Origin of the sequence: Desulfoscipio geothermicus DSM 3669, assembly GCF_900115975.1 — a bacterium.
Classification (GTDB): domain Bacteria; phylum Bacillota; class Desulfotomaculia; order Desulfotomaculales; family Desulfallaceae; genus Desulfoscipio; species Desulfoscipio geothermicus.
In genome coordinates this window covers 1-115,343 of sequence record NZ_FOYM01000010.1, presented here as the reverse complement: position 1 = coordinate 115,343, position 115,343 = coordinate 1, and the positions used below count along the sequence as shown (strand labels likewise).

At 51.0% G+C, this 115,343-nt stretch carries 118 protein-coding genes, 1 tRNA gene, 1 other RNA gene, 2 pseudogenes and 1 other annotated feature (1 of these 123 running past the window's edge); of the genes and pseudogenes, 14 read left to right on the top strand and 108 right to left on the bottom strand.

From position 1 onward, the window contains the following. The 17 genes from BM299_RS07915 to BM299_RS07835 form a co-directional block, all read right to left on the bottom strand. Positions 1-1,000, bottom strand: the 5' portion of a protein-coding gene (locus BM299_RS07915) for a hydroxymethylglutaryl-CoA synthase (protein WP_092482931.1). Its footprint begins 11 nt before the window's first position; only the first 1,000 of its 1,011 coding nucleotides appear in the window; it begins with the start codon at positions 998-1,000; the stop codon falls past the left edge of the window. Continuing rightward, positions 997-2,175 (bottom strand): thiolase domain-containing protein, encoded by a 1,179-nt coding sequence (locus BM299_RS07910; protein ID WP_092482930.1) that lies wholly within the window; start codon positions 2,173-2,175, stop codon positions 997-999. Before BM299_RS07910 ends, BM299_RS07915 begins: the two co-directional genes overlap by 4 nt. Positions 2,176-2,202: 27 nt before the next feature. Next, positions 2,203-3,357 (bottom strand): acyl-CoA dehydrogenase family protein, encoded by a 1,155-nt coding sequence (locus BM299_RS07905; RefSeq protein WP_092482929.1) that lies wholly within the window; start codon positions 3,355-3,357, stop codon positions 2,203-2,205. 49 nt (positions 3,358-3,406) lie between these two features. Next, positions 3,407-4,186 (bottom strand): enoyl-CoA hydratase-related protein, encoded by a 780-nt coding sequence (locus BM299_RS07900; protein ID WP_092482928.1) that lies wholly within the window; start codon positions 4,184-4,186, stop codon positions 3,407-3,409. 28 nt (positions 4,187-4,214) lie between these two features. Next, complete coding sequence (locus BM299_RS07895; RefSeq protein WP_092482927.1) at positions 4,215-5,399, bottom strand: thiolase family protein; 1,185 nt, start codon at positions 5,397-5,399, stop codon at positions 4,215-4,217. Positions 5,400-5,573: 174 nt separating this feature from the next. After that, positions 5,574-6,440, bottom strand: a complete 867-nt coding sequence (locus tag BM299_RS07890; RefSeq protein WP_092482926.1) for a 3-hydroxyacyl-CoA dehydrogenase family protein — start codon at positions 6,438-6,440, stop codon at positions 5,574-5,576. A 26-nt stretch (positions 6,441-6,466) separates the two neighbouring features. Next, a complete protein-coding gene (locus tag BM299_RS07885) occupies positions 6,467-7,825 on the bottom strand; it encodes an acetyl-CoA hydrolase/transferase family protein (RefSeq protein WP_092482925.1) in 1,359 nt (452 codons plus the stop codon). Between the two features lie 46 nt (positions 7,826-7,871). Then, on the bottom strand, positions 7,872-9,056 hold the full coding sequence (locus BM299_RS07880) for a thiolase family protein (protein WP_092482924.1): 1,185 nt from the start codon (positions 9,054-9,056) through the stop codon (positions 7,872-7,874). 44 nt (positions 9,057-9,100) lie between these two features. Further along, on the bottom strand, positions 9,101-10,939 hold the full coding sequence (locus BM299_RS07875) for an acyl-CoA dehydrogenase (protein WP_092482923.1): 1,839 nt from the start codon (positions 10,937-10,939) through the stop codon (positions 9,101-9,103). Between the two features lie 398 nt (positions 10,940-11,337). Then, complete coding sequence (locus tag BM299_RS07870) at positions 11,338-13,245, bottom strand: TRAP transporter permease (protein ID WP_131820620.1); 1,908 nt, start codon at positions 13,243-13,245, stop codon at positions 11,338-11,340. Positions 13,246-13,430: 185 nt separating this feature from the next. Beyond that, positions 13,431-14,471, bottom strand: a complete 1,041-nt coding sequence (locus tag BM299_RS07865; RefSeq protein WP_092482921.1) for a TAXI family TRAP transporter solute-binding subunit — start codon at positions 14,469-14,471, stop codon at positions 13,431-13,433. Positions 14,472-14,727: 256 nt separating this feature from the next. After that, the gene (locus BM299_RS07860) at positions 14,728-16,650 is read right to left on the bottom strand and encodes a sigma 54-interacting transcriptional regulator (protein ID WP_092482920.1); all 1,923 of its coding nucleotides are present in this window, start codon (positions 16,648-16,650) and stop codon (positions 14,728-14,730) included. Between the two features lie 421 nt (positions 16,651-17,071). Further along, the gene (locus tag BM299_RS07855; protein ID WP_092482919.1) at positions 17,072-18,367 is read right to left on the bottom strand and encodes a DUF362 domain-containing protein; all 1,296 of its coding nucleotides are present in this window, start codon (positions 18,365-18,367) and stop codon (positions 17,072-17,074) included. A gap of 1 nt (position 18,368) precedes the next feature. Further along, positions 18,369-18,785, bottom strand: coding sequence for a MaoC family dehydratase (locus tag BM299_RS07850; protein WP_092482918.1), 417 nt, complete (start codon positions 18,783-18,785; stop codon positions 18,369-18,371). A gap of 21 nt (positions 18,786-18,806) precedes the next feature. Next, positions 18,807-19,229: a MaoC family dehydratase gene (locus tag BM299_RS07845; protein ID WP_092482917.1), complete on the bottom strand. Its 423-nt coding sequence runs from the start codon at positions 19,227-19,229 to the stop codon at positions 18,807-18,809. Between the two features lie 134 nt (positions 19,230-19,363). Next, entirely contained in the window at positions 19,364-20,341 is a 978-nt protein-coding gene (locus BM299_RS07840) for an NAD(P)H-dependent flavin oxidoreductase (protein WP_245779694.1), read from the bottom strand. Positions 20,342-20,354: 13 nt separating this feature from the next. Then, positions 20,355-21,089 carry an enoyl-CoA hydratase/isomerase family protein gene (locus tag BM299_RS07835; protein ID WP_092482916.1) on the bottom strand — a complete coding sequence of 245 codons (735 nt, stop codon included), beginning with the start codon at positions 21,087-21,089 and terminating at the stop codon, positions 20,355-20,357. A gap of 429 nt (positions 21,090-21,518) precedes the next feature. On the opposite strand from BM299_RS07835, the gene BM299_RS07830 reads away from it, so the two are divergent. After that, on the top strand, positions 21,519-22,049 hold the full coding sequence (locus tag BM299_RS07830) for a carboxymuconolactone decarboxylase family protein (RefSeq protein WP_092482915.1): 531 nt from the start codon (positions 21,519-21,521) through the stop codon (positions 22,047-22,049). Positions 22,050-22,194: 145 nt separating this feature from the next. On the opposite strand, the gene BM299_RS07825 is transcribed toward BM299_RS07830, so the two are convergent. From BM299_RS07825 to BM299_RS07765, 12 genes are all read right to left on the bottom strand, one after another. Then, the gene (locus tag BM299_RS07825) at positions 22,195-22,710 is read right to left on the bottom strand and encodes a zinc-binding dehydrogenase (protein WP_165608227.1); all 516 of its coding nucleotides are present in this window, start codon (positions 22,708-22,710) and stop codon (positions 22,195-22,197) included. A gap of 261 nt (positions 22,711-22,971) precedes the next feature. After that, positions 22,972-24,267: a DUF362 domain-containing protein gene (locus BM299_RS07815; RefSeq protein WP_092482912.1), complete on the bottom strand. Its 1,296-nt coding sequence runs from the start codon at positions 24,265-24,267 to the stop codon at positions 22,972-22,974. 128 nt (positions 24,268-24,395) lie between these two features. Beyond that, a complete protein-coding gene (locus BM299_RS07810; RefSeq protein WP_092482911.1) occupies positions 24,396-24,830 on the bottom strand; it encodes a MaoC family dehydratase in 435 nt (144 codons plus the stop codon). Between the two features lie 131 nt (positions 24,831-24,961). Next, positions 24,962-25,834: a 3-hydroxyacyl-CoA dehydrogenase family protein gene (locus BM299_RS07805; protein ID WP_092482910.1), complete on the bottom strand. Its 873-nt coding sequence runs from the start codon at positions 25,832-25,834 to the stop codon at positions 24,962-24,964. A gap of 24 nt (positions 25,835-25,858) precedes the next feature. Continuing rightward, positions 25,859-27,280: a 4-hydroxyphenylacetate 3-hydroxylase family protein gene (locus BM299_RS07800; RefSeq protein WP_092482909.1), complete on the bottom strand. Its 1,422-nt coding sequence runs from the start codon at positions 27,278-27,280 to the stop codon at positions 25,859-25,861. Between the two features lie 16 nt (positions 27,281-27,296). Next, a complete protein-coding gene (locus BM299_RS07795) occupies positions 27,297-28,076 on the bottom strand; it encodes an enoyl-CoA hydratase/isomerase family protein (protein ID WP_092482908.1) in 780 nt (259 codons plus the stop codon). 31 nt (positions 28,077-28,107) lie between these two features. Continuing rightward, on the bottom strand, positions 28,108-29,733 hold the full coding sequence (locus BM299_RS07790; RefSeq protein WP_092482907.1) for an AMP-binding protein: 1,626 nt from the start codon (positions 29,731-29,733) through the stop codon (positions 28,108-28,110). Positions 29,734-29,991: 258 nt separating this feature from the next. Next, the gene (locus BM299_RS07785; protein WP_165608234.1) at positions 29,992-31,917 is read right to left on the bottom strand and encodes a sigma 54-interacting transcriptional regulator; all 1,926 of its coding nucleotides are present in this window, start codon (positions 31,915-31,917) and stop codon (positions 29,992-29,994) included. Between the two features lie 100 nt (positions 31,918-32,017). After that, complete coding sequence (locus BM299_RS07780; protein ID WP_092482905.1) at positions 32,018-32,488, bottom strand: DUF134 domain-containing protein; 471 nt, start codon at positions 32,486-32,488, stop codon at positions 32,018-32,020. A 205-nt stretch (positions 32,489-32,693) separates the two neighbouring features. Further along, positions 32,694-34,454 (bottom strand): formate--tetrahydrofolate ligase, encoded by a 1,761-nt coding sequence (locus tag BM299_RS07775; RefSeq protein WP_092482904.1) that lies wholly within the window; start codon positions 34,452-34,454, stop codon positions 32,694-32,696. Between the two features lie 205 nt (positions 34,455-34,659). Then, the gene (locus BM299_RS07770; protein ID WP_092482903.1) at positions 34,660-35,064 is read right to left on the bottom strand and encodes a thioesterase family protein; all 405 of its coding nucleotides are present in this window, start codon (positions 35,062-35,064) and stop codon (positions 34,660-34,662) included. Positions 35,065-35,238: 174 nt separating this feature from the next. After that, entirely contained in the window at positions 35,239-36,303 is a 1,065-nt protein-coding gene (locus BM299_RS07765; protein WP_092482902.1) for a hypothetical protein, read from the bottom strand. A 1,042-nt stretch (positions 36,304-37,345) separates the two neighbouring features. Here BM299_RS07765 and BM299_RS07755 point away from each other — a divergent pair. The 3 genes from BM299_RS07755 to BM299_RS07745 are packed head-to-tail and all read left to right on the top strand — an operon-like array spanning position 37,346 to position 40,406. Continuing rightward, positions 37,346-38,020, top strand: coding sequence for a DUF6345 domain-containing protein (locus BM299_RS07755; protein ID WP_092482900.1), 675 nt, complete (start codon positions 37,346-37,348; stop codon positions 38,018-38,020). Continuing rightward, on the top strand, positions 37,941-39,059 hold the full coding sequence (locus BM299_RS07750; RefSeq protein WP_131820618.1) for a two-component system regulatory protein YycI: 1,119 nt from the start codon (positions 37,941-37,943) through the stop codon (positions 39,057-39,059). Before BM299_RS07755 ends, BM299_RS07750 begins: the two co-directional genes overlap by 80 nt. A 24-nt stretch (positions 39,060-39,083) precedes the next feature. Further along, the gene (locus tag BM299_RS07745; RefSeq protein WP_092482898.1) at positions 39,084-40,406 is read left to right on the top strand and encodes a two-component system regulatory protein YycI; all 1,323 of its coding nucleotides are present in this window, start codon (positions 39,084-39,086) and stop codon (positions 40,404-40,406) included. 410 nt (positions 40,407-40,816) lie between these two features. On the opposite strand, the gene ndk is transcribed toward BM299_RS07745, so the two are convergent. From ndk to BM299_RS07700, 9 genes are all read right to left on the bottom strand, one after another. Continuing rightward, positions 40,817-41,266 (bottom strand): nucleoside-diphosphate kinase, encoded by a 450-nt coding sequence (gene ndk, locus BM299_RS07740; RefSeq protein ID WP_092482897.1) that lies wholly within the window; start codon positions 41,264-41,266, stop codon positions 40,817-40,819. A 12-nt stretch (positions 41,267-41,278) separates the two neighbouring features. Then, positions 41,279-43,105, bottom strand: coding sequence for an ATP-dependent zinc metalloprotease FtsH (gene ftsH / locus BM299_RS07735; RefSeq protein WP_092482896.1), 1,827 nt, complete (start codon positions 43,103-43,105; stop codon positions 41,279-41,281). Positions 43,106-43,231: 126 nt separating this feature from the next. Next, entirely contained in the window at positions 43,232-44,677 is a 1,446-nt protein-coding gene (gene tilS / locus BM299_RS07730; protein WP_245779693.1) for a tRNA lysidine(34) synthetase TilS, read from the bottom strand. 78 nt (positions 44,678-44,755) lie between these two features. Beyond that, the gene (spoIIE, locus tag BM299_RS07725; protein WP_165608233.1) at positions 44,756-47,203 is read right to left on the bottom strand and encodes a stage II sporulation protein E; all 2,448 of its coding nucleotides are present in this window, start codon (positions 47,201-47,203) and stop codon (positions 44,756-44,758) included. Between the two features lie 94 nt (positions 47,204-47,297). Beyond that, positions 47,298-48,179, bottom strand: coding sequence for a Ppx/GppA phosphatase family protein (locus BM299_RS07720; protein ID WP_092482894.1), 882 nt, complete (start codon positions 48,177-48,179; stop codon positions 47,298-47,300). A gap of 80 nt (positions 48,180-48,259) precedes the next feature. Then, positions 48,260-48,652: a S1 RNA-binding domain-containing protein gene (locus tag BM299_RS07715; protein WP_092482893.1), complete on the bottom strand. Its 393-nt coding sequence runs from the start codon at positions 48,650-48,652 to the stop codon at positions 48,260-48,262. 76 nt (positions 48,653-48,728) lie between these two features. Then, complete coding sequence (locus BM299_RS07710) at positions 48,729-49,130, bottom strand: FtsB family cell division protein (protein ID WP_245779692.1); 402 nt, start codon at positions 49,128-49,130, stop codon at positions 48,729-48,731. Further along, complete coding sequence (locus tag BM299_RS07705) at positions 49,120-49,359, bottom strand: sigma-70 region 4 domain-containing protein (RefSeq protein WP_092482891.1); 240 nt, start codon at positions 49,357-49,359, stop codon at positions 49,120-49,122. Before BM299_RS07705 ends, BM299_RS07710 begins: the two co-directional genes overlap by 11 nt. A gap of 148 nt (positions 49,360-49,507) precedes the next feature. Further along, the gene (locus BM299_RS07700) at positions 49,508-49,792 is read right to left on the bottom strand and encodes a transcriptional regulator (RefSeq protein ID WP_207545150.1); all 285 of its coding nucleotides are present in this window, start codon (positions 49,790-49,792) and stop codon (positions 49,508-49,510) included. Between the two features lie 135 nt (positions 49,793-49,927). Between BM299_RS07700 and BM299_RS07695 the strand changes: the two genes are divergently transcribed. Next, positions 49,928-50,569: a stage II sporulation protein R gene (locus tag BM299_RS07695; RefSeq protein WP_092482890.1), complete on the top strand. Its 642-nt coding sequence runs from the start codon at positions 49,928-49,930 to the stop codon at positions 50,567-50,569. A 489-nt stretch (positions 50,570-51,058) separates the two neighbouring features. Here the strand turns inward: BM299_RS07695 and yabQ are convergent, their stop codons facing one another. From yabQ to BM299_RS07620, 15 genes are all read right to left on the bottom strand, one after another. Further along, the gene (yabQ, locus tag BM299_RS07690; RefSeq protein WP_092482889.1) at positions 51,059-51,613 is read right to left on the bottom strand and encodes a spore cortex biosynthesis protein YabQ; all 555 of its coding nucleotides are present in this window, start codon (positions 51,611-51,613) and stop codon (positions 51,059-51,061) included. Positions 51,614-51,664: 51 nt separating this feature from the next. Continuing rightward, positions 51,665-51,949: a sporulation protein YabP gene (yabP, locus tag BM299_RS07685; protein ID WP_092482888.1), complete on the bottom strand. Its 285-nt coding sequence runs from the start codon at positions 51,947-51,949 to the stop codon at positions 51,665-51,667. Between the two features lie 117 nt (positions 51,950-52,066). Next, complete coding sequence (locus BM299_RS07680) at positions 52,067-53,029, bottom strand: SpoIID/LytB domain-containing protein (protein WP_092482887.1); 963 nt, start codon at positions 53,027-53,029, stop codon at positions 52,067-52,069. 41 nt (positions 53,030-53,070) lie between these two features. Beyond that, positions 53,071-53,376, bottom strand: coding sequence for a hypothetical protein (locus BM299_RS07675; protein ID WP_092482886.1), 306 nt, complete (start codon positions 53,374-53,376; stop codon positions 53,071-53,073). Positions 53,377-53,589: 213 nt separating this feature from the next. After that, positions 53,590-53,853 carry an RNA-binding S4 domain-containing protein gene (locus BM299_RS07670; protein ID WP_092482885.1) on the bottom strand — a complete coding sequence of 88 codons (264 nt, stop codon included), beginning with the start codon at positions 53,851-53,853 and terminating at the stop codon, positions 53,590-53,592. A gap of 40 nt (positions 53,854-53,893) precedes the next feature. Continuing rightward, the gene (locus tag BM299_RS07665) at positions 53,894-54,166 is read right to left on the bottom strand and encodes a non-specific DNA-binding protein Hbs (RefSeq protein ID WP_092482884.1); all 273 of its coding nucleotides are present in this window, start codon (positions 54,164-54,166) and stop codon (positions 53,894-53,896) included. A gap of 102 nt (positions 54,167-54,268) precedes the next feature. After that, positions 54,269-55,750 carry a bifunctional methyltransferase/pyrophosphohydrolase YabN gene (yabN, locus tag BM299_RS07660; RefSeq protein ID WP_092482883.1) on the bottom strand — a complete coding sequence of 494 codons (1,482 nt, stop codon included), beginning with the start codon at positions 55,748-55,750 and terminating at the stop codon, positions 54,269-54,271. A 494-nt stretch (positions 55,751-56,244) separates the two neighbouring features. Next, the gene (spoVT, locus tag BM299_RS07655; protein ID WP_092482882.1) at positions 56,245-56,805 is read right to left on the bottom strand and encodes a stage V sporulation protein T; all 561 of its coding nucleotides are present in this window, start codon (positions 56,803-56,805) and stop codon (positions 56,245-56,247) included. A 132-nt stretch (positions 56,806-56,937) separates the two neighbouring features. Then, the gene (locus tag BM299_RS07650; protein ID WP_092482881.1) at positions 56,938-57,966 is read right to left on the bottom strand and encodes a peptidylprolyl isomerase; all 1,029 of its coding nucleotides are present in this window, start codon (positions 57,964-57,966) and stop codon (positions 56,938-56,940) included. A gap of 122 nt (positions 57,967-58,088) precedes the next feature. After that, positions 58,089-61,607, bottom strand: a complete 3,519-nt coding sequence (gene mfd, locus BM299_RS07645) for a transcription-repair coupling factor (protein WP_092482880.1) — start codon at positions 61,605-61,607, stop codon at positions 58,089-58,091. A gap of 77 nt (positions 61,608-61,684) precedes the next feature. Beyond that, positions 61,685-61,906, bottom strand: coding sequence for a hypothetical protein (locus BM299_RS07640; RefSeq protein ID WP_092482879.1), 222 nt, complete (start codon positions 61,904-61,906; stop codon positions 61,685-61,687). A gap of 33 nt (positions 61,907-61,939) precedes the next feature. Continuing rightward, the gene (locus BM299_RS07635; RefSeq protein ID WP_092482878.1) at positions 61,940-62,323 is read right to left on the bottom strand and encodes a hypothetical protein; all 384 of its coding nucleotides are present in this window, start codon (positions 62,321-62,323) and stop codon (positions 61,940-61,942) included. A gap of 41 nt (positions 62,324-62,364) precedes the next feature. After that, positions 62,365-62,940: an aminoacyl-tRNA hydrolase gene (gene pth / locus BM299_RS07630; protein WP_092482877.1), complete on the bottom strand. Its 576-nt coding sequence runs from the start codon at positions 62,938-62,940 to the stop codon at positions 62,365-62,367. A gap of 418 nt (positions 62,941-63,358) precedes the next feature. Then, positions 63,359-63,607, bottom strand: a complete 249-nt coding sequence (locus BM299_RS07625) for a hypothetical protein (protein ID WP_092482876.1) — start codon at positions 63,605-63,607, stop codon at positions 63,359-63,361. A gap of 65 nt (positions 63,608-63,672) precedes the next feature. Next, the gene (locus tag BM299_RS07620) at positions 63,673-64,293 is read right to left on the bottom strand and encodes a 50S ribosomal protein L25 (RefSeq protein ID WP_092482875.1); all 621 of its coding nucleotides are present in this window, start codon (positions 64,291-64,293) and stop codon (positions 63,673-63,675) included. Positions 64,294-64,401: 108 nt separating this feature from the next. On the opposite strand from BM299_RS07620, the gene BM299_RS07615 reads away from it, so the two are divergent. Then, positions 64,402-65,124, top strand: coding sequence for a PRC-barrel domain-containing protein (locus tag BM299_RS07615; RefSeq protein WP_092482874.1), 723 nt, complete (start codon positions 64,402-64,404; stop codon positions 65,122-65,124). A gap of 127 nt (positions 65,125-65,251) precedes the next feature. Here the strand turns inward: BM299_RS07615 and BM299_RS07610 are convergent, their stop codons facing one another. The 7 genes from BM299_RS07610 to ispE form a co-directional block, all read right to left on the bottom strand. After that, on the bottom strand, positions 65,252-66,196 hold the full coding sequence (locus BM299_RS07610; RefSeq protein ID WP_092482873.1) for a ribose-phosphate diphosphokinase: 945 nt from the start codon (positions 66,194-66,196) through the stop codon (positions 65,252-65,254). A gap of 24 nt (positions 66,197-66,220) precedes the next feature. Beyond that, complete coding sequence (gene glmU, locus BM299_RS07605) at positions 66,221-67,603, bottom strand: bifunctional UDP-N-acetylglucosamine diphosphorylase/glucosamine-1-phosphate N-acetyltransferase GlmU (protein WP_092482872.1); 1,383 nt, start codon at positions 67,601-67,603, stop codon at positions 66,221-66,223. 157 nt (positions 67,604-67,760) lie between these two features. After that, complete coding sequence (spoVG, locus tag BM299_RS07600) at positions 67,761-68,030, bottom strand: septation regulator SpoVG (RefSeq protein ID WP_092482871.1); 270 nt, start codon at positions 68,028-68,030, stop codon at positions 67,761-67,763. Positions 68,031-68,146: 116 nt separating this feature from the next. Then, a complete protein-coding gene (ilvA, locus tag BM299_RS07595) occupies positions 68,147-69,382 on the bottom strand; it encodes a threonine ammonia-lyase (protein WP_245779691.1) in 1,236 nt (411 codons plus the stop codon). A 161-nt stretch (positions 69,383-69,543) separates the two neighbouring features. Continuing rightward, on the bottom strand, positions 69,544-70,302 hold the full coding sequence (locus tag BM299_RS07590; RefSeq protein WP_092482870.1) for a nucleotidyltransferase family protein: 759 nt from the start codon (positions 70,300-70,302) through the stop codon (positions 69,544-69,546). Beyond that, a complete protein-coding gene (locus BM299_RS07585) occupies positions 70,295-70,984 on the bottom strand; it encodes a GntR family transcriptional regulator (protein WP_092482869.1) in 690 nt (229 codons plus the stop codon). Before BM299_RS07585 ends, BM299_RS07590 begins: the two co-directional genes overlap by 8 nt. A gap of 70 nt (positions 70,985-71,054) precedes the next feature. Beyond that, on the bottom strand, positions 71,055-71,909 hold the full coding sequence (gene ispE, locus BM299_RS07580; protein ID WP_092482868.1) for a 4-(cytidine 5'-diphospho)-2-C-methyl-D-erythritol kinase: 855 nt from the start codon (positions 71,907-71,909) through the stop codon (positions 71,055-71,057). Between the two features lie 259 nt (positions 71,910-72,168). On the opposite strand from ispE, the gene BM299_RS07575 reads away from it, so the two are divergent. Together BM299_RS07575 and BM299_RS07570 are read left to right on the top strand one after the other, a co-directional pair. Next, entirely contained in the window at positions 72,169-72,714 is a 546-nt protein-coding gene (locus BM299_RS07575) for a L,D-transpeptidase family protein (protein ID WP_092482867.1), read from the top strand. A 21-nt stretch (positions 72,715-72,735) separates the two neighbouring features. Beyond that, positions 72,736-73,455, top strand: a complete 720-nt coding sequence (locus BM299_RS07570) for a ZIP family metal transporter (RefSeq protein WP_245779690.1) — start codon at positions 72,736-72,738, stop codon at positions 73,453-73,455. Here BM299_RS07570 and BM299_RS07565 read toward each other — a convergent pair. The 3 genes from BM299_RS07565 to BM299_RS07555 form a co-directional block, all read right to left on the bottom strand. Beyond that, entirely contained in the window at positions 73,444-73,890 is a 447-nt protein-coding gene (locus BM299_RS07565) for a DMT family transporter (RefSeq protein ID WP_092482866.1), read from the bottom strand. The two genes, BM299_RS07570 and BM299_RS07565, sit on opposite strands and share 12 nt — an antisense overlap. Positions 73,891-74,311: 421 nt before the next feature. Next, positions 74,312-74,545 (bottom strand): heavy-metal-associated domain-containing protein, encoded by a 234-nt coding sequence (locus BM299_RS07560; protein WP_092482865.1) that lies wholly within the window; start codon positions 74,543-74,545, stop codon positions 74,312-74,314. Between the two features lie 33 nt (positions 74,546-74,578). Further along, positions 74,579-75,166, bottom strand: coding sequence for a hypothetical protein (locus tag BM299_RS07555; RefSeq protein ID WP_131820617.1), 588 nt, complete (start codon positions 75,164-75,166; stop codon positions 74,579-74,581). 117 nt (positions 75,167-75,283) lie between these two features. Between BM299_RS07555 and BM299_RS07550 the strand changes: the two genes are divergently transcribed. Further along, entirely contained in the window at positions 75,284-75,760 is a 477-nt protein-coding gene (locus tag BM299_RS07550; RefSeq protein WP_092482863.1) for a hypothetical protein, read from the top strand. A gap of 70 nt (positions 75,761-75,830) precedes the next feature. Here BM299_RS07550 and BM299_RS07545 read toward each other — a convergent pair whose 3' ends face one another. From BM299_RS07545 to BM299_RS19270, 9 genes are all read right to left on the bottom strand, one after another. Beyond that, positions 75,831-76,073: a hypothetical protein gene (locus BM299_RS07545; protein ID WP_092482862.1), complete on the bottom strand. Its 243-nt coding sequence runs from the start codon at positions 76,071-76,073 to the stop codon at positions 75,831-75,833. A 16-nt stretch (positions 76,074-76,089) separates the two neighbouring features. Next, the gene (locus BM299_RS07540; RefSeq protein ID WP_092482861.1) at positions 76,090-76,392 is read right to left on the bottom strand and encodes a YbaB/EbfC family nucleoid-associated protein; all 303 of its coding nucleotides are present in this window, start codon (positions 76,390-76,392) and stop codon (positions 76,090-76,092) included. 157 nt (positions 76,393-76,549) lie between these two features. Beyond that, entirely contained in the window at positions 76,550-77,659 is a 1,110-nt protein-coding gene (locus BM299_RS07535; RefSeq protein ID WP_092482860.1) for an SPOCS domain-containing protein, read from the bottom strand. Between the two features lie 37 nt (positions 77,660-77,696). Beyond that, positions 77,697-79,238 carry a DUF3794 and LysM peptidoglycan-binding domain-containing protein gene (locus BM299_RS07530; protein WP_092482859.1) on the bottom strand — a complete coding sequence of 514 codons (1,542 nt, stop codon included), beginning with the start codon at positions 79,236-79,238 and terminating at the stop codon, positions 77,697-77,699. Between the two features lie 143 nt (positions 79,239-79,381). Continuing rightward, positions 79,382-81,028 (bottom strand): CAP domain-containing protein, encoded by a 1,647-nt coding sequence (locus tag BM299_RS07525; RefSeq protein ID WP_092482858.1) that lies wholly within the window; start codon positions 81,026-81,028, stop codon positions 79,382-79,384. 281 nt (positions 81,029-81,309) lie between these two features. After that, positions 81,310-81,699 carry a hypothetical protein gene (locus BM299_RS07520; protein ID WP_092482857.1) on the bottom strand — a complete coding sequence of 130 codons (390 nt, stop codon included), beginning with the start codon at positions 81,697-81,699 and terminating at the stop codon, positions 81,310-81,312. A 62-nt stretch (positions 81,700-81,761) separates the two neighbouring features. Further along, a complete protein-coding gene (locus BM299_RS07515; protein WP_207545149.1) occupies positions 81,762-82,361 on the bottom strand; it encodes a chymotrypsin family serine protease in 600 nt (199 codons plus the stop codon). A gap of 9 nt (positions 82,362-82,370) precedes the next feature. Beyond that, positions 82,371-84,011: a recombinase family protein gene (locus BM299_RS07510; RefSeq protein ID WP_092482856.1), complete on the bottom strand. Its 1,641-nt coding sequence runs from the start codon at positions 84,009-84,011 to the stop codon at positions 82,371-82,373. Between the two features lie 35 nt (positions 84,012-84,046). Next, entirely contained in the window at positions 84,047-84,199 is a 153-nt protein-coding gene (locus BM299_RS19270; RefSeq protein ID WP_165608232.1) for a hypothetical protein, read from the bottom strand. A 134-nt stretch (positions 84,200-84,333) separates the two neighbouring features. Between BM299_RS19270 and BM299_RS07505 the strand changes: the two genes are divergently transcribed. Both BM299_RS07505 and BM299_RS07500 read left to right on the top strand, forming a co-directional pair. After that, positions 84,334-84,726 carry a HEPN domain-containing protein gene (locus BM299_RS07505; RefSeq protein ID WP_092482855.1) on the top strand — a complete coding sequence of 131 codons (393 nt, stop codon included), beginning with the start codon at positions 84,334-84,336 and terminating at the stop codon, positions 84,724-84,726. Continuing rightward, complete coding sequence (locus BM299_RS07500) at positions 84,693-85,031, top strand: nucleotidyltransferase domain-containing protein (RefSeq protein WP_092482854.1); 339 nt, start codon at positions 84,693-84,695, stop codon at positions 85,029-85,031. Before BM299_RS07505 ends, BM299_RS07500 begins: the two co-directional genes overlap by 34 nt. 173 nt (positions 85,032-85,204) lie before the next feature. Here the strand turns inward: BM299_RS07500 and BM299_RS07495 are convergent, their stop codons facing one another. The 8 genes from BM299_RS07495 to yabG all read right to left on the bottom strand — a co-directional run bounded on the left by BM299_RS07495 (position 85,205) and on the right by yabG (position 92,554). Beyond that, on the bottom strand, positions 85,205-85,504 hold the full coding sequence (locus tag BM299_RS07495; RefSeq protein ID WP_092482853.1) for an MTH1187 family thiamine-binding protein: 300 nt from the start codon (positions 85,502-85,504) through the stop codon (positions 85,205-85,207). 26 nt (positions 85,505-85,530) lie between these two features. Continuing rightward, positions 85,531-86,322, bottom strand: a complete 792-nt coding sequence (locus tag BM299_RS07490) for an ABC transporter ATP-binding protein (RefSeq protein WP_092482852.1) — start codon at positions 86,320-86,322, stop codon at positions 85,531-85,533. Continuing rightward, positions 86,322-87,125, bottom strand: a complete 804-nt coding sequence (locus tag BM299_RS07485) for an ABC transporter permease (RefSeq protein ID WP_092482936.1) — start codon at positions 87,123-87,125, stop codon at positions 86,322-86,324. Before BM299_RS07485 ends, BM299_RS07490 begins: the two co-directional genes overlap by 1 nt. A 147-nt stretch (positions 87,126-87,272) precedes the next feature. Beyond that, complete coding sequence (locus tag BM299_RS07480; RefSeq protein WP_245779696.1) at positions 87,273-88,286, bottom strand: ABC transporter substrate-binding protein; 1,014 nt, start codon at positions 88,284-88,286, stop codon at positions 87,273-87,275. Positions 88,287-88,448: 162 nt separating this feature from the next. After that, positions 88,449-89,561: a histidinol-phosphate transaminase gene (gene hisC / locus BM299_RS07475; protein WP_092482850.1), complete on the bottom strand. Its 1,113-nt coding sequence runs from the start codon at positions 89,559-89,561 to the stop codon at positions 88,449-88,451. 265 nt (positions 89,562-89,826) lie between these two features. After that, entirely contained in the window at positions 89,827-90,918 is a 1,092-nt protein-coding gene (locus BM299_RS07470) for an iron-containing alcohol dehydrogenase family protein (RefSeq protein ID WP_092482849.1), read from the bottom strand. A gap of 231 nt (positions 90,919-91,149) precedes the next feature. Next, complete coding sequence (locus BM299_RS07465; protein ID WP_207545148.1) at positions 91,150-91,617, bottom strand: hypothetical protein; 468 nt, start codon at positions 91,615-91,617, stop codon at positions 91,150-91,152. 58 nt (positions 91,618-91,675) lie between these two features. Further along, a complete protein-coding gene (gene yabG, locus BM299_RS07460) occupies positions 91,676-92,554 on the bottom strand; it encodes a sporulation peptidase YabG (protein ID WP_207545147.1) in 879 nt (292 codons plus the stop codon). A 156-nt stretch (positions 92,555-92,710) separates the two neighbouring features. On the opposite strand from yabG, the gene BM299_RS07455 reads away from it, so the two are divergent. Next, on the top strand, positions 92,711-93,523 hold the full coding sequence (locus BM299_RS07455) for a glycosyltransferase family 2 protein (RefSeq protein ID WP_092482848.1): 813 nt from the start codon (positions 92,711-92,713) through the stop codon (positions 93,521-93,523). Positions 93,524-93,612: 89 nt separating this feature from the next. Here the strand turns inward: BM299_RS07455 and BM299_RS07450 are convergent, their stop codons facing one another. The 6 genes from BM299_RS07450 to metG form a co-directional block, all read right to left on the bottom strand. Beyond that, positions 93,613-94,083: a ribonuclease H-like YkuK family protein gene (locus tag BM299_RS07450; protein ID WP_092482847.1), complete on the bottom strand. Its 471-nt coding sequence runs from the start codon at positions 94,081-94,083 to the stop codon at positions 93,613-93,615. Between the two features lie 27 nt (positions 94,084-94,110). Next, positions 94,111-94,977 carry a 16S rRNA (adenine(1518)-N(6)/adenine(1519)-N(6))-dimethyltransferase RsmA gene (gene rsmA / locus BM299_RS07445; RefSeq protein ID WP_092482846.1) on the bottom strand — a complete coding sequence of 289 codons (867 nt, stop codon included), beginning with the start codon at positions 94,975-94,977 and terminating at the stop codon, positions 94,111-94,113. 184 nt (positions 94,978-95,161) lie between these two features. Then, positions 95,162-95,905, bottom strand: coding sequence for a G5 and 3D domain-containing protein (locus tag BM299_RS20200; RefSeq protein WP_165608231.1), 744 nt, complete (start codon positions 95,903-95,905; stop codon positions 95,162-95,164). Positions 95,906-96,378: 473 nt separating this feature from the next. Continuing rightward, positions 96,379-96,915: a cob(I)yrinic acid a,c-diamide adenosyltransferase gene (cobO, locus tag BM299_RS07435; RefSeq protein ID WP_092482844.1), complete on the bottom strand. Its 537-nt coding sequence runs from the start codon at positions 96,913-96,915 to the stop codon at positions 96,379-96,381. Between the two features lie 106 nt (positions 96,916-97,021). Next, entirely contained in the window at positions 97,022-97,798 is a 777-nt protein-coding gene (locus BM299_RS07430) for a TatD family hydrolase (protein ID WP_092482843.1), read from the bottom strand. 1 nt (position 97,799) lies between these two features. Continuing rightward, positions 97,800-99,356, bottom strand: a complete 1,557-nt coding sequence (gene metG, locus BM299_RS07425; RefSeq protein WP_092482842.1) for a methionine--tRNA ligase — start codon at positions 99,354-99,356, stop codon at positions 97,800-97,802. Between the two features lie 80 nt (positions 99,357-99,436). Next, positions 99,437-99,699, bottom strand: a binding site (T-box leader). 192 nt (positions 99,700-99,891) lie between these two features. Here metG and BM299_RS07420 point away from each other — a divergent pair. Continuing rightward, entirely contained in the window at positions 99,892-100,149 is a 258-nt protein-coding gene (locus BM299_RS07420; RefSeq protein WP_092482841.1) for an AbrB/MazE/SpoVT family DNA-binding domain-containing protein, read from the top strand. A gap of 17 nt (positions 100,150-100,166) precedes the next feature. On the opposite strand, the gene rsmI is transcribed toward BM299_RS07420, so the two are convergent. From rsmI to BM299_RS07390, 6 genes are read right to left on the bottom strand one after another with little or no spacing between them, the layout of a single operon-like run. Then, the gene (gene rsmI, locus BM299_RS07415) at positions 100,167-101,039 is read right to left on the bottom strand and encodes a 16S rRNA (cytidine(1402)-2'-O)-methyltransferase (protein WP_092482840.1); all 873 of its coding nucleotides are present in this window, start codon (positions 101,037-101,039) and stop codon (positions 100,167-100,169) included. Between the two features lie 5 nt (positions 101,040-101,044). Further along, positions 101,045-101,302 carry an initiation control protein YabA gene (locus tag BM299_RS07410; protein WP_245779695.1) on the bottom strand — a complete coding sequence of 86 codons (258 nt, stop codon included), beginning with the start codon at positions 101,300-101,302 and terminating at the stop codon, positions 101,045-101,047. Continuing rightward, complete coding sequence (locus tag BM299_RS07405; protein ID WP_092482838.1) at positions 101,223-102,185, bottom strand: PSP1 domain-containing protein; 963 nt, start codon at positions 102,183-102,185, stop codon at positions 101,223-101,225. Before BM299_RS07405 ends, BM299_RS07410 begins: the two co-directional genes overlap by 80 nt. 26 nt (positions 102,186-102,211) lie before the next feature. Beyond that, positions 102,212-103,183 (bottom strand): DNA polymerase III subunit delta', encoded by a 972-nt coding sequence (holB, locus tag BM299_RS07400; RefSeq protein ID WP_131820615.1) that lies wholly within the window; start codon positions 103,181-103,183, stop codon positions 102,212-102,214. A gap of 47 nt (positions 103,184-103,230) precedes the next feature. After that, positions 103,231-103,863 (bottom strand): dTMP kinase, encoded by a 633-nt coding sequence (tmk, locus tag BM299_RS07395; protein ID WP_092482836.1) that lies wholly within the window; start codon positions 103,861-103,863, stop codon positions 103,231-103,233. 20 nt (positions 103,864-103,883) lie between these two features. Next, a complete protein-coding gene (locus BM299_RS07390) occupies positions 103,884-105,347 on the bottom strand; it encodes an aminotransferase class I/II-fold pyridoxal phosphate-dependent enzyme (protein ID WP_092482835.1) in 1,464 nt (487 codons plus the stop codon). A 147-nt stretch (positions 105,348-105,494) separates the two neighbouring features. Between BM299_RS07390 and BM299_RS07385 the strand changes: the two genes are divergently transcribed. Then, a complete protein-coding gene (locus BM299_RS07385; protein WP_092482834.1) occupies positions 105,495-105,749 on the top strand; it encodes a hypothetical protein in 255 nt (84 codons plus the stop codon). Here the strand turns inward: BM299_RS07385 and BM299_RS07380 are convergent. The 16 genes and pseudogenes from BM299_RS07380 to BM299_RS19670 all read right to left on the bottom strand — a co-directional run. Further along, positions 105,656-105,886 carry a sigma factor G inhibitor Gin gene (locus BM299_RS07380; protein ID WP_092482833.1) on the bottom strand — a complete coding sequence of 77 codons (231 nt, stop codon included), beginning with the start codon at positions 105,884-105,886 and terminating at the stop codon, positions 105,656-105,658. The two genes, BM299_RS07385 and BM299_RS07380, sit on opposite strands and share 94 nt — an antisense overlap. Positions 105,887-106,002: 116 nt before the next feature. Then, a complete protein-coding gene (locus tag BM299_RS07375; RefSeq protein WP_092482832.1) occupies positions 106,003-106,266 on the bottom strand; it encodes a 4Fe-4S dicluster domain-containing protein in 264 nt (87 codons plus the stop codon). A 15-nt stretch (positions 106,267-106,281) separates the two neighbouring features. Further along, positions 106,282-106,848, bottom strand: a complete 567-nt coding sequence (locus BM299_RS07370) for a 2-oxoacid:ferredoxin oxidoreductase subunit gamma family protein (protein WP_092482831.1) — start codon at positions 106,846-106,848, stop codon at positions 106,282-106,284. A 1-nt stretch (position 106,849) separates the two neighbouring features. Next, on the bottom strand, positions 106,850-107,608 hold the full coding sequence (locus tag BM299_RS07365) for a thiamine pyrophosphate-dependent enzyme (protein ID WP_092482830.1): 759 nt from the start codon (positions 107,606-107,608) through the stop codon (positions 106,850-106,852). A gap of 157 nt (positions 107,609-107,765) precedes the next feature. Next, positions 107,766-108,854 (bottom strand): ferredoxin oxidoreductase, encoded by a 1,089-nt coding sequence (locus tag BM299_RS07360; protein WP_092482829.1) that lies wholly within the window; start codon positions 108,852-108,854, stop codon positions 107,766-107,768. A gap of 49 nt (positions 108,855-108,903) precedes the next feature. Continuing rightward, positions 108,904-109,554, bottom strand: coding sequence for an Mrp/NBP35 family ATP-binding protein (locus BM299_RS07355; RefSeq protein ID WP_245779689.1), 651 nt, complete (start codon positions 109,552-109,554; stop codon positions 108,904-108,906). Between the two features lie 194 nt (positions 109,555-109,748). Beyond that, the gene (locus BM299_RS07350; RefSeq protein WP_245779688.1) at positions 109,749-110,018 is read right to left on the bottom strand and encodes a pro-sigmaK processing inhibitor BofA family protein; all 270 of its coding nucleotides are present in this window, start codon (positions 110,016-110,018) and stop codon (positions 109,749-109,751) included. Positions 110,019-110,082: 64 nt separating this feature from the next. Continuing rightward, complete coding sequence (gene recR, locus BM299_RS07345) at positions 110,083-110,682, bottom strand: recombination mediator RecR (RefSeq protein ID WP_092482934.1); 600 nt, start codon at positions 110,680-110,682, stop codon at positions 110,083-110,085. A gap of 26 nt (positions 110,683-110,708) precedes the next feature. Next, positions 110,709-111,023, bottom strand: a complete 315-nt coding sequence (locus tag BM299_RS07340; RefSeq protein ID WP_092482826.1) for a YbaB/EbfC family nucleoid-associated protein — start codon at positions 111,021-111,023, stop codon at positions 110,709-110,711. 13 nt (positions 111,024-111,036) lie between these two features. Further along, positions 111,037-112,932 carry a DNA polymerase III subunit gamma/tau gene (gene dnaX / locus BM299_RS07335; protein ID WP_165608229.1) on the bottom strand — a complete coding sequence of 632 codons (1,896 nt, stop codon included), beginning with the start codon at positions 112,930-112,932 and terminating at the stop codon, positions 111,037-111,039. Positions 112,933-113,119: 187 nt separating this feature from the next. Continuing rightward, positions 113,120-113,384, bottom strand: an RNA gene (ffs, locus tag BM299_RS07330) — signal recognition particle sRNA large type. Between the two features lie 66 nt (positions 113,385-113,450). After that, positions 113,451-113,544: transfer RNA gene (locus BM299_RS07325), tRNA-Ser, on the bottom strand. A gap of 110 nt (positions 113,545-113,654) precedes the next feature. Further along, positions 113,655-113,981, bottom strand: a complete 327-nt coding sequence (locus tag BM299_RS19070; RefSeq protein ID WP_131820614.1) for a hypothetical protein — start codon at positions 113,979-113,981, stop codon at positions 113,655-113,657. A 334-nt stretch (positions 113,982-114,315) separates the two neighbouring features. Further along, positions 114,316-114,492 (bottom strand): CPBP family intramembrane glutamic endopeptidase, encoded by a 177-nt coding sequence (locus BM299_RS20195; protein ID WP_281246364.1) that lies wholly within the window; start codon positions 114,490-114,492, stop codon positions 114,316-114,318. Between the two features lie 22 nt (positions 114,493-114,514). Beyond that, positions 114,515-114,670 (bottom strand): annotated as a pseudogene (locus tag BM299_RS20430) (CPBP family glutamic-type intramembrane protease); the annotation flags it as partial. A gap of 481 nt (positions 114,671-115,151) precedes the next feature. After that, a pseudogene (locus BM299_RS19670) lies at positions 115,152-115,343 on the bottom strand (hypothetical protein); the annotation flags it as partial.

Below are 115,343 nucleotides of genomic sequence, written 5' to 3'. Positions count from 1 at the left end.
TTTTAAGTTTCAGATATTGAATATAATTGATATATTGTTTTTTGTTTAGCATTGCTTTAAAGGACTTTGTTCTTTTCAGTAACTGATTGGTTGATTTGAAACTTAAGGCGTGACTACCCGCACCTGAACCATAAGAACAAACTATTACCTTATCATTGCTGGCAATATTATCTAACACCTGGCATAAACCTAACATTGCCGAACATGCCCCGGTGTCACCAACTAGATTAAAAAGCAAGCCTTCCTTCATTTGCTCTTCATTGAAACCGATTTTTTTGCCCAATGCAGAAGCGGTTTTCACATCATTTTGATGTAGTATTACATGACTATAATCAACAGGGTTTCTGCCTAGTTGACCAAGTAGTCCCCAAACTGCATTCTTAACCGTATCATTATAAGCCTGAGTGGCATAGGTTTTAACGCCAATATCTCTAACACTGGTTTCACCGGGAAGCCGGTAACGCAGGCCCATGGATTCACCGGTATAAGCATAAGCCCCTTCAAACTCCAAACCCGGCTCATCTTTTGCCAGCACAAATGCACAAGCGGCCGCGCCAAACCCATGTTCAATATCCATGGACGCATCGGCTGACAAAGAATCTGAAACAATCACCAGGGCATATTTTTGCTCCGTTTGCTCCAGCATACCCAACGCCGCCAAAAATGCTTCCGTTCCGGCCAAAGCCGAGTTGCCGTGTTGGCAGGTCAATACATTTTTATTTAACCTCAGGGCTTCGATGACTGTCCCCGTCATCACTTTTTCTTGGTAAGGAAAATTGGTAGATGCCAAAGTAAGTACGCCAATTTGGGAAATATCCACATCAGCTATGGCGTCCCTGGCAGCTTCCACAGCCATGGTAATTACGTCCTCATCTATATCCATTACTGCTTTTTCTTTTATTGCGGCACTGCAGCTTCCCAGGGCGTTGACATATTCGTCCCTTTTTATCCGCAGGAACGGCAAATAAACCCCGTAAGATACAATGTTTTTAGTCATCATTCGTCTCCCCTCTGATAAATGAAAACTGCAGCTGTTCCGCCCGAGCCACCTACATTATGTGAAAGAGCAAACCTGGCATTTTTAATCTGCCGGCTGGGTTCTTTAGCCTCATCCCGCAGTTGTTTAAATATTTCGCAAGCCATACCACAACCGGTGGCGCCAATGGGGTGGCCCTTGGCCTTTAAACCACCGCTTGAGTTTACCGGAAGTTTTCCATTCAATTGAGTAACTCCTTCTTCAAGCAGGTAGTGGGCACGTCCTTCTTCACAAAAACCAAGATCTCCATAGGCTAAAATTTCCGCAATAGTAAAGCAATCATGCACTTCAGCAAAATTAACATCACCGGGACCAATACCCGCTTGCTTATAAGCCTCGGCTGCAGCCTTCCGCGTGGCAGCAAGCCTGGTAATGGAATTTCTGTCGTGAATAGCCAGGTAGTCGCTGGCCGCACCGAAACCTTTAAGATAGACAGGTTTACTGGTAAAATTTCTGGCTATTTTGGCATTGCATAGCAATACCACCGCAGCACCGTCGGTTGTGGGGCTGCAGTCCCAGACATTAAACGGATGGGCAACGGGAACGCCATTCATAGCCTGCTCAATAGTTATTTCCTTGCGGAATTGTGCTTTGGGATTGGCCACAGCATGTTTGTGGTTTTTAACTGCCACCATGGAAAGATGTTCTCTTTTCAGGCCATACTCATGCATATACCTGGCCGCCATAAGCGCATAGATACCGGCAAAGGTGGAACCGGCCAGGCGTTCATACTCCGTATCCCCGGATACTCCCAGCCAGTACCTGCCTTTACTGGAAGATACATCCCGCATCTTTTCCACACCCGCAGCCACTACCAAATCGAACTTGCCTGAGGCCACCGCACAGGCTGCATTATACAAGGCAAAACCTCCGGAAGCACAGGCATTTTCAATTCGGACCGCATTCACATTGGGCAACCCCACGTGCCCCATGAGCAGCGGAGCCAGCTGACCCAGCTGGAATCCGCTGCCGGCACTGAGACAGCCAATGTAAGCTGCCTGGATCATTTGTGGGTCCAAACTTTGATCAACACTTTGCAGCATTTCCAAATATGCCTCAGCAAATAGCTCTTTTACCCCTTTATTGGGAAAGTCACCGTAGCGAGTTTGCCCGGCACCAATGATGGCTACGCCTTCCACCCTTAAACACCTTCTTTCTACAGCAGCTTATATTTGCATTTCTTTCAGCAGCCTACCGGCAATAACCATCCGCTGAATTTCGTTAGTGCCCTCATATATACGGGTAAGCCTGGCATCCCTATAAAAACGTTCCACCGGGAACTCCTTCATATACCCCATGCCCCCGTGAATTTGTACCGCCTTGTCAACAACCCTGCCTAAAGCCTCAGAGGCAAATAATTTAACCATGGGTCCTTCTTTAACAGCAGGCAGCCCCTGGTCCACCATCCAGGCCACCCTGTAAGTTAATGCCCGGGCAGCTTCGGTATCAGTGGCCATTTCCGCCAGCATCCACTGAATGGCCTGGAAACTGGCAATGGGCTTGCCAAATTGAACCCTTTGCTGGGCATACTTGGCAGATAGTTCTATCAATTTGTCGCAGGCACCCACACAGCGAGCTCCCAGAGCAACTCTCCCTTTACTGAGTATCCTTAAAGCGCTGGCGTAACCGCGGCCCACTTCCCCCAGAACATTTTCTTTCGGCACTTCGCAATCTTCAAAAATTATTTCAGAAGTATGTGATCCCCGAAGGCCCATTTTTTTCTCAATGGTGCCTATAGAGAAACCTGGAAAATCTTTTTCTACCACGAACGCAGTATATCCACCCCGGGCCCCTTTTTCCTTGTCCGTCACGGCAATAACCGTAAAAATGCTGGCTTCAGGCGCGTTGGTAATAAAATGCTTCATGCCGTTTAAAATCCATTTATCGCCCTTTAAAACAGCAGTAGTTTTCATATTCGTAGCATCCGACCCGGCATCCGGTTCGGTTAAGCCAAACGCCCCGAGTTTTTCCCCGCTGGCCAAAGCAGGCAGGTATTTTTGCTTTAATTCTTCGCTGGCCAGCTCAACTATACCGGTAGTACCAATACCGGTATGCGCTCCGATATAGGTCGTAAAACTCATATTAGCCCGGCCCAGCTCTTCAAGCAACAGGCATTTTTCCAGCATACTTAGGCCCAGACCGCCGTACTGCTCCGGAATACTCATACCAAATAATCCCATTTCTTTGGCCTTATCGATCAAGTGCTGGGGGATTTTGTCCTCTTCTTCGATTTGCTGGCTATATTTATCAACTTCATTGTCTACAAAATCCCTTATGGTACGCTTCATATCTCTCATTTCATCAGAAATGCTAAAATCCATAATTGGCTCTCCTTTTCAAAAAAATAGGATTATAGGTTTTAACACCTAATTATTTACCTTTGAAATCAGGTTTACGTTTCTCAAGAAAAGCTGTCGTTCCCTCGATGCGGTCATCAGTAGAAAAAGCTATTACCTGCGCAAACTTTTCAAACAATAGCCCTGAATTAATATCAGTATTAGCGCCCACATTAATAGAAAGCTTGGCCAGGCTAACGGCCACAGGACCCTTGGCAATTATTTTTTGCGCCATTTCTTTAGCTGCCGGCAACAAATCTTCGGGTTGATCAACTACTTTATTAACCAACCCGATTTCTACAGCTTCCTGCGCTGTTAAAATATCACCGGTAAAGATTAATTCTTTGGCCTTCCCTATCCCAACTATTCTTTGCAGCCTTTGAGTACCCCCGGCCCCCGGGATGATTCCCAGGTTTACTTCAGGCTGACCCAACTTGGATCGACTGGTAGCTATTCTGATATCACAGGCCATGGCCAGTTCACAACCACCGCCCAAAGCAAAACCGTCTATGGCAGCAATAACAGGCTTATCCAGGTTTTCTACATCATTTAAGGATTCCTGGGCTTCACTTTTCAGAACTTCTAAAGTTTCACGCTCCCTGAGGGACCGGATATCAGCACCGGAAGCAAATGCCTTACCACCCGCTCCGGTAATAATGACTACACGCACATCTTGGTCAAAACGGCATTCCCGGATAGCACCGCGGATTTCCGCCCATGTTTGGGGATCCAAAGCATTACGTACTTCCGGACGGTTTAAAGTTATTACAGCAATATGTCCATCCTTTTCCAATAATAAATTTTGAAAATCCATTCAATAATCCCTCTCTTTCAAATATTTTTTAACCAACCCATTCCCAAATTGCTGCGGCTCCCTGCCCGTGACCTATGCACATGCTTTCCACAGCATATTTGGCACTATAGTACGGCATCTCATGCATTATTGTTGTGGCAATCCGCGCACCGGTACAGCCCAAGGGGTGCCCCAAGGCTATGCCACTTCCACGGGGGTTGAGCAGCGGGTGGTTTCTAATTCCCAGCTTCTCCGTGCAATATACTGCTTGTGACGCAAAAGCCTCATTTATTTCCCAGATGTCAATTTGATCAACGGTCATCCCGGCCTGTTTTAATACTTTTGGAATAACAAAAGCCGGACCTATACCCATTAGGGCCGGGTCCACACCGACAACTGAATAACCAACCAACTTCATTTTGGGCTTAAGCCCCAGTTCTTTTGCCTTTTCCTTACTGGCTATTAAAACGGCAGCAGCAGCATCATTGGTTTGACTGGAATTACCGGCAGTCACAGTTGCCTTTTCATCATCCATGAATACCGTTTTTAATTTAGCCAGTGTTTCCATAGTGGTGCCCGGTCTGATCCCCTGGTCCCGGTCCACCACCATTTTTTTAGTACCCCCGTCCTCAGTGGGGACTTCCGCTTCTACAGGTAATATTTCATCTTTAAACAAACCCTCTTCGGTTGCCTTATGGGCTTTGGCATGGCTTTCCACGGCCATTTGGTCCTGTTTTTCCCTGCTTATGTTAAATCTTCTGGCCACCATTTCCGCGGTATAGCCCATTCTTATCATATTGGGATCGCAAAACTCCCCGAGCCTTGGGTTAGGGTCAACACCGCTAAGCATTGGGACATGTGTCATATGCTGGACACCACCGGCTATGATCAAGTCAGCCCACCCCATGGCAATGGATGAAATAGCAAACGCTATTGTTTGCAAACCGGATCCGCAAAGACGGTCAACTGTGCACCCCGGTACACTGTAAGGCATACCGGCCATGATGGTTGCATAACGGCCAATATTGGACCCCATTTCTTTCATTAAATATGTGCCGCCTAACATGACATCGTCCACTTGCTCTCTTTGCTTGCCTGTAATGCCTGCGCGTTCTAAAACTTCATTTATCACAAGGGCAGCCAGATCATCCGCCCTGATATTTGCAAACCAGGATTTTTTTCCTGATTTTGCTATTGCGGTGCGTACGCCTTCTACAAGGTACACCTCTCTCATTTTCTGATGCATCCTCCTTTGGGAACATGTTAAGTCGTTTATTTTTAGCATTTTACTTTCTGGTTCATTGGTTAACTACGGTTGGGCTTTCGGTTTTGTACGTGAAAACCCATTGCCGGGAAAAGGTGATATAAATTTTCTTTTCCCAGCAATACAGATTTCGCAATAATTTAATTATTTGCAATAGTCATAAAAGCCCTTACCTGTTTTACGTCCCCATTCTTTCTTAATGAATTTCTCCACAATTATAGGTGAAGGCTTATATTTAGGATCACCTGTTTCCTGGTAACGTTCGGTGCTGATATAATAAGTCAAATCAATACCGGTTAAGTCTAACAGTCTGAATGGCCCCATGGGATGACCGAGGGCGTGGACAACCGCTGTATCAATATCCTCCGGTGTAGCAACACCCATGTCATAAATGTATAACGCTTCATTTTTAATGGCAGACACAATGCGGTTCACTAAAAATCCGTATATCTCTTTTTGCAAAACAACCGGAATTTTACCCATTTTCTTACATACTCCAACTACAGTTTCTACTGTTTCATCCGAGACATGCGGCCCTTTAACAACTTCCACCAGCTTCATTACCAGTGCCGGGTTAAAGAAGTGCATATTGCAGACTTTTTCCGGGCGTTTTGTAACATCAGCAATTTTTGAACTTACAATATAAGAGCTGTTTGTAGCCAAAATGGCATGACTTGGGCAGATTTTATCAAGATCGGCAAAAATCTTACGTTTCAGATCCAGCTTTTCAATAACTGCTTCAATCACCAAATCAGCATTCTTGGCTGCCTCGGTCAAATCACTTGTAAAGGATATTCTGCCGCGTGCCGCCTTGGCATCTTCTTCCGAAAGTTTTCCTTTGGCCACCCGCTCAGGAAGATAAGTATCAGCAAAATTTTCAGCTTTTTGTAAAATTTCTTCATTGATATCAGTGCATGTTACTTTATAGCCCGCCAAAGCAGCGGAAAGGGCTATTTGGTGTCCCATGTTGCCCGCGCCAACTACACAGATCGATTTAATATCAACTGCCATTTCATACACCCCTTAAAATTAGTAATTTATCCAACTAAACTTAACCGTTTATTAGTTCTGGTCCATATCTTCATTTTCTCGGCTTCCTTGATTAGTTCATCCCTGTAATCCGGATGGGCAATACTAATTAACAACTCGGCCCGCTGCCAGGTTGATTTGCCCTTCAAATTTACTTTTCCGAATTCAGTAACTACATATTGGACCACCGTTCTAGGTAGAGTAATTATGCCTCCGGGTGTAATTGTTGGTACAATTCTGGACATTGTATTTTCTTTAATTTTTTTGGTTGAACTCATGCAGATAAAGGCTTTTCCTCCTCTGGAACGAACGGCGCCGAAAGTAAAATCAAACTGCCCACCGGTGCCCGAAATCTGTCTGGTACCTACGGACTCTGAACATATCTGGCCAAAAAGATCAATTTCTATGGCGTTATTAATGGAAATTTGTTTATCATTCCGAGATATGACTTCAACTGAATTGGTATAATCCACCGGGTAAATTGCACAAGCCGGGTTATTATGAATAAAGTCGTATAACTTTTTGTTTCCTAATGCAAACGTAAATACCATTTTAAAACGGTCGATATTTTTCTTTGCCCCGGTAATTTTACCCGCTTCATATAAATCAACAAACGCACCGCACAGCATTTCACTGTGCACCCCTAGATCTTTCAGATCGGATTCCGCCAGCATTTGGCCAACTGTATTGGGCATGCCACCGATGCCCAATTGCAGGCATGCCCCGTCTTCAATTTCCTCCACTATAAGCGAGGCTATTTTTTTATCCACCTCGGTAGCCGGAATTGTTGGGATCTCAACTAAAGGCTCATTATTGCCCTCAACAATATAATCCACTTCTGAAATATGAACGCATTCTTGATCCCCTCCCAAACAGCGGGGAACGTTTTCGTTGACTTCTATAATAACAGTTTGGGCCATTTCACATAACGCCCGTGCATAAGAGCAAGATACACTGAAGTTAAAAAAGCCATTCTCATCCATGGGGGTTGTTACTAACATAGCCACAACCGGTGTGTCGGATTGACCATTTCTAATGTTTACTGGTGATTCGGCATACAGACCCGGGATGTGATATGCTAAACCCTGATCTTGCAGTTTCCTGTCTATACCACTGAAAAAACCACTATTATATATAAAATGTTCCTGGTTTGGATCCTCAGTGGCTACCTTTACCGGATGGATTGAACTTACACTTCTAATTTTGACATTAAATAATTCATCTTTTCTTCTGGCCAGAGCCTCATCTAATGACCGTGGAGTTAGGGCAAAATGACTGTAAGCTACCCAGTCGCCCGATTTTACCACCTTGACAGCTTCGTCGGCCGTAACAAGTTTTCTTTTATACTCCTCTTGGTAAATACTCATACCTTAAACCCCCCTCACAATTATCCCGGACTACTTATATCATTTTTTAACCAACCCATTCCCAGATGGCCGCAGCCCCCTGCCCGTGACCTATACACATGCTTTCCACCGCATACTTGGCGCCATAATATGGCATTTCATGCATTATCGTCGTAGCAATCCGGGCACCGGTGCATCCCAGGGGATGCCCTAAAGCAATGCCGCTGCCGCGTGGATTAAGCAACGGATGGTTTCTTATCCCTAATTCCTCTGTACAATAAACTGCTTGTGATGCAAAAGCTTCATTTATTTCCCACAGGTCGATCTGCTCCTTGGTCATACCTGCCTGTTTTAAAGCTTTTGGAACAGCCACAGCCGGACCAATACCCATAATAGCCGGATCTACACCAACTACCGCATAGGTTACCAACTTCATTTTTGGCTTAAGCCCTAGTTCTTTTATCTTTTCCTTACTGGCCACTAAAACAACTCCTGCGGCATCATTCATCTGGCTGGAATTACCGGCAGTTACCGTGGCCTGTTCATCCTGCATAAATACCGGTTTTAATTTTGCCAACGTCTCCATATTGGTGCCCGGCCTAATACCCTGATCACGATCAACAACCATTTTTTGGGTACTTCCGTCGTCGGTGGGCACATCTGCTTCTATAGGTAAAATTTCTTCTTTAAATAACCCCTCTTCAGTTGCCTTATGAGCCTTAGCATGACTTTCTACAGCCAGCTGGTCTTGTTTTTCCCGGCTGATGTTAAATTTACGGGCCACCATTTCAGCCGTATAACCCATTGATATCATATTTGGGTCGCAAAATTCCCCCAGCCTGGGATTAGGATCCGAACCGGAACCCATTGGAATGTGTGTCATATGCTGAACGCCACCAGCTATGATCAAATCCGCCCATCCCATGGCAATAGTCGAAATAGCAAAGGCAATTGTTTGCAATCCAGATGAACAAAAACGATCTACCGTACAGCCTGGAACGCTATAGGGCATACCGGCCATTATGGTTGCATAGCGCCCAATATTACTGCCCATTTCCTTCATTAATGCGGTACCACCCAAAATAACATCATCGACTTGTTCACGTTTCTTTCCGGTAATACCCGCACGTTCCAAAACAGCATTTATAACAAGAGCGGCCAAGTCATCTGCCCTTACATTAGCAAACCAGGACTTTTTGCCCGCCTTTGCGATTGCTGTACGGACACCCTCAACCACATATACCTCTCTCATCTTAAATGACGACCTCCCATTTTAGGGTGTACATCTCCTTGTAGTTAGCTGATTACTAATGCTTCTTCCGGGCATTCCAAAGCAGACTTGTCCGCATTTTTAATCAACTCAGTTTGCATATAAACATTGGGCAATATATTATTTACAAAGAATTTTGCTGTGTTAACTTTGCCGACATAGTACGCATAATCGTGGTGATCCACACCCAATTCTTCAATTTTTTTCTTGGCTAACAATGCCTGGTCCATGATAGCTTCAGCAGCAAACAATTGGGCACAGCAGGTAAGTACACGCGGCGCATATAAAGGTATTAATTCGCCTTTTTCTCCCCTGTTGGCATAGTAAGATGCAAAAAGGTCCCTGATTTCTGCAACGCAATTATAAGCTTTTTCCAACTGCTTCATTTCTGAACTGAAGCTATCCGCATCTTTATTCTTTTCAATGAATTCTTTTCTATCATCCATCCAATTGGTAAAAGGCACACCGTCTTTCATTCTCATTTTGCGGCCGACTAAATCCATGGCATGAATAAATGATGTCCCTTCCCATATAGAAAGTATCTTTACGTCACGTGCATATTGTGAAACAGGGTATTCTTCCGTGTAGCCAACTCCGCCGTACACCTGAATGGCCTGCCCGATCATCTGCCAGGCAGTTTCACTGGCATAAGTTTTAATCAGCGGAGTTAATATTTCTGCAAGCCCCTGGCATCTGGCCGCTTTTTCTTTATCACTACTATGCTCGGCGACATCCAAGTAATAAAATCCCTTGAAAATCATGGCCCTGATACCTTCAATCTGAGCCTTCATTTCTATCAACATTCTTCTTATGTCTTCGTGTTTAATGAGTGGTACCCGGCCCGCTTTGGGGTTGGTAAAAGGACGCCCCTGAATTCGTTCGGTGGCATAACGTGAAGCAAAGTAATAAGCCGCCGCCATTTGGGCAAGAGCATTATGACCTGTCCCTATGCGGGATTCATTCATCATATGGAACATCATGGCCAACCCTTTTGATACACCATTTTCATCGGGAGGGCTCCCCACCAGTATTCCACGGCAGTTATCATTTTCACCAAAACTCAACATTGCTGTGGCGGATGCTTTGAGTCCCATCTTGTGTTCAACACCGATACAGGTCACATCATTTGGTTCCCCAAGGCTGCCGTCATCATTGACCCAAATTTTGGGTACTATATACAGTCCCAAACCCTTGGAGCCAGGCGCACCGCCTTCCGGGCGGGCTAAAACCATATGGATTATGTTCTCGGATAAATCTACTTCGCCGCCGGTAATAAACATCTTGGTGCCCTTGATTTTATAGATCCTGTGGTCATCGGTCGGATAAGCCCTTGTAGTGGCGTCCCCCACATCAGAGCCGGCGTTGGGTTCGGTTAAGCACATGGTGCCGCTCCATTTTCCGCTGAGCATGTTTTCAATGAACAGTTCCCGGTCCTTATCCGTTCCAAACCTATAAATCAGGTTGGCTGCACCGGTGGTCAACTTGATATATGATGTTAATGCCGGGCAAGCAGCCATTAGCATCTCATTATAGGCCCTGTATAAAGTTAACGGCATAAGCTCATCTGAACCCAAAGACTCATTGGCTGAGCCCCAACCATTTTCTTGCAAGAACTTATATGCCTCCACATATGACGAGGGCAGTTTTACTTGGCCATTTTCATATTTAACCCCTATTTCATCTCCCTCTTTATTAATCGGGAAAACAACCTCTTTGGCCATCTTGTAAACTTCGTTTAAGATAAAATCAATATCATCCTTTTCATAGTTATCTTTAAACCGCTCAAGACTAAAAACTTCATCCATATCGAGCCATTCGTTTAAAATAAATTTAAGATCCCTAATGTCATATGCAAATTCTGCCACTTATTAACCCTCCTTTTTCGATGTCGATAAAACTCTCCCATTAATGCAAAGCAAACAATTTAATACAGAAACCAAGGAGTTGCTGAATCTTAATCCATTACTCCCCCCCATCACAGAGATTATTAAACAAAAAAGTTCGCAAATTTCTTTGTAATTTAGCAAGAGCAAAACACGTGCCATTCTTTTCAAATTTAAATGAATAGGGTAAAAAGTCCGAAAACACTAACAAATATGGATAAATCTTTGGAGTGAAAATTATACACCCAAAGCAGGTCGTTTCAAAATTGGTTTCAAACTGCAACCACCAGGTTGCCGAATAAAACATTAGTTGTCCCATCTGCTTATATATAGGCTGCAAAAAGGCCACCGTTTTAAACGGTGGCCTTTTTGCAGCTTTTTTAGTTGCCATTGGCTGTAACATTTTGACCGCGTTTCATTAACGATGCAATAAATCCTTGCCTGAATAGGACAATTACCATAAGCGCAAAACCTGCGTAATCCATGAAACTAAACGGAAGCAATAGCATTAAACCGGCCGCTAATGCCAGGGTTCTATCGAACTTTTGAAGCGGCCTGGTTAGGTAACCACTTATACCAACAGCGAAAATTATTAAGCCTGGGATCACAAAGACTATTAATCTAAAAACTTCTGACAGATTCCAATACTCCGGTATCATAAGGTAAGCAGGGGCATACGCGAATATAAACGGGATAATATACGTCATAATCCCCAGTCTACATGCTACCAATCCAGTTTTCATCGGGTCTTCATGGGCTATCTGGGCACCAGCATAAGAAGCAAAAGCGACCGGCGGGGTAATAGAATACAATGTTGCATAATAGAAACAGAATATATGTGCCACTTCGGGTATAACCCCCAGTCTAATAAGCGCGGGACCAAATATAGCTATACTGGTGATGTATGCCGGTATGGAGGGCATACCCATACTCATTACCAAAATAGCTATTGCTGACAGCATTAAGGATAAAAATAAGCTGGATTGGCCAAAAGCTATCACCATATTGGCAAATTTCAAGTTTAAGCCGGTCTCAACCAAAAATCCTGTTATTATACCCGCTGCAGCGCAGGCTATAGCAATGTACACAGAAGTTCTTCCCGTTTTAGCTAAGACTACATAAAAACCCTTAAGGTCCAATCTGTTATCTTTTCTAACAGCTCCCAGAACCAAAGCCGCTACACAGCCATAAAACGCAGCCAGACCAACAGGGTAGAATTTAAGAAGGAAATATAACAGAATAGCCAGTGTAATTAAGAAAATATAAAATCCACCAAGCATTATTTGTTTATAAGAAATAGTAGGGATTTCTACGGCCTTGATACCCAGCCTTTTTGTTTCGAGGTGGATAGTTAGGAAAAATACTGCGTAAAAAAGCAACGCAGGTAATAACGTATATTGACAGACCTTAATATATGGCACTCCCATGTACTGCGCCACAATAAATGCGGCTACACCCAACATCGGAGGCATCAACTGGGCCGCTGTTCCTACCACTGCGGCTATCGCCCCTGCCGTGCGCGCAGGATATCCCACCTTGATCATTTCGGGGATGGTAGGAAATCCTATGAGATAAGTGGTGGACATGGGCATTCCGCTGGCCATTCCCATGAATGTACCGGCCACGACAGATGTCTTTGCCGGCGCCCCCGGTGATTTACCAAACAACCTGTTGGCAAAGTCTAAAAATGACTTTAACACGCCAATCTGTTCCAGGATAACACCATAGAAAATAAAGGGAAAAGCCAGTGTTATTACAACCCAGAGGGGACTGCCGAATATGCCTCTGGAGGTTAGGTACATTGTATCAATTATCCACTTTATGGTAAAACCGGCATGCCCAAACGGGGGTGGGAGCATTTTACCGAAGTATGCATAGACAAATAACAATAAAGCAATAATCGCCATCGGCAAACCAATAGCCCTGCGGGTTGCTTCCAGCACGGCAATTATAGCGATAATGCCCAAAACATAATCCGCGGTTGTAAGGGGTGAAATATATTCAACCCTGGTCAAGATGTATTCCGCATTTATCACTAAGTATCCAATGGATGCAAAAGAAAGTACTGCAAAAATTATATCTATTATATTTATCTTCATCATGAAGGAACTTTTTCCCCCGGCGTAAATAAAGAAAGTCATCGGCAAAGCAAGAACCAAGAATATAGCCAGGGATTTGTTGTACCCAAGTTTAGGTCCCAAAACAATTATTTGCAATGCAAATAATGTCAGGAACACGCTAAAGATATCTATTACTTTACCTATTGCACCCTCCAAGTTTCTGTTCATTTGCAACAACCCTCCACCTTAGAAAATCTCATCTCAAGCCAATTGAAGAAACAGCAAAATACCTTTTAGTTAAATAGAAAGACCGCCCGCCCGGCAATTAACATATCGGGAAAAAAGATCATCAGTTTAAAAACACCGGGCAGAGGTCTACATGGAAATAATGCCAAGCTACTTACGTAAAATTATTAAATTGCTCCGTTATCTTTGAAAAACTTTTCAGCCGCGGGATGGTAAGGTATTTGTTTGCCTTTGCCGTGCAATCTGCTTAATTCTTTAGCCGTAAAACCTTTAAATTCGCTGTTCCCCACCTGAGCCATGGAATCCATGTTATTAATAATAGATTCCAGTATTTTCGTAACTGTTTCATCAGGCATATCTGCCCTGACCACCCAGGTAGTAATATCAGCCAATACTGTAGTATCTTCTTTGATACTGTTATGCAGGCCTTTGGGCACCGTAGTTACAACAAGAGGCAATTCATCGGTAACCTTGGTAATTGCATCTTCATCAAGCTTTAAGATCCTAAACTCCCTTTGTGATTCAAGTTCAGCCAGAGCAGCTGACTGAGCGTTAACCGCCATAGTATAAGCTATTACATCGGCCTGCCCTTTTGCCAGCAAATCGCAGGCCTCTTTATACTTACTGACCATATCAACTTTACCACCGGCATCCTCTATACTTTTAAGAGTAATCCCATGTGCTTCCAGTATCTTTTCGGGAACATACCGGGCAGTAAAACCAACTGGGTAAGTCACATATTTAATAGGCTTACCTTTTAAGTCACTAATTGTTTGATATGGAGAATCTGCACCAACCAGTAATACATATGCTGCAATAGTCGCGTTTAATAGGGTGCGAACATTTTTAACGGGCTGGCTAAAATATTCCTCCTTTCCTATTTTGGCTACCACTTTACCTTCGGCCATAGCAGGTAAGTATGAAGAGAAAGTCAACCCCATATCAGCTTGACCATTTTCAACTTGAATAACATTACTTACAGCAGAGCCAGTCAAAACATCAACCGTCATACCGAGTTCTTTAGAAGCTATACCGGCAAAAGCTGAAGCTTGCGAATACCATGTAGTTCCGGTAGGCCCTGATAAAAATTTTATGTTTTGCAGTGCAGCATCGTCGCCTGACTGAGCACCGCCGCCACAGCCGGCTAACAAACTGATTAACATGACAATACCAATCAAAAGAAGCACACTTGATTTATATCTCTTCATTTATTAATACCCCTCACTTTCATAAGATTGTTGCCCGGAAAATATAGACAAATATAACTTATCCCAATTCCCGCAATTGTTTTTACAAATTACCTTTAGATACACCTCCTTAGTTCATAATCATAACTGCCAAAATTATTGAGCAAATACCATGCCATTGTTTTTAAAAATAAAAATAGTTTGCAAATCTCTGAAAATTAATCTTTTAGAAACTTGCCATAAAAATTTTATTTCAACTTGCAACAATGAAAGTTCCCTATCGAAACATTACTTTATCCAAAGTTTTTACTTTTCGCCATAGCGTTGTTCGACTCGTACCGGTGATTTCTGATATTTCTTTTATGCTGGCTCCAGTAGCTAGTAAGTATTCAATTACTTGTCTTTCCATATCATCCAATTTGCCAATTTTTAGTGTTATGGAATTTTCATCTTCCGTGCGTATTTTATATGTTTTCCTAATCTTTTCATTTATCAACTTATCAATTAACTCTTCACAAGTTTGTTTATGTTCTATTAACAAAACATACTTATGGATAACATTTTGTAATTCCCTTATGTTACCGGGCCAATCGTATTTTTTTAATTTGTCCAAAGCTGCTTCAGAAAGGCCTGGCACATCTTTTTTTTCTTCAAAACTATAAAGATTTATAAAATGACCGGCTAATAAATCTATATCCTCTTTTCTTGCCCGCAAGGGAGGAACATCCAGGTTTAACACTTCCAAACGGTGGTACAAGTCGCTACGAAATCTCCCTTCGGCTACAGCATGGTATAGTTCATGGTTGGTGGCGGCAATTATTCTTACATCCACCGGGATAACCCTATCGCTGCCCAGTCTCATTATTTCCCGTTCTTGCAAAACCCGCAATAAACGAGCCTGTACCGGCAAAGTCATTTCACCAATTTCATCTAAAAATATTGTTCCTCCATGGGCCATCTCAAACAGGCCGATTTTACCACCTTTTTTAGCCCCGGTAAAAGCGCCCTCCTCATACCCGAACAGTTCACTTTCCAATAAATTTTCCGGTAATGCAGCGCAATTTATGGCCACAAAAGGAGCTTTTCTCCTGTCGCTTTCATTATGAATACTTTGAGCAAACAATTCTTTACCAGTGCCGCTTTCACCGCAGATCAACACTGTAGCATTTGCGGCAGCAAATTTTTTCGCCCTCTCAATAGCATCCAACAAAACAGAACTGGTTCCATTAATATTGTCGAAAGTATGTTTAGCGTATAATCCTTTTTTAAATAACTGACGCCGAAAATTATGTTCCATAACTTGAATCCTGTCCGCGCTTTGAAAAAGCACCAGCAAATCCTTTTCTTTATTATTGATAATCAAGGGCATACTGCTTACCCAAAACTGTTTCCTACCAACCTCCTTAAAAACTTCTTCCCCCTGATTATTATTAAACAAAGCCCCTAAAATTGTTGATTCCCGAATTTCATCTATGCACTGCCCTACAATTTTATTAGCATCCATTTCCAAGAGACTTTCCGCAGCCGGATTCATAAATGAAATGCGTTTACCTTCATCCAATACCAGAATTCCATCATTAGTTGATTCAAGGACGGAACGAAACCGTTTTACACGTTCCTGGTCGCGGCGAATAGCATGCACCAATTCAATAGCCCGCTTAATGGAACCGTATATGGCGTCATAACCTGATTGAACCAGGATGGCATTAATCCCTGAGCGTTTGGCCATTTCGTATATACATAAACCAGTACTTACAATAACGTCAATATTTGATTTTAATATTTTGGTAGCTTGCTCCTCCATTTCAAATGTATCGCTATAAGGGTAGCAATCTACATCTATATCCAATATTTTAGTGATATTTTTAAAGTCCGGGCGAAAATCCTGGGTTCGGTGTCCAAGAAAAGCTATTTTTTCTCCCATGCCTTTAGCGGAGTAAAGGGCTTGCAGTATATCAAACGAAGTTATTTCAATCAAAACAACCGGCAAGGAAATTGCTTTCTTTATTTTTTGCCCCGTCACCCCCCGGCTAATTATTACGTCTACTCCCTGGTGTTCAAACTGATAGGCACAGGAAACACCTTCATCCAAAATGGCTTCCTTTATTTCTAAATCTAATTTCATTTCGCCAGCTATTTTCTGAATTAATTGTGATAATTTGGGATAGGTGGAAACCACTCCAATCTTAACATCAGACATAAACAAGCAACCTCCCGTTAATTGGATTTATTATTCATGCTAAATACTTTTTCTAAAAATTAAACTCATATCTATATTTTAAATTTTTTAAAAATTATACGCTTTTTAGACTCAGATTAAAATAAATTTCAAAAAAGTTTTCTAATTATCCTGACTAAACAATAAATTTGAATTAATGCTTTAAACATTTAAAAAATCACTTATAATTTGAATTATCTCACATTTATTATTTTTATACAAAAAATATTGCAATTTTAATGCCTTAACTCAAAGATTGCCATACCTACTTGTTTTGCAACCAACTTTATTTCAAAATGAAACTTTTAATATTTGATTTTGAAACACTTTAAAAATAAAAGAGGTTGGTGATGCTTTTTTGTAAAGCGCCTCCAACCTTTTAAATCAGTCAATTTAAAGAACCCTAAATTATTTTAAAAAGTCCCATGTCAAAACCGTCTTTATCCTCGTACCGGTCGTAAATATAGTGGCGGTAACTGACATATTGATCGTAATTGCATTCTATGCCTTCTTCATGCAGCAACCTTTGAAATTCATTGAGATCCGGAGGGCAACCCTTAATAAAAACTGCCTTCTTTATGTTAGGGTTATCTTTATTTTGCATACATGCACATTTACCAAACAAGATAGTTTTTTCAAAACCCGGAGAAGCTTTTTGCCTTTTGCCGGTCAACACCTCTATTCCGGGGAAAGGTTCACCCTTAAAGGCAGATGACAATAAAATCAACATAGGATTATACAACTTGGAACAAGCAGTACAAAGAGAACTATCATACTTTCTGATAGCTATCCCCTTGATACCTCTTTTTTTAAAACCGGCCGGGCCGGAATTGTCTTCTGTCCATGCCCAGTCGCTTTCTAAATATTCCGCGTGTTTTTCAATGGATTCGCCTAACACCTCAATATCTGCCAGGTTAATGACTTGCCGGCTACGCTGCGCAAAATATTTAAGATGTTCGACCTCACTTGCATTATAACCAATTAAAGCGGCGCCGACCATGTCACAAGCCAGAATATTCCGGGAGGCCACTAAAAGATCTTTTCTAACAGCTTTACCGGTGGCGCCGGGCCCTTTAGCCAGTGCAAAAATACCATCTATTATGGTAAGGGCAACGGGGAGCTTTTCTGCAATGTGGGGGAACATGTGCTCAAGTTCTTCATCCCTACCGTGGCATTGTTTTTTAGAAGTACGATTAAGACAGCCCTTTAAATTTTTTATCCCTAAAGACACCTTGCACTGGTTATGGGTCTTTAAAACCGGCACGTTGATAATTTTATCCGCCTCTAATGCCTTTTGAGCAATGGACAGCTTAAAACCACCAACATCCACCGCTACGAATTTATCTTCGTTAAAATCTACTAATTTAACACCAAACTTTTCACGAAGTTTTTCATAGCCCAAAACCTTAAAAATGTTCTTAGCCATTGACCCGCTGACACCGAGAGAAGCTTCTCCAATGGTTACCCTGGAATAGCCTTCTTCATACAGAATCTGCACCAGGGCAAACATCACCGCACTGGTTGTAACCACACCGTAAGGCGGAAAGGGAAGGTCAAAATCCCAGGAAACCAGGTTTGGCTTGATTAAAATTTTGTCATTCTTTTTAAAATCTTTTAACCCATTACAGAGCTCTATTGATTTTTTCAATGCGCCATAAGTGTCTGTATGTTTAACAATTGATACTAAAAAGTTGGCCATTTTAAACTCCTTTGCTATATTTATTAATTTTGCAACTACATAAACCTTTGATAACTAAGTCACCTTCTTGGTTCTGGCAGTATACCTCACAAATAATTTTTTCTGCAGATCCATTTTGTGAAATATCAATAACCTTGCCACCAGCCGTTATAGTATCGCCAGATCTTACCGGATGCAAAAAGGATACTTCCAGTTCTCCCCCTTCCAACCAGCTTTCACCCAACCAATTTGACATCATTTCAGAGATATACGCCGCAGACAATAAACCATGCGCTATAGTTCCTTTAAAAACAGTTTTTCGGGCAAATTCTTCATCAATATGCAGTGGATTGAAATCCCCGGATGCCTGCGCATATTTATTAATTTTTTCCCGGGTTATTTTTTTGGTTACCCCGGGCACCAAACAACCAACCAGCATATATTTCACCTCTACAATTTTTTACTTTGGCCAAATTAACACCGCGGTACTTTCGACCTTTTTCTGGTCAACTTCGTTTACGGTAATACTTTGGATAACCACGTATTTTTTACCTCGTTTCATATATTTATCAATAACCTTGGCCCTCGTTATCAAATTTTCTTCGGGCCGGGTAGGTGAATAAAACTTATAACGCTGCTTAGCGTGAATGATACCGGAAGGCAGAGTCTCCCCTGTTTTATGAGCATTTACTGATAAAATAGCCGCAGTTGCAGGATGATTAATTAAACCATTAAATTTTGACTTTTTAGCATGCTGTTCATCCAAAAACAATGGATTGAAATCTTCTACGGCCTCTGCATAATTTCTGATATCTTCTTTAGTAAATTTACTTGTTAATGGCTTAAATTCCATACCTATAAATAAATCATCAAAATAAAGCATTACTATCTCCTCACCAACTCAAAATTAACCTCAATTTAACGTCTTTCTTGCTTCAACCGGAATGGCTACGTACCGCCCCGATTTTTTGTATATCTGTCAATTTTAATGGTAACACCTCCCCAATGTTATGATAGTCAAGCCTCAACCCACATCTTTTGCAGGCGGGATAGTATAGCTTCTGCCTCGCTCATAATATCCTTAATTACTTCTTTAATCGGCTTAATTTCATTAATTAAGCCGACACACTGTCCCATAGCGAAAGTACCCCCCTCAATATCTCCGTCAAACAGGGCGCGGCGGCCTACCCGCCCGCTGATCACGGTAAGTAGTTCCTCCAGGCTGGCGCCACGGGCTTCCATTTCCAACACTTTCTCCGCGGCAGCGTTTTTCATCACCCGGGCGGCATTCCTAATAGACCGCTGGATCATCAACGTATCAGTTTCCTGAGCGTTAACCATCCATTCCTTGTATTTGGGATGGGCCAGAGATTCCGTGGTAGCCACAAATCTGGTACCAATCATTACACCTTCGGCGCCCATTGCCAGAGCAGACACAAACCCACGGGCGTCGGCGATGCCACCTCCGGCGATAACTGGAATAGATACACTGTCAACGGTTTTGGGAGCCAGAATCATGGTGGTCACGTCATCCATACCGGGATGGCCACCGCACTCAAAACCTACGATAATCACTGCGTCTGCTCCCACCCGCTCAGCCTTTTTTGCATAACGAACAGCCGGCACCTTGTGCATCAGCTTGATCCCCACCTGTTTTAGACAGGGTATAAATTTCTCCGGGCTGCGCCCGGACGTCTCCACCACCGGTACCTTTTCTTCAATGACTGCCTCAAAATACTGTCTGGTCTTATCTTGGGGGCCGACATTCGGCAGCATGGAAATATTAACCCCAAACGGCTTATCGGTCAGCGCCCGGGTTTTACGAATTTCTTCTACCAGGTCTTCCTTGCTGGGATGCGTGGCAGCAGTGATAATGCCCAACCCACCGGCGTTAGATACGGCAGCCGCCAATTCGGCCCGGGACAGCCACTGCATACCTCCCTGAATGATCGGATACTTTATCCCCAAAAGTTCGGTAATCCTTGTTTGCATCATCTGGTACCTCCCTTTATTTATCTCCAAAAGCTAGCCGGACAGCTTCGATAAAGTCTACCGCATCCCGGCGTACCGCCTCGTCAAAGTCCGTATCTAAATGACGATAAAGCATTTCCCGGGTCATACGGATAGCATGTTCTTTCTTGGATGCCAGGTTTCTGGCCAACTCCATGGCTGCGGGTATCAACTGGTCATCCGGAACCACCTGGGTTACCAGACCCATGTTAAGCGCTTCCTGTGCCCCGAAAGTACGGGCGGTGAGGCAGAGTTCCATGGCCCGGCCCAAACCCACTATCCGGGGCAGCATGTAGGGGCTGGCATACTCGGGAACCACACCCAGGTGGGTGAACCGGAAGCACATCTTGGCACTTTCGGCAGCAATACGAATGTCGCACATTAAAGTAATGGTTATCCCCATGCCTACAGCGGCCCCGTTAATGGCGGCAATTATAGGTTTTTTAAAGTCGTGCATTAGCTTGATGGTTGAACCCGCTCCTTCCTGCGCCAGGGAGGATTGGAAGTTGGCCGCGCCGCCTTCGAATGATTTCAGGTCCGTGCCCGAACTAAACGCAGGAGGAGTACCGGTCAGAATAACCGCCCGAATGGAATCATCTTCGTTAACCTTCTTTAAAACTTCCAGGTATTCCTCATGCATTTTCCGGTTCCAGGCGTTACGCACCTCCGGCCGGTTCATGATCAGCACCAAAATAGAGTCTTGTACATCATAAAGGAAACATTCCAAATTCATCTGGCCACTCTCCTTTGCATAAGAAATCCATTTTATTGTCCCCTTGACCCAGCATGGCCCTAATTCCACAGCTACTGGGAGCCAACTTATCAACCTTATACAAATGCAATTTTCATACCAAATATGACCAATCCTTTAGTAGCGTACATATTTGTTATTTTCAGATAACAAGTTTTAATTAGCTAAGCAATACCGCAATAGATAACAAAAATGGTATTCGTCATAAAGCCTAATTTAACAAGTCAGGTTTAAAAATTAAACATGGTACAAATTACCCGCAACCATAACTGTTTTTTCAAACAAAAGCGCATACGCTCTCGCGATATCGACGTAAATGAAAATTACTATAGCCCTTTAAAAGGCATAAATTTTGCGACTCCTGTATCTAAATGATAAGATTAAAATAATATGACAATGGAGGTTGATACAATGCCAAGATTACCTGTACTTCCTTTAGAAGCGATGCCGGAAAAAACTCGCAATATGATTACGGGAGGAAAGTCAGAGCTCAGCGGTTTAAACATTAATAAAATGATAGCCCATGCCGAGAAAAGTGTCCGCCATTTTATGAGGCTAGGTAATTCCCTGCTTACCCAGGCTCAGCTTGATGCCCGGCTGCGGGAACTGGCCATTTTAAGGGTAGCTACCCTTTGCCGCTCACGCTATGAGTGGCACCAACATGAAATACTGGCAAAGAAGGTGGGAGTACCGAAAAAACAAATAGAAGCGGTTAAGCAGGGACCGGATAATCCAGCCTTCAACGACCTCGAAAAGGCGGTATTAAAGTATACTGAAGAAGTAACATTAAACGTTAAATCTTCTAATCAAACTTTCAATGAACTGGCCAAATTTCTGAGTCACCGGGAGTTGGTTGAATTAACCCTCACCATAGGTTTCTATAACCTCGTGGCCCGGTTTTTGGAAAACACCGAGGTACAGATCGAAAGCGATAACCAATAATCAAGGTTATTTCAATGAAGCCAGGCGATTAAATAGTTAGCAGACATAATTCAATTAAAGTGGAAAGTGGTTGGATTTAAAAAACTCCAACCACTTTTTTATTAACACTTAACTTGATGTGTTGAAAAATGCACTTAATTTTCCCTCACGGAACAAGAACTGTCTTAATCGGGTATTCCCCCGGAATTTCACCACCTGCTACCTGTACAGCTTTATTAGTTTCCTCCAATGAAAATACATGGGTGACCAGATTTTCCAGCGGGTATTTTCTTGATTCAACAATTTTTATGGCCTGCTTAACCGCACGGGCATCATGGCTATATACACCTTTTAGGCTAATTTCCTTTCTTACCAGATTATCGGCCAGCAGTAACACCTCTGTTTCAGCACCGCACATACCCGGGGCTACAATAGTCCCCCGTTTCCGTGCCAGATCCACCCCGAACTCCTTAGCTACAATAGTCGCAGCCAGTCCTTGCTGGCCCAGCCCTTCAATAACCACCTTATCCCTGATGGTTAATTGACCCACCGTTCTTAACCAACGTACAGCGTTACCTATAATGGCACAAGTCAACACAGCAGCCTTGGCTGGAACATCGGGAGATATTTTGTGCACCATGGCACGTGGTGGCAGGTAGAGGTATTCGCCATACGACCCCATAAATGTGGAGGCTTATTACAGGAAATTGAGGCCCCGTAAGAATATCTCTTTACGCACGAGCTGTATTCCCCAAGCAAACATTGCTGGCAGAAACCGCAGCCGAATGTAAATTCCACCACTACCCGGTCCCCCTGCAGAGCCAACTTTGAATTGAGCATTCATTTAATTATAAACCCGATGCCCGAATAAACGGAGTCCTGGTGCATGATTATTTTCTTAAAGCTCCCCAAATTAACGGGGATCTTCAAGAATACAAAATTTCTATTGTATTTTATACAGCCCCAGGTCAAACCCTTCTTCAGCTTTATAGCGGCTGAAGATGTAATGACGGTATTTGACAAATTCCTTGTAATCACACATTACGCCTTCTGCCCGCATGGCTTTTTCAAATTCCATCAAGTCGGGGGGGCACCCCTTGATGGGGATGGCCTTTTTAATATTGGGGTTGTCTTTATTGAGGATGCAGGCGCACCGGCCGAAAAGCACGGTTCGGTCAAAGCCCGGTGAGGCTTTTTGCTTCTTCCCGCTGACCACCTCTATATTGGGGAAGGGTTTGCCCCGGAAGGCGGACATGAACATGATCAGCATGGGGTTGAACAGCATAGAGCAGCCCGTGCACAGAGTGTTATCGTATTTGCGCACGGCCAGCCCCGTAATGCCGCGTTTGGCATATCCCTCCGGACCGGTGTCATCTTCCGTCCACTCCCAGTCATAGTCCAGAAATTTGCTGCACCCGGATACATCTTCACCCAGCATTTCAACATCCTTTAAATCCACGCTGCCGCCGCTGCGCCCGGCGAAATAGGCCAGGTGCTCCACCTCGGCCGCCTGGTAGCCCAACAAAGCCGCGCCAACCACGTCGCCGGCCAGGGTATCCCGCGACGCCACCAGTAGATTCAACCGCTCCGCCTTACCGGTGGGGCCGGGGCCCTTGGCCAGGCCGAACACGCCATCGATAATGGTCAGCGCCACGGGTAGCTTTTCAATAACATGCGGGAACGTGTAATTGAGGTCGGTTTCCGTGCCGTGGCAGAACATCTTGGACTTGCGGTTCAGGCACCCCTTTAAATTCTTCAGACCTAGGGACACCTTGGTCTGATTGTGGGTTTTCAATACCGGTACGTTGATTATTTTGTCGGCCTCCAGCGCCTTTTCCGCCAGGGACAGTTCAAGCCCGCCGCAATTAACCTTGACAAACTGTTCCTCGTTGAAGTCCACCAGCTTGACGCCATACTTTTCCTGCAGCTTTCCGTAACCCAGCACTTTATACATGGCCTGACCGACTGTTTTGGGGATCATTAGCGGCGCTTCGCCAATAGTGATATCGGTGAAACCTTCTTCCGCCAGTATCCGCACCAGCGCGCCGATTACGGCGGACGTGGTCACCACCCCATAAGGCGGGAAAGGGAGATCAAAATCCCAGGCCACCAAATTGGGCTTTATCAGTATTTTGTCGCCTTTATTGAATTCTTTCAGTCCGTCGCAGAGATCCAGCGCCAGGCGTAATGACTTATATGCCTCATCAAATTTAACAACGGAAACAACCGGTTTGGTCAACTTAAATCACCTACCCCGAAAAAACATCGCTTGCGCTTGCCTTTGCACTGGGCTCGCACCCGTGCAAACGGCAAGCATTTTCTTTTTCCTGCTGGTGCCCCTTTTAATAGCATGGGGGATCTGCTTTATTAGGGACAGCGTTTTACCAATACTTGCAGTACGGCCACCATTACGGTCTCACCGCGCTGGTTCTTGATTTCCTGCTTGATTGATACCACGCCCCGGTCGGGACCTTTTTCTTTTTTTCCAACCACCTCAAGTTCAGCGTGGATGGTATCACCGATAAATGTCGGCCCGGTAAAGCGCAAGTTATCGATGCCGTAAAATGCCTGCACCGTCCCCCCGGACAGGTCCCAGAAGCCCGAGGATACGGAAAGCACCAGCAGCCCGTGGGCTATTCTTTGCCCGAAGGGGGTTTGGGCCGCCCATTCCTTGTCGGTATGCAATTGGTACCAATCGCCGCTGAAGGCGGCAAACATCACGATATCGGCTTCGGTAATGGTGCGTCCGCGGGAGACCCAGCGGTCACCGATCTTTAAGTCTTCAAAATAACTACTCAGCAAAAGCAACACGCCTTTCGTTTAATAATTAACAGAATCCATTTTCATCATCATACCTGATAGTGCCGTAACAGCGGCATACACGCCTGTCCTGAAAAGCACTGTTTGTCGCCCGTCGTTGCGCTTGGGAGCCTTTACTTCTTACTGTAGTCGTAGAATCCCTTGCCGGTTTTCCGTCCCCACTCTTTCTTGACGAATTTTTCCACCACTATGGGCGACGGCTTGTGCGTAGGGTCCCCGGTTTCCTGGTAGCGCTCCATGCCGATGTAATAGGACAGGTCTATACCGGTCAGGTCCATCAAGCGGAACGGTCCCATGGGGTGGCCCAGGGCGTAAACCACGGCGTTATCAATGTCTTCGTAGGAAGCGATGCCCATGTCGTACAGGTACAGGGCCTCCTGGTTGATGGCCGCCAGAATGCGGTTGACCAGGAAACCGTATATCTCTTTTTGCAGCAGCACGGGGATTTTGCCCATACTCTTGCATACTTCCATAACGGTACCGGCTGTTTCTTCGCTGGTATGCGGCCCCTTGACCACTTCCACCAGCTTCATCACCAGAGCGGGGTTGAAAAAGTGCATGTTACAAACCTTCCCGGGCCTGTTGGTGACATCTACAATTTTGGAACTGACGATAAAGGAACTGTTGGTGGCCAGGATGGTGTGTGGCGGGCAAATTTCATCCAGCTGGGCAAACACCTTACGTTTTAGCTCCAGCTTTTCCAGAATGGCCTCGATAACCAGGTCCGCATCCCCGGCCGCTTCCTTTAAATCGGACGTGAAGGATATATTGGCCCGGGCCGCCTTGGCGGCTTCTTCGGACAGCTTGCCTTTGGCCACCCGCTCGGGCAGGTAGGTGTCCGCAAACTGTTCCGCTTTGGCCAGAATCTCCGGGCTGATGTCGGTGCAAACCACCTTATAGCCCGCCAGCGCGGCGGACAGGGCAATCTGGTGACCCATGTTGCCGGCTCCTACAACGCAAATTTTATTGATGCCTGCTACCGTCATTTAGAAAACTCCTTTCTTAACGTTTTAATCTTCTATCCCTGCTAGACGCTTGGCGATGGCCTTTTTGCTCTTGATATCATACTGCCCCATGATAGCGATTTTCTCCATGATGGGCGAGCCACCACCGTGGATGCCCGCCACCTGCATTACACCGGCGTGCGCCGAGCAGAGCATGTCACTGAGCATGCGGAAGCACTTGTGCTGGTTTTCCGCCGTAATTTCCGGGTTGCGCATGATATACTTGTGCAGCAGTTCCCCGGTAACCGGGTTGAAAAAGTCTTCTTCCAGCGGCAGGGTGGCCGGAAGGCCGCCTGCGAGGTCTGCTAATATATCAAATTCGTGGTACACATTAATGCCGGCGTGGTAACGGGCCACGTTGGCGAATACCGGGTCTGGCACATAAGTGCCGGAGGCATAGCGTTTGGCTTTCACCGCCGACGCAATACCGGTGCCGTAAACCAGCTCGGCCACGGCAATCAAGTCGGCCAGCTTATCCCGCACATGGGGCGCTTTTTCTACCCCGTTGTACTCCGCCACCAGGGCCGCCGCGCCCATAATCACGTCAGTGGTGGCGGGCTTGCACCCGGTATAGCTGTGCCGGTGGAAAAGGGCGAACAGCATAGCCAAAAAGCCGGCAAAGGGCGTCTCACCGCACATGAACACCCGCTCCCAGGGCACGAACACGTTGTCGAATATCGTGAGCGAGTCGGCTGATCCGTACTCCTTGACTTTCAGATGCTTGCGCGTGCGGGGGGCGGTGGCCCGGGTAACCAGGTACACACCCTCGGTATCGGCCGGTACGGCAAAGGACACGGCGTAGGCAGCGTCCTTTTCGGTCATCATCCGGGTGGGCACGACGATAATTTCATCGGCATAGGGGGCAATGGTGTTGTGCGCCTTGGCACCCCGGACAACGATGCCGTCCTCCCGCTTTTCCACCACTCGCAGGTACAGGTCGGGGTCGGCCTGCTCGTGCGGCCGCTTGGAGCGGTCACCCTTGACGTCGGTCTGGGCGCAGTTGCCCACCAGATCGTTTTCCTGGAAATATTTCAGGTAGCCGGTAAAGCGTTCGTGGTACTTGGTGCCCATGCGCAAGTCCATTTCCTTGGTAATCACGGAAAGGGCGTTAAGGGCGTCCACGCCCATGCAGCGCTGAATGCAGCCGCCGGTGCGGGTGCAGAGGAAGCGGGTCATTTCCTGCTTTTTCAGCAGGTCATCGATGCTCTGGTGAATATGGCAGAAGCGGTTGATTGATTGACCGGTTATGTGGGATGTGGCGACCATCAGGTCCTTGTGCCGGGGGTCGGCCGCGTAATTGAAAGTTTCGGACATGATATTGATGCCCGGTATAAGCCGCGGGTCGTCCCGTTGGACGAGTTCCCCGCCCATATAGACGTTGGGGCGCATGGAGCGCAGTTTATCAAGATACTGTTCGGCTGTTCGCACTGGCGATACCTCCTATTTACCTTCCTTTAAACTCCGGCTTGCGTTTTTCCATGAAGGCCTGCATGCCCTCTTTCTGGTCCTCGGTGGCAAACAGCAGGGAGAAGCACTGCCGCTCGATATTCAGGCCGGAAGCCAGGTCGGTGGCCAACCCCTGGTTGATGGCGGTTTTCAGCATGGCCATGGCCACGGCGCCCTTTTGCGCCATTCTGGCGGCCAGCTTGACCGCGGTGGACAGCACTTCACCATCGGGCACCACCTGGTTGACCAGCCCGATTTTTTCGGCCCTGGCGGCGTCGATCATATCCCCGGTAAACATCAATTCCTTGGCCCGGGCTGCCCCTACCAGCCGGGGCAGCCGCTGGGTGCCCCCGGCGCCGGGAAATATGCCCAGGTTGATTTCGGGCAAGCCGATTTTGGCCGACTCGCCGGCGATCCGAATGTCGCAGGCCAGGGCCAGCTCGCAGCCGCCGCCCAGGGCGTAACCGTTAATAGCGGCAATCACCGGCTTGGGCAGGTTTTCCACTTTGTTCAGGGCGCCTTGGGCTGTTTCCCCGAACTTGTACACGCTGACAGGATCGGCCGTGGCCATTTCGGCAATATCAGCACCGGCGGCAAATACCTTTTCCCCGCCGGTAATCACCACGGCATGCACCCCGTCATCCGCCGCCGCCAGGTCCATGGCCCGGCCTATTTCGTCAAACACTTCGCTGTTCAAGGCGTTGAGCACTTTGGGCCGGTTTAAAGTGACCCTGGACACGTAACCTTCCTTTTCATAAATGAGAAACTTGAAATCCATACCCCAACCTCCTGAATAAATGTAATTTTATTTATTTCAACAGATGACGCCTTATTTTACCGGTACCGCTGCGGGGCAAATCGGATACAAACTCTACCAACCGGGGGTATTTATAGGCCGCCATTTTTTGCCGCGACCATTCGATAATATCCCGGGCGCTTATATTATTTACGTATTCCTGCTTCAGCACGATCACTGCCTTAACCGTTTCCACCCGGTAGGGGTCCGGTACGCCCACCACAACGACTTCCGCCACTGCGGGGTGCTCATAGAGAAAACTTTCCACTTCCTGGGGAAATACGCTATAGCCCGAGGCTTTGATCAGTTCTTTTTTACGCCCCACGATATAAACGTAGCCATCCTCATCCATCCGGGCAATGTCGCCGGTAGCCAGCCAGCCGTCGCGCAGGGCCAGCCTGGTTTCCCCGGGCCGGTTCCAGTAACCCTGCATGACCTGGGGTCCCTTAACCAGCAATTCCCCTTCAGCTCCGGTAGGCAACTCCCGGTCCCAGTCGTCCAGGCTGACAATTTTTATATCCGTCCCCTGCACCGGTATGCCGACAGAACCCAGGCGCGGCTTACCCAGCGGGTTGATGGTCACCTGGGATACGGTCTCACTCAAACCGTATCCCTCCACCAAATTGGCCCCGGTAACCTCCCGGAACTGTCGAATTACCTCCCGGGGCACCGGCGAGCCGCCGGACACACAGGTCCGCAAGGAGGACAAATCACACCCGGATACCACCGGGTAATTAACAACGGCAATGTTCATGGTGGCTATGCTGGCCCAGTGGGCGCAGCGGTATTTTTCCACCGCTGCAAAAACCGTTTCGGTATCATACCGGGCCAGCAGAATAATGCTCCCGCCGGTGTAGAGGGGCATGTTCATGCTATGCACCAGGCCGGTAACATGAAACAGGGGCAGCACAGCCAGGTGCGCATCCCCGGAACGCGCGCCCACCCAGGCAGCCGATCCGGCGGTATTGTACAGCAGGTTACGATGGGTAATCACGGCCCCTTTGGGCATGCCGGTCGTACCCGCCGTATACTGCAACAACGCCAGGTCATCCAGGCCCGTTTCCCGCTCGATTTTCCCGGCCGGCCCGGAAAGCATCCGGCTGAAAGAAATGGTACCGGGCGCTTCAATGGGCGCCGTGGTCATGCTATGGTGCAAGGGCAGCGCCGGCGTATCCGGCAAAAAAGCCTGCCGCCGGGCGACAATAATATTTTTTAGCGGCGTCCCGGGTATGACGGGCTCCAGTATGGGAAACAAATCGTCCTGCACCACAATGCTTTCCACCGCAGCGTCATTAAGCTGGTAGACCAGTTCATCTCCCAGAAACATGGGATTGGAAGGCACCATGACCGCCCCGGCCTTCCACCCCCCGATGAGAGCAATAATAAATTGTGGGCAGTTCTCCATGTACAGGCTGACCCGGTCGCCTTTGCGCACCCCCATTTTTACCAGGGCGCTGGCAAAGTTACCGGTGAGCCTGTCCAGTTCGCCATAGGTTATCTTGCGCCCGTAATAATTCACCGCCGTGCGGCCGGGATACAGCCGGGCATGTTCGCCGAGCACCCCGGTTATGGGACTGGGGCCGTGATGCACTTTTTTGGGCACTCCGGCTGGCCAGGATTTATACCAGATTTTTTGCACTGATTACCCATCCCTTGCGCGTGAATTTTTCTGAATTTTGGGTGATTTTGCGTCACTATTACATGTTGCAAAATCAATACCCGGGCTGCAAAGCCTTATATTTGAGAATTTTCCATATATTCAGGTTAAAAAGCTAAACGCTGGCGTTTAAAAAATGAACGGAACCCAATAAATAAACGGGGCAACTGCTGATCGCCCGCGTTTTTTGCTTGTCATGCGCCACGTTATAAAAGATGTTAAATATCTTAACAAAAACCCCTAGCTGTTCTCCTCAATTTCCTTCAGCTTTTTCCACAGGGTGGTGCGACTCAGCCCCAGCACCCTGGCCAGCTTACCCTTGCTGCCGCCCACCAGGTCCACGGCCTGCCTGATAATTTCCCGCTCCATATCTTCCATGCTACCAAGCTTCAGCACCAGCAACCGCTCGTTGTTCAGCGCCGGGTCCACCTGCTGGTTCTGCTTCATCTTCCGCAGTAAATTTCTGAAAGTAACATGCTCGTGAACATTTTCCTCGCCCAGAGCCGTGTACCGCTCCACAAAACCTTCCAACTCCCGCACATTCCCCGGCCACAGGTATCCTTTTAGCTCTTCCAGCAGCCCATCGTTTATTTGCATTTCCTGCAAGCGTTCGGGGCCGGCGAGCCGTTGGAAGAAATGTTTGAAGAGCAGCGGCAAATCTTCCAGACGCATGCGTAGCGGCGGGATATGCAGGTGCAGCACATTCAGCCGGTAATAGAGGTCCACGCGAAACCCGCCCCGCTCCACCGCTTCCAGCAAATTGCGGTTGGTGGCGCTGATAACCCGTACATCCACCGGGATCACCCGCTGACCGCCCACCGGCAGTACTTCTTTTTGCTGCAGCACCCGGAGCAGGCGGGCCTGCAGCGCATGGCTCAGGTCGCCTATCTCATCCAAAAAAATCGTCCCCCCGTGGGCCAGGGCAAACAACCCCTGCTTGCCGCCTTTTCTGGCGCCGGTAAAGGCCCCCTCCTCGTAGCCGAACAACTCGCTTTCCAAGAGGCTTTCGGGCAGGGCAGCGCAGTTGATTGCCAGAAAAGGGCCGTCACGCCGCGCACTGGCGTTATGAATGCTTTGGGCAAACAACTCCTTGCCGGTGCCGCTTTCCCCGGTTATTAAAACCGCGGCGTCCGAGCGCGCATATTTGCGAGCTTCCCTGACGGCTTCCTCCATCATGGCGCTGTGGCCGATAATATCGCTGAACCGGTACCAGGCCAGCAGGCCCTGGCAGTGCAGTTCCTTGCGGATTTTAGCCTCCATCTGCCTGATCTTGTCCGCCGCCTGAAAAGTGATTACCAGGCCCGCCCGGTTTTGCCCCAGCGACACCGGCACCCGGTTGACCACCAGGGGAAACCTGCCCAACTGCAATATTTCCCCGTTTGCGGCGCCGCCGTCCCCGTAAAGCCCCCTGCACACGGCATTTATTTCTATTACTTGGGCCACCGGGTGGCCCAGCGCCTTTTCCACGGGCAAACCGGTGATTTTTTGGGCCACGGGGTTAAAAATAGCCACTTTCCCCCGCTCATCCACGGCCAGTATGCCGTCGTAAGCGTTGCTCAATATGGCTTGCAGCGAACGGCACAACCGCACATCCCGGCGTCTGATGCGGGAAATTTGTACGGCCTTTTCCAGGGCATCCCGGATAAATTCCCGATCGTTTTGCACCAGAAAAGCGGGCAGGCCAACCTCCCCGGCCGCCTGCACCGCTGCCGCAGCGGTGCCCACCACCGCGTCCAGGTCTTCCCGGACCTGCAACAGTTCCGCGGTAAACCGCGCTTTGTTGCGGTACCGCAGGATCCGCGCCTTCAGACCCAGCATGGCAAAAACGGCTGCCGGGTCAAACCTGTAAGCACAATCATGAACCGCCAGGGCCACCCGTTCCCCCACCGCCCGGGCCTTGTCCAGGGCCTGCAACACATCATAGGCGGAAAGCTGTACGGTCACCAGGGGTAATATTGTGCTGTCCCGTACGGATGCGGCAAAAACTTCACTGGTAACCACAGCTTCCACGGCATCGCCGTTCTGCCACTTTTTTAGCAGGGCGGCGACATTTTTTTGTTTATGTTCACCAACCACCAGGTCAAGCCCGATTTCACCGGCCAGTTCCCCGGCCGCCTTGCTGAAACCGGCGTGGGGTGAGATTATTCCAATTTTGGGCAGGGCCACCAGCACCACCTCTGATTAAGATCCGTTGCACTATCTTTCGCTTAAACATGCCAACAAAAATAAAACGGGGGTGATACCCCCTGTTATTCGATTGCCGTATTTAACTTTCCTGCCTCCGGTTTTTGTTTTGCCAGCGGCAGCCCATGGGGCGTCCTTCCTTGTTGATCCGGAAAACTTCACCGCCCCGGCATTCGGGGCAGGTCATTTCATGACCCCGCGGTCCCATCCCGCAGGGCAATTCCCACTGGTGGCCGCAACCCATGCACTTGAAACGGCGCACCACCACCTCAAAGTGCCCTCCCTCAACCCGGATGGCCTTGCCCTCCACCAGCGCCATGGCCACCTTGGAACGGGCCGAAGATAAAATGCGGTGATAGGTGGGACGGGATACGCCCATTTTCTCAGCACAGCCCTCCTGCTCCAGTCCCAGTAAATCTTTCAACCGGATGGCTTCCAGTTCTTCCACCGTCAGCTGCACCTCTTCCAGTTCGCTGACCGGTATTCCGGCAGGTTTAAAATATGTCAATTCAGGTATAAACTCTACCCGGCGACATTTAGGCGGTCTTGACATAATCTATGCACTCCATTCCAATATTTCATAATTTAGCTAATTTTCACCCGTTGCAGTTAAACTATTCTTTATATATAGTTCTGTTACAAACAGTGTTTCTCCTGCCGGTTATTTTTAAAAAATATTTGCTTTATTTCACAATAAATTTTTATCTAAAAAAAGAGATCCCCTGTTAAGGGAATCTCTTGTCATTAGACAGAACTTTTTAGAACAGGCCCAGGACCTTGCCGGTTTCGGTATCGACGTCAATTCTCCGGAAGGCCGGGTCGGAGCTGGTGCCGGGCATCAGGCTGATAGTACCGGCCATCGGGCAGAGGAACTTGGCGCCGGCATAAATGAGCACGTCGCGGATCGGCAGTGTCCAGCCCTTGGGCACACCCTTAAGGGTGGGGTCATGGGACAGACTCAGGTGAGTCTTGACCATCATGGTGGCAAAGTCCTTGTATTCCGGATTTTCTTCAAACATTTTGGCCTTGGCTTCGGCTTCCGGTGTCCAGCTTACGCCGTCAGCGCCGTATACTTCCTTAGCAATAACTTCGACCCGCTGCCGCAGCGGCATTTCCAGCGGATAGAGGAACTTGAAGTCAACTTTGTCATTGCAGGCATCGATAACAGCGTCAGCCAATTCGAGAGCGCCATCGCCGCCCTTTGCCCAGTGTTCGGAAAGGGCACAACGCGCACCGGCCGCTTCGGCAGCCCGGCGAACCGCGGCAATTTCATCCTTGGTATCGGTGTGGAAAGCGTTAATACAGACCACCGGGTTGATACCGGCTTTTCTGATAGTATTGATATGGTGCACCAGGTTTTCGCAGCCCTTTTCCACCAAGCCCACGTTTTCCTTGGTGTACTCCTCGGGCAGGGGACGACCGGGCACAACCTTGGGACCGCCACCGTGCATCTTGAGCGCCCTGATGGTGGCCGTGAGCACGGAAACGTGCGGGGTATGACCGCTGAAGCGGCACTTCACGTTCCAGAACTTTTCAAAGCCGATGTCAGCAGCAAATCCGCTCTCCGTAATATGGTAATCAAACATCTTCAGACCAATGCGGTCAGCAATGATGGAGGACTGGCCGATGGCGATGTTGGCGAACGGACCGGCGTGTACCAGTACAGGCTGGTATTCGGCAGTGCTCATCAGTGTCGGGTTGATGGCATTCCGCATGAAAGCGGTCATGGCACCGGCGACTTCCAGGTCCTCGGTGGTTACCGGGTTGCCTTTCTTGTCATAAGCCACGATAATCTTACCGATACGCTCACGCAGGTCTTTCAAGTCGGTGGCCACGGCGAGAATGGCCATAATCTCGGAACTAACGGCAATACCGAACCTGGACTGCATCATGTAACCGTCCATGCGGCCGCCGATACCAATAATAATGTTGCGCAGCGCCTGGGCGCAGAAGTCAATGATCCAGCCAAACTCCACCCTGGTGGGATCGATATCCAGGCGGCGCAAGTTGCGCTTGGCCAACTCGGCATCGTCATAGTTTCTTTCGTGCTGCATCCGGGCGGTGAGGGCTACCATGCCCAGGTTATGGGCGTTCATGATATCGTTCAGGTCACCGGTGAGCCCCAGTGAAAACTCGGTCATGGGGATGGCCAGCGCGTTGCCGCCGCCGGCGGCAGTACCCTTGATGTTCATGGTGGGACCGCCGGAAGGCTGGCGAATGGCAGCGCCCACATTAACGCCCCTCTTGCCCAGACCTTCTGTTAAACCCATGGTGGTAGTGGTTTTACCTTCGCCCAGCGGAGTGGGAGTGATAGCGGTAACTTCGATGAATTTGCCGTCGGGTCTGTCTTTAAGCCTGTCAGCAATCTTCATAAAGTCCAGCTTACAAATACGGCCCATAGGTATAATCTCATCTTTCTGGAGCCCCAGCTTCTCAGCCCACTCATAAGGCAGCGGCATATTTGCTTCCGCGGCTTCGGCGATTTCATAGTCTTTCATTTTGGTTGCATCGTATGCCATTCTTTTTTCCTCTCCTCTCGATATTTTTTAAATTTTTAGTTAATGTCTCCCCCGTTTAACCCCCCTTATCTGCTGGTTTTGGCATGCGGTTTAACACAGAATTGTATAAAAGGCCTGAAAAAAGCGAATTCAATTCCGAAACAATGGTACAATTATTTTAAATATTCTCTTACGCCATGGTTTTTCCCTGCAAATGAAAATAAATTCAGTTATTTAATTTTCCGGCAACTTTCTGTAAAAACTTTTCCGTCGGAACTATAAACCTTTCATGCGTTCCTTTGCCGACCAGCTCCCGGTCATCGTATGCTTCCACGGCAAATACCAAACGACGCCCGTCAATCTCCCGCAGCTCGGACCTTGCTTCGACCACGCCGCCCAACGGGGTGGCGGCCAAATGCTGCACGTCCACTTTGATCCCCACAGTCGTATAGCCCTCGGGCAGCAGCCGGTCCACAGAGCTCAGGGCGGCCTTTTCCATAAGCCCGATCATGGCAGGTGTGGCAAAAACATTGATGCTCCCGCTTCCATAAGCCAGGGCCGTATTTGTTTCATTTACCTCCTGGCGTGCCGAACCGCGCAGTCCCACAGTAATACTGGCATTAAAGGGCATTTTAACCTTCCTCCCGTTTTGAAAGGAACTTATTCTACACAGTAGAGTATATTTCCTGCAAAAAAGAATATCATTTCATTATTCTTCATCCCGGTAAAAAAATTATTTATGAAGGTCTGTCCTTTTTTTCCAGTCCCCATTTTCCCGCACCATTTTCGCATTTCCTACGGCATCTCAACCATCATTAATAATCTTTCGCATCTCATCCAGCGAAGAGGCAACAAACAGCTTGCCGGCTATCCCGTCGAGCATGTCAGCATCCGTAATTTTTTGTATTGCTTCCTGCAACGGTAAGGATTCTGACCCGTACCTAGTCTCCAAAAATCTACAGATTAAATTTCGTATGCCTTCTGCCCTGCCTTCTGCTCTTCCTTTTTCTATGCCTTCCGCTCTGCCTTCCGCTCTGCCTTCCGCTCTGCCTTTCTCCATGCCTCTTTTCATGGCTTCCATTTCTGCTTTAGCCGCAGCCGCAGCAGCCGCAGCAGCCGCTCGTTTCTCCACCATCCGGCGGGTGAAAGGATGGTTGGCCAACAATTCCTCTATTTTTTTCTCCTCTTCCAAGCTGATGTCTCTGGCCATTTTTAACATCACCTCCATCTCGTTAAACGTTATCAATTTATTTTTCAATTTGAATTCGATTAGTTCTTTTAGACGTGTATTGCCCGGCTGTTCCAAGTATTTTTTGATTAGTAGTGAACTGGCGTTTAGTTTTAATTTTTCTTTCCCGGGTAGAAAAATGGAAAACATGTACGCTTGTTCCGATCCGGGGAGTTGTTTGAGGACCATTATTTGAACGGGTATTATTTCCCCCTCGACTCGGTAGAAACCGGAAACGGGTACACCTTCTATAACGGCCAGACCCCTGTTTTTTAACATCTTAAGCATGTCTCGCGGGTACCTGCTGCTTACAAATGTCAGGGTAAGCCGGTCCAAGAGATCCATGCGGGGATGTTCAAGTACTTTGTAAAGTAAAGTAAGGGCCAGACCCTTGTCGTAGTCGTTGGGTTCCAAATAATCTTTCGGACTTTTGTATTCAAACAGGTTATACTGCTTAAATATGTTGGCCACCGGGTGCCGGAGCCGGGCGGTTTCTTTTTTCTTGACTACTAAAACGTCCACGTCCAGGGGCTTTGAGGACAGGGCCACTTCGGCCTGGATTTCAATTTCCCCGGGCCGGGCGTCGGAAAGCGCTTCTTTAAGCGCTGTTACAAATACCGGGTGCCATTGTGTATTTGGCAAATGGAACACTTCCTCTCTGTTATTATACCACCTCTTTCTTCCATAATCAGTATAGCATTTTATTTTTTACAGAACAAGTGTTTGCATAGAGAAGACTACCATACAAAAAAGGGAGTGATATCCTTTTTTAAAATAAGGGGACAGGCTGCTTTCCCCTCTTTTCTACTGAAATCATGGCAAAGTTTATATCATTTGGGGATAAGACTCAAATCTTTTCAAAGGGCTAAAAGGAGATAGCATAGAGGTTAGCATTGTTCCGAAGGATACTCAGAAGGCCGTTGTTCAACTCCTTAATTTGGGGCACGCATTTTTCCCATATTTTTTCATCATCATTTTTTCGTACTTCCGCAGGGCAAAGAAATTCATAAGGCTTATTAACTAGCAACTTATTTTTACAATGTAAAGCGAAACTATTTAAATCTCCGTATGTTAATAATGGCATTGTAATATTTCTTCGCACATTTAAGCTCCCCCTTTTTTGTTAAATCTTACCACCCTCGCGGTCCGTGTTCAACAGGATTGCTGCCCTTGTGACTGTCAAGTAATATGCATCCGGAACCGTCCCCTTGGTTTTCCCCTTGGTTTTCCCCTTGGTTTTACCCTTGGTTTTACCCTTGGTTTCAAGGCTTTTTTCCGAAACTCAAAAAGACCTCATATTGTCACTTTATGTAAAAATTTATCGTAAAATAATTCTATTTTATTGAAGGAATTGGCAGCTTTTGGTCTAATGTCAACAATAATACAAAAATATGTTTCTATAAAATAGATATATTTAGATTTTTTAAAAATATCTAACAAAAAACGGAAGGAGATGTGGTGATGGTTTAATGACTGATGTATTTACAAGTTTAAAAAATGCGGGAGGCGAATATGGAAAAAATATAAGTTAATTAGCTACTAGGAGTGTATATCCCGTTTATAGGATTACAGATACTGACAATAAGCAACTTTTTAAACAATGAATTATTCAAGACACAGGATAATGTAAAATATGTAAACAACATAGGTTGACATAATAATTTTTTTTAAGGGAGGTATGTTTTTGTTGCACAATAAATACTTAATTTTTTTATTGACATTTGCATTTTTTACCAGCTCTCTGTTTGGGAATGCTTCATTTGCCTCTGCTTATGAAGCCGGGATATATTATACAGGTGAATTTGATGACGGGGATGCCAATAAAGCTTGGTACTACCTTGATTTTCTTATGGAGTGGGATGTTGATTTAATGTCATCACATGTTGATGATATTTTAGCATCTGATCTTTATGAAGCAGACTACAATGATTTTGTGTACATCTCAGGCCATGGCTGGACTAAACCGTGTATACCGATATACGAAAGAGATTCCTACGGAAATTTTGATTATAATGAAATTTTATATGTACTTGAAGATGATTCTGAACATGATGACGATAATGAAGATAATTTTATAGTTTACGATGACGAGTGGGAAAAATATCTTTATGAAACTAACACACGTTGGAGTCAAGATCTTGAATGGGCTGTTTTAGCTGCTTGCAGTCAATTAAGTTATGATTATGGTAATTATAAGGATTGGGCATTAGCAATGATAGGAAAACCTCGGATGCATTCTATTTGGGGTTATCCTAATTCTGCACCGGCTGGAAATACAGATGAAGATGTTATTGAAGATTTTTTTAACAATTTACGGAATGGTGAATCTATTTACAAATCATGGAAGGGCCAATGTTGATAATGATTGGGAATGGGCTGGTGTTTATCATACTGCTAATAAGTATGATTGTTTATGGGGTCAAGGGGATGTAGAATCCGATACCGATCCAGATGATGAGGTAAATATTAATTATCGATGGTATGAAGGATTTGATGATGTTTATCCTGCTTCTGTACAAACTAGCAGTAAAGTATTAAAAAACCAATGCTCTGAAATAAACGTCAAAACAGCTATACCCGAGTATCCAGAGGAGTTAAAGCCCTTAATTGTTAAACAGGAAAAATTACCTGATAATCAATTGGCTAAAGATTACGCAAAAATGGATGTAGCCAAAGCAGATTTTGAAATCAAACATGATGGTGCTAGATCTTACCGTGATGGTTCAAAGCTCTTTGAAATATACGATTCCGGTGCGATACGTTATCGCACAGTTAGTGAAGCTGTTTATGGAGAATTTAGTAAAGATCCTGATGATGAGCCAATTAGTGAAAATTATAATGATAATAAATCAGTTAACCAAGTTTACTATGATGAAGAAATATCATTTAATAAAGAAGAAGCAATTGCTCAAGCTAGGGAGTTTATTTCAAGTATTGGAGGAATGCCATCAGATGCCTCGGTAGAACCAGAAGTATTTGTAGAAAAAGAGGTAAAACTAAACTTTGACGGCGGTCAAGAAAAGGAGCGAATAGTCGGATACGGTATTGTATTCAGGCATGACTATGACTTACCAATACGGGGAAAAGGAGATTATATACGAGTATCTATAAATAATAATGGAGTAGATTCATTTTTTAAACATTGGAGTAAACCAGTTGGCTTAGCAGAAAAATCTCAATTAATTGTATCACCTGATACTATTTTAGAGGAAATTGAGAAAAATATTCACAAGTATATTAAACTTGATAAAAGTGTAGATATAACTAATATGCAACTAGTGTACTATAGCCAGTATCGCAATAAAAAACAGACAACTCTGTATCCCGCCTGGGAAATTGAATTCGACAGAGGATATAAGATTTACGTTGATGCTTTTACCGGTAAGATTATTGATTAATGAATGAAAGGCAGGGTGTGGATTATGAAGAGATTGTTTGTTTATATCTTTATTATATTTTTTGCTATAAGTATTTTGGGCTATTCCAGTCAAGAACAAAGTAATGATATAACAGATGATATAACAATAGACAAGTCGGGCAAATTAAAATTTAAAGTAATTGCAACTAAGCCCGATGATATACCGGAAGTAGTAACTCCTGTTTATGTGGAGCAAAAAAAAATCGATACACAACAACTTATAAACATGTTTTTTCCTCAAACCCTACCTGGCGATATAAATTACCAAAAAGACAGGTATGTATTGATAGAAGATGACAAAGCTAGGCTTGAGGTTTATCCTAGTGGGGATTTAAGGTCTAATGGGGCTTTATGGTATAGTTTAAAACCAAAAGTACTTCCAGACGAAGAATCCGAAACACCTATAACATATTCCAAGGAAGAGGCTTTAAACAAAGCCGTCGAATATATTAAAAATCATGGCGGCCTTCCCGATCAGTACGAAGCCAAAGTGTCGGGCACTCAAGGGGTTAGTCCATGTTATAAGGTTACCCTCAAGCATAAACCTATAAATGGATTGCCAGTTACTGGGCCGAAAAAAATGCGAGTAGTCCTTGATAGTCAAGGTGTGAGGGAATATTGGTATAGTTGGCGCGAACCGATAAATGTGGAGCAAAAAAAAATCGATACACAACAACTCATAAACATGTTTTTTCCTCAAACCCCATCTGGTGATATAAATTACCAAAAAGACAGGTATGAATTAGAAGATGACAAAGCTAGGCTTGAGGTTTATCCTAGTGGGGCTTTAAGCTATAGTTTAAAACCAAAAGTACTTCCAGACGAAGAATCCGAAGCACCTATAACATATTCCAAGGAAGAGGCTTTAAACAAAGCCGTCGAATATATTAAAAATCATGGCGGCCTTCCCGATCAGTACGAAGCCAAAGTGTCGGGCACTCAAGGGGTTAGTCCATGTTATAAGGTTACTCTCAAGCATAAACCTATAAATGGATTGCCAGTTACTGGGGCGGAAAAAATTAAAGTAGTCCTTGATAGTCAAGGTGTGAGGGAATATTACTATGGTTGGCGCGAACCGATAAATATTGATAATACAGAAGAGCATCAGCCTATATCTTTCGAGGAAGCCATTGACATTTTTTTAGATAATATTTGGGGAAATGTCTATAAACTCAATCGTGATACTATATATACATTGTCAGGAGGGCGACTAGTTTATTATACTCCTCTTCTTGTTAAATCTCATAATAAATGGATTCCTGCCTGGGAATTTAAAATTGATAAAAATACTGTATATGTTAATGCAATAAACGGAGAATTATTTTGAGCTTATTAAATTTACCTAAAAAACATAGGCCAAATCAACTGGTTTAACCTGGTTGAATGGGCCTATGTTTTCATGCGACTTGGCTATGAGACGATGATCGGTCCCAAGATTAAATACCTGGTATTTCACAAAAACAGACCGATTGCGGCTTTAACCCGAGATCCCGCAAAGATGCGCAGGGCACTGTCGGAATTGATGTATCATATGAGACGCAATTTTGTTGCTTACCGGTCTCATCGCAAAACGAAGATGAGGCTATTGAATACCGGATAATTTTTTTAAAAAGAATTTACACTGTAGTAGTATACAGTATATCTGGCAATAAAAAGAAGCCGGGGCATGCTGGCTGTAGACAGCTACTCCGGCCTCTTAGTCTTTATGCAACGCTAGTGGCCTGTTCCCTTTTTTTGTTACTCATATAACCATGTATCAACGTTTTTATTGTACTCGATAATTTCTTCCGGAGCGAAGAACAGAGCGATCTCCCGGGCCGCGCTTTCCGGAGCGTCCGAACCGTGCACCACGTTCCGGCCGATATCCATGCCGAAGGTGCCGCGGATGGTGCCCGGCGCGGCTTTAAGCGGGTTGGTGGGCCCCATCATATCCCGTACCGTGGTTACGGCGTCCTTACCTTCCAGAACCATGGCCACCACCGGACCGGAGGTAATATATTGCACCAGCGGCTCAAAAAATGGTTTGCCCTTGTGTTCTCCGTAATGGCGGTCGGCCAGTTCGCGGGAAATCTGCAGCATTTTCAGGGCGACGATTTTCAGTCCCTTCTTTTCAAAGCGGGAAATAATTTCTCCCACCAGGTTTCTCTGTACACCGTCCGGCTTTATCATCACATAAGTGCGTTCCATTGCTTAAACCTCCTATGCTTTATTGGCCTCAATGCCTGCCGCCCGCATGATATTGCTGAACTCTTCGGCTTCCAGGGTTTCTTTTTCCATCAATTCCCGGGCGATCCGGTGCAGTATTTCCATGTGCTTGTTCAGCAAATCCTTGGCCCGGTTGTAATTTTTCTCAATAATACTTCTCACTTCCCGGTCAATGGCGGCGGCCACTTCTTCACCGTAGTTGCGGTCCCGGGCTATATCCCGGCCCAGGAACACCGTTTCCTGTTTGTGCCCCAGGGTCATGGGCCCCAGTTCGTCGCTCATTCCGTATTCCATGACCATTTTGCGCACCAGTTCGGTAGAGCGCTCCAGATCGTTCTGAGCACCGGTGCTGATCTCCTTCAGCACCAGATCTTCCGCCACCCGGCCGCCCAGCAGCATGGTCACCTGATCCAACAACTGTGACCTGGTCATATAATAGCGGTCTTCCTTGGGCAGCAGCAGCGTATAACCGCCGGCGCGGCCCCGGGGGATTATGGACACCTTGTGCACCGGGTCGGTGTTGGGCAACAGGTAGCCCACCACCGCGTGACCGGCCTCGTGATAGGAAACCAGCTTTTTCTCCTGGTCGCTGATAACCCGGGATTTTTTCTCGGGACCGGCGATAACCCGCTCAATGGAATCCTCCAGTTCCATCTGGCCGATCTCTTTCTTGCCACGACGGGCCGCCAATAGCGCGGCCTCGTTAAGCATATTGGCCAGGTCGGCGCCGGTGAAACCGGGAGTGCGCCGGGCCAGTATGTCAATATCCACGCTATTGTCCAGCGGTTTGCCGCGGGCGTGCACCTTCAATATCTCCTTGCGCCCGTTGATGTCCGGAATGCCCACTACCACCTCGCGGTCAAAACGCCCCGGCCTGAGCAGGGCCGGGTCCAAAATGTCCGGCCGGTTGGTGGCGGCTATGATAATGATTCCCTCATTAGCCTCAAAACCGTCCATCTCCACCAGCAGTTGGTTGAGGGTCTGCTCCCGCTCATCGTGGCCGCCGCCCAAACCGGCGCCCCGCTGGCGGCCCACGGCGTCTATTTCATCAATAAACACTATGCAGGGCGCATTTTTCTTGGCCTGTTCAAAAAGGTCGCGTACCCGTGATGCACCGACCCCCACGAACATTTCCACAAAATCTGAACCGCTGATGCTAAAAAAAGGTGTCCCGGCTTCGCCGGCCACGGCCCGGGCCAGGAGGGTCTTACCAGTGCCCGGGGGTCCGAACAAAAGCACTCCCTTGGGGATGCGCGCCCCCAGTTCATTAAATTTTTTGGGGTTTTTCAGGAATTCCACGACTTCCTGCAACTCTTCCTTGACCTCGTCCGCTCCGGCCACATCCGCGAAAGTCACTTTTTTCTTCTCATCGGTATGCAGCCTGGCCCGGCTTTTGCCGAAAGACATCACCCGGTTTCCGCCGCCCTGGGTCTGCTGCATGAGGAAGAAAAACAGAAGCACAAAAAGCAAAATAGGCAACAAGGTGGTCAAAAGACCGGTCCACCAGCTTGGCTCGGGGGGCGGCTCAACATTGTAGTTGACATTTTTCTCCCGTAATATCTCTTCGACTTTTTCCGTACCCGGCGCGGTACCTCGCACCTGGAACTGCGTGCCGTTGGTTTGCTCGCCCGTAATCAGCGCGGTGGAATCATCCGGCTGGATGGTAACCTGCTTTATTTTTCCCTGGCTCAAGGCAGCGTAAAACTGGTCGAACCGCCATTCCTTGACCACCGGGTTATCCTGGGAGTTCCACCTGATGATGGCGATGGTCACCAACACTATCAACAAATAAATACTAAGGTTCTTGATGACCTTGTTCAAACAAAGCCACTCCTCTCAATGCCCGGATATTCAGCCGATAAAGATAATGTTATCAAAAAAAGGGTTATCCTTCAATAAGATGATATCAATTCCTGTTTTCATTCTCCATATTAGCTTGTCACAAAACTATTTTCCATAATCATCTATGTACAGCCTTAAACATGTTTCCGTTGCTTCGGTTACCTTCCACCTGTCTCCGGGGCGCATTCCCGCCACCCATATGATATCATTTCCGGAAACCACCAACGGAATGCGATCCCTCATGTACCGGGGTACTTTGTGATCGATGAAAAATTTTTTCAACTTGACGGTGCCTTCCAAACCCAGAGGGCTAAAACGGTCCCCGGCCAGGCGCCGCCGTACCACCAGGGGCAGAGACAATACACCGTAGTCCAGCAAAACCTCCTGCGGACCCAGTCCCGCAGGGTCTCCCGCCTCTCCCCGGGGCAGAACCTGCGCCCCGATCAGCACTCCGATTTCCGGGATAAAAGTGACGCCCGGAACTTTTAAAAGGTGTTGATAGAAGGGCACCTCATTGTTTTCCCGGCTTAAAGTAAATACAAGCAAGTCATAGTTTGTCTGACAGATTACCCCCCTCGGCAGGGTCACTTGCCGGTAACCCCCGGCACCCTTGATTATTTCCACCACCTGGTCGATATGTCTGAATCCCAGTTCATCCTTGTCGCCGCAAACTTCAGCCCAGGCCCGTCTCACCACCCGGCGCACTATGGCCTGCGGGCAAGATTGCAGGCGGTTTCTGTCCAAGCTGACTGTGTGGCCGTTTGACTTCAACCGGACCCGGTTATAAATTTCACCCACCTGTTTTTCAAGATATTCTTCTTCGTCCCGGCATATCTCACCAAGACGATTTAAAGTATACACCAGGCTGGGGTTATAATTTTTCTCCAGCAGCGGCATCAACTCCAGCCTGACCCGGTTGCGCAGGTATTTGGGCGTGGCATTGCTGGAATCATGTCTGTAGATTAAACCGTGGCGGTCGCAATAGGCTACGATATCCCGGCGCCGCAAGTTCAGCAAGGGGCGAATAAAAAAATCATCCCGCACGGGAAGCATGCCCCTGAGCCCTCCGGGCCCGGTACCCCTTATGATATGCAGCAAAATAGTTTCCGCCTGGTCATCCGCGTGATGCCCCAGGGCCACCCGTGATGCACCCGTCTTGACGGCCACTTCGCTGAAAAAGCTATACCTTACCTCTCTGGCCCCCGCCTGGGCCGAGAAGCCGTTCCTGGCACAATAAGCCGGCACATCCCGCGATTCCACAAAAGCCTGCAAATGCATGCGCTCGGCCAGATCAAGGACAAACCGGGCATCGGCTTGTGCCTCGACACCGCGGAACCGGTGGTTTAAATGCGCCACTACCAGCTTAATGTTCAGGTTTTCCCGCAGCCGGTAAAGGATATGCAGCAGGGCTACTGAATCCGGCCCGCCGGATACCCCCACCACCACCGTCTCACCGGAGACAACCATGGCGTGTTTATGAATTTGTTCCGCCACTTGCCGGAGTAAATCCATGGTTTCACCCACATTGTTCCTGATTTTTTTATTTTCCACACAAGCGAAAAAATTTCCTTCTATAATTATAATTATATCTTATTAAAAAAAATGGCCTCCGTGGGCCATTTTTTAGAATTAAACCTCCTCCACCCGGGCCACCAGTACCGTCATATCGTCCGGCGGGCGCCGCCCTTCCCCGGCGCCGCTCTGAGCCAGGCGTAAAATCAGGTCGGCCACTTCCTGGGGCGGCAGGTCAATGATTTCCCCCAACACGGAACTGATCCACTCCTTGCCGTCCCCCGTCTCCCGGTACGCGTCAATAACCCCGTCCGTAACCATAATCAGCATATCATCGCCTTTAATGTCTCTGCTCACCGAAAAAATATTAATCTCATCCACTATACCCACCGGCAGGGAATTGGACCGGATAACTTCCACCCGGTTTTGCCGCACCAGAAAACTGGGCGGAGCCCCAATTTTAACAAGTTCCGCCTTCCCCGCGTAAAGGTCCGCCACACACATGTCCACCGTGGCGAAGTTATCTTCCGGCAAGCGCCGCATCATCAGAGAATTTATCGTGCGGATGGCTACATCCCGGCCAAAACCGGTCTGCAACATCTGCTGCAGCAGGGTCAAGGCTGCTCTGCTCTCCGCTGCCGCAGCCGGGCCCGAACCCATCCCGTCACTCAACATAATGGCCAGGCGGCCGTCATTGAGCGGGAGAATGGCATGACTGTCGCCTGAGACAGCACTTCCTTTACCGGCGCAGCCCGTCACCCCCAGCTTGAGCCGGAATTTGAGGTGGGGATACAGCCGGAAAGAACAAAAATCATCCTTCCTCATATGCAGGCAATCCCGGCCGGCCGGCGTCAGGTTCTCCCCGGACAACCTGCTCAAAAGCGGCGCCACATCATAAACACATTTTTTCCCGCCGCCACAGGCCGGCATGTTCACCTCCACCTCGCAGCCCCTCGGACAAGGGTACAGCGCCAGGGAAACCACGGGCACCCCGGAATGCTTCAACTCCTGCTTATAATACTCCGCCAGCCGGTGCCAGGGTTCACTTTCCGCCTCCATACCCCGGGCCAACTGCTCAATTACCCCGTGCATGCCCCGCAACTGTTCGGAAGCCAGCCGGCGGCTTTCCTGCATTCTATTTTCCCAGAACCGGTTCATACGGTGCAGCCGGTACAGGCAATTAACGCCCATGACCAGTTCCCCGGTGCGGGAACAGCGCCGGCGCAAATTATCGTCAAGGTCCTCCGTTTCCACCCGCCCGTTGTTGTTTACAATTTCCAGGCATCTTTCCAGGCAGCGGGAAGTATTGAGCAGTTCCCGTTCCCAGCATACCCGGTGTAATGCACAGCCTGCGCAGACCATGTTTTGTAACTCGGAAAATATCAAGCGCCGGTCCCCGCATTTCTGTTTCGGCTCCAGAGATCCGCTTACCTGGTCATAGGCGCGGGAAATTTCCTCGAAAACAGCCCCCCAGCGCCTAATTTTTCCCGCCACGCCCATTTCATTCCTTCCGGCCGCCGGACGTTGGGCCGCCACAAACAGGCCCATGGACGGCAGGTATTCTTTTAAACCGTTCAAAACCGCTGCCGGCACCAGCAAAAATACCAGGGCGGCTCCGGCAGTTTCCGCCAGTACGCTGATGATGCCAGGGCTGCTGCCCAGGTAAACGGTAAGCAGGGTATTGGCCAACATAAAACCGCCAACCGTTCCCACCCGCCCCAAACCGCGGGCCAGACCGCCCAAAAAACCGGCAAAGGCAAACGCCCCCAGAGCCGCCGGTGCCACCGAATAAACCAAACCGGGCAGCACGCCCATAACCGCCCCGGCGGCAGCCCCCAATCCGGCCCCGCCCACATATCCCGCCGTGATTACCACAAACCCCGCCAGCATTCCCCCGGGGCTCATCATCCCCCACCGGATTTGCCCGGCCCCGGCCACCAAGCTAGCTAAAAACAAAGCTACACAGAAAACCTTTTCCGCTGCCACCGGTTCATGCCCCGCGGCCTGCCGCAATCCTTCCAGTGCGCCCAGATAAGCTGCTGTCAGCAATCCGGCAAACACGGATTCAAATAACACCCGCACGTAGTCATATGTAGTAGGTCCCGTAACGGCCGCGTAACCGGTTCCGGCCAGCACCAGTATCACGAAAACCACTGTGCCCTTCAAAAAGCGGGCATTCCGGGACCGGCCGGGCAACGACAGGGCGGCCGCCGCCACCGCTACCAGCGTTATGATATGCAAGGCCAGGTTCCAGCCCGTGGCCACGTAAACCAGGCCCAGCACAGCGCCTAACAATGCCGCCAAGGCATACTCCCGGTAAACGGCAAACACGGCCGCCACAAAGGCCGCGCCAAAGGGCAGCAATTCACCCAGTAAAACGGCCCGGCCCAGCAAAAAACCGGCTACGAGCAAAGCGACCTGTCCGGCAACATCCTTTATCCGTAATCCGGCAATTTTTTTAACCCGGCGGTTTTTTCCCCGCCCGGCAGGATATCTATTGTCATTATCCTGCTTGTCTTGCTCCTGCTTACGCTGGTATGGGTAAACTTCGACCCGTTCAAACAATAAATCCACCCCTTTATGCCGTTATGCCTCCTTCCATTATATTACAACGGGGTAGTAAATACATAGCATATTTGGTATTTTATGGTATAAATTATTACGACATTTCTCGTGCTTCCCAAATAATTAAACCGTATAAGATGTCGGCCTCACTGACCAGAACGGAATCCATGTTCAATCCCTGCAATACCCTCAATAAAATCAGGGCGCCCGCGGGAATAATGTCCGCCCGCTCGGGCTGCAGCCCGGGCATCTTTTGCCTGGCCGCCACGGGCAATTTCCGCAACGCATGGTACAGTTTACCAACCTTGGCCGCAGTCAAACGGTAGCCATGCACTTTATCGGGGTCATATGTACGCATTTCCTGAGCCATGGCGGCCAGGGTGGTCACCGTACCACCCACGCCAATCATATCAGCCGGGCTATCCGGCCGGATGTCCCGTAAAATATCGCCGAACACAGCCCGAATCTGGCCGCTGCCGAAACCGCTTTCGGTCATCCGCACCGCCCCCGCGTTAACGCTGCGAAACCGTATCCCGCCCTGCCCCGGCCAGATAAATTCCGTGCTGCCACCCCCAATGTCGATCACCAGAGCGTCCCGAACATCACCCAGCGCCCCGGTCACCCCCAGGTAACTAAGCCGCGCTTCCTCCTCGCCGGAAAGCACCCGCAGCGCATAACCCGTGGCACCGTAAACCGCATGGATGAAATCCTCCCGGTTAGCAGCGTCCCGCACCGCACTGGTCGCCGCCAGCACAACTTTTTCAGCCCCCGCCCGCCGGGCCTGCCGCACAAAGTCCTTAATAACGTCCAGCGTCCTATGCACAGCGGCATCAGCCAGCCGCCCGCCAGCAAAACCCTGCCCCAGGCGGGTGGTTTGCAGATCCCGTAGAACAGGCGTTATTACCCCGTCAGCCGGCGCATCCGCCACCAGCAAACGGATGGAATTACTCCCTACATCAATAGCGGCAATCCTCATTTTTTACACCTCACACTGTTTTACCTGTCACCGGAACTAAAAAAAGCATTCCCCGGTCGGAAATGCTTATAGTTATTTCATTACTGGTTGCGCCGGTTGGAACCGCGCCCCCCGCGCTTGGCGTCTGCGCTGCGGCGCAGGCCCTGTAACCTGTCTTCACTGTCTTTAAAGAAACGGGATAATTTTTCCTCAAAGGATATATCCGGTTTTTTACGTTGAAACGGGCGTTTTTTGGGTGACTCGATGGTTTGCTTGATGGATAATCCAATTTTACCTTTGGGGTCAACGGAAATAACTTTTACTTTAACTGTGTCATTAATGTGTAAAAAGTCATTTACATCCTTTACGTACTCTTCTGCGATTTCCGAAATATGTACCAGGCCAGTCTCGCCACCCGGCAATTCCACGAAGGCGCCAAAGTTTGTAATCCCGGTAACCTTGCCTTCTAAAATTTTTCCCGTTTGCACTGGCATAACTCGAAAATTTCCTCCCATGCCTTATAAGAGCTTGATTTATTATATCAAAGCCACCTTTGATGTCAAGCACTAATTAGTCCTTTAATTCAACGGCCGGGCTCGTTCGCCGCATCTCGCCCGCCCCTGGCGACACCGGGACTATCCTGTCCTCGCCCGGTTTGACCAGACCCAGTTTCTCCCTGGCCACCTGTTCAATATAAGCATTTGACTGCAATTTTTCCAATTTGTCTTGCAAACCGACGTTTTTGCCCCGCAATTCCTTGATTTCGGCCTGCATGGCCCGTAAATCCTGCTGCATGGCGTTAAGCTGGTCAAAGCGCGTCCCGAGGGAAAAGGATATGTACAGCATTAACAGGGTAATGATCAACAGCGGTAATTTACTGCGGGACATGCTGAACCTTCGGCGGTTCTTCTTCAGTCCCCGCCCGTCATAGGCCACCACATTCCGTGTCCGCCTGGATGAACTATCCAGCACTGTTTTCATCCTCCTCGTCCGGTCCGAATAATCCCAGATTATGCCCGGGAATTACAATAACCACCTCATATCCCTTGGCCCGGGCTCTGCTATAAAGCGTGGCCACGGTACTGACGCTCAACCCCAGCTGTTTGGCCACCTTGTCACTCGCGCACCCCATTTCTTTCAGGGTTACTACCTGCCGTTCCCGGAAACTGAGTTTTTCAGCCCCCCTGATCTCTATTTTCATGCTGTCCCACCCCGACCGGCGGGCCCACCGCCATTTATCGAAACACCTGACTGATTGCTACAAATTGACTACAAACTTATTACAATTATTCTATGGCTCTCTGTTATTTCCTGCAACTGAAATCATAAAAAATAAAAAATGCCGGCTATTAACCGGCTTTCTTTTCTTCCATCAGAGAAATATATTCCTGTCCCAGTTTGGTTAAGCTGCAAATTTTACTTTTGCCCTCCGTGGACACTTCCACCAGCCCCAGGGCATACAGTTGCATGATCACATGATCCAGAACAGCTCTTTTCACCCGGGAAAGCAGGGAAAGGTCTTCCTTGTTCATGTCCCCTTCTGTCACCAGCGCTTCCAGCACCCGGTCAGCCTCTTCGGGCAGGCGCTCTCCCGCTTTAACCAAATAGTCCGCTAATGTGGTTGTACCTATCACTTTAAAATCCCTCCTCTACCTATATTTTTACCCTTTTTTCTTAATTAATAAGCGACTTCGTCAAAATTTTTTCAGGTATAAACAAAAAAATACTGGTAAAACTATTATTAATCAATTAGAAAAGCAGGTGATGGCATGCGCAAGTTAATCGGCGTCGCAATGATCTTTTCGCTTTTAGCCGGCGCAGGCTGGCTGTACGCTTACAGGCAATATGATAACAATTACCAAAAGGATAATTTAATCCGCCTGCACGTAATAGCCAACAGCAACACGTTTTACGATCAGGATTTGAAATATAGAGTCAAAGACCGCATTGTCAGGGAAACAGCGTCTATTTTCAATGCAGCGGCCAATATCGAGGAAGCCAGGGATATAGCGGATGCCAACAAGGAAAAAATCAGGCGGATAGCTCTGGACGAAATTCACAATCAGGGATTTGATTATCCGGTTCAGGTGGTACGGGGGAACTTCGATTTTCCGGAAAAAACGTATACTATAAAAAATGCGGGCCGGGTCACATCATTGACCCTGCCGCCCGGGCGCTATGAAGCGGTGCGGGTGATCATCGGATCCGGCCGGGGCGCCAACTGGTGGTGCGTGCTTTACCCGCCCCTTTGTTTCGTAAACCCCCCGCAGGGTGCCGCGCCCACCTCGCTGCCATACGCATCGGCCGTGGAAAAAACGCCTGACCGTAACAATAATGATAAAAACCCGGGGGAGGCCCGGGTGGAATACCGCTTCCGTATCGTCGAATTGTTCAAGTCATTCGTATCTTAAGAAAAAACGTAACTATTCAACAAAGCAAAAAGGGGACAGACTTTCATGCCGCTATCGCGGCACCAACAGAGGATGAAAAGCATGCAGGTCGGGTTGTTCCCCGCTGCGTTCAAAATCTCCGCGTCGACGGGACTAAGGTTCGCTTCGGGCCGAATTTGGCGGTCCTGCATAATGCGCAGAACGGGTAGTTATACTGGGTCATTTATTAACAATAGCTTTCTCTTTTCAAGCTATGCCAGTGGTTTGTTGCGCGATTCGTCCCGCCAATTCGGCAGCCTCAGCTTCACCAAGTCCCGTTACCGACGCTCCGATACATCACTTGCGGGGAACAACCCGCCCGCACCCAATATGCCTTTTCAGGATAGGCACCGTAAAAGGGGACTGGCACCATTTTCAAAAAGCGAAAATGGAGCCAGTCCCCTTTTTTGCCCGCTGCGGTATTGCCAGAACCCACACCAGTGCTTCGCGCCGACGGGACTATGGTTTGCTTCACCGGCGTTTAATTCCAGCCAGCAATCTTTTCCACTGATTAACCAGCCGGTGATAGAAAGACTTAACCGGCGTGGGAACCAGGCGTTTTATCAGCTTGGCCACTGCTCGGCCTGTTCTACCCAGCACCAGTCCAAGCAAGCGAAACGGGTAGGTAATAACCAGGTAGACCAACCGGAAGGGTAAGAGCAGTACGCCCACCAGCCATACCATTGATTTTCCGAGCCATTTGAGCAAACGGATGGTCAACTCGATTGTTTTGATAACCGCCTTCCTGACCCGCCGGCGGCTGAGTTGAAAATAAAGCGCGGCGCCCATGCCCAACCCCAGGAGCACAAAAAAACGCACTTCCCCCTGGTTATAGTGCAATATTAACCCGTAAACCAGCGCCGTCAATACCAGCCAGTACACCACGTCACCGAAAAAAATGCCGGTTTTTCTCAGCCGCCAAACTTGGCCGACCCCGGCGTAAATATCAAATAAAAACCCGGCCAGCGCTCCGGTCAAAATGGTGTATATAAATACCATAAATTGACTGGTTACCGGCTCCGTCACAAGCTTCAACCTCCAAAACTTTCCCCCGGGCAGCACGTTACCGGGTACGGGTTATTTAAAAATCCTGTTCAACATGCCCTTGCCGCGGAATCCACCGGAACCTTTGCCATCGGTAAATTCCATAAAGTTGATTTTACCCTCCACCACCAGATTGCCGCTTTCCAGGTTCAGTTGAGTAATATGCAACCCCTCTCCCCGGAGGGTAAGAAACCCCATATTGGTGTCCAGAGTGATTTCCTTTTCGTTGAAATTGCCTACATGCTCCACCCCGTCCACCTGCAAATACCTGCGGTCAGTAAGGACCAGCCGGTTGCTGAACGCTTGTTTCTGCTCCATTTTGTTTCACCTCCCGGCCTGAAAAAGCACGGATAAACCTATTCAAATTATATCTATGCCGCTAATCCATAATTATGCAAAAAACGGTGGCCCTGTTCCGGGCCACCGTTAAAACTGTTAATTCCATAATTTTTGGATGTCGACATTCCGGTAATAAAATTTAATGATCTCTTCCGGCGATTTTCCTTCCACGGCCATTTTCTTGGCACCCCATTGACACAATCCAACCCCGTGACCGTATCCCTTACCCTCCAAAACCAGGTTGCCGCCCTGCACTGCGGCCTTGGACAGCAGCATGGACCGCACCTTGTCGCTGCCCAACGCCAGTCTCAAACCCGGGCCGCTCACCGCTGCCGAACCGATTTGCAGCATGGTGACCCTTCCCGAAGGCCCCCTTTCCGTTATCTTTACCGCGCTGATATCTCCCGGATCTTTTCCGCTGTTTTCCCGGACCGCCGCACGCACCTGGTCCAGGGGTATTTCAGCCCGCCAGTGCCGGTTTTCCGGTACAGTAATCGATAGGCATTCATCCCGCGCTCCGGCCTTAATGTATGGCGTGGGCCCTTTATTAAATGCCAGCCCCTCTTGCGCGGAGGCGGAAATCCCGCCGTCACAGGCTGAAAACCATCCCTTTACGTATTTGCCCCGGTAAGTAATCACTTTTCCCCTGGTGGATTGCACCGCTTTTCGCACATTGTCATTGATCCGGGAGGGGTCATAGGCCTGAAATTCCTCCACATCGGTGGATGCGTCCGTGCCATGCAGCTTTTTCACCCGACCGGCCTTGATATTTTCCATGGTGAATGTGCGGGCCACAATAGCCTGGGCGGCCAGGGCGTTAACCGGCCAACTGGGTTCCATCTCCGCCGCCACTACGCCGGCCAAGTACTCTTCCAGCTTGATGTCCTTTTTTTTGTCCTGCTCCTTGATGTACAGGCTTATGGTTGGCTCCCTGTCCGGCGCGCCGGGGACAGGTTCCACGGGTTTGCGCTGGGGCCCCCTTGCGCAACCCCATACCAGCCCTATTACCATTACAATAACAAGTAATATTTTTAGCTTGTCAAACCTTTGCAAATCCATCCCCCACCCTCCGTGTTTTTTTTATTTTTTGTGGGATGGATTTAAATTATACAAAACCGGCACGATCCGTCGGGCCCCCTGGTGAAATAATGCAGCACCCCCGTCAGCCGCGCCGCCCCTCCGGGCCTTACCCCCCCCGCAAAGGAGGGTTCCCTCGCCGGGACCGCCGTGGCCGGGCATATGGGCAGTATCGTCTCCGCCACCGGACCGCCGGTTGCCGCCTGTAAGCAACCATTTTTACCCACCAACCAGCCCAAAAGTTTTTTCCTGCCGGGCACCACCCCGTGCCTGGGCATTACCGCCCAAATATTATCCACCTGTTGCTTGATCCAGGACATCCAAAACATCTTGAACACACTCCCAACCTAAATTCCATTTTTTGTTAATACTAACACATTGATGCAAGATCCATAATCAGGCGTATTCAGCCAAATTTTATGTTTATCACGCATATAGACCCGTAAATATCCTGTACACGCCCATATAGCCCCCTGTTTGCTTTTTGCGCATACTTTCCCGGAAAAAATAAAAAAGGCCCCAAAGGACCTTTACTTGGTAAGTTATTCTTCCACTATTTTTTCATCTTCAAGCACTGCATATAATTCCGCCGCTTGCTTGGCCGGTACAGTTTCCCGCAAACTTACTATCTGCACTTTCAGGCGGCGCTGTCCAAACATCACTTCCACCACGTCTCCCGGCTGCACAACCGTTCCTGCTTTCGCTACCCGACCGTTCACCGTCACCTGCCGACGGTCGCATACCTCCTTGGCCAGCGTGCGCCGTTTGACCACCCGGGAAACTTTAAGAAATTTATCCAGTCGCAATACTTAAAACCCCATAAATGAAATCCCTTGATTCACTGTTTTACGATACTGACTCGCGCAACTGTTTGCCGGCTTTAAACACCGGAACCCGGGCGGCGGCAATTTGAATTTCTTCCCCGGTCTGCGGGTTGCGTCCCTTACGGGCGGCTCTTTCCCTGATTTCAAAGGTTCCGAATCCAACCAACTGGACCTTGTCACCTTCTACAAGCGCCTCTTCAATAGTTGCCAAAACTGCTGCCACAGCTTTTTCAGCATCTTTTTTGGTTAATTCGGACTTCTCTGCCACACTGGCAATTAACTCTGCCTTGTTCATAATTACCCCCCTAAGTAAATTAAACGTAACAACGTGCAGTATACAATTCGCCGCTTATCTATAAGTTCCTTCTTTAAAGTAAATTTTTCCTACTTTTTTCCCTTAATTTTCGTCTTTCTTGGCCTGCTCCCAAAAAATATCCATTTCTTGTAAAGTCATATTATATAATTCCTTACCCGATAGTGCGGCATTGCGTTCAATTTTTTGAAAACGCCGGATAAACTTTTCCGTGGTAGCGGTCAGGGCTGCTTCGGGGTCAATCCCCAGCAACCGGGCCGTGTTCACTACCGCAAACAAAATATCACCGGTTTCCAGTTCTATTTTTTTGCGCCCGCCGCTTTCCAATGCTTCCTTCAATTCATTCAGTTCTTCTTCCACTTTATTCAGCGCACCCTGGTAATCAGGCCAGTCAAAACCAACCCGGGCGGCCCTGGCTTGAATCTTCCAAGAACGCAGGAGGGCCGGTAACCCGCGGGGCACCCCGTCCAGAACCGATTGTTTTACTTTTGTATCACCGTCCTTCTCACTTCGCTTAATTTTTTCCCAATTGATCAACACCTCACTGCTGTCCCGCACTTCCAGGTCGCCGAAAACATGCGGGTGGCGGTGGATCATCTTCCGGCAAATTCCTTCCACCACGTCGTGAATATTAAAGAAACCGCGCTCCCTGGCTATTTGAGCATGAAATACTATTTGTAGTAATAAGTCTCCCAATTCTTCACAAATATTATACATATCTTCCTGCTGAATGGCCGCCAGCACTTCATAAGTTTCTTCCAACAAGTAAGGGGTTAACGTATGATGATCCTGCTCCCGGTCCCAGGGGCAACCGTTCTCACTGCGCAACCGGGCCATGATGTCCACAAGCCTGTCAAAACCAAACTTGCCGCTGTTATGCAAAGCCCCCCCGGTCAGCGGAGGCACATACAGGGTGGTTAAATGGTCCACCCAGTTCAGCCGGTCTATTTCATACAAGGGTAGATACTCCACCTTTTCCTCACCGGGCACGCCGGCGGCCCGCACAACGGCCACCTCATGTTCCGCCGGGTACATCTCCAATAAGGTCAGCTTAATATCCGAAGCCACCAGTTGATTGTATACCTGAACCACCACCGCTCCCTTGGAGGGGTCCAAATCCGGGCCGGCCGGCTGCAACCCGTCAACTATCTGCAAACCCTGAACCGGGTCAATCCTGAGCACGGCATAAACGGCATCCAGAAAACTCATGGCCGGGGCCACCACAGTGGAAACCCCCCGGCGCTGCGCCTCTTGTAAAATCAGGTCCACGGCGGACTCCGCCACCAGCGGATGGCCGGGTACGGCATAAACCACCGGGCCTGCTTCGGCGGCAGCCAGTACATCATCCTTGATCCTCCTGTAAACCTCTTCAAAGCTGTCCGCCTGCTCGTAGTACCTGTCAAAGGACGCAAATGCAATTCCCCGCCCTTTGAGCCACTCCACCACGGGATGGATTTCAGTGCGCAAAAAAAGCCGGCGGGCGTCCCGCAGCATGGCCAGGTTCGCCGGCGGCAAATAATCCGTGCCGCCCGGCCCCAGCCCCACTATGCTTATCTTGGCTGTCAATGGTTACACCCTTCCTTTAAATTCTATATTACCGCTATTCTTACCAATTACACAAGAATTAACTGATTCCTTTTGGCAAAACGCGCAAAAACTTTATTTTTATCTAGGGCGGGGCCAGTAGTCCTCGCTACGTTCAGAATCTCCGCGCCCCAAAAGTTATCAATTAAGACATGTTTTCTGATGCAGCGGCCAGAAAATAAAGTTCAAGTATGGTATGTTAAATAATATGCGCCGCTGCCACTCTTGCTTCGGGCCGGATTTGGTGGTCCTGCATATTGCGCGCAACGTTACAGTTATACTTGGTTCGTTTATTTACTTTCGCATATCAAGGTATTATCAAGTAAGTTGTACCTGCGCGATTCGTCCCGCCAATCCGGCATCCTCAGCTTCGCCAAGTCCCGTTACCGTCGCTCCGATACATCACTTGCAAGGACTACTGACCCCGCCGGCTTTGCCTTTTTAAGGCAAAAAAAGGCGGCCCTTGCTCCGGGCCGCTACTGTTCCATTTGTTTGGCCAGAAATCCTGCCGCGGTTTCCGCCAGTTTTAACTCCAGTTCCCCCATTTTTACATTCGATTCACGTGAAGCCAAAATTACCGCTCCGATGGGATCGCCTTCAGATATGATCGGTGCAATCACTTCAGATGAATACTTGCAGTCACCGTCCTCTATAACCATGCACTCCGCACAATAAGGATCATTGCCTGGATTGTTGATAATTACCGCCTTTCGCTCTTCCATCACCTTTTCTATGGCATTGCTTACCGGCTTGTTTAAGAATTCTTTTTTCGGTGCTCCGGAAACGGCAATGATAGTATCCCGATCAGCAATACAAGCTATATGCCCCAGTGCTTCGTGCAACGAATCTGCGTATTCTTTTGCAAAATCACCCAACTCACCGATGGGAGAATATTTTTTTAAAATTACTTCGCCTTCTCGATCGACAAAAATTTCCAGGGGATCGCCTTCCCGAATCCTGAGGGTTCTCCTTATCTCTTTGGGAATTACCACCCTGCCAAGATCATCTATACGACGTACAATACCCGTTGCTTTCATGGGCCGCCCTTCCCTCCTTTACCAGAAGATAATCACGAAAAATCTTTCAATCTTAGTATATAACCGGAGGGTAGGAATTATTCATTTTTTTCCAATCAAAAGTAAAATTATTTTCACCTTTCCAGGAAAAGGTTATTTTTTTGTCGATTGTTCGCCGTCCTTTTTGGTCTTGGGTTCTTCTGCCAGCTTATTTACAATTTCAGCCTTATCCCGCAAGTCCTGCAGCAGCTCATCGATTTTTTTGGTTACCGCTTCCTGATGCAAACTGGCCGTTATATTATCCTTAACCTCGGCCAAACTATAATTTTTGGCGGGTATCACCTTGTCCAGCCGAATAATATGGTAACCAAACATGGTCTTCACCGGCTCGGCGGTGTATTGCCCTTCCTGCAGGCTAAAAGCGGCATCTTCAAATTCTTTGGCAAAACCGCTGTTTTTGCTGAATGGCGGGTACTGGCCACCGTTATCTTTGCTGCCCGGGTCGTCGCTGTACTGCTTGGCCAGTTCGGCAAAATCAGCGCCCGCTTTCAGCTTGTCCACCACCTGCAGCGCCAGCACCTTGGCTTCCATTTCGCTGCGGTTTTTACCGCCCGAATAATCCCCGGCACCTATTAATATATGGCTGACCTGCCGCTGTTCGGGCTGGCTGAACTGTTCCTTATGGGCGTCGTAATAAGCCTGTATCTCTGCATCAGTCGGCTGGGGCACCTCGGAGCTGATTTTCTCCTGCAGCTTGGTTACGGCCAGTTGCTGCTTAATATATTCCTCCAGCTTGGGTTCGTTAACCCCGTTGGCCGCCAGGTATTTTTTAAAGTCCCCTTCCGAACCCAGCTGTTTTTTGAGGTTTTCAATTTCTTCCCGCACTTCTTTATCGGTGGGCATTAAATCCAGGCGCTTAATTTCCGCCATGACCAGTTCGCGGTCAATCATCTGGTTGAGCACGTCCCGGCGCAGCATTTGCTCAATATCCTTGGCCTGCTCGCCCTCGAAGTTCAAGCCCTGCTGCGTCAGAGTGTCCTTCAAGGCGTTCACTTGCTCGTCCAGTTCCCGGGCGGTGATTTTTTCGCCGTTCACCGTGGCCACTACGTTGCTGCCGCAGCCCCCAAGAACCAGGGAAGCCAGCAAAAGCATCGAGATTAAAATATAAATATTTTTTCGCAAATCAATCTCCTCCCCAAAATATACGCCACCTTATTCGGGCGGCACCAACTCACTCAATTATATAGCAAACAACCGGGCGCGACAATAGGCCAACCGATGCGTATATTTGGCATCGTGTATACCTACCCCGCCAAATTTTCCAGGAATTTTTCCAGTTCGAAGAGCTGTTCGTCGGGGGTGCGCCCGGCTTCCCGGAACTTGTAACGAATCTCGAATTCTTCGTCGGCGTTGCTGAATTTGACCTTATTGCGGTAAAGTTCCCCAACCGACACCAGCTTTTCCCCGGTAAGGGGGTGATTGGGCGCCAGCACCAGCCGGTATAAGCCCTGCTGCCGGCTGAGGGATTTAATTTTTAAACGCCCGGCCATCACCTTGATGCGGGATACCCATAGCAGGTTCCGCACCGGTCGGGGCAGATCGCCGAAGCGGTCCACCAATTCTTCCTCCAGTTCGGCAATCTCGCTTTCCTTTCTCAGGGAAGCGATACGCCTGTACAGTTCCACCTTCTGGCTGGTATCAGAAATGTAATTGTCGGGGATATAGGCTTCCACAGGCAGTTCCACCACGGTCTCCACGGGTTGTTCCACCCGCTGGCCCCGGGCTTCCTGAACGGCCTCCTCCAGCAACCGGCAGTACAGGTCAAATCCCACAGCGGCAATGTGCCCGTGCTGCTCGGCACCTAACAGGTTGCCGGCGCCCCTAATTTCCAGGTCCCGCATGGCGATCTTGTAGCCCGACCCGAATTCGGTAAATTCCCGGATGGCCGCCAGCCTTTTTTCCGCCACTTCATTTAAAACCCGGTCCTTACGGAAGGTAAGGTAAGCGTAAGACAGGCGGTTGGCCCGCCCCACGCGCCCGCGCAGCTGGTAAAGCTGGGCCAGCCCGAAATTATTCGCTTCTTTAATAATTAACGTATTAACATTGGGAATATCCAGTCCGCTCTCGATGATGGTGGTGCATACCAGTATATCATAAGCTCCGTCTATAAAATCCAGCATGATTTGCTCCAACTCTTCCTCCCGCATCTGCCCGTGGGCGGTGATAATGCGGGCCTCGGGCACCAGTGATTTGAGCCACAGGGCCACATTGTCCAAATCGGCCACCCGGTTATGCACGAAATAAACCTGCCCGTCCCGGGCCAGTTCCCGCCGAATGGCCTCGCGGATCATCACCGGGTCCTCCTCCAGCACGTAGGTCTGTACCGGAAACCGGTTTTCCGGCGGCGTTTCCAGCAGGCTGGTATCCCGCACACCCACCAGGGACATGTGCAGGGTACGGGGAATCGGAGTGGCGGTAAGCGTCAGCACATCCACATTGGTGCGCAGTTTCTTTAATTTTTCCTTGTGGGCCACGCCAAAGCGCTGTTCCTCGTCCACCACCAAAAGGCCCAGGTCCTTGAAAATAATATCGTCCTGCACCAGCCGGTGGGTGCCGATAACAATATCCGCACGGCCCTCTTTTAAATCCTGGATGATCCGGCGTTGTTCCCGGGGCGACCTGAACCGGCTGAGCATTTCCACCTGTACCGGATAATTGGCGAACCGTTCCCGGAAGGTATTGTAATGCTGCTGGGCCAAAATGGTGGTGGGCACCAGCACGGCCACCTGCTTGCCCTCCATCACCGCTTTAAAGGCCGCCCGCAGCGCCACCTCGGTTTTGCCGTAACCCACATCGCCGCAAAGCAACCGGTCCATGGGCCGCCGGTTTTCCATGTCCCGCTTCACTTCCCTGATGGCCCGCAGTTGATCCGGCGTTTCTTCATAAGGAAACGCGTCCTCAAATTCCTTTTGCCAAACCGTATCAGGCCCGAAGCTGTAGCCCTCAACTGTTTCCCGGGCAGCGTAAAGGGCCAGCAATTCCTGGGCCATGTCCCGGACCGCCTCGCGGACCCGGCTTTTGACCCGGTTCCACTCCGCGCCGCCCAGCTTGGACAGGCGCGGGCTGTCGGCCTCGGCACCCAGGTATTTCTGCAGTAAAGAAACCTGGTCGGTGGGAACGTATAGCTTGTCTTCGCCTGCGTACTTGATCAGCAGGTAATCCTTGCGGATACCGCCGATGTCCAGGGGTACGACCCCTCTGTACCGGCCGATTCCATGGTTGACGTGCACAACGTAATCTCCCACTTTCAGGTCGGTGAAGGGTTCCAGCCGGGTGCCCGCCTCCCGGGGCTGTTCCCGCCTTCTACGCTTGCGCTGGCCGAAAATCTCCCCTTCGGTGATCACCACCAACCGGGCGTTGACCAGTTCAAACCCGGCGGACAGCTGCCCGTGGCTGATTACCACGTTGCCCGGCTGCACCTCCCGGTCCAGGGACGAAACATAAAACACATCCACTTTTTCTTCCCGGAGGGCATCCAACAAATGCCGGCCCCGGTCCTGACCCGTTACCAGCAGAACCACAGCATTACCGTTGCGACGCCACTGGCGAATTTCTTCCGCCAGCATGTCCATGTGGCCCAAAAAACTGTGCATGGACTTGGCGGTGAAATTAACGATGTTATGCGGGCGGATAAATGTTGCCTGGCGTGGCATAAAGGAGAAAAACACCGACCGCCGCCCGTTTAAACCCTCGTATAGATGCTCCCAATCCAGATAACCGGCCGACTGCCCCGGCAGCACCTTACCCCTGGTAAGGAGGTCGGCGTAGGTTTCGGCCCGTTCCCGTTGAATGCTCTGCACCACTTCCCTGATTTTCTGCGGCTCGTCAACAAACACAGCCGCGTTCCGAGGCAGGTAATCCAACAAACTGACGGGCCGCGGGTGGAAATAAGGCAAGAAAATTTCCAGCCCCGGGTCGAATACTTCGCTTTCCAACATATCAAGCAAGCGACCGAAGTGTTCATCAAAAAACCGGAGTGCGGAGGGGTCACCGCTTTTTTCCAGCTTGCGGCGCTGAACGCGGTATTCCGCCTTAACCGCACCCCGCCCCAGCGACCACTGGCTCTCGGACACCACCATTTCCGTGGCGGGATAAACCGCCAGCCGCTCGATCTTTTCTTCGGATCGCTGGGTCTCTACGTCAAACAGGCGGACAGAATCCACTTCGTCATCGAAAAACTCAAGCCGTGCGGGTACTTCCCGTGTCATGGGGAAAACATCCACGATGCCGCCCCGCACGCTGAACTGACCGGCCCTTTCCACCAGGTCTACCCTTTCGTAGCCCATGGCCAGCAGCCGCCGGCCCAGTGCATCGGGGTCCTGCCGGTCCCCCACCGCCAGTTCCAGCCCGGTCGCAGCAAAAACATCCGGGGGGCTGAGCCGGCGCATCAGCGCCTCCACGGGCGCCACCACCACCATGGGCTCGGCCCGGCACAACCCCTCCAGCACTTCCAGACGGGAGGCCGTAACCTCCTTGCCGTGAGCCAACACCTGGTAGGGTAATAGCTCGTACACCGGGAGTTGCTTGACTTTGACCCGTGGCAACAGCGCGGACAGGTCATCACAAACCTGGCCGGCTTCCACCTCACCAGGCGTAACAATAAGCGTAGTGGAACCGGTTTCCCCGGCCAGCCCCGCTATCAGCAAGTTGCGCTGGGCCCCGGTCAAACCGAACACCTGCTGCTGGCCCCGGCCGGTATTCAACCCCTTGCCCAGAACGGTATATTCTTTTGTTTGTTTAATTAATTTTAATAATCCCTGCATTGGTTCACCAACCAAAAAGGCATCACAAAAAGAGCTTTAGCGCCATCAGGGCTAAAGCTCCGGCCTTGTTGCTGTAGTCAGTGCAGCCTGTGGGGGTAGATAAACTGCTGCGCGGGGCCGTACACTTCCTCCCGGCATTCCGCGCACAAACCCGGCACCAGGCTGCCGTCGTTTTCAAATTCTTCGATCATTATATCCCCGGCCATAGCTCCAGTCAAGTGGCCGGCATCGCCCCGGTCCGCGGATTCCGTAATATTGAAAATCCGGTCGCAGCAATCACATACATGGTATTTCTTCATTGGACGCCCTCTCCTATAACAAGTAAACTAAAACTAAACCCGCGGTCCCAACAGCGTGACGGCCGCGTAGTTCCACAGCGAGTGCAGCACCGTCGCCGCGACCGCGGCCAAAGCCACCACGCCGGTGTAAGCCGCCAGCCACACGGTGACAAAACCCAGCGCGCTGTGCAGGGCCAGGGCCGCCAGCCCCGGCCAGATGCCGCGCCGTTTGAGGGAATCCGCCGCCAGTTCGGCTCCGCCGAAAACTACATGGGTGTAAAATATATCAGCGCCCCAAAACAACGCCAGACCCGTTTTGGCCAATTCCTCCACCGCCGGCGCCACCAGCGTTATCACCGCCCGGGTGTCGCTGCGGCGGACCAGGCCCAGCATAACGCGCGCCGCCAGTGCGGCAAACAGGCCGGCAAAAATGTGCAAAATGATCCCCTATATAATAATATTGACATCATGTAAGACCGTTATACCGGTTCGCGGCGATTAAACTTGTTCATGGCCGCCGTGACGCCGCCATCCACCAGTTCCCACACCACCTCGGGCACCACCTGCAGCGCCCGGTCAATGGCCCGGGCTTCATCGGGCAAAGGCCGTCCCAGCACCCAGTCCACCACTTCCGGACCCCGGGCCGACGGCCGGCCGATGCCCACACGCACCCGGACAAAATCAGCGGCGCCCAGCATCCGGATAATAGACGCCACGCCCCGGTGCCCGCCTGCGCCGCCGCGGTCGCGGATTCGCAGCCGGCCCGGTTCCAGGTCCAGGTCGTCATAGATAACCACCAGGTCGGGTGGATCCAGTTTATACCACTGTAACAGCCGGATTACCGCTTCCCCGCTCAGGTTCATGTAAGTCTGCGGTTTGGCCAAAATGATTTTCTCGCCGTGATACACGCCTTGTCCCACCAGGGAACGCAAAAACGGGCGATCAATTACTGTTTCCAATGCCCGGGCCACCAGGTCCACCGCCTGAAAACCGACATTATGCCTGGTTGCGACATATTTATGACCCGGGTTGCCCAGCCCCACTACCAGCTTCAATATAAATACCCCCGTTAATTCAAAAATCTCTCAACAGTTGTATTTCATCATACCATTATTATTCAGTAAGCCCGCTGCAGTATTGCCCAACGCTCACTCCAGTGCTTCGCGCCGACAGCACTACGGCTTGCTTCGGACCGGATTAGCGGCGCTGCAAAGGCGGCGTGATATGTTTTCATATTTTATGATATATTGACTTTAGAGCTCATCTGTTTAAAATCGCAAACTGTTAGTGAGCCGCTGGTTTCGCGCCGCTATCCGGTTACCCGAAGCTTCGCCGGGTGCTGTTACCGGCGCTACGCAAGTCGTTCACTTATGGGCAATACCACAGCAGTCAAATGTTTCGGTTAATAGTTATATAATATCATAAACTTAATACCCCCTCGCTGGAGGGGGTATTCCTAAAGGCACTTTCACCTTAAACAGGACAGGAAATTGCTGAGATAGAATGGATCGGAACAATTATCGCTTCTGTCGTATTGCCGGTCATCCGGTGTATTTCCACGTAGTTGGATCCCACGGCATGCAACATACCCGCGACGGGAGTATTCTCTTCGCCTATATAAACAGTAACATTCCTTCTGACGCAGCTGCTGAGCCGTTCTGTGAAGGTCATGCCGTAACCCGGGCCGTACCCGGGACCGGGGTAACTGATACTGTCTGCCATTTTATCCCCTCCTTATCATTATACTTTATCCAGAGTATGCAGGATAAGGAGGAATGGTTACGCAATTACTCTTCTTGCGCTTCGGCTTCTGCGGCGCCTTCCGCCTCTTCTTCAGCGGCGGGCTTATCTTCTGCCTGCTGCGCCACCACGGTAACCACCGCCGTATCAGGCTCATCCAGCACGGTGACTTTATCCGGCACCGCGATGTCCTGCACGGTGATGGTGTCCCCGACCGCCAGGCCGTCAACATTTACCGTTACTTCCTGCGGGATGTCGCCGGGCAGGCAGGACACCTGCAATTCCCTCAGCAAGTACTGCACAATACCGTTTACCTTGCCGGTAACATAGTTGATGGGCACAGCGGTCTGGATATCGTCATCCAGGGAGATCTGGTGAAAGTCTATGTTCATCAAGTCCCCCTTGATCGGGTCGTATTGCATTTCCTTGATCAATACCTTGTAATTGCGGGTTTCGCCGGCGCCCGGCCCCTGCACGGTCAGGTCGATTACCGGCTTGCCGCCCCGCTGCAATATAGTACGCAAGGACCTGTATTCCAGTTCAACCGGAATACTGCCCGCCCCCTTACCGTAAACAACTCCGGGCACCATTTCCCGGCGGGCCAACTCCTTACGGTAGCTCTTACCTTTCTTTTCCCGATAGTTTACTTGTAAATTAAAATCTGACATATTAAAAACCTCCTCTGGGATAATATTCCCTGTTAGCGGTTATATCAAACAGCCACCCGACATAACATTAAATAAAAAAACTTTTGGGCGTCAGGGGGTGGGATGACAATGCGCAAAAGTAAACAATTTATCTCCATGCCGGTAATCAGCCTGCAAGAGGGGCAGCAAATCGGCACCATCAAGGGTCTGGTGGTTGATCCCATCGCAAAAAGGGTGGCCGCCCTGATCATAGAACAAAAGGGTTGGTTTCAGGAACAAAAATTCATCCCTTACAACCATGTCCGCAGTGTGGGTGAGGATGCCGTGACCGTCAACCAGGGCACCGCGGTACAAAAAGGCGGTAGTCTGCCGGAAATCATCAACCTGGTGAAAAACAACATCAAAATTACCGGAACGCGCGTCGTAACCGAAAGCGGTACTATACTGGGTGAAGTTGACGATTATTACGTAAACCTGGACTCGGGTGAACTGGTGGGCATAGAGTTCAGCGGTGGTTACATCAGCGGCATAGTAAGCGGCAGGGCTTTTTTGGATGTCGACCACGTCCTTACCGTTGGCAAGGAAATGATTGTTTGTTCCGATCAGGCACTGGAAAAAACTATCAAGCTCGAGGGCGGGCTGCAGGAAAAATTGCGCGGTATCAAGGATACCACCGGTAACCTGTGGGAAACAACCGTTCAGAAAACCAGGGGACTTAGTTCCAGCGTCAACCAGTCCATCGGTAAACTAAAGCGCAACAAAACGGAGGATAAGCCGGATAGCACTCCGGTTGGCGCGAAACCGAACCAGGAACAGCCGGCTCATACCGACAATCCACCCGGCAAAGAGTAGACCGCCATATCACCAACCGCAAACGGCCAATCACCGAGAAGCCCCGCCAAGCGGGGCTTCTTTTTCTCAAGGCCCTCGCCGCCTTGAAGTTCTCGAGCCTGCCGTGCTCCTTTTCAAACGCACACTTTCAGTCAAAAAGTTTACTCACCGACAAATCTTCATGAATGCGAATAATTGCCTCGCCCAGCAGCGGAGCCACGGAAAGAATCTTAATTTTTTCTAAAGTTTTGTCCTCGGGCAACGGTATGGTGTTGGTAACCAGCACTTCCTTGATCGGCGCTCCGACCAGCCTGTCCACCGCCGGGCCGCTCAGTACGGGGTGGGTGCAGCACACATAAATATCAGTCGCCCCCCACTCCTTCAGGGCGGCCGCCCCTTGGGTGATGGTGCCGGCCGTATCGATAATATCATCAATCATGATCACCTTTTTGCCGCGAATATCGCCGATAATATTCATAATTTCGGCCACATTGGGCTCCGGGCGCCGCTTATCGATGATGGCAATGGGAGCGCCGATTCTTTCCGCCAAATCCCGGGCCCGCTGCACGCCGCCCAGGTCGGGGCTCACCACCACCACGTCTTTCAATTTCTGCTGCATGAAGTACTGGGCCAGCAGCGGCACCCCGGGGAGGTGGTCCACCGGTATATCAAAAAAACCTTGGATTTGCCCGGCATGCAGGTCCATGGTAATAACCCGCCGGGCCCCGCTGGCAAAAAGCAGGTTGGCCACCAGTTTGGCTGTGATGGGATCCCGGGCGCGGGTTTTACGGTCCTGGCGCGCATAACCGTAATAGGGCATCACCGCGGTAATCCTGCGGGCTGACGCCCGGCGTACGGCGTCCACCATAACCAGCAGTTCCATCAGGTGTTCGTTGACCGGCTCACAGGTGGGCTGGATGATAAAAACATCCGCCCCCCGCACGCTTTCGTTAATTTTAACCTGAATCTCCCCGTCACTGAAACGGCTAACCTTCGCCGCCCCCACGGAGACCCCCAGGTAATGGGCTATTTCCTCCGCCAGGGCGGCATTGGCGTTTCCAGTGAATATTTTTAACCGTTGTCGGGATGACATCTGCTTTTACCTCCACTATATAAGTTACTTATCAGGACAAGCCGTTTTTTTCTTTTTAGCAGCCCAGCCGCTAATATTTTTTTGTTTTCCCCGAGCCACTCCCAGCGCTCCGGGCGGCACATCGCGGGTGATGGTGGAACCCGCGCCGGTCACCGCCCCGTCACCAACTTCCACGGGGGCTACCAGGTTGGTATTGCTGCCGATAAAAGCGTGGTCGCCGATCCGGGTGCGCGACTTCTTTTCCCCGTCGTAGTTACAGGTGATGGTGCCGGCACCGATATTGGCTCCCCGACCCACCTCGGCGTCGCCGACGTAACTTAAGTGGGGTACTTTACAGCCGTCAGCCAACCGGGAGTTTTTCAATTCCACAAAATCCCCCACCTTGATGTTTCGCTCCAGCACACAGCCCGGGCGAATATAGGCAAAGGGACCGATGCTGCATCCATCCCCCACCCGGCTGTCCAAAATAACGGAGTTTTGTACAATAATACGGTCGCCCAGATGGGCGTTGACCAGGCGGGAAGACGGCCCTATAGTACAATTCTCGCCAATGTTCGATTTTCCTTCTATTATTGTAAAAGGATAAATAACTGAATCCGCTCCGATTTCTACGGTATCATCAATGAAGGTGGAATCCGGGTCCAACACGGTAACGCCCGATTGCATTAGTTTATCCAGAACGCGACGGCGCAATAATTTCTCCGCGGCGGCCAGCTGGCACCGGTCGTTGATACCCGTTATTTCGGCGGGATCATCAATGCTCACGGCGCCCACCGGCCTGCCCTGCGACATGTAAAACTCAATGATATCGGTAAGGTAATATTCACCCTGGGCGTTATCCGGGCGCAAATTGGCCAGAGCCTCAAAAAGCCCCCGGGCCTGGAAACAATAAATCCCCGTATTGATTTCCCGCACTGCCAGTTCCGCCGGGCCGGCGTCCTTTTGTTCGACAATTTTTTGCACCTGGCCGCCGGAAAAACGGATTACCCGCCCGTACCCCGTGGGGTCAGGCAAAATAGCAGTCAGCACAGTAGCGGCGTTCTTTTTTCGGCCGTGTTCCCGGCAGAGGTCTTCCAGGGTTCGAGGCCGTACCAGGGGAGTATCCCCGCACAAAACCAGTATGTGACCGTCAAAGCCATCCAGTGCGGAACGGGCTTGCAAGAGCGCGTGGGCCGTACCCAGTTGCTCGGTTTGAAAGGCGAACTCCACTCCGCCGCCGATGCATTCCGCCACCCGTTCACCCTGGTGACCTACCACCAGCACAATCTTATGTAAAGCTATATTTTTAACCGCCCGCAAGACATGCTCCACCATGGGCCGACCGCAAACCCGGTGCAACACTTTGGGCAAATCGGACTTCATCCGGGTCCCTTTCCCCGCCGCCAAAATAACCGCCGCCAACTGCATCAGGTTCAAAACCCCCCCATTTCATTATATTATGACACTTGATATTGTGACACACGCATTTTCTATTCAACAAAAAACACTGTTTCCCTCTATCAAACCGCCGTTTTTCCATGCCCGGTAATTTCATATAAAAAGAGAGCGGTGCGCTCTCTTATCATCATACTGCATTGTTATAAGTGGCATTGTTGTAAGCCTCAAGCACTGCATTCTGGATAATTTCCCGGGCAGCGGTATTGATAGGGTGGGCAATGTCCCTGAATTCCCCGGCGGGGGTTTTCCGGCTGGGCATGGCCACAAATAGCCCGTTCTGTCCTTCCACCACCTTCACATCATGAATGACAAACATGTCATCCAGTGTTACCGAAACAATCGCCTTCATCTTCCCTTCCGTGAGCACCTTGCGCACTCTGACATCGGTAACGTGCATGAACTCACCACCTTCCGTAAGCCAATTATGCCAAGTTTTATGATTAATATTTTCTATCTAACGATAAAAATTCCTGCATTTTTCCAAAAATATTAGAAAATTATACCTGAAAATTTTCAAATTTGCTCCACTTCCCAGCCAATTTCCCGCAACCGGTTGATGATGTCGCGCACGTGCGACCGGCTGCGCGTTTCCAAAAGCAGTTTCACCTCGGCCTTCTTCAGGGGCACCCGCGGGTCAACCCGGTCATGGGCCACGGTGATAATATTGGCCTGCATATCGGCAATGGCACCCAGCAATTTCTGCAGCATCCCCGGCCGGTCGTCCACCATCGCCCGGATGTACACCCGCCGCCCCGATTGCAGCAAGCCCCGTTCAATCAAAATGGAAACCGTATTGATATCAATATTGCCGCCGCTGAGCACCACCACCACGGTTGCACCCGGCAAAACCACCCGTTTTTGCATCAAGGCGGCCAGTCCCGCCGCGCCGGCTCCTTCCACCACCAGTTTGGAACGTTCCAGCAGCATGGTGATGGCCCGGGCTATTTCCTCGTCACTTACGGTAACCACATCGTCCACGTACCGGCAAACCAGCTCAAAGGTCAACCGGCCGGGGCGGCGTACCGCAATACCGTCGGCCAGTGTACAGGCACTCCCGGATTCTTGCAGGCAACGGGCCTGGTGGCTCAAACACATGGCCGGCGCCCCTTCAGACTGCACCCCGATGACCTTTACCGCCGGACGGCGGGATTTGACCGCCAGCGCAGTCCCGGCAACAAGCCCCCCGCCACCCACGGGTAATATAACAGCGTCCGCATGGGGCAGCTGTTCCAGTATCTCCAGGCCCACCGTCCCCTGCCCGGCGATAATGTCCGGGTCGTCAAACCCATGGATGAACGTCGCCCCGGTTTTGGCCTGCAGTTCCCGGGCCTCTGCGAAAGCCTCGTCGTAACCCCGCCCCGCCAGCACCACTTCAGCCCCGTAACCTCTGGTGGCTTCCACCTTGGCTATGGGGGCGGTCAACGGCATGACCACAGTGGCGCCGATGCCGGCCCGGGCCGCGGCATAAGCCACGCCCTGGGCATGGTTTCCGGCGGAAGCGGTAATCACCCCCCGGGCGCGCTGCGCCTCGGTGAGTCGGGATATTTTATAGTAGGCGCCCCTTATCTTAAAAGAACCGGTCTTCTGCAGGTTCTCAGTCTTGAAGTAAACCTGGCTGCCGGTCAGTTCACTGAACGTGCTGGAATAATCTACGGCCGTGCGGTGGACGATCCCCGCCAGCACTGACGCCGCGTCATCAACCCGGCTGGCAGACAGGGGCATGACATCCTTCCTTTCCTTTGTTTCCACTATTTTCCCCCATCCTTTGATAAGAATATACATTTTCTCCAAGAAAAAGGGGACAGGCACCTTTTTCAAAATACGAAAAAGGAGCCAGTCCCCTTTTTCGCGTATACTTTCCTTAACAATAAAAAATCAAACCCCGGGATTAAAACCCCGGGGAAAACTTATCATGCCAGATCCAGCAGCTTGTTAACCAGTTCCAGGTCACTGGGTTTATCCACATCCACACCCACTTCCGGGTACATGCTGACCACCACCCGGCCCTTGATGCCCAGCAGGCGGGACACCTTTTTCTGGGCTTCCTGCAGGGAAACATTCTTCATCAAAAACTTTATTAAAAATATAAAACCGACCAGGCGGCATAGCTTCAGAGGGCTCTTCCGGGCATCCACCAGCTTTTGCCCCCGGGGCATGCAATCCTCCACAACGCCGGGGTTGAACAAAAAAATGTTGCCGCCGGTGTATACGCCGTCCTTCAGCTGCACGTAGGTCCGCATGGAGGCGGCATACCGCCTTTCCACCACTTCGCGGCGCACGATGGGGTAGTACAGGTCCGCCTCCTCTTCGCTGCACAGGTCCAGGAAATTATCGATGGCCTGGCTGTTAATCAGCGGAATATCCGAGGTCACCAGCAAAACCCTTTCGGCGCCGGGCAGGCATTTCAACCCCCGCAGCACATTTTCCGTAAGGTCGCCGCCGTGGTCAACCACGCATTCCCTGCTGTTCAGCTTTAAATTGGCCGCCAGCTCTTCACGGGGGCCCACAATGACGACCCGGTCGATGCGCTTGCACTGCCTGAGCGCCTCCACCACGTATTCCACCATTAATTTACCCCGAATCGGAATCAAGGCTTCGTACCTGGCCGGGCTACAGGACCGCAGAGGGCCGTCGTTGGGACTGCCGGCCAGTACCAGCGCGTCAATCAATTTTTTTGGCCTCCCCCATGGCATTCAGGAATATTTGTTCCGCCGTTTCAATATGTTCCCGGGCCAGGGTGGCGGCCAGCTCCACATTGCGGTCGTTGATGGCCTCCACTATATTTTTGTGTTCATGCACCGCTTCTTTGATCCGCCCGGGCTGGGAAAGCGACGTGGTTCGGAAACGCTGGATTTGTTCCTTCAAATGAATGATAATCTGCACCAGACGCTGGTTCCTGCTGGCTTTGTATATTAAATCGTGGAAATTGATATCCCTTTCCACTACGGTATCCAAACTCTGGCTGTTGCTTACCTCATAATTTTGTAATACGGCCCGTTCCATCTCCTCCAATTCCTCGGCGGTGGCCCTTTCGGCCGCCAGGCCCGCCGCCAGGGCTTCCAGCGACGCCCGTATCTCAAAAATGTCCACGATGTCCTTGACGGAGATGCCCGCCACGTAGGCCCCCTTGCGGGGCACCATAACCACAAAGCCTTCCAACTCCAGCTTTCTGATGGCCTCCCGCACCGGCGTGCGGCTAACCCCCATTTCTTCCGCCAGTTGAATCTCCATCAATCTTTCACCCGGCTTGAGCCGGCCCTGAATTATCGCTTCCCGTAATGTTTCAAAAACCAGTTCCCGCAGGGGCTTATAATTATCTAATTTAATGGGTATCAATCTGGGTTCGTCCATATTCCCCCGCCTCCTTCGATTACTGCATTTTATTTTACCATTTTTTAAATGTTATGCGCAAGGTTGGTACTTATTCCCGCCCGGCACCGTGAAAACAGGTGGCGGTAACCCAACAATCTTCTTGCCGTATCATACCGGCGGCCCGCTCCGCCGATGCCCGGCTTTTAAACAAACCAAACACGGTGGGCCCGCTGCCGCTCATCAAAACCCCCAGCGCGCCGGCGGCGGACAACTCCCGCTTGATTGCACCAATGACCGGGTGCAACGACATGGTCACCGGTTCCAGGGAATTGACCAGGCAGGCGGCCAGATCCGCCGCATCACCCCGCTTTGCGGCCGCCAGCATCCTTCGGCAACCGGGCTGCGGCGGATTTACCAGCGCGTCGTAACGCCGGTAAACCTCCGCCGTGCTCACACCAAAGGGCGGTTTGACCAGCACCACCCCCAGCGGCGGCAGATCACGCAGGGGGGTGACCGCTTCGCCGCGTCCCCGAACCAGGGCGGTACCGCCGTACAGGCAAAACGGCACATCCGAGCCTATTTCAGCTCCCAATGCCGCCAGCTCCGCCGGCCCCAGGCCCAGGTGCCACAATTTGTTCAAACCGCGCAGCACCGCCGCCGCATCCGCCGACCCCCCGGCCAAACCCGCCGCCAGGGGGATGCGCTTGACCAGCCTTATTTCAGCCCCGCCGGCATACTCGGCCCGCTCCCGCAGGAGCGCCGCTGCCCGGTAGGCCAGGTTTTCCGGCCCGGCGGGCAAATCCGCCCCCTGCACGGCCAGTGTTATATCCGGCGCCGTAGTTATTTCCAGTTCATCGTGCAGCTCCAGGGTCTGCATGATTGTTTCCAGTTCATGGTATCCGTCCGGCCGCGTGCCCAGCACATCCAGCGCCAGGTTTATCTTGGCGTGGGCTTTAACCAGCATGGTTGTCTCCTTTGATCAAAAATAGTTAACGCTTTTAAGTATATCCAAAAAATACCGGAGATACAAGTACCGGCAGGCATATCTGCCAAAAGACATTTTTGTCCACGGCGGTTCATATATTTATAGCGTGGTTGAAATCAGTTATGGGGGGCGGTAGTCCCCGCTGCGTTCAGAATGCTACGCGCCGACGGGACTGCTCCGCAACATCACTTGCGTGGACTGCCGCCCCCCGGTTTAGAATTTGTCAAGGAGTGATCCAATGACCAACAAGCGAGGCGGTGGGAGCCGGATTAAAATAAATACCGTAGCGCGCCGCCTGCACCACTATAACGGTGACCGGCTGATCAAAGAATACCCGGTGGCCGTGGGCAAACCGTCCACCCCGACGCCCCCGGGCGACTACCATATTAAAAACAAAATCGTCAACCCCGGCGGAATGCTGGGCACCCGCTGGATGGGCATGAGCATACCCGGCGGCAATTACGGCATCCACGGCACCAACAACCCGTCGTCCATCGGGCAGGCCGTATCCCATGGCTGCGTCCGTATGTATAACCATCATGTGGAAGAACTGTTTCCGCAAATTTCCATCGGCACCCCGGTACATATTTACGCCCGTTCCGGGCCAAGCAGCAACCCCGCTCACAAAACCGGCGGCGGGGGGAAAACCTATACCGTTAAGCCCGGAGATACCCTCTGGCAAATTGCCCAATCATTTAATGTTTCCCTGGAAGCGCTGGTTGCAGCCAATAACCTGGCCGACCCCGACCGGATCGTTCCGGGGCAGGTCATTGTCATTCCATGACCCCGGCGGGAAGGTGATAAATTGTTTGAAATACTTTTTGAGGCCCTGATCGCAGGTCTGGGCACCTGCCTGGGGGCTGCCGTGGTCGTGCTGTTCGGGCGAATGAAAGACCATGCGCTATCCCTGCTGCTGGGTTTTGCCTCGGGTGTCATGGGGGCGGTGGTGATCGTGGACCTGCTGCCGTCCTCCCTTTATTACAGCGGCCCGGCCATTTGCCTGTCGGGTTTTGTGGGCGGTTTTTTGCTGGTTACCGCCCTGGACTACTCACTAAACACCCTGCTGCCCGGCCGTCATTCCAGCCAGGCTTACCGGCGCATGGGCTATTTGATCGCCCTTGGCATCGCGCTGCATGACTTACCGGAAGGAATCGCCATCGCGGCAGGCTATTCCGCCAGCACTGCCCTGGGTCCGGTACTGGCCCTGGCCATCGGGCTGCACAACATTCCGGAAGGCATGGCCACCGCGGCCCCCTTGCGTGCCGGCGGCATGGGCGGTGGCCGGGTGCTGGCCATAAGCGCCCTGGTCAGCCTGATCACCCCGCTGGGCACTTTGCTGGGCCTCTATATTTTGCGGGTTTCCCCCGCCACCAACGCCCTGCTGCTGGCCCTGGCCGCCGGGACGATGCTCTATATCGTGGTTGAAAAGCTGGTGCCCGCCGCGCTTAACAATCACGGCATATTTGCGCTGGCCGGCATGGCCGGCGGATTTATCTTTATGCTCCGTTTGAATTCACTTTTTTAACAGCATAAAAGCCCCCGAGGCCATCAAAACGGTGCCGGCCACCCGGTACCAGCTGAATGACATTTTTTCCAGGCCGAACAGGCCCAGGTGGTCCACCAGGGCCGCCGTCAACACCTGGCCTACAATAATGGCGGTGGTGGCCGCCGCCACCCCCAAGACGGGAATGGTGCGCACCACCCCGTATAAAATCGCCACCCCCAGAACCCCGCCCAGGTAGGTATACCAGGGCGCTTCCGCAATCTGCTGCCAGTTTCCGTCACCCAGGTGAAAAACAAACAGCAGCACGGACACCAGCACCAGCCCCACCACGTGCACTATGAAAGTGGCCTCCAGAAGGCCGATTATTTTGCCCAGAACGCTGTTGACGGAGCCCTGCAGCGCCATGGTCACGCCGGACAGGGCGGCTATGGCCAGGGCCAGTAGCTTGATGTTCATAAAAATCCCCTTTTCGTATCAAGTTCCGCAAGGGTTATTATTTGCCACAACGCCCACAAAAATGTTTGGAATTTTTGTTACTTATGCCTGGTAATTGGGTTTGGTAGTCCCCGTTACGTTCAGGTGCTACGCGCCGACGGAACTATGACTTGCTTCGGGCCGGATTTGGCGGTCCTGCATATTGCGCGCAACGTGATAGTTATAATTGGTCTACTATTAACAATTGCATTCAATTATCTACAAAGTTAAGCTATACCTGCGCGATTCGTCCCGCCAATCCGGCAACCTCAGCTTCGTCAAGTCCCGTTACCGGCGCTCCGCAACATCACTTACGGGGACTACCAAACCCGATTATAATGCTTCTATAACGCAACGGGACTTGGATACTTGGAATTGTAAACGGGCCTGGCAGGCAGGCCCGTTAGTAGCGTACGTACGGTGAATAACCCAGGGAATTGAGGGTGCGGCGAATGTAGTCGCCGCTAATCACCGATGCGTCGTAGGCGACGGTCACCGCCCCGTCGTCCAGCGATACAGCCACATCCTTCACTCCGTCCACCTGAATTAAATTATGTTCAACTTCCTTGCTACCGTCCTCATCGCGCAGTCCGCCCAACCAGATGGTTTCCCGGACGGTATTGCCGGGATCGTTCACAGTGCCCACCTCCGGAAGTAGTTTTCATGTGTATCATGTCCCAAAGTCCCATTTCAATACCTCACCGGGTTTGGGCGGTTGTTCCGAAGCTTTTTGGGGCGGCCGCTGTACAGCGGTTTCATTTTTGCCGTTAGCGGGTTTACTTTTTGCATCCAGGTTGATTTCCCGCTGCACCGGGCGGGATTTTTGACCGGCGGCATGCCCGTTCCGGTTGTTCGGTACCTGCTGGCCCGCTAATGAGGGCCCCGAGGCCCCCATCAGCGGCCCTAAAAGCCCCAGCAGGCCGGACAGGTCGGGTGAGCCGCCCTTGCCGCCCAGGCTTCCCAACAGGCTTAGCAGTGCCGCCGGGTTAAACGGCGCCTGCCCCCCGGAACCGGCCCGCGACCCGCCCATACTGCCGGCGGCCATCAATGCCATGAGCGAGCCCAGGAGCGCTTCCATGCCGCCGGTCCCCTCTCCGGCGGCATCGGCAGCGCCGTCGCGGTTCAGCGCTTCAACCATCCCCATTAAGTTTAACAAACTGAGCATAATCAGTATACCGTCCTGGTCCACGCCTTGTTGCGATTTATAGTCCATCAATTTCAGTAATATCTGTTCCATTTTGCACTTATCACCGTCCATGCCAGTACCCCTTTCATAAAAGGATTTTGCCATAAAGTAACAGATCACGATCTTTCCACATAAGATATTTCAGGGCTTTTAATTAAGCAATTTATTCTCGTGAAAGGAGGAGGTTTATTGACCCGCCCGCAGTGGAACCCCATGGAAATGTTACCTTTTATAATTATGCTGGCCTTCGGAGGCAAACAACTGGACCCCTGGTTGCGCCGGCTGATTGAGTTAATTGAGGGCACCCAAAATTCCGTAACGAAAATGCAAAAAGGCCTGCACACTTTCCATCAGGGGATATTTCAACTAATACTGCCTCCGCAAAGTAATACGCCCCAGGCCGGGCCCGGGGCCGAGCAAAACACGGAGACATCTGCGGATGACCAGCCGATGGCGGAACAGGTTTCCCATAATGCTCCAGATAATGCAAATTCAGAACAACCCTGGGAAATTAACCAACCGGGAACATCCATTGAAAATGCCGGCAACCATCCTACACCCGGCGACCAGCAAATTACCACCAGCACCAATACAACTCCATCTCCATCGGTACTGCCGGTGGAATTACCGGAAAAACTGGATGATGATACGGGAAAAACAAAATAATGTTCGTTTTTTGTTTTCAGGGCAGCATACCCATGCGCCCTTTTTTATTTCATCTGACCGTGCCGTCGTTCTACTGCTTGCCTTTGGGGCCGAACATACCCATCAAGGGCGCCATCTCCGAAGGCGCCGGGGGGCGGCGGGCGCCCCTTCCCGGCCCGGCGTCCGCCGTCCGCTCTTCCAGCATATTGATGATGCCCATCAGGTTTACCATGCCCAGCAATAGCAGAAATTTGTCGTTTTCCAGGTCATGCTTTTTTTTAATCTCCAACAAGTCAACCAACCTTTTTTCCAGGCCCTTTTCCAAACCGGGCATTAGCTTATCACCCCGTTTAGATCAATCCCGGCACCGAAGGAATATTCAGGCCGCCGGTCAGCTTGGATAATTGTTCCCGCACCATCTTCTTGGACTCTCTCATACCCTCGTTGAAAGCCTCCACCGTCAACTCGGCCAGCCTGGCCGGGTCTTTCAGCAAATCGGGTTTGAAGTGGAGTTGCACTACTTCCTGGTTGCCGTTCATGATCAGTTGCACCGCCCCCTCACCGGCGCTTATTTTAACCGTCATCTGCTTTAATTGTTCCTGGAGTTGTTGGATTAACGGCATAAAGCCGGCCATATTCGGCGAATTATTCATTTGCTTTCCTCCTTTTAAAAAAGAGCTCTTATCAAATATATGCCTGAAAATAGAAAATAGTTAAATTAGCAGCTAACAAAAAATTCCTGTTATTTGATTAAATAAAAAGAGATGGCCTTGAACCATCTCTTAACGGAAAATGTATCAAGCAAGGTGGTTATCCCTGGGTAAACGGCTCGAAAAACTGGTTCTGTACCCGGAGGCATTCCAGTTTGACATTGTCGATAACCACAGCGCTGGTATTCAGCGCGTTGGGGTCGAAAGAGAACCGGACCAAGGCTTCCCTGGCTTCCTCAGGAGCTACCGCGTTTAGGCAGAAGTTCTGGAAGCTGGCATCCGGGATTTGGGTGGCGCCCCAGCTCTGCGTTTCGCCGATGATTAGATTACCGAATTGATCATAAAAGAACAGTTCCGCCGTCAGAGTAAAGGACGCAGTGCCGCCCAGCACTTCCCGGAAACCGGGCACTTCCTGGGCGTCAAAGCATAACCGATACACACCGGTGGGCACGATGTTCGGGGTCTGCCGGTCCACATACTGGAACAGGGCAGCCGGCTCGTTGGGAATATTGCCCAGCAAGGCAGCGTTATTATAGCGCAGCACATTGCTGGCGCCCCAGAAAACGGGGTTGGTGTTGGTGGCCCAGGCCTCGAAGGTACCGTCTTTTACCAGGTTGACACCCCGCATGCACTTGCGGTCCAGCTGCGGGCAGACCTGAACAAATATTTGACGCTCTTCCACTACCTTGATCTGGAAAATCATGACCCCGGTCTGCTGCAACCGGGAACCACGCCTTAAGTCCCAGCGCATATCAATTTTTTTGTTATGCAGCTGAACAAATACGTCATCCTCGTCAACCACGGGCTGGGCCACATCCAGGGTTACATCGTCGGCAAAGGGGATATCCTCACCAACGTGCTTGACATGGTCATTTTTATCAACGTAATAAATTTGCTTGTGCAGGGTACCTTCAATCAGCACCTTCTTAACCGCGGGCTGCCGGTGTTCCGACCATTTCCAGCCAAAACGCTCCCAGCCCTCTTCCTCGATAACACTGACCCATTTATCACCGTTTTCGTGGATAAATACCGGCCTGGCCCTGAAATCATCCAGGCGGGCGTCGATATGATCAACTTTTTGAGCCAGTTCCGGTAAAGTAGTAATATTATCTACAATAACCTGAATTTCCTCTTCTGCCAAAACCACCGGAACCTTGATTTTAACGCATAAAACATTATCCGGTTCGCTGTAGAAGTATTGAATGGGCATGTATTTAAACCTCCTTTTTATGGCTTTATTAGTAAAATTAACCTTTGGCCCCGCAGGGGATTTTGATGACCTGACCGACCTTTAAATTATTCGGGTCAACCCCCGGGTTGGCTTTTTGAATTTGATTGACGGTGGTGCCGTATTTCTGGGCCAGAGTAAAGAACGTATCACCGGGTTTGATGGTATAACTGATAATCTCGCCCGGGTAAGTGCACTCCTCCTCTTCGGCCACTATGCCGGCGCAAACCGTCCGCCGCATCGTTTGGGTAACCCGCGCCTTCACCTTGATGACCGCTTCTATATTTACGTCGCAGGCCTGGGCTTCGGCATTTATATACTCCACCATGGGCTTGACAACAACGTCCATGCCTTCCACAGCCCCTTTTATTTCCACAAAAGTACGGAAATTCAACTGCTGGTGCATGGCATGCACAGCCTGGTCGGGTTTGGCCGATACGTATATAATCTTCACGTTGACGTAGCCGCGGGTGATGACCTTATTCTTGATGATTTTCTTTTCCGTGACCTTAATCTCATCAATGGTCACATTAAGGATTTTCTCCGGGCACGGTTTGGGCTCAGGGGTTTCAAAGCTTTCCCGGACCACTACCTGTGAGGTTTTTTCACCTATTAATTGTTCGACGTTCAACTCTACGGTATCCACAGTAGCGCCGGCACAATCAGTAACGACCTTGACCTCCCTGGGCTCGGTAACCCTGGCATCCAGCTTAACGACACAATCGGCCATAAACCAGGGATCACCTTTGATCTCCACATCACAGTTCTCCACCATGGCATCCACGACCGCATTCATGTCCGGTTCAGCCCCGGGTACCTCGATATAGTCGGTAAACTTGATGGTCTGGTGCATGTCATGCACGGACTGTTCAGGCACCGCGGCTACATACATGATCTGCAGGGTAACCTCGCCGTCCACAACCACTTTATCCGCCACAATGCGCGCATCGGTGATGGTGACGGTGCTGTCGACATCCAAAATCTTTTCCGGCTCGGGCTTTTCCGGGGGATTGTCAAACTCGTCGCTGACTATTACCTGTGATGTTTCCCGGCCAACCACATCGTCAATATGAATAATATCGTAGTTGGCGTTCATATCGTCAGGTGCTTCAACAAGTACTTCCACTTCCTGGGTTTCGGTAACTTTGGCTTCTACATCCAGCACAGCCACCACTTCAAATTTTCGGGGGTCTTTATTGCTCCGGTTTAACTTGATGTCTTCCACCACGACATTTACCTTCACATCCATGCCGGGCAGCGCCCCCGGCAGGTCAACATAGGCGGTAAAAGGAACTTGCCCGTGCATGTGGTGCACCGCCTGGTCGGGCTTAAAAGCTACGTATACAACCTGCAGGGTGAGCATTCCCTCGACTACGACTTTATCCGGTAAAAGGCTGGTGTTTTTAACGCTGGCCGTTTTATCCGTGGAAATGATTTGATCCACATCCGGTTTGGGGTCAGGCACTTTAATGGTTCCGCGTACCACAGCCTGCTGGGAATTTTCGGCTACAACTTGATTAACGGTGATTCTTTCCTTAACCGGACTATTGGCAGCAACCATGCAATCTCCTCCTTTCATGAGAGTTCTATAATAGTATATGAATGAGAATTTGAAATGTGCAGAAATTTGCCCTGACAACCTAAAAGGAAAAAAAAAGAAGGACAATACAGTCCTTCTTTGTATTTTTTAGTTTAATTTGATATTTATGGTTGAATAAACATCTGGACAAACATTTTACCGTAGGGGCCGCCGTTTACTATGCCGATACCCACTTCCGTGAAGTTGCTGTTTAAAATATTGCGCCGGTGGCCGGAAGAATTCATCAAATTCTCATGCGCCATGCTTACCGAGGGCGCGCCGGCCAGGTTTTCCCCGGCGTAACTGTAACTGATGCCGAACTGCCGCATCATGTCGAATGGCGACCCGTAAGTGGGTGAAGTATGACTGAAATAGTTCTTCTCGATCATGTCACCGGCTTTCAGCCTGGCCAGCTTGACCAGTTCATAGTTGGGCCGCAGGGCAGGTACCCCGTACCGGGCCCGTTCCTGGTTAACCAGTTGGAACATTTGCCGCTCATCTTGTGTCAAATAATCAACACCGGAGCCGGGCTGAGGCTGGGGTTCAGGCTGCGGGCTCGGCTCGGGCTGTGGCCGGGGAGCCGGTGCGGGGCTCGCATCCCGCTGCCCGCCGGTAAACATCTGAACGAAGTACTTGTAATAACCCCGGCTGACCACGCCAATGCCCACCCGGTCAAAGTTATCACTCAATATGTTGGCCCGGTGGCCGCTGGAATTCATCAGCCCATCGTGGGCCCGCTGCACCGACGGCGCCATGGCCAAGTTTTCCCCGGCGTAAACGTACCGGATGCCGGCCTCCCGCATCATTTCAAAGGGTGAACCGTAAGTGGGCGAGGTATGGCTGAAGTAATTGTTTTCCACCATATCCTGCGCCTTGAGGCGCGCCAGTTGCGTTAACCTGCTATCAAACTGCAGGGGTTCCAGGCCCCGTTGCACCCTTTCCCGGTTGACCAGATTAAGCATTTCCCGCTCGTCATCATTCGCGCCGGGTGCGGGCTGCGGGTTGGAACGGGGCTCGAGCGCCGGGCGTTCAGTGCCGCCACTGCCCCCGCTGTTGTTTTGGCCGGAGTTCGAGTCGCCGTCATTGTCGCGCCCTGCGTCCGCAGGCGGTTCTTGCGGCTGCTCCCCATCTTCCAGATCAACAAAAACTTCCACCACGTAGGAATAGCCGTCCGCCGGCACCACCGAAACGCCGATGCGGTCGAAATCCGGGCTCAGGACGCGTGCTTTCAGGCTGCTGTAGCGCATAAACAGGCGATGGGCGGACGACGCATCGTAAGCCCGGGCCAGGCTTTCCTCCATTTCCCGGTAACTGTAACCTGCCTCGCGCAGCATATCCTCCATGGTGCCGTAAACGGGCGACCGGTGGGACAAGTAGCCTTTTTCAGCCATGTCTTGGGCTTTCAGCCGGGCCATGACCATGAGCATATTATCCGCTACCAGCGGTTCCAGGCCGGCTTCCCGCCTTTCCCCGTTGATCAGTTCCAACAACTCGGCGTCTTCGGCCGACATCCGTACATTTTCCGTGCCGGCTACGGCCAAAGGCATGCCCAAAGCGATGCCGTCTTTTGTCTGCGCTGCCGCCTGGACCTGCGCAGTGTCACTATTTATTGCCGGATTTTCATCTGCCAAAGCTATTTCAGCTGGCTGTAGAGCCTGGCCCGCCATCTTATTCGGGCCGTCCTCGGCCAGAGCCGCTCCGACCAGCAGGGTAACGGCCATCAACACCGCCAGTACAGGGATCAACGCCAACCATTTTGTCCGCGAGTGCAAATTAACACTCTCCTTTCATGATGTCTATTTTGCGCCAAAACCCGATCCCTCAGTTTTCGGCGACACACCCGCAGCGGACAGGGGTATGCCTGTCCAACCTATGGATGCCTGACTATAATAGTACCAGTACATACTAAGGGTAGCAATTTGGGAAAATAAAGGCCATGCCTCATAAAATTTGTTATATTTATAATATCTGGTGGAAATGTAAGCTGACGTAAAATCCCGGATCCATGGGAATTATGACCAAATGAATAAAGAGGTGTTGCCCGACCCTGGTTTTACGGGGAATAGAGCACCGCCCCCACCCCTTCGGTCAGGGCCAGGCAGACCACCGTTCCTTCCTTATCCTCAAAAAAGCAGGTTAATATAAACAGTTTATTCTTCAACCCGCGCTTGAACCTTTGCAACATCAACTCATCCAGGTTGCTCAGCGTTTCCAGGGCCATGCCGGAACCTTTCAACACCAGTGTGTAGCGACCGTCGGCCTGCCTTAAAAAGCGTATGCTGCACCTGGGATTGCCCTTCTTTTCCTTGGAAAGTTTTTCAATCAGGCGCAGGTAACTGCCGGCCACTTTCAGAGCATCTTCCTTACTGGGCAGGCGTGGACCGATAGCCGGTATTTCATTAAAAAATGTCAGAGCCACATCATTTGTTTGATAAATTTTCACCCACACAAACCTCCCCGGCAAGGCAAAAACATAAGCACCTAAACGTATAAAGACACTTATTTTTAAAACTCCACTTCCAGCATTTCCATAACATTTTGAATACGGTTGAAAATGCAATGCGAGTCGGAACCGGCAAAAAGCAAGCCCACAGCATTATTCTCTTTGTCCAGGATTAGTGAGCCGCTGTCACCCGGCTTGCACATTACATCAGATACCACCTGGTCGCTGAACCAACCCGTTTCTTCATCAGAAAGGTCCACCTGCAAAGTAACCCCCATGGCGGTAACGTCTCCGGAAGTGACCCCGCTGGTCCGGCCGCTCTTTTGCACCCGCATGCCTTCCCGGGCCTGGCTCACGCCGGAAATGGCGCCCAGCTCGATAACTTGATCACCGATCAAGCCGGGATCCACTGGTTTGGCCACGGCGCAATCCACAATATTTATGGCCCGGCTATACTTGTAAAACCGCAATTCATAAGCCGGACGCACCATCTTAAGCAGCCGGTTGCCCACGGCGGCCACCCCCGAGGCCACCGGGCAGGAGGCTTCCTGAGAACTTCTGATCAGGGGCACAAACCTAACAAGTTCGGCAATCCGGTCACCCTTTTCACCCCCGTCATAAGGGCCGGGTTGTGATACTATATTGAACCTGCAGGTTTTCAAGATATTTTTTTAGGCCTCCGGCAATAAATTGTAATGAATTACTAACCGGATTCTCTTGCGGGACATGTCCGCCAACTTATCCCGGCTGAAAACCAAATCCAGTCCATACTTTTCAGCCACTTTTTCGCTTATCCCCTCACCCTCTTCCAGGACAATTATTTTTTTAACATACTTTTCCAGGAAAACCCTGTCGATGTCGCCGGCGCTCAACAGCTCCGGCTTCATATTGTTGATCCTCTCAATGTTTTGGTCAACCTGCTGAACATTAGCCACATCCGCCTGTAGTTTGCTTAACCGGCCCGCCAGTAGGCCAATTTCTTTTTGCAATAACGAATTGGTTACAAGAAACAATTCCTCCGAAATAATTCCCCTAATTTTATCCAGATAGGCCGCTTGCAGTTGGTTCTTTTTGGCAGCTATTTCACCTTCCAGTTTATTAATTTTTTCGACAGCACCGTGAATAGAAGAGGCATTCTTTTTATATTTTTCAACTAACTGGTGATGAAATAAAACGCCTTCAGCCATGGTTTGTACGTCCTGGATGATGTGTTGGACCAGTTTTTCTTCCGTGACGTAGTGACTGGTACAGCCGCTACGCCCGTATTTGTTGTATTTTCCGCAAACGTAAACCGCCGGTCGCCCCTGCTTTTTTCGATATACATGATATGTACCGCAGGTCGCGCAGGCGATAAAACCCGTGAACAGGTGCGGCTGACTGTCTGTGTTCCTCTTGCGTCCCCCTCCTTTAAGCCACCGCTTCATCCGAACCCGCTGGGCCAGTTCCCAGGTTTCCCTGCTTACGATCGCCTCATGCGCGTCGCGCACGACTATCCATTTTTCGCTGGCGGTTCGCCGAGTTTTCCGGGATTTAAACGAAATTTTTTCGCTTACCCCCTGCACGCTGTCCCCGCAGTAAACCCGACTGGTGATGATCCGCCGGATATGCTGCTCGTTCCACCGGTCGGATTGGGGCCTTTTAGCATAACCTTTATCCTGGCTGGGTGTGGGGACGCCCAGACTCTGGACATAATTCGCCAGCGCCCGGTATCCCCAACCCTTGACATACAGCTCAAAAATATTTCTAATAATCTCCCGGTAACGTTCATCCACCACCAGCTTATTTTTTTCAGTGGATGATTTCCGATAACCAAAATGAGGCCGCCCCAGGTGCTCGCCTTTCTGCATCTTCTTTTTCAGGTTGTACCGCACCTTTTTTGAAATATCCCGGGCGTAATGTTCGTTCACCCAGGTCCTAATACCGATGATCTCATCGTCATCCCGAAAGCTGTCATAGTTGTCCGCCAGGGCAATCAACCGGACATTCTTTTCCGCCAGGAAATCGAGAAAAGTTAACGTTTCCCCGTTATTTCGTCCCAGTCTGGACAGGTCTTTAACCACTGCGATTTTTATAATGCCGTTATTGATATCGTTAATCAATTCCATCAGCCCCGGACGGTCGAAATATACCCCGGACATATCGTTGTCAACGTACACTTTGTAACATCGCCAACCATTTTCCAACACGTATCCGACCAGCAAATCACGCTGGGTTTCCAGACTTTCATCCCGCTCGCCGTTTTCGTTCACGCTAAGCCGGGCGTATATTGCCACCATTGTTGTTTCGTTGCCGGAAGTAATACCAATACTCACCCCAACCCCTCCAAAAGGATTTACTTCCTTTTTACCTATTGATTTAGCCCTGTTCGGCTACCCCGGGTATTTTTCAACTTCCGGTACATCAAGAAAACCAGCATATCGCTTATTTTCTTTTCACCGGCGAGTACCGCAATGTGCTCTTGCCTCTCCATTACCTGTACCTGCCTGCCTTCCGTCCTCATGCTCTTACACCTCCTGTTATAACAATATGCGTTTACAAAATTTGAAATATGTTGTCCAACCATAACTCTAAATTGGCGTTGATTTTAATTTCCTTGGCATGCTAAAATAGTGCCAAGGGGGTGGAAAAAACTGTATGACGCAAGACCTTTTTGAATGGCTCACACAGGCCGAATATGACTTAATGACAGCCAAGGATATGTTTAACGCCGGCAGGTATATTTACACCGTTTATATGTGCCACCTGGCCATTGAAAAAGCGTTAAAAGCACTGGTAAACGCATCAACCGGAAAAATCCCGCCTAAAATACATAACCTCATCAGGTTAATGCAGCTGGCATCAGCCGAGTTAACCAAGGAGCAAAAAGAATTCCTTGCAACAATCAATACAGCTGCCATTACCACCAGATATCCGGAAGAACTGAAATCTGCATTGGCAAAATTCAATAAAGTCATTGCTAAAGATTATCTGGTTAAATCCGAGGATGTGATAAAATGTATAGCCCTAGACCCGAAATTGAAACGATAATCATAGCATTTAACAAAGCCCTGGCAAAGCAAGGTATAAAAACAGAAAAGATTTTCTTGTTTGGCTCCCAGGCCAAAGGAACAGCAGGAGAGCATAGTGATATCGACCTTGTTGTTATCTCCAATAGCTTCAAAGGTTTAGATTTTATGCAACGTTGTGAATTACTAGGTCGTGCTATTGCGGAAATTATGGAACCTATCGAGCCTTTAGCTTACACCCCCGAGGAATTCGATGTACAAAAACAAAAAGCCAGCTTCCTTTACGAAGTGCTGACTGAACCACAGACTATTGAATATCAATTTTAATTTGCGAAAACCCCCGTTTTACCGGGGGTTTATAAGAAAATTTATTTATAAACGCGCCCACAAAGCACCCCGTTCTTTTTCGTTTTTTTGAAAAAGGTGCCCGGACAAAAAAGGGGACTGGCTCCTTTTTCGTTTTTTGAAAAAGGTGCCTGTCCCCTTTTTTACCAATACATTTATAATTTGGACTTTACGGCGGATACCTTGCCGGCCATGGTATGAGCCTTGTCGCGCCTGTCGTCGATTTTAACTGTAGTGACCACCCGGCTCACGCCCCCGGCAAAGGGCACTTCGTGCATCTGCCTGACCACGTCCAGCACCCGGTCCAACTCGCCCTCAATAATGGTACCCATGGAGGTGAGTTCATACTTTATACCCTCGGCCTGCTGCAGCACCTTGAGGCAGTCAGCCACATATGCGCTCAAGCCGGGGGTTGATGTACCGATGGGCACCACGCTGACCTCGACCACCGCCATCTTTTACAACACCTCCGGTAATCTTTTTATACGGCATTGGCCGCCTTGATGCTTTCCTCCCTGATCAATTCCAGTATACGCCTTTTTATCTCCAAAAATTCCGGCGCGTCTTTAACCGCATAATCCCGGGGCCGGGGCAGGCCAACCCGGATTTTTTCCTTGATCCGGCCGGGCCGGGCAGTCATGATGTAAATGGTGTCTCCCAGGAAAATGGCCTCCTCCACGTCGTGGGTAACGAACATGATGGTTTTCTTAGTCTCCTCCCAAATACTGAGCAACAGTTCCTGCATAATTGTCCTGGTCTGGGCGTCCAGGGCCCCGAAAGGCTCATCCATCAACAGGATTTCCGGCTCATTGGCCAGCGCCCGGGCAATGGCCACCCGCTGTTTCATACCCCCGCTCAGATTAACCGGGTAAACATTTTCAAAACCGCTCAAGCCAATCAGCTTCAAGTAATGCTGTGCTATTTCCGCCCTGGCTCTCTTATCCACATTTTTCAGTTCCAAGCCGAATTCAATGTTTTTTTGCACCGTCAACCAGGGGAACAAAGTATAAGACTGGAATACCATCCCCCTGTCCGCGCCGGGCGATTTAATTTCCCGGCCGTCCAGCAGCACCTGCCCGGAAGAAGGTTCCACCAGCCCGGCAACCACCCGCAATATGGTGGACTTTCCGCAGCCCGAAGGCCCCAAAATAGTGACAAATTCCCCTTCCCGCACGTCAAAGGTGGTTTCCTGCAGGGCCGTCACCCGGGCCTTTTTGGTTTGAAATGTCTTGGAAACCGACTTGATTACCAGTTTATGGCCATTATCCGGCATCATGCTCCCTCCCTGGTCAGCCAGGGGAACATTACCCTGTACAGCAGTTTAAAAATCAAATCAGTGAGCATCCCCAGAAGCCCGATAACCAAAATGCCCACAAAAATCACATCGGTTTTCAAAAACCGGCCGGCCTGGATAATCACATAGCCCAACCCCGAGCTGGCGCCGACCAGTTCCGCTACGATGAGGTAGGTCCAGGCCCAGCCGAAGGTAATGCGCAACGTGTCTATGATGCCGGGCAGGGAAGCGGGCAAAATGATTTTGCTGAAAACAGCCAGTTTTTTGGCGCCCAAAGTGTAGGATACTTCCACCAGTTCCCCGGCCACATTCTTGGTGACGTCCATGACCATCAAGGCCTGCTGGAAAAAGGTGCCCCAAAAAATAACCATCACCTTTTCCGGCTCTCCAAGTCCGATCCACAGAATAAACAGGGGAATGAACGCCGATGCCGGCATATACCGGATAAATCCCATCATGGGCTCAAAAAACGCCCGTACTTTGGGCAGCGTTCCCATAAATATCCCCAGGGGCACCGCCAAAACAGCGGAAATAAAAAACCCGACAGTTACCCTGAGCGTGCTGATCAAAGCATGGTGCAAAAGATTATCCCCAGCCGGGTCCACAACCATCCGATAAGCTGTTTGCAAAACCTGGTCGGGAGTTGGCAGGAAAGTATTGGAAACAACCCCCGCGTAGGCCAGGGCGGACCACAGAGCAAATACCAGGGCAAAGTGCGCGGCGCCCAGACAGTCGGTCCAGCTTTTATACATATTTTTACTGTTTAATAATCCACCATCCATTTTTTCACCCTCATTAACCCTCAATAAAAAAGAAGTCGGGCATAACCTCGGCTCCCCCAAAATCTTAAATTAGCAATCAATGTTATAACTAATTTTATAAGTATAATAAAGGGGGGACAAGCCCCCCGTCAAAACCAGGTCCTGTTATTATTTGACAACATTGGCCAGGTAACTGCCGTCAACCATTCTCTCCGTATCGGGCTTTTTACTGATGACCTCTTTTTCCAGGTAGAAGTCAGCGGCCTTATTCAAGGTTTCCTGGATTTTGCCATTGAACAGCTCAACATTTTCCTCGTAGTTATATAACTTGATGCCTGCCAGGAAATTGTCCGGCTTCATATCCAAACCTTCAGCCATGATTTTAACGGCATCTTCCCGGTTCTCTGCAAAATAATTCATGGCCTTGGCCAGACCGTTCACCAGGGCCTGCATTTCCCGGGGATGGCTGTCCGCATAATCTTTGCGGAAGGCCAGAGCGTCAACAATCAGGCCCGGGGTCTCTCTGGAAGTAATCAGCAGGTGGCCGTTCCCTTCGTTTACCCCCCTGGTCAGCCAGGGCTCCCAAGTCACGGCCGCGTCCACTTTACCGGCCACAAACGCGGCGCCCGCGTCGCCGGCGGAACTAACCGGCACCATGGTGATGTCGCTGTCGGAAAGCCCCACTTTGTCCAAGGCGGTAAGCAGGAAAATATGGCTGGTGGTGCCCACGTCCAGGGCCACAGTCTTGCCTTGCAAGTCCTTCAGGCCGGCAATTTCCTTTTTGGCCAGGATGCCGTCGCCACCGTATGAATCATCCAGCGCCCAGATAATGGTCACCGGGATTCCGGCGTCTTCCAGGGTGGTTTCAATGTCCAGGGTGGTGGCCATTCCGTCCACTTTGTTGCCCGCCAGGGCCTGTTTGCGTTCGGCCAGCCCCTGGATAATGCTGATTTCCACTTCCTCCAGGCCCTCTTCCTTGAAGAACCCCTTGTCCCGTGCCAGGAACAGCGGGCCGTAACCCGGCCAGGTGGTCAGGGTGATTCTTACCTTATCCAGTTTTTCTGGTTTTTCCCCGGCCTGCTGGTTGTCTCCCGCAGACTGGTTTTCCTCGCCCCCACAGCCGGCCAGGGCCAGTACCAGGCTCATCACCAGCACCAGCGCAACCATCTTATAAACGCGCATCCTCAATGTTACATCCTCCTAAATCAGTTAATAATTTAGTGTGTTAAAGCAATTTCGACAAACCTGCACATTTTTCCTTTAAACTGTTTAACACAAATTTAAAATTTAATTGGAAACACACTTTTTTAACTTGCCAGTTTCCCCCAAAAGCACCACCGGCGACTATTCCGAAAATAAAATCTCCTGCAGGGATACTATAAACCGCCGGTTGGCCTCCTCCGTACCGATGCTGACCCGCAAAAAGGTATCCAGCCCGAACTGGAACCCCGGACGCACAATAACGCCCCGTTGGGCCAGCTCCGCAAACACCGTCCGGCTGTCCCGGCCCGTATCCACCAGAATGAAATTCGTGCAGGAGGGTACATATTTTAAACCCAGGCGCTCGAACGCGCTTTCCAGGTAGCGGCGCTGCCCGTCATTCAATTGCCGCACCCGTTCGACGTGCCCGCGGTCCCGCAAAGCCGCCAGAGCCCCCGCCTGGGCAATTCCATTCACATTAAAGGGCAGGCGCACCCGGTGCATCATTTGGGTGATTTCCCGCCCGGCCACCAGGTAACCCACCCGTGCCCCGGCCAAACCGTAAATTTTGGAAAAAGTCCTGATAACACCGAGATTGGGAAACCGGTTAATTAAACTGACGGCTGACAAACCCGCCGGGTCCCGGGTATATTCCATGTACGCTTCGTCAACCATCACCACAATGTTGGAGGGAACATTTTGCATAAAGTCCCGGATATCCTCCGGCGCCACCATTGTACCGGTGGGATTGTTGGGGTTGCAGATAAAAATCAACCCGACCCCGGGATCCTGCGCCCTGGCCAGCATGGCAGTCAAATCCACCGCGTAACCGGTCAGGGGCACCGGCAGCGGGTCGGCTCCCAACAGGCGGGCGGCCACAGCGTAAGCGCCAAAGGAAGGCGTGGAAAAAACCACCGCATCGCCGGGGCCGGCAAAGGTTTGCGCCGCCAGGTAGATCATTTCGTCCGCCCCGTTGCTCAATAACAGGTTGCCGGTTTCCACCCCGTAAAACTCCGCCAGCGCCCGGCAGAGCGCATCACCGTAAGAAGATGGATAAAGGTGCACCTCTTGAGCCGCCTTTTGCATGGCTTCCACGGCCAGCGGCGAGGGGCCGTTTAAATTCTCATTGAAAGAGAGCTTGTCCACGTGCGTCAACCCCAGCCGTTTTTTTATTTCCTCTCCGGGCAGGTCCGGCAATTCCCGGGGAAAGGGTTTCAATTCCCGCACATTGGGACGCACCAAATCCGAAACGCTCATAATAGATTATCCTTTCATAAAAGAGTCCTGGTTGGAAGTAAGATGTTCAAAAATAGCCCTGGTCGCCGGATTGGCGGGACGAATCGCGCAGATATCGCTTTGGCAGCCGAAAAAATGAATGCGACATGTTAAGCTATCCAATCAAGGCAAAACCATGCACGCATTATGCAGGACCGCCAAATCCGGCCCGAAGCGAGTCATAGTCCCGTCGGCGCGGAGCATTCTGAACGCAGCAGGGACTAACGACCCCGGTACCAGGATAACATTATCTGCCCTGCCCCAGGCACTTGCGGCCCACGCGGTCGGCGGCCAAAATAGCCTCCACCACCATCTCGGGCGTTACCGTAAAGGGCATGTTACGCATATCTTCGGCCTCCACCGACCCTTTACCGACGTGTTGCAAATCCTCCGGCGAAGGGTTATGGACGCCCAACTGGGCCAGGGTAACGGGCAGCCCCATGGGGATGAGCCCGGCGGCCAGTTCCTCGGCGTCCATGGGGCGATCCTCCAGCATCAGCTGACCCAAAATGCCGAAAGCCACCGTTTCCCCGTGATAAACCTCGTGAACCCGGGGCAGACAGGTTAGCCCCGAGTAAATGGCATGGGCCGCGGCGGTGCGGCATTCGTCCCCGCCCAGGCCGCTAACCATTCCGCTTAACATGATTATGGCGTCAACCACCTGTTCCAGGGCAAAGGTCACTTCCCGCCTTTTAACGGACAAAATGGCCTCGCTGCCGTATTCCAGCAGCACCTTGCGGCATATATGCGCCGTTTCCCTGGCAGCCATAATTACGGCTCCGGTGGAACGGCGGGAAGTGGTGTCCACCTCGTACCACTTGGCCAGGGTGTCCCCCACCCCGGCGGCCAGAAGCCGCACCGGAGCCGCAGCAATAATATCGGTATCCACCAGTACCGCCGACGGCGTTTGCGCCATGGGTGACAATTCTATAAAAATGCCGTCGTCGGTGTAGGTAACCGACAGCGGTGTCCAGGCCGCGCACGTCGCGGCAATGGTGGGCACGGAAATCACCGGCATATCCAACCGGAAGGCGGTGGCCTTGGCCGTATCCAGCGCCTTACCCCCGCCCACTCCGATAATTATGTCCGCCCGGCCCTTTATTTCCTCCGCCAGCTTTTGTATATTGGACAAGGAACACTGGCCTCCGTACCAGTATTCATCGCTTATCACAATGCCTTTTTGTTTACACCCGCCAATTATTCCTTCACCGGCCACGGAAAGGGCTGTTTTACCGCCAATCAGCGCGGCCCTGGTGCCTTGCGGGCCGCAGTATTCCGCCACCCGCTCCACTATCCCGGCTTCCCGGACATAAATGCCGGGTGAAATTTTGCGTTGCATAATCTACCTCCAGACTCAAAAGCTGCTTACGCATCCAACAATATTCGACAGTCGCCGGCACCGTTCCTGCGCCGGCCGCAAATTACCGCGTAAAAAAAAGAGCCCGGAGGCCCTTTCGTTAAACAACTTGTTCAGGCAGGACCAAATTAGGCACAACCGGCATCTCCCGCCATTTATATATTTAACTTATGTACAAAACCGGATAATCCTGCAACTATAAAAGATTATTTTTCATTTTTTCAATAAAGTGTCACAAGCCCCGGGTTGCAATATAGGGTCACCGATCATGGCCCTCCCGTCACTGCCGTTGCTGCCGTTCGCTAAAATGTGATTGTTGGATAATATTAGTTTTTCGCCGGTTTTTTTATCCTTTACCACCGCGCCGAAGGTTCCCGCACTGATTTTATAATGCCCGATGCTGCTGCCGGGCAGGGCGGGTCGTATCTTTTGGACCCTCTCCATTAACCGCACCCGGCCGATCTCTATAACATCCGTTTCCAACCCGTTTATTTTCCCGGGTATCCGTTCTCCACGGCTTAAATCTTTTACTGACACCTTTTTTTCCACAAAAACGATTATTGCGGGCTTATCGGTGCGGGTCGAGCCCACCTGTTTGTAGCCAACTCCCACACCCCGGACATTGGGCATTTGTAAAATGCGCCGGCGCACTTTTTCCAGGGCGCGATAATGCCTTTCCATGGCACCCCCTCCTTTACTGATGCCATCTTATGCATGCAAATGAAAAAGGGTTACCCGCTTAATATGGTGAACGGGGCACGCCCAGACGGTGCCTGCCCCTTGTTTCCATCCCCCCTACTCCGTCAAAGCCGGTAATTGTCCCGGCTATAATATCCCGCAGGCTGATAGGGTCGTAAATGGAGGTATAGGCAATTTTCTCCATGATAAAAACCGGGTCGAAGGCGTGAATCAATACCCGTTTCGGTGAACTGGCAAAATTGGCCCCGGCCTTTAACAAATCTTCGTAATGGGATTGGCAGGCCCCGGCAAATATCACCAGGTCATCCCTGCTTTTTTCATAACGCCGGGCCGCCTTAACTGCATCCACAAAATATGCCGAATTATGATAATTGTTGATATCTGAGAAATCCTTAGTACCTTTTTTAAAGCCGTCATGCCCGGTAATTACCAGCAAATCGGGACGATGTTCCATCAGCAGGTCGTAAATCCTTTCCGCCTGCTGCTTTTCGGGAATGTGGTAGCCATCCGCCGGAATTTGCAACTGGCGATAAGTTGTCATACACAGGTCCAGGTATTCTCCGTCCCCGTCAATATGCAGCACCCTGCCCGGCACATCGAAACCTTCCAAACCTGCTGCATCACCGGCATCGGGCACCGAACGCGTCAAAACCCTTTCCCGGTCTTTCTGCCGGCGGGAGAAAACTTTGCGCATGGCCTCGTGATTTTTGGTCATGAGCATTCGCCAGTAATCCGCCACCTTGCCCGGCTCTATTTTCACCAGGTCATCCAGCGGCGCACTGGCGCACAGTCGCATATCCAGCCCTTTTAACCGGGCTGATGGTATACCACTGTCGTCCTCCATTATCTCCATTACCTTAAAGTAAACGTCAAGCCCATATGATTTGCGTCCTACCACATCACCCACTTTGATACCCATAATATGCCCCCTCATTTTTTCTTACATTTTATGAATAAAGGGGTTAAAGGTGTGAATCCCGGCGACGTGAAAGGACCGGCCATACATTAAACTTTCTTGCAAAAGCAGCATATTCTAAAATAATCTTTCCACTTGCTGGAATAAGGAGAGATGCCCGTGTTTTTAGCAGTCATACCCGCCAAAAACGAGGCGCCCAGCTTGCCTAAAGTTATCGCCAACCTGCCTGCGGACGATCTGGATTTTGTTGTTCCGGTTTTAAACGGCTGCACCGACAATTCGCTTTCCGTTCTGGAACAGATCAATTGCCCCCGCCTGGCCCCGCTTTGTTTTAACGAGCCCCTGGGGATAGATGTCCCCCGGGCGGTGGGGGCGGCGCTGGCCCGGCTGCTGGATGCCGGCGGGGTGCTTTTCCTGGATGGGGATATGCACGGCGTCGGCGCCGGCATATTGCGAAAGCTGGTCCACTCCGTACGGGACGGGCAGGTTGATCTGGCTTTAACTAATTGCTATCCGCCGCACTTCCAGCGCCATATAAGTACACAAGCCGTCTACCTCCTTAAAATGAGGGAAGAACTGAACCGGCATTTGCACTTGCAAAATAAAATCGGCCACGCCACACCGTCACATGGCCCGCATGCAATTTCCCGCCGCCTGCTCCGGACAGTTGCACCCGCTGATTTTGCCGTGCCCCCGCTAATGCTGGCCCATGCCGCCCGGTCCGGGCTGAAAATCGGGGTAGCGGCAGAAATCCCCCACCTGCACCTGGGGTCCCCTCTGCGGGGACACGACCACACCCGCAAAATCTTGGAGACTATTATCGGCGATTGCCTGGCCGCGCTTAACGCCCGGGGAGGCAAACCCGGCAGCCGTACCCTGGACGGCCGGGATTATGTCGGCTACCACGGGGAACGGCGCTGGGACCTGCTGGAAGCGTTTATTAGCGGCAAATTGAACGCCGATTGTTTTTAAGCCGGCATACCCAAAAAATAAAAAGGGGACTGGCTCTTTTTTCGTTTTTTGAAAAAAGTGCCTGTCCCCTTTTTTGCCCGGGTATACTTTCACTTGGTATGCTTATCCGCCACGGATGTGGCCCCGTAAGCCTCGGGTTTGATTTTCGCCTGAAAGCCGCTCCCAATGACCATCCCTACCACTTCCTTGATCAGGTCGCGGGTTTCCCCCTGTTTACCCACGTCAATATGTATCTCAACCGGCATGTCGGCAAAACCGCTTTCAGAAAAATGCTCCGCTATCTTGCCGCCCAACTCCAGGCTGAGGGCCGTTTCATAAAATATTTTTTGCCGCAGGCTTTTTATTTTACGCTGAATCTTTTTCCGATAGTAATATCGCGCCCCTTTGCCCAGACGGTGCACCACCACGGCGGTGACGAAGCAAGTTTCGTCCCTAACCATGGAGTCAGTGCCGATGATTATCTTGTAAGACGAACTGGGCAGGCCCCTGATGTAACCGGTAATGTCCCGCATCATTTCGGTAAAAGACAGCTTCCCCTTGGACGGACTGATAAAAAACAAATTGGTCCATCTCCTTTGATGTTATGTTTACCTGGTTCTGCTATATGCATCAGCCAGGCGGGCAAATTCCTGCATGCTCAGTGTTTCGCCCCGGCGAGCCGGGTTTATGCCGGCCTGTCGGAGAATATTCAGCCACTTTTCCCTGCTTACGCAACTCTGCGCACTGCTTAAAGCGTTTAAAAGCGTTTTACGCCGCTGTTGAAACGCCGCCCGGACCAGGGCGAAATAATCCGCCTCATCAAGCACGGGTACAGCCGGGGCGTTTCTTACCGTCAAACTCACCACCGCCGAATCTACTTCCGGCCGGGGGATGAAAACGGTCCGCGGCACCTTGAAAGCGGTCTTGACCTCCGCGTAAAAGTTGGCCGCCACGGTCAGGGCGCCATACTCCCTGGTACCCGGGGCAGCGGTAAGCCGACGGGCCACCTCTTCCTGCACCATTACCACCGCTTTGTCAATGGCAAAACGTCCTTCCAGCAAATGCATAATCAACGGGGTCGTGATATAATACGGCAAATTGGCCGCCACCTTGAATTTACCCGCCGGCCCGCCGGCGTTGTCTTGCACCAGGCGGTCAAAGTCGGTCTTCAGGGCGTCTGCCTGTACCAGTACAACATTGTCCAGCCCGGCCAAAGTTTCTGCCAGGATGGGGAATACGCTCCGGTCTATTTCCACCGCTATCACCCGCCGGGCTTTTGAGGCCAGACGCCGGGTAAGAGCGCCCAAACCCGGGCCGATTTCCACCACCACTTCGCCGGGGGTCAACTCGACAGTATCCACTATCTTATTTATTATATTACCATCGGTAAGAAAATTTTGCCCTAAACTTTTTTTAATCTTAAATTGATGCTCCTCAATGAGCCGCCTGATCACTCCGGGAGACGCAGGGTCCATAATTATTCCTCCGTTTTACTTATATCATACCCGTTTCCCGGGCAAAGTCAAAAAAAGAAGGCTAAAAAAACTAAAAGGGGACAGGCCATAAAAAGGGACTGGCTCCGATTCGTTTTGTGAATCAGTGCCTGTCCCCCTTTTACCGGAGCCAGTCCCCTTTAACAATAAAAAAACAGCCCTCTTTTCACTCCAGCAAATATACTTTTACTTTCTGCTTGCCCCAGCTTAATGCCTGGTTTTTTGTTTCCAGGAAAACATCTATCTTATGCCCCTTGATATAACCCCCGGTGTCCATGGCTTTACAAAGACCATATCCCTCGACGAAAAGCCGGCTGCCCAGGGGTATCACCGACGGGTCCACGGCCACTGTCCCCACCCGTGGCGGCACCCCGGTGGCGGTATTGTAACCGGTATATGTGTACGCTGTGGCCACCATATCATACACCCGGGAAAACCTTATTTCACGGCCACTCCGGGAAACGATCCGGTTGGCGCCTACCATGACCGCCCGGTCCCCGGTCCACTTCATTGCGGTACCTGCCGGCGGGTGTTTTTCCACCGGGTGATCGTCCCGGTGCGCTGCTTGCCAGTTTCCACAGAAGAATCCGTAGCTGCCTTTCTGCTGCACAATTTTTACCGTCATCCCGTCATCCAGGCGGGTTTGGGGAGCCGGATACACCTTGACTTTTGCGCCTGGAATTATACCCTGTTCTTTTAACAGCCCGTGCACATCCCCGGAAAAGGTACAGACCCGCCGCGGTTTTCCGTCAACTGACAGGTTGACTTCCTTCAACGCGGCGTTATAAGTAGCAAAAACGGCCAGGGACAACAGTGCCAGCATCAGCACAGCCGCCACAACCCGCAAATCAACGGGGTTGCCTGCTGCCGAGCGCACATTTGTGGTTATTGAGGGTTTTGATCTATTCACAAAAATCCCTCCCCATGGAAAGCATATATTTATCGTAATATATATTAACTGTATCATTTTTGGAAAAACTTGAAAACCTTTCCATAAAAATATGTCAAAAAAATACAGCAATTGCCATAAAGCAACTGCCGTATTTGCATTACCACTTTAATTCAACTGCCTACTCTCTGAAAAAAGTATCTCCCTTTTAGGGCCGGCGGTCCCCGCTGCGTTCCGAACTTCCGCGCCGACAGCACCAGCGGCTTGCTTCAGGCGAAACCGGAACGGCTTCAATTCGCCGTCCATGGCTCAGTTTCAGCCTCTCGCGGCCATCCTGCTTGTGCCCGGAACGGGTAGCCGCTCGTCCGGTTTCGCAACCTCGCTGCGCCGGGTGCTGTTACCGGCGCTCCAGTACGTCACTTGCGGGGAGCCGCCGGCCCTCCATACCGCTTTTCATCCCCTGATTGTGCCGCGCCAGCGGCATGGGCGTCTGTTTAAAATTCTATTCCCTTCTGGGCCGGAATGCCGGCGGCAAAAGGATGCTTTACTTCCCGCATTTCGGTGACCAGGTCGGCCAGGTCCACCACCTCATCGGCCGCGTTGCGCCCGGTAAGCACCAGGTGCAGCCGGGGCGGTTTGCTGCGGATTAAATCCAGTACGTCGGCCAGGTCCACCAGCCCGTAATTTACGGCGTAATTGATTTCGTCCAGAATTATCATATCGTAATCTTCTTCCTGCACGGCGCGACGGGCCTCAACCAGCGCTTCCTGCGCAGCGGCGCGGTGCGCTTTCAAGCCTTCTTCCCCGCTGTCCCTGATAAAGCCTTCGCCCATCTGCCGCATTTCAAAGGCGGGCCCCAGTTTCTCAGCCGCCCTCAGCTCGCCGTACTTCCAGCCGCCTTTGATAAACTGCAGCACCAGGACCTTCATGCCCTGTCCCCAGGCGCGCATGGCCATACCCAGCGCGGCGGTGGTTTTCCCTTTGCCGTTCCCGGTAAATACCAGGGTTAACCCCCTGGTTTGATTGTCCATTCCAGCCCCCTCCTTACAATAAACTTGATAACATCACTTGTGGATACTGCCGGACGCTGCCTTATTTTCAACACGGTTAATACAACACCTCGCGCGGTACTGTCTTTTACTCTATACGGAAAAGCCTTAGGGCGTTGGCGGTGGTAATACGGGCCAGTTCCTCAACCGGGGTGTCCCGCAGGGCGGCAATGTGCTCAGCCACATAGCGCACGTAAGCGGGCTCGTTGCGGCGCCCCCGGCAGGGTTCCGGCGCCAGATAAGGACAGTCTGTCTCAATCAGCAGGCGTTCCGCCGGCACCCGCGCGGCAATATCCTTTAACTTGGGCGCGTTTTTAAACGTCACCGGCCCGGCCAGGGAAATGTAAAAGCCCATGTCCAGGCAATCCCTGGCCACTTCCCAGCTGCCACTGAAGCAGTGCATCACCCCGCCCGCCGGGCTGATACCGTCGGAGCGCAAAATGTCCAGCAGATCGCCGAAGGCGTCCCGGGCGTGAATGATGACCGGCATTTCCAGTTCCCGCGCCAGGGCCAGCTGTTCTCGAAAGACTTTTTGCTGTACCGGACGCGGAGAAAGGTCCCGGTAGTAGTCGAGGCCCATTTCCCCCAATGCCACCACCCCGGGGCGGCGGGCCAGTTCGGCCAGCCGGGTCAGGTAGTCCTCCGGCACATCCCCGGCGTCATGCGGGTGCACCCCCGCCGAGGCGTACACCCCGGGCCGGCTTTGCGCCATGGCCGCCGTTTCTTCCGATGAAGGTACATCAAAAGCCACGCACAATGCCCTGGTAACGCCGGCTTCAGCCATGCGCTGGAATACTTGCTCCAAATCATTTGCAAACTGCACGTCGTTTAAATGTACGTGGGTGTCAAAAAGTTCCGCTTGCATGTTACGCTTCCCCCAAAGTCGCCGGGTCAATGCGCGGGAACAGCGGCTCGCCCCGCTTCAGCACCGTGCCGCCGGGCAGTTTACCCCACTGCAGCGATTCCCAGGTATGCAGTTCGGGCCGGTCCTCAATGCCTAAAAGCGGCCAGACCCGCCCGGGCAAACCGGGCATAAAGGGCGACGCCATGACGGTGGCGAAACGCAACGCCTCGGCCACATTGTACAGCACTGTATTCAGGCGGTCCTGCTTTTCCGGGTCCTTGGCCAGCGCCCACGGAGCCGTTTCCTCCAGGTACTTGTTGGCCCGGCCCGCCAGGCGGATGATGGCGGCCACGGCGTTGGCGATCTCCCGGCGGTTCATCAATTCTTCCACCGTTTCAGGCGTGGACCGGGCCAGTTCGATAAGTTCTTCGTCCGGCCCCTCGGGCAAGGACGGGGCTTCCAGCCTCCCCTTGAAATATTTATTAACCATGGCGCAGGTGCGATTGAACAGGTTGCCGAAATCGTTGGCCAGGTCCTGGTTGATCCGGTGCACCAGCGCCTCCTCCGAATAATACGCGTCCGCTCCGTAGGGCATTTCCCTGAGCAGGTAATAGCGGATGGCGTCCACGCCGTACTTGTCGATGAGCACCAGCGGGTCCACCACGTTGCCCTTGGACTTGCTCATCTTACCGCTTTCCAGCAACAGCCAGCCGTGCCCCACCACCTGCTTGGGCAGGGGCAGTCCGGCAGCCATCAGCATGATGGGCCAGATGATGGTATGGAAACGCACAATGTCCTTGCCCACCAGGTGCACGTCCGCCGGCCAGTATTTTTGGTACAAATCGTCATTTTCCTCCCCGTAACCCAGGGCGGAAATATAGTTGGTCAGCGCGTCCACCCACACGTAAATTACATGCTTGGGGTCAAAGGGTACCGGAATGCCCCAGTCAAAGGTGGTACGCGATACGCACAGGTCCTCGAGACCGCTTTTAATGAAACTGACCATTTCATTGCGCCGGGACACGGGCTGGATAAAATCAGGATTGTCTTCAATATGCTTGAGCATCCGGTCGGCGTACTTGGACATTTTAAAGAAATAACTTTCTTCTTCCATAAACTCCACCGGCCGGCCGCAATCGGGGCAGTTCCCCTCTTCCAGGCGGCCCTCGGTCCAGAAAGTTTCGCAAGGGGTGCAGTACCAGCCCTCATAGCCGGCCTTGTAAATGTCCCCCTGGTCGTAGAGTTTTTGGAATATCCTTTGCACCACCCGCTTATGCCTGTCTTCGGTGGTGCGGATGAAGTCGTCGTTACTGATGTCGAGCATACGCCAGAGGTGCTGGAAGCCGGCCACTATTTTATCCACGTATTCTTTGGGGGTTTGACCCCGCTCCCGGGCCGAGCGCTCGATTTTCTGGCCGTGTTCGTCGGAGCCGGTCAGGAACCGGACATCGTAACCGGTAAGTTTTTTGAACCGGGCCATAGCGTCGGCCGCCACCGTGGTATAAGCGTGCCCGATGTGCAGGTTGTCGCTGGGATAGTAAATTGGTGTGGTAATATAGAATGTTTTCTTTTCCGACATGGTAATCTCCTTCCTTTATTTTGTAATATTAAGATATCTTTCGGAGTACCCGGAAACCAAAATAAAACGCCCCCGGTTTGCCCAGGGGCGAAAATATTCGCGGTACCACCCTATTCACCTTTCCCCGTAGAGAAAGGCCTCGTTTAAGGCACGGGGAAAATTCATTCCCGATGCCCCAAGCGCTGGTAACGGTGCTTAGCCCGGTACGGCCTACTGGGAAAATATTTCCGTTCAGCCAACGGCTCCGAAGCCATATTCAATCCGGTCCCCCCGGCGGGCTCTCACCTCGCCCCGCTCTCTGTTCGGTTCCCCCGAATTTACTCCTCTCCGTCATCGCCTTTATCGACAGTATGATTGTAAGGTAAAATAGTTCATCCTGTCAAGTTTTCCCCAAAACAGTACTCTTTATACAAAAAAATCCAACTTTTTTCAAAAAATATGTTGACTTTTAATCCCACCATTGGTACCATTTACTTGTACAATAAAATCATTTTATGTCGAATGACATAAAGTTTTTGAAGGGAGGGGGAGAGTCATGAAGTCAACCGGTATTGTAAGAAAAGTGGACGAGCTGGGGCGCGTGGTTATTCCTATCGAATTACGCCGCACCCTCGGTATCGACGAAAAGGATGCCCTGGAAATTTACGTCGATAACGAAAAGATTATCCTGAAAAAGTACGAACCCGCTTGTGTTTTCTGCGGCAATGCCGCCGATGTACAGCATTACAAGGGCAAACTGGTATGCAGGAACTGTGTGTCGGATATGTTTGAAAATGTAAAGGCGGCCATGTAGTACATAGTTTATACAGATTAAGTATCCGTATCGTTCAATTTATTGAACCGCTTATACAACTCCCGCCGTGGTATATTCCGCAGGCGGGCTACTGTTTTTACGGCCTGGCTCGGCGGCAAGCCCTCATTTTTCAGCAACCGCACATGCTCTTCCGGCGAAAGGTGTGTCTGTTCCACCTGCAGGCTGTCCGGGCCGGTTTTCGCGCCGCCTTCGACCACCAACACAAATTCCCCCTGCGGCGGTCGATTGCTGAAGTGCTCCCGCAGTTCGTCCAGCGTGCCGCGCCGCACTTCTTCATGCAGCTTGGTCAATTCCCGGGCCGCGCACGCCAGCCGGTTTCCCCCCAGGGCACCGGCCAACTCATCCAGGGTTTTACATAACCTGTGCGGCGATTCGTACAGGATCATCGTCCTGGTTTCCCCGGCCAGTGCGGCCAAGCGTTGACGCCGCTCTTTGCTTTTAACAGGCAAAAAACCCTCAAAGGCAAACCTGGCCAGCGGCAGGCCCGAAACCGTAAGAGCTGTCAACAGAGCGCTGGGCCCGGGCAATGATACCACCGGAACCCCCCTGTCCAGCGCCGCCGATACCAGTTCTTCGCCGGGGTCGGAAATGCCCGGCGTGCCGGCGTCACTTACCAGGGCCACGCTTTGCCCCCGGCAGAGCCGGTCCAACAGGTAGTCGCCCTTGCTGCGCCGGCTGTGTTCATGATAGCTGGTAAGGCTGGTGTGGATATCATAATGACTGAGTAATTTACGGGTCCGGCGGGTATCCTCCGCCGCTATCAAGTCCACTTCCCGCAGCACCCGCAACACCCGCAGTGTAATATCTTCCAGGTTACCGATGGGGGTGGGACAGAGATATAAAACACCGGCCTTATACTTATCCGCCATACCCTTCACCCCTGCTTGCGGCGCAAGAAAGCCGTGCAAAACAAACATTCTCCCTCCCGTGTTTGCCCGAAACTGATATTGCAAACGTGAAAACCTTCTTTGTACAGGTTGGCCAGGTTTTGCCGCCCCGCAACCCGGTCCGGGGGAAAACCGCCCCGGTCAATTTCTGTTGACCCCTGCGCATCATATACCAGGGCCAGTTGATGCCTTAGCTTTACATTTTCTGTTTCCAGCACATCGACCAGATTTTTCAGGCTTTTGATCTCGGCCAGCAGGTCCTGGGCCCTGGACTCCAGTACCTTCATTTTTAGTGTTAATGGCTTCAATTTGATCACCTACCGCAGCTTCAACTTTTATCACGCGTAAAGGATATTCCTTGACCAGCTTGCTCTCCCGCAGTTCTACGCTGACTGAATCCTTGAAAATATTTATTCCGCTCACCCTGCCATCCCCGTCCGGGGTAATTACCCGCTTGCCCGGCTCGGGAAACCTTTCCTTGGCCTGTTCATAAGATTCGTTTTCGAACTTAAGACAGCACATCAACCGGCCGCAGATGCCGGATATCTTGGTGGGATTCAGAGAAAGGTTTTGATCCTTGGCCATGCGGATAGAAACCGAAGCAAAATCGGCCAGCCAACTGGCGCAGCAAAGCTCCCTGCCGCAGCAACCCAACCCCCCCATCATCTTGGCTTCATCCCGCACTCCGATCTGGCGCAATTCAATGCGGATGCGGAACACCGCAGCCAGGTCCTTGACCAGTTCCCGGAAATCTATGCGCCCGTCGGCGGTAAAGTAAAAGATTATCTTGTTACCGTCAAAGGTCTGCTCAACGTCCACCAGTTTCATGGGCAGTTCGTGGGCGGCTATCTTTTCCAGACAAATATCAAATGCCTTTTTCTCCTTGGCCTTGTTTTCCCGCAGCCGTTCATAATCTTCGTCAGTAGCCGTGCGCAGCACCTTTTTAAGGGGTCCCACCACTTCGTCTTCGGGCACCTCCCTGGCATCAATAACCACCGTGCCGTACTCAACGCCCCTGGATGTTTCCACAATCACACCGTCGCCCACAGCCAAATGCAAATCTCCGGGATCGAAGTAATATATTTTTCCAGCCGGTTTAAACCGGATTCCTACTACATTGTAAAACATTATTGATTACCCCCGATCATCGTCCCTTAAAACCCAGCAATTTTAAACAAAACGGTGTCCAGCAGCAGGCGCTGGTTGGTATTGGCCGCCAGCTTGCGGGACGCATTTTCCGCCGTTATCAGTATATCCAATACTTCCTCTGCGGCATAAGTCCGGGCCAGTTCATCGACATCCCGCCGGCAATCAATATTTACCAGCAAATCGTCGCCACCGGCTTTTTGACGAACCATGACATCCCGGAAAAGAAGGATCAAGTAATTGAAGAATTCCTCCAAATCCGCCCGGCCGGAAAATTCGTCCAGCGGCAACAGCGTACTTGCCGGGCGCTGCCGAACCAGGCGCATGAGCAACTCCCGCATCCGGTCGCGCCTGCCCATCCTGTCAAGCAACTCTAAAGCCAGCCCCGGGCAGCCCCCCGACAGCCTGGCCGCCGCCCGAACCTGTTCCGTGATTCCCCCGGTCTCCCGGGCCACCACCCGCAGCACCTCTTCCTCGGACAGGCGCATAAACCGGTACCGCTGGCAGCGGGATAGCACCGTGGGCAGTATAGCGGCCGGGTCGTCGGAAACCAAAATAAAAATCACCCCGGCGGGCGGTTCTTCCAGCACTTTCAAAAAAGCGTTGGCCGCTTCCAGAGTCATTTTCTCCGCCCGCTCCACCAGGTAAACCTGCCTGTCCCCGCCAAAGGGAGTAACAGCAGCGCCGTCCTGGACGGACCGCAATTGGTGGATTTTAATGAATGCGCCGTCGGGGCGAATTACGTGTAAATCGGGATGTACCCCCCGCGCCGACCGGGTGCAGTCACCGCAGACACCACAGGCGTCATTGTCGCCATGACTGCACAACAAAGCCCGGGCAAAGGCCAGCCCGGTCGTTTTTTTGCCCACACCGGCCGGCCCACCGAACAGGTAGGCATGAGATAAACGGTCGCCGGCTAAAGCGGCGGCCAGCCTTTCTTTTATTTTTTCGTGTCCAACCACGTCACGCAAGGTAGGCATGACAATCCTCCGTAAAAATACGCTTTTAACCACTGCCCGGTCCGCGTTCACTCAGCAAGCCCCAGGACCTCAGCCACCGCCGCCAGTACCCGCCGGTGAACTTCCTGCACCGACACGTCCGCCCGCACCACCCGGAATAATTCCGGCTGTTTGGCCGCCTGTTCCAGGTAGCCCCGGCGCACCTGCCGGAAGAATGCCAATTTTTCTCCTTCCAGCCGGTCGGGCAGGTGCCGCCCCAGGACCCGGGCCAGACCGCCCTCCACTTCGATATCCAGCAAAACAACCATATCGGGCGCCAAGCCTCCGGAAGCCAGTTCATTCAGACCGGCAATAAACTCCATATCCATGCCCCGCCCCCAGCCCTGGTAAGCCAGGGTGGAATAGCAATACCGGTCACAAAGCACGGTTTCGCCCCGGTGCAGAGCGGGGAGTATTTTTTCATGCACATGCTGGGCCCGGTCGGCCGCGTACAAAAACGCCTCGGTGCGATGGTCCAGGTTCCGGCAGGCCGGATCAAGAAGTATTTCGCGCAGCCTGGCGCCGATTCCCGTGCCGCCGGGCTCCCGGGTGCAGAGCACCTGCATCCCCCGCTCCCGCAGCAGGCGGGCCAGCAAATCCATCTGGGTGGTTTTGCCCGCACCGTCTATTCCCTCAAAAACAATAAATTTACCGGTAGCCAATCAACTTCAACTCCACTGCATTATATATCAATTACTCTTACCGTGCACAGCGTCGGATCGGCGGCACCCTGGTGGTGCACGCCCCGGAACCTCATCTGTATTAAGTATTCTACAACCTCGGGAGTAAATTCCTCCCCGGGATAAATAGCCGCTGTTCCCGGCGGGTAAACCGCAATAATTTCCGCGCTCACCCGACCCGGCGCTTCTTCCAGCAGCACCTTTCGCTGCGGGGCCAGCCAGGCCCGGCGCGGTGTCATCACCTGGGGCGGCAGCGGCGGCCCGGCCGGATGCGGCATTGCGCACCCGCACCCGGCCTGGCTTTCCGCCGCCCCCGGCTGCCGGCAGATTTGAGCCAGGGCTTGTACCAGCGCCCGGGCTTGTGCCGGGCCCGTACCCAGGGGAAATACCGCCACCACGTTACGGGCATCTGTCATTTCTACGTATATCCCGGATTCCGCCAATTTACAACCAACGGCATGTCCGTCCAAGCCCAACCCCCGGACCGATAACACCAGGCGGGTGGGATCGTGTTCCAGCGCGCCGGGGGTGCCCAGGTGTTCTTGACCCAGCACCGTCAGACCGGGCAATGTATTGATTTCCCGTGCCGCCCCTCGCACCACGTTCAACAGCTCCGTCAATAATGTTCCGCCGCGCATAGCCAGCTGCCGCCTGGCGCTGTCTAGAGAAGCCATTAAAATATAGGAGGGGCTGGTAGTCTGCAACAAGCGCAGCACCCCGGCCACCCGTTCCCGTTCCACCAACCCGCTGCCCAGGTGCAGCCAGGAAGCCTGCGTAAGAGCACCGCCGGTTTTGTGCACGCTCTGTACCACCGCGTCGGCCCCCAGGGACAGCGCATCGGCAGGTAAATCCGGATGAAAGCGCAAGTGGGTGCCGTGGGCCTCGTCCACCAGCAAAGGCACCTTGTACCGGCGGCAAACCTCTTTAACCCCGGCCAGATCGCCCACCACCCCATAATAACAGGGGTGCACCGCCAGCACAGCCCCAACTTTGCAGTTTGCCCGCAGAACGGCTTCCAGCTTGTCCGGCCCGAAGCCGGCAGCGAAGCCGAATCCGGGAACCACATCGGGTTCAACAAAAACCGGGCGGGCCCCGCTGATCACCAGACCGCCCAGCACGGAGCGGTGCGCGTTGCGCGGCAATACCAGAACATCGTCCTCGCTACAGGTGGCGGCAATTAAGGCGTGCAGCCCCACCGTGGTTCCGTTCACCAAAAAAAATGTATGCCGGGCCCCGTAAAGCCCGGCGGCTTTTTCCTGGGCCCGGGCAATAACGCCGGCGGCATTGTGCAAATCATCCAAACCTTCTATTTCCGTAACGTCCCAGCCGGGTGCAACTCCCCTGCGCATGGCCGGGTCCAGGGAACGCCCCCCGCCGTGCCCCGGTACGTGCAGCCGCACGGGATTTTTTCGGCTATATTTCTGCAAAGCTTCCACCAGGGGAGCTTTTATTTGATTTTCAGGCAATTATTTCACCGCTTTAAAAATATATTAACAAGTTATTTTATCATATTGCGTGAATACGAACCAGAACCTGTACCCTGTTTTGCAATTCATTAACATAATAAAGATCATTACGGTGGTCAAAATAAATTTAAAGGAGCGTGATAGCAATTGCAAATTATAAATACTGATAAACTTTCCAAAAAGTACCGCACCAACGTGCCCAGCCTGATCCGGGCCTGGAAAAAGGGGGTTTCCGATCTGGAAATTTCTTACCGGACCGGTGTCGACCTGATTACTCTGAACCGGATCAAATCGGACATTGAACTGGCTCACCGGCGGGCCAGGCTGGAAAGAAAAAGGGGTGTATCAGCGGATGTACAGTTGCATACAAAACGCCATATTCTTTTAAGGCCGCTTATGTAGTATTCGTAATCCGGATCGTCAATGGATAAGCCGGCTATTTCCAGCTCGCATTGCGGGCAAATATAACACTCCCTAATAATCAAACCTTCCCCCGCACCCCGTAAATTGCCGCAAATCACACAGTTACCGTAATTCATATGGCATCACCCTTAAATAATATATGTACCTTGACAACCCGCCGTGACAATCCGTGACAATACAAAAAGCTGCGGAGATAATCCAACCCGCAGCTTTTATTTCGGTGATCTTTAGTTTAATTTTTTTCTTCCTTTAGACCCTTCTTTTTTTCCACGTTAATGGCGCAGTCCGGGCAGAAAATCTGGCAGATGCCGCAGGCGATACATTCATCGTTTATTTCCACCGAAGGCGTACCGTAAACCCCCAGCACATCCGACCAGCTCATGCATTTCTTGGGACACTTTTGAATGCACAGGCCGCAGCCCTTGCAAAGCCCGGGAAACAAAGTCCAAAAACCTTTTTCCACTTCCAGGGTACGCCCTTTAAAGGTTTGAGCCATTACCAAATACCCCCTTTACAGTATGCTGGCCACCAATTCCATGCCGCGTTCAATAGCCCGGAAATTCATATCCCGGAGTTTCGGGTTCTTTTCAAATTTATAACCCAACTTTTTCTCAATGGCCTGCTTGGCGTCCTCCACGGCCACCACCTCGGTGGCCTTGATTACCGCGCCCATGATAATAATGTTGAATACCCGGGGATGCAGCTCTTTTTTGGACACGTCAATGGCCGGAATACCCAGCACCTTTTTGGCGTTCCTGGGCAGATCGTCTTCAATACCCTCAATGTTGGTGTCGTATACGAAAATGGTTTCAGGCCCTACGTATTGTTTGGTGCGGTGTACCGCCCTGTCGCTCAGCGCCACCACAATGTCGCCGATCTGAAACTTGGGCGCCCCGATGGGCTCGTCACCAATTTGCAAGTAGGCCACCGAAACGCCGCCCCGCTGCTCCACGCCAAAGTTCGGTATATAGAGCGCCTCGCGTCCTTCCTCGTTGGCCGCCTCGGCGATGATTTCGGCCACCGACTGCACTCCCTGACCGCCTTCACCGGCCAGAATGATTTTAACCGGCTTAGCCATATTATTGTCCCTCCTTCTCCCGGGGACCGGGTACTTTAATTTCCCCAACCTTAAAATATTTGGTCATTTTTTCTTCAACAAACTTCCAGGTATCTTCGGCGTTGGTACGCCAGTTGGTGGGGCAGGTGGACAAAGCCTCCACAAAGCTGAACCCGTTCCCGGCCATCTGGTTTTCCAGTGCTTTTTTAATAAATCCTTTCAGTTGCTTCACGTTGGCCACCGTGCCCCTGGCCACATAAGCGCCTTCCGGGGTAATGGCCGCCACCATTTCCGGCCCCTGGGTGGGGTAACCGGTGGACTCTTCGTCACGGCCGTAGGGTGAAGTTTCCGTTTTCTGGCCCGGCATGGTGGTAGGCGCCATCTGGCCGCCGGTCATACCGTACTGGGTATTGTTAACCAGGATAACCGTGATACGCTCGTTGCGGGTGGCGGCGCTGACCAGATGCTGCGCGCCAATGGCGTAACCGCCCCCGTCACCCATGTAGGCGATACCCAGCATTGCGGGATTGGCCCGTTTAATACCGGTAATTACCGGCGTTGTGCGACCATGGTGGGTCTGCACGGTATCCACTTTGAAAAAGTCCCAGGAAAGCAGTGAGCAGCCAATGTCACAGCCGAAAACAACCTTATCCTGAATGCCCAGCTCATCAATGGCCTGTCCCAGTGCCTTCAGCACCAGGCCGTGACCACAGCCCGGGCAGAATTTATGGGGTTTGGTTTCCATGTTCCAGCACTTGGGCATGGCAGGCTGTACTGACATCTGTAAAAGCCCCCTTTCAAATCTCTCAGCGTAAATAATATCTTCAGTGATCTTATAAAATGTCGCCTTATTGTTTCTTTCTTAAGCTCTGCAGCAATTTATATTTTATATATATACCAGCCGTCAACATCTTCAGTATTGATTTGTATAATGCTTCTTAACCCTTGATTTCCTTGACCCGGGCCACCACTTCCTCGGTGGTAATGCCCACGCCCGGCTTGAACAGCGGCAGCATTTCCACGGGGCAGCCGAAGGTGGCTTCTTTGACCAGCCTGTCCAGCTGCCCGTTGGCGGATTCCACCACCAGGAACTGCTTAGCCTTGTTGGCCACTTCCCGCAATTGGTCCACCGGCAGCGGGCGCAGGGTAATAGGACGGAAGTAGCCGACCTTATAGCCCGCCTGCCGCAGTTCCTGTACAGCCGCCTTACCGGCCCGGGATACCACGCCGTGGGAAATGACCACCAGTTCGGCATCATCGGTGTCAAAAGCCTCATATTCCGCTATTTCAGGCGCAGCTTTGGCATAGTCCGCCAGGTACTGCTCCAGCACCTCGTACAGTTCTTCTTCCACGTTATAGGTATTCCGCAGGTGGGTAGGGTCTCTGTCCACCCCCGGCATACCGGGTTTTCCGACGTAAGGCTCGGTGGCCACCATTTCTATTCCCCGGTCCGCAGGGTCATACATGGTTAATGATTCCCGCATTTTGGCCTGGTAGCCGTCGCCCAGCACGAAGGTGGGGAAGCGATATTTCCACGCGGTATTAAATGCCTTGATGGTATAATCATAAAGTTCCTGGTGCGTGGCGGTGGAATAAACCACCCGCAGGCCCTCGCCGTTGCCGCCCAGCGTGGTCATGGTCACTTCCTGCTGGGAATAAATCACCGTGGCGGTGGAAGGGCCGCCGCGCTGCTGCACCACCACTACGACGGGCAGCCGCATGGCCTCGGCCATGCTCATGGGTTCCTGCATCAGAGTATTGCCCGGACCGGCGGTGGCGGTAAAAGCCCTTCTGCCGGCCAGCACGCCGCCCACGGTGGTGAATCCGGCGGAAAGTTCATCTTCAGTTTGTAAAAATTTACGGTTGTACTTGGGTATCATCCTGGTCCAGTAATGCATAATCTCATTTTGCGGCGTAATGGGGTAACCGTACATGATATCAGCATTAGCCGCCAGGGCCGCCCAGGCAATCACCTCGTTGCCGGTCATAAATACCCTTTTTTCACCTTGGATAGGTTTTTCTGGCATCAGGTCGTACACCTCCTAAATCTTGACCCAAAAGAGAGATTAGTTGAAACTACCACAGTGTGCGCGGCATATATCTTACCAGCTTCCTTACCGGGTGCCCGGCAATATCCACCGGCCCGATCAATGCCGCCATTTCCGGGACTGCCGTGGTGGCCACCACCGGCAAATTCAACTGGCGGGCAGCCTCGTCGACAATCCTGGCCCCTTGCTGAACAATATCCACATCGGTATCATCACCAAGGTGGCTGTTGTTGATCAAACCATGCACTGTGCCCAGTTCCCGGACATAGGCCACTATATCGTGCACACTACCCGTCATTGGCCGGGCAATGTTGATCACTGCAAAAACTTGCAAATCGGGGTCCGCCCCCGCACCTTCCAATAAATTCAGGGTTTTGGCCCCTTCCACTCCGTAACCGATATCCAGGATAATGTCCCCGCTCCGGCGCAAAGCCCAACGGTTCTCCGCCCGGAGCACATTGCCCGTCTCACCCAGGCCCACAGTCTCCCCGGTTTCCCAGGCCAGCACTGTTATGCCCTGTTCCTGCAGTTCCCTTTTGATGGGCCGCAGAGTGTAACACGGTTCTACAATATCCAGGTCCACCAGTGTTACTTCCCGCCCGGCGGCAGCCAGATCCACAGCCCGGTTCACCGCCACTTCGCTTTTACCGCTGGCGTATTCTCCCACATAAGCTTCCACAACCCGCGGGCCTATACGTCTTCACCCCCGCGCAAACCAAATTCTAATTCTTGTTTCATAGTTTTAATAACCTAGAAATATTTTATGATATAATTTTCGGAAAAAGTTTTCTCAATCCGTTTAAGTATATTGCAATATTCGGAAAACGTCAATAAAGCCAGCATTATACAGAATTTTTATACTGCATACCGTATTCAGACAAACCACAGGGTAAGCAGCACCAGCATAACCAGGCCCGGTATTTGCAATATGCCGGCAATCAACACGGTAAAAGGGTTGAAGGCCACATGCATATCCACAAAACCCAGCACAAAATTTAATATCGCCAAAAGCACCGTTCCCGTTACCAGACAGGCCAATAAACCAATTAATAAACGAAGCGGCCTGTAAAACAGCACCCCGATAACGTACAGGCCCAACAGTATAATCGCCAACCCCATAACAAGCAAAAACCATTCCATCATTTACACCCCCTGCCACTTTATTTCTTATAAATGGTATATGGGGTATAAATGGAAAAAATTACTTTTATTTTATCTCCTGCCGGCCTTCGATGGCCTTGCCCAGAGTGATTTCGTCCGCATATTCCAGGTGGGCGCCCACCGGCAAGCCGTGAGCGATTCTGGTCACCTTCACCCCCAGCGGCTTGATCAACCTGGCCAGGTAAAGGGCCGTGGCGTCGCCCTCAACGTCGGGGTTGGTGGCCAGAATCACTTCCCGCACTGCACCGTCCCCCAGCCGGGCCAGCAAACTCTTAATGTTAAGTTCCTCCGGCCCCACACCCGCCAGGGGCGATAAAGCCCCGTGCAATACGTGGTAAACCCCCTTGAAACCGCGGTATTTTTCTATGGCCGCCACGTCCCGGGGGTCCTGCACCACGCAAATAACCCCCCCGTCCCGGGCGTGGTCGGCACAAACCCCGCAGGGGTCCACATCGGTGAGGTTACCGCACACCGAACAGTGCCGAATTACGGCCCGGGCTTCCCTGATGGCGTCGGCAAGCCTTTCCGCCACCTCCGGAGACGCGTTCAACAGAAAAAAGGCCAGACGTTGCGCCGTTTTGGAACCAATTCCGGGTAACCTGGCCAGTTCGCCGATCAATCGTGAAACCGCACCGGCATAACGCATTTGTTTCACTACCATAGAACTCCTTATTAGAATAATCCGGGTATATTCATGCCTCCGGTCAATTTGCCCATCTCCTTGGACACCATTTCCCGGGACTGCTTCAACGCCTCGTTGACGGCGGTCAAAACCAGGTCCTGAAGCATTTCTACGTCTTCGGGGTCAACCGCCTCGGGCTTGATCTCAACGGCTACGATTTCCTGCTTGCCGTTGGCCACCACCCGCACAACGCCACCGCCGGCGGAACTTTCCACCGTACGATTGCCCAGCTCTTCCTGCAACTTCATCATGTCCGCCTGCATTTTTTGCACCTGTTTCATCATTTTGGCCATATTGCCGCCCATTTTAACAACCTCCTCAGTTTTTATCCAAATCCTCTTCCAGGGGTACTTCCTCCCCCTGGAACAGGCTGATCGCCCCTTCAGAACCCAACTGGCTGTTTTTTTCGCCCCAGCCCGGCGGCGGTGCGTCGTAAAAACCGCAGCGCACCTGCCAGGTCGAACGGGTGAAAGAGTGCAATGTCTCCGCCAGCAGTTCCCGGTTGGCCGCGTCTTCCACCATCTGTTTCAAAAAAACATCCCCGCTGGGCACCCCCAGCACCAGGCACCGGTCCTTAATCTCCGCCGGCCAAGCCTGGTACAAATAGGTATATGCAGCCGGGCTTTTCTTCTTCAATGCATCCAGCATGTCCGGCCACCATTTCCTGATTTGCTCGACGCTGTAGCGGGCAGTGTCCTCCGCAGCTCCGCTTTTCTGCGCGTCTTCCTTGTTTTTCAAACCGGCCTTTGGAGCAATTTCGCCTCCTGAGGCTGTTATTGATGCAGGTTCTCCCCGCTCCCGGATTTTATCCGGCTCAGCTTGCGTCAAGCGCAACGCACCGGCGCCCGGTTCCCCCGGCTCCGGCTCGAACCGCGGCTTTTCAGGGGACCCTGATTCGTTTTTCAAATCTTGGTCATTAGCCGGCCGGTCATCCCGCTTACCCCGCCGGTTACCTCTAGTATTACCCGTTTGGGACGGTTTTTCATCAACCTGAAGGCGCGGGTTATCAACCGGTGACCGATGTGGGGCCGGTTGCACCGAGCTTGAAGAATTATTCCCGGTTTGGCCGCCCTTCAGCAAGGCCTGTTCAAGCCGTTCAATCCGGGCCAAAAGGTTATCCGGAACAGCACCGCCGCTATCATCCATGGCCCTTACCAGCGCCAGTTCAAGCAGCACCCGCGGGTGTGCGCTGCGACGCATACTCTGTTCAGCCTCCACCAACAGGTCGATGGCCCGCACCAGCGTGTTTCGGTTAAACCGGCGCAGCGGGCTTTCTTCCTGCGGGGCGGCAAAGGCTGTTTCCCCGGCGCCTTCCGGCGTCAACATGATAACCAGCAAGTGCCGCAGGTACTCCGCCAGTTCCCCCGCCAACAAATGCAGGTCCTTGCCCTCGGCGGCAATATCAGCCACCATTTTTATTACGTCCGCCGTCCTCTTTTCCGCCAGCCCCGCGGCCAGGGCGCTCAACACATCTTCGCGCACCGTGCCCAGAATACTGTGGACCATTTCGGTCGTGACGGGCGCCCCTCCGCTCAACAGCAGCGCCTGATCCAGCACGCTCAGGGCGTCCCGCAAACTGCCGCCGGCGGCCCTGGTGATGGCCCGCACCGCCGCACCGTCTACACGGAAATCACTTTTATCAGCCACCTCTTCCAGGCGCTCAGCAATCAATTCACCGGGAATGGGGCGGAAATCAAACCGCTGGCAACGGGACAGTATGGTAAGCGGCACCTTGTGGGGCTCGGTCGTGGCCAATACGAACACCACGTGCCCGGGCGGTTCCTCCAGCGTCTTCAACAGAGCGTTAAAAGCCTCGTTGGTCAGCATGTGCACCTCGTCCACTATGTAAATCCGCTTGCTGCCCCGGGACGGGAAGAATTTGATATTTTCCCTGAGTTCGCGTATCTCGTCAATGCCCCGGTTGGAAGCCGCATCAATTTCAATGACATCCATGGTGGCACCGGATTGGATTTCCCGGCAGTTACGGCACTGGTTGCACGGCTCGCCCCGCTGCTGCTCCGGACAGTTGATCGCCCGGGCCAAGACCTTGGCCGTACTGGTTTTGCCGGTGCCCCGCGGACCGCAGAACAGGTAGGCATGGCTGACCTTGCCCGTCACCAGGGCATTGCGCAGCGTTTCAGTCACATGTCTTTGCCCCACGATTTCACCCAGTCGCTGCGGGCGCCACTGCCGGTACAGGGCCAGATAACTCACCTTATCCACACCTCTTTCATTAAATTAACCTACCAGTCTTTATTTCGCTGTACACATGGTTTTCCCTGCCGATAAAAAGGATAAAAAGGGGAAGGCACCGTAAAAGGGGACTGGCTCCGATTCGTTTTGTGAATCGGTGCCTGTCCCCCTTTTACGGTGCCTGTACCCTTTTTAATAAAATTGATGGCCGTGCACCTGCCGTCGAATATTGACTTCCAGGCGTTACTCCGGCAGGTAGCTCGGATCAGGCGCCCTTGCGGCACCCGGAGAAACTTCCTTAGTGCTGCTTCCGTCAGGACCTGACACGGTTCGAAAGGCTCCGTCGCGCAAGACCCAATCGTCAACACCCCTTACAGGAGCCGGACCCCACAAGCCAAACCCTCGGGCAGGAATTCAACCCCGCTATAGCGGATTGCGGGTGCAGGGCACCGCTACCTCCCCATCTAGCACGGCCAAACTTTAATTTGTAATTTTACTAATGGGGGACGGCCAACAGGTCCGTCCCCAAGCTTTACATATGGCGGAGAGAGAGGGATTCGAACCCTCGAGACGGCTTCACACCGCCTACGCGATTTCCAGTCGCGCGCCTTCGACCAACTCAGCCATCTCTCCGTGGTCTACATGTAAAAAGCGTATTCGCCGGTGTAAGATTGATTCTCCTTCAACTGCGCAATGTCTATTATACATTTATTTTCGTTAAACTGCAAGTCCTTTGGACCATTTCACCCGCCGGACAGCCGTTTATTTATTGGCATACCTGCCACAAACAGTCTTTGCAACACCCTGGCTCCGGGTGAGCATTTATGGCACGTAAAACGGGGGCGAATCCTGTCTTTGTTATACATGTACATTGTTACGAGGCCGCAGCAGGTAGCCCTTTTTGGCTTAACGCCACCCGGAAATACACGGCGGCAAACACCAGGTACCACAGCGGGAATCAAGTACGAAAGAGCTACAATCCCCAGCCCGGTAGCGGCAAAGAGTACGGTAGACCCGCTTGCCGTGGCCCCCGTTATTAGTTCTTTGCGTTTCAAAAACAGCCACAGCACCCAGAGCCCCAGCACCCCCCAGGGCGCCACATGGTAACCGGATAATTCATGCTTAAAATCATGACAATTTTGGTATACACGATACCAATAAAGATAATAAACAAAATCCAGGTCAAAATACTGAATTTGACTTTAAAACGTTGCAAAGCCGGTAACCCGCCGCCCTGACCGGTAGAATTGCTTCCCTCGTCGGTCATAGCGCCGGCCAGCTTTTTTCATTCGTCAAAACCCTCCCGATTAACAAATAATTAATTTCCTATACCGCTGCATCCACCGGGGATAAAAAAGCCGGCATGTAACTTTCAATATTTTCGCCTTTCAACACCCGGCACCATCATTTAATCAGGTAAGGGTATACGGCCACCAGCATGGTGTTGTTGACGCCGTGCACCCAGATGGGCAGATACAAACTTTTGGTCCTCAAATAAAGCCCGCCGAAAATATAACCCGCAATGAACACGAAAAGCAACTCGGGCACCGAGCGCCAGGTCGGGTGCATAATGCTGAACAAACACGGAAGCCCCGAACAGACCCCATTTCCAGCCGAAAAAGCGCGACAGGTCATTTTGAATCAAACCCCGGAATAGCAGTTCTTCACCAACCCCGACGAAAAATACCATGTAGACCAGGTTCTGCAGCACCTCCTTCACGCTTATGAAGGAGTGGGCGGGGGCGATGCGCAACACCATAAATTCTAATAAAGGTTGGATGATCTTGTTGCGCCCCGCCTGCCTCACCGGGCAATGTAATGCCCGGGGGTATACCGTCCCGGCCGGTCTGCCCGGGTACATGGCTTACAGCCAAGCTTTACGCACTCCCTTCCTGGAATTTCCTTGGTGTTTGTTGGTGCAGGGTGTTGCTTTGTTACCATTCGCGCCACATGTTCTCCAGCCTATTCACTTTAAATAATAGATCGTTTTTTCAAGCGGCGTTTTTTCATTGTTCCGGTATACAATCACCCGCACTTTACCCTCGATCACCCTTTTGGCACTAATGTGATGGATAGCGGAAAAAGACATGGATAAAACCATTACAACAATTACTTTTAATTTTTTGTCAATTTTGCTTAACATTTTTTGGGCGGATTCTATTGCAGGTAATTTTTGCAGAAATACACCTCATAAATTTTATCGGAGCAAGAGTCCAAAAATCGGTACCCTTGCTCCGAATTCAACCTTTAATCAAATTTATTGAAGTATTACCGGGAGCTGCACCCGTCTTGGCAACCCCATTATCCTTCATAGGAGACTGTTGAGGTTTTTTCATTAAAATCGAGTAGGGTAGCGCCGCAGTAATTTGCTGCGGCGTTATCCCTCTCACAGAACCGTACGTACGGGCCTCGTATACGGCTCCTGATAAACC

Excerpts from the sequence above, each read along its gene's own strand:
- BM299_RS07905 (WP_092482929.1), bottom strand. The coding sequence starts at position 3,357 with ATGGATTTTAGCATTTCTGATGAAATGAGAGATATGAAGCGTACCATA.
- BM299_RS07900 (WP_092482928.1), bottom strand. The coding sequence starts at position 4,186 with ATGGATTTTCAAAATTTATTATTGGAAAAGGATGGACATATTGCTGTA.
- BM299_RS07895 (WP_092482927.1), bottom strand. The coding sequence starts at position 5,399 with ATGAGAGAGGTGTACCTTGTAGAAGGCGTACGCACCGCAATAGCAAAA.
- BM299_RS07890 (WP_092482926.1), bottom strand. The coding sequence starts at position 6,440 with ATGGCAGTTGATATTAAATCGATCTGTGTAGTTGGCGCGGGCAACATG.
- BM299_RS07885 (WP_092482925.1), bottom strand. The coding sequence starts at position 7,825 with ATGAGTATTTACCAAGAGGAGTATAAAAGAAAACTTGTTACGGCCGAC.
- BM299_RS07880 (WP_092482924.1), bottom strand. The coding sequence starts at position 9,056 with ATGAGAGAGGTATATGTGGTTGAGGGTGTCCGTACAGCAATCGCAAAG.
- BM299_RS07870 (WP_131820620.1), bottom strand. The coding sequence starts at position 13,245 with ATGAACAGAAACTTGGAGGGTGCAATAGGTAAAGTAATAGATATCTTT.
- BM299_RS07865 (WP_092482921.1), bottom strand. The coding sequence starts at position 14,471 with ATGAAGAGATATAAATCAAGTGTGCTTCTTTTGATTGGTATTGTCATG.
- BM299_RS07860 (WP_092482920.1), bottom strand. The coding sequence starts at position 16,650 with ATGTCTGATGTTAAGATTGGAGTGGTTTCCACCTATCCCAAATTATCA.
- BM299_RS07855 (WP_092482919.1), bottom strand. The coding sequence starts at position 18,367 with ATGGCCAACTTTTTAGTATCAATTGTTAAACATACAGACACTTATGGC.
- BM299_RS07850 (WP_092482918.1), bottom strand. The coding sequence starts at position 18,785 with ATGCTGGTTGGTTGTTTGGTGCCCGGGGTAACCAAAAAAATAACCCGG.
- BM299_RS07845 (WP_092482917.1), bottom strand. The coding sequence starts at position 19,229 with ATGCTTTATTTTGATGATTTATTTATAGGTATGGAATTTAAGCCATTA.
- BM299_RS07840 (WP_245779694.1), bottom strand. The coding sequence starts at position 20,341 with ATGATGCAAACAAGGATTACCGAACTTTTGGGGATAAAGTATCCGATC.
- BM299_RS07835 (WP_092482916.1), bottom strand. The coding sequence starts at position 21,089 with ATGAATTTGGAATGTTTCCTTTATGATGTACAAGACTCTATTTTGGTG.
- BM299_RS07830 (WP_092482915.1), top strand. The coding sequence starts at position 21,519 with ATGCCAAGATTACCTGTACTTCCTTTAGAAGCGATGCCGGAAAAAACT.
- BM299_RS07825 (WP_165608227.1), bottom strand. The coding sequence starts at position 22,710 with ATGGGGTCGTATGGCGAATACCTCTACCTGCCACCACGTGCCATGGTG.
- BM299_RS07805 (WP_092482910.1), bottom strand. The coding sequence starts at position 25,834 with ATGACGGTAGCAGGCATCAATAAAATTTGCGTTGTAGGAGCCGGCAAC.
- BM299_RS07795 (WP_092482908.1), bottom strand. The coding sequence starts at position 28,076 with ATGGATTTCAAGTTTCTCATTTATGAAAAGGAAGGTTACGTGTCCAGG.
- BM299_RS07780 (WP_092482905.1), bottom strand. The coding sequence starts at position 32,488 with ATGTCAAGACCGCCTAAATGTCGCCGGGTAGAGTTTATACCTGAATTG.
- BM299_RS07775 (WP_092482904.1), bottom strand. The coding sequence starts at position 34,454 with ATGGCATACGATGCAACCAAAATGAAAGACTATGAAATCGCCGAAGCC.
- BM299_RS07770 (WP_092482903.1), bottom strand. The coding sequence starts at position 35,064 with ATGCCCTTTAATGCCAGTATTACTGTGGGACTGCGCGGTTCGGCACGC.
- BM299_RS07750 (WP_131820618.1), top strand. The coding sequence starts at position 37,941 with ATGAAGATGTTATTGAAGATTTTTTTAACAATTTACGGAATGGTGAAT.
- BM299_RS07745 (WP_092482898.1), top strand. The coding sequence starts at position 39,084 with ATGAAGAGATTGTTTGTTTATATCTTTATTATATTTTTTGCTATAAGT.
- ndk (WP_092482897.1), bottom strand. The coding sequence starts at position 41,266 with ATGGAACGCACTTATGTGATGATAAAGCCGGACGGTGTACAGAGAAAC.
- BM299_RS07720 (WP_092482894.1), bottom strand. The coding sequence starts at position 48,179 with ATGAGGATTGCCGCTATTGATGTAGGGAGTAATTCCATCCGTTTGCTG.
- BM299_RS07715 (WP_092482893.1), bottom strand. The coding sequence starts at position 48,652 with ATGCCAGTGCAAACGGGAAAAATTTTAGAAGGCAAGGTTACCGGGATT.
- BM299_RS07705 (WP_092482891.1), bottom strand. The coding sequence starts at position 49,359 with ATGAAAATAGAGATCAGGGGGGCTGAAAAACTCAGTTTCCGGGAACGG.
- BM299_RS07695 (WP_092482890.1), top strand. The coding sequence starts at position 49,928 with ATGCGCAAGTTAATCGGCGTCGCAATGATCTTTTCGCTTTTAGCCGGC.
- yabP (WP_092482888.1), bottom strand. The coding sequence starts at position 51,949 with ATGGAGCAGAAACAAGCGTTCAGCAACCGGCTGGTCCTTACTGACCGC.
- BM299_RS07680 (WP_092482887.1), bottom strand. The coding sequence starts at position 53,029 with ATGGATTTGCAAAGGTTTGACAAGCTAAAAATATTACTTGTTATTGTA.
- BM299_RS07675 (WP_092482886.1), bottom strand. The coding sequence starts at position 53,376 with ATGTTTTGGATGTCCTGGATCAAGCAACAGGTGGATAATATTTGGGCG.
- BM299_RS07665 (WP_092482884.1), bottom strand. The coding sequence starts at position 54,166 with ATGAACAAGGCAGAGTTAATTGCCAGTGTGGCAGAGAAGTCCGAATTA.
- spoVT (WP_092482882.1), bottom strand. The coding sequence starts at position 56,805 with ATGAAAGCAACGGGTATTGTACGTCGTATAGATGATCTTGGCAGGGTG.
- mfd (WP_092482880.1), bottom strand. The coding sequence starts at position 61,607 with ATGCAGGGATTATTAAAATTAATTAAACAAACAAAAGAATATACCGTT.
- BM299_RS07640 (WP_092482879.1), bottom strand. The coding sequence starts at position 61,906 with ATGAAGAAATACCATGTATGTGATTGCTGCGACCGGATTTTCAATATT.
- BM299_RS07625 (WP_092482876.1), bottom strand. The coding sequence starts at position 63,607 with ATGGCAGACAGTATCAGTTACCCCGGTCCCGGGTACGGCCCGGGTTAC.
- BM299_RS07620 (WP_092482875.1), bottom strand. The coding sequence starts at position 64,293 with ATGTCAGATTTTAATTTACAAGTAAACTATCGGGAAAAGAAAGGTAAG.
- BM299_RS07615 (WP_092482874.1), top strand. The coding sequence starts at position 64,402 with ATGCGCAAAAGTAAACAATTTATCTCCATGCCGGTAATCAGCCTGCAA.
- BM299_RS07610 (WP_092482873.1), bottom strand. The coding sequence starts at position 66,196 with ATGTCATCCCGACAACGGTTAAAAATATTCACTGGAAACGCCAATGCC.
- glmU (WP_092482872.1), bottom strand. The coding sequence starts at position 67,603 with ATGCAGTTGGCGGCGGTTATTTTGGCGGCGGGGAAAGGGACCCGGATG.
- spoVG (WP_092482871.1), bottom strand. The coding sequence starts at position 68,030 with ATGCACGTTACCGATGTCAGAGTGCGCAAGGTGCTCACGGAAGGGAAG.
- BM299_RS07585 (WP_092482869.1), bottom strand. The coding sequence starts at position 70,984 with ATGGACGAACCCAGATTGATACCCATTAAATTAGATAATTATAAGCCC.
- ispE (WP_092482868.1), bottom strand. The coding sequence starts at position 71,909 with ATGCTGGTTAAAGCCCACGCCAAGATAAACCTGGCGCTGGATGTGCTG.
- BM299_RS07575 (WP_092482867.1), top strand. The coding sequence starts at position 72,169 with ATGACCAACAAGCGAGGCGGTGGGAGCCGGATTAAAATAAATACCGTA.
- BM299_RS07565 (WP_092482866.1), bottom strand. The coding sequence starts at position 73,890 with ATGAACATCAAGCTACTGGCCCTGGCCATAGCCGCCCTGTCCGGCGTG.
- BM299_RS07555 (WP_131820617.1), bottom strand. The coding sequence starts at position 75,166 with ATGGACGGTGATAAGTGCAAAATGGAACAGATATTACTGAAATTGATG.
- BM299_RS07545 (WP_092482862.1), bottom strand. The coding sequence starts at position 76,073 with ATGCCCGGTTTGGAAAAGGGCCTGGAAAAAAGGTTGGTTGACTTGTTG.
- BM299_RS07540 (WP_092482861.1), bottom strand. The coding sequence starts at position 76,392 with ATGAATAATTCGCCGAATATGGCCGGCTTTATGCCGTTAATCCAACAA.
- BM299_RS07535 (WP_092482860.1), bottom strand. The coding sequence starts at position 77,659 with ATGCCCATTCAATACTTCTACAGCGAACCGGATAATGTTTTATGCGTT.
- BM299_RS07530 (WP_092482859.1), bottom strand. The coding sequence starts at position 79,238 with ATGGTTGCTGCCAATAGTCCGGTTAAGGAAAGAATCACCGTTAATCAA.
- BM299_RS19270 (WP_165608232.1), bottom strand. The coding sequence starts at position 84,199 with ATGAGGACGGAAGGCAGGCAGGTACAGGTAATGGAGAGGCAAGAGCAC.
- BM299_RS07505 (WP_092482855.1), top strand. The coding sequence starts at position 84,334 with ATGACGCAAGACCTTTTTGAATGGCTCACACAGGCCGAATATGACTTA.
- BM299_RS07500 (WP_092482854.1), top strand. The coding sequence starts at position 84,693 with ATGTATAGCCCTAGACCCGAAATTGAAACGATAATCATAGCATTTAAC.
- BM299_RS07495 (WP_092482853.1), bottom strand. The coding sequence starts at position 85,504 with ATGGCGGTGGTCGAGGTCAGCGTGGTGCCCATCGGTACATCAACCCCC.
- BM299_RS07490 (WP_092482852.1), bottom strand. The coding sequence starts at position 86,322 with ATGCCGGATAATGGCCATAAACTGGTAATCAAGTCGGTTTCCAAGACA.
- BM299_RS07485 (WP_092482936.1), bottom strand. The coding sequence starts at position 87,125 with ATGGATGGTGGATTATTAAACAGTAAAAATATGTATAAAAGCTGGACC.
- BM299_RS07480 (WP_245779696.1), bottom strand. The coding sequence starts at position 88,286 with ATGCGCGTTTATAAGATGGTTGCGCTGGTGCTGGTGATGAGCCTGGTA.
- hisC (WP_092482850.1), bottom strand. The coding sequence starts at position 89,561 with ATGAGCGTTTCGGATTTGGTGCGTCCCAATGTGCGGGAATTGAAACCC.
- BM299_RS07470 (WP_092482849.1), bottom strand. The coding sequence starts at position 90,918 with ATGCAACGCAAAATTTCACCCGGCATTTATGTCCGGGAAGCCGGGATA.
- BM299_RS07465 (WP_207545148.1), bottom strand. The coding sequence starts at position 91,617 with ATGGAAAGGCATTATCGCGCCCTGGAAAAAGTGCGCCGGCGCATTTTA.
- yabG (WP_207545147.1), bottom strand. The coding sequence starts at position 92,554 with ATGGGTATCAAAGTGGGTGATGTGGTAGGACGCAAATCATATGGGCTT.
- rsmA (WP_092482846.1), bottom strand. The coding sequence starts at position 94,977 with ATGGACCCTGCGTCTCCCGGAGTGATCAGGCGGCTCATTGAGGAGCAT.
- cobO (WP_092482844.1), bottom strand. The coding sequence starts at position 96,915 with ATGGACAATCAAACCAGGGGGTTAACCCTGGTATTTACCGGGAACGGC.
- BM299_RS07430 (WP_092482843.1), bottom strand. The coding sequence starts at position 97,798 with ATGCAAGCGGAACTTTTTGACACCCACGTACATTTAAACGACGTGCAG.
- metG (WP_092482842.1), bottom strand. The coding sequence starts at position 99,356 with ATGTCGGAAAAGAAAACATTCTATATTACCACACCAATTTACTATCCC.
- BM299_RS07420 (WP_092482841.1), top strand. The coding sequence starts at position 99,892 with ATGAAGTCAACCGGTATTGTAAGAAAAGTGGACGAGCTGGGGCGCGTG.
- rsmI (WP_092482840.1), bottom strand. The coding sequence starts at position 101,039 with ATGGCGGATAAGTATAAGGCCGGTGTTTTATATCTCTGTCCCACCCCC.
- BM299_RS07405 (WP_092482838.1), bottom strand. The coding sequence starts at position 102,185 with ATGTTTTACAATGTAGTAGGAATCCGGTTTAAACCGGCTGGAAAAATA.
- holB (WP_131820615.1), bottom strand. The coding sequence starts at position 103,183 with ATGCCTACCTTGCGTGACGTGGTTGGACACGAAAAAATAAAAGAAAGG.
- BM299_RS07380 (WP_092482833.1), bottom strand. The coding sequence starts at position 105,886 with ATGAATTACGGTAACTGTGTGATTTGCGGCAATTTACGGGGTGCGGGG.
- BM299_RS07375 (WP_092482832.1), bottom strand. The coding sequence starts at position 106,266 with ATGGCTCAAACCTTTAAAGGGCGTACCCTGGAAGTGGAAAAAGGTTTT.
- BM299_RS07370 (WP_092482831.1), bottom strand. The coding sequence starts at position 106,848 with ATGGCTAAGCCGGTTAAAATCATTCTGGCCGGTGAAGGCGGTCAGGGA.
- BM299_RS07365 (WP_092482830.1), bottom strand. The coding sequence starts at position 107,608 with ATGTCAGTACAGCCTGCCATGCCCAAGTGCTGGAACATGGAAACCAAA.
- BM299_RS07360 (WP_092482829.1), bottom strand. The coding sequence starts at position 108,854 with ATGCCAGAAAAACCTATCCAAGGTGAAAAAAGGGTATTTATGACCGGC.
- BM299_RS07350 (WP_245779688.1), bottom strand. The coding sequence starts at position 110,018 with ATGATGGAATGGTTTTTGCTTGTTATGGGGTTGGCGATTATACTGTTG.
- recR (WP_092482934.1), bottom strand. The coding sequence starts at position 110,682 with ATGCGTTATGCCGGTGCGGTTTCACGATTGATCGGCGAACTGGCCAGG.
- BM299_RS07340 (WP_092482826.1), bottom strand. The coding sequence starts at position 111,023 with ATGGGCGGCAATATGGCCAAAATGATGAAACAGGTGCAAAAAATGCAG.